Origin of the sequence: Pseudoalteromonas sp. S16_S37, assembly GCF_014694405.1 — a bacterium.
Taxonomy (GTDB): Bacteria; Pseudomonadota; Gammaproteobacteria; order Enterobacterales; family Alteromonadaceae; genus Pseudoalteromonas.
In genome coordinates this window covers 57,672-173,014 of sequence record NZ_JAAUWV010000002.1, presented here as the reverse complement: position 1 = coordinate 173,014, position 115,343 = coordinate 57,672, and the positions used below count along the sequence as shown (strand labels likewise).

Annotated in this window: 100 protein-coding genes and 1 tRNA gene (2 of these 101 cut by a window edge); 92 read left to right on the top strand and 9 right to left on the bottom strand. The window is 40.5% G+C overall.

The genetic code is table 11. The features are described from left to right. Positions 1-166 carry the 5' portion of a bifunctional diguanylate cyclase/phosphodiesterase gene (locus tag HC733_RS01770; RefSeq protein WP_342365975.1) on the bottom strand. The gene continues 2,900 nt to the left of window position 1, outside the view, so 166 of the gene's 3,066 nt are visible here — the first part of the coding sequence; it begins with the start codon at positions 164-166; its stop codon lies off the left edge, out of view. A 400-nt stretch (positions 167-566) separates the two neighbouring features. Here HC733_RS01770 and mraZ point away from each other — a divergent pair, with 400 nt between their 5' ends. The 16 genes from mraZ to lpxC all read left to right on the top strand — a co-directional run bounded on the left by mraZ (position 567) and on the right by lpxC (position 18,248). Then, positions 567-1,025 carry a division/cell wall cluster transcriptional repressor MraZ gene (gene mraZ, locus HC733_RS01765; RefSeq protein WP_190363340.1) on the top strand — a complete coding sequence of 153 codons (459 nt, stop codon included), beginning with the start codon at positions 567-569 and terminating at the stop codon, positions 1,023-1,025. A 24-nt stretch (positions 1,026-1,049) separates the two neighbouring features. Then, entirely contained in the window at positions 1,050-1,985 is a 936-nt protein-coding gene (gene rsmH, locus HC733_RS01760) for a 16S rRNA (cytosine(1402)-N(4))-methyltransferase RsmH (RefSeq protein WP_190363339.1), read from the top strand. Next, positions 1,985-2,308: a cell division protein FtsL gene (ftsL, locus tag HC733_RS01755; RefSeq protein WP_190363338.1), complete on the top strand. Its 324-nt coding sequence runs from the start codon at positions 1,985-1,987 to the stop codon at positions 2,306-2,308. Before rsmH ends, ftsL begins: the two co-directional genes overlap by 1 nt. Beyond that, positions 2,305-4,116 carry a peptidoglycan D,D-transpeptidase FtsI family protein gene (locus tag HC733_RS01750; protein ID WP_446727609.1) on the top strand — a complete coding sequence of 604 codons (1,812 nt, stop codon included), beginning with the start codon at positions 2,305-2,307 and terminating at the stop codon, positions 4,114-4,116. Before ftsL ends, HC733_RS01750 begins: the two co-directional genes overlap by 4 nt. Then, positions 4,106-5,572 (top strand): UDP-N-acetylmuramoyl-L-alanyl-D-glutamate--2,6-diaminopimelate ligase, encoded by a 1,467-nt coding sequence (locus HC733_RS01745; RefSeq protein WP_190363337.1) that lies wholly within the window; start codon positions 4,106-4,108, stop codon positions 5,570-5,572. The genes HC733_RS01750 and HC733_RS01745 overlap by 11 nt, the downstream gene beginning before the upstream one ends. Further along, a complete protein-coding gene (locus HC733_RS01740) occupies positions 5,569-6,960 on the top strand; it encodes a UDP-N-acetylmuramoyl-tripeptide--D-alanyl-D-alanine ligase (RefSeq protein ID WP_190363336.1) in 1,392 nt (463 codons plus the stop codon). Before HC733_RS01745 ends, HC733_RS01740 begins: the two co-directional genes overlap by 4 nt. After that, positions 6,954-8,036 (top strand): phospho-N-acetylmuramoyl-pentapeptide-transferase, encoded by a 1,083-nt coding sequence (gene mraY / locus HC733_RS01735; RefSeq protein WP_190363335.1) that lies wholly within the window; start codon positions 6,954-6,956, stop codon positions 8,034-8,036. The genes HC733_RS01740 and mraY overlap by 7 nt, the downstream gene beginning before the upstream one ends. Then, positions 8,036-9,364, top strand: a complete 1,329-nt coding sequence (gene murD, locus HC733_RS01730; RefSeq protein ID WP_190363334.1) for a UDP-N-acetylmuramoyl-L-alanine--D-glutamate ligase — start codon at positions 8,036-8,038, stop codon at positions 9,362-9,364. Before mraY ends, murD begins: the two co-directional genes overlap by 1 nt. Then, positions 9,358-10,545 (top strand): cell division protein FtsW, encoded by a 1,188-nt coding sequence (ftsW, locus tag HC733_RS01725; RefSeq protein WP_190363333.1) that lies wholly within the window; start codon positions 9,358-9,360, stop codon positions 10,543-10,545. Before murD ends, ftsW begins: the two co-directional genes overlap by 7 nt. After that, positions 10,542-11,612, top strand: coding sequence for an undecaprenyldiphospho-muramoylpentapeptide beta-N-acetylglucosaminyltransferase (gene murG / locus HC733_RS01720; protein WP_190363332.1), 1,071 nt, complete (start codon positions 10,542-10,544; stop codon positions 11,610-11,612). The genes ftsW and murG overlap by 4 nt, the downstream gene beginning before the upstream one ends. 51 nt (positions 11,613-11,663) lie before the next feature. Then, the gene (gene murC / locus HC733_RS01715) at positions 11,664-13,073 is read left to right on the top strand and encodes a UDP-N-acetylmuramate--L-alanine ligase (RefSeq protein ID WP_190363401.1); all 1,410 of its coding nucleotides are present in this window, start codon (positions 11,664-11,666) and stop codon (positions 13,071-13,073) included. Beyond that, a complete protein-coding gene (locus tag HC733_RS01710; RefSeq protein WP_190363331.1) occupies positions 13,070-13,978 on the top strand; it encodes a D-alanine--D-alanine ligase in 909 nt (302 codons plus the stop codon). The genes murC and HC733_RS01710 overlap by 4 nt, the downstream gene beginning before the upstream one ends. A gap of 1 nt (position 13,979) precedes the next feature. Beyond that, entirely contained in the window at positions 13,980-14,759 is a 780-nt protein-coding gene (locus HC733_RS01705) for a cell division protein FtsQ/DivIB (protein WP_190363330.1), read from the top strand. Continuing rightward, a complete protein-coding gene (ftsA, locus tag HC733_RS01700; protein WP_190363329.1) occupies positions 14,756-15,988 on the top strand; it encodes a cell division protein FtsA in 1,233 nt (410 codons plus the stop codon). The genes HC733_RS01705 and ftsA overlap by 4 nt, the downstream gene beginning before the upstream one ends. 21 nt (positions 15,989-16,009) lie before the next feature. Continuing rightward, positions 16,010-17,251, top strand: coding sequence for a cell division protein FtsZ (gene ftsZ, locus HC733_RS01695; RefSeq protein ID WP_190363328.1), 1,242 nt, complete (start codon positions 16,010-16,012; stop codon positions 17,249-17,251). 85 nt (positions 17,252-17,336) lie between these two features. Then, positions 17,337-18,248, top strand: a complete 912-nt coding sequence (gene lpxC / locus HC733_RS01690; RefSeq protein ID WP_190363327.1) for a UDP-3-O-acyl-N-acetylglucosamine deacetylase — start codon at positions 17,337-17,339, stop codon at positions 18,246-18,248. A 25-nt stretch (positions 18,249-18,273) separates the two neighbouring features. Here the strand turns inward: lpxC and HC733_RS01685 are convergent, their stop codons facing one another. Beyond that, entirely contained in the window at positions 18,274-18,780 is a 507-nt protein-coding gene (locus tag HC733_RS01685) for a DUF721 domain-containing protein (protein ID WP_190363326.1), read from the bottom strand. A gap of 394 nt (positions 18,781-19,174) precedes the next feature. On the opposite strand from HC733_RS01685, the gene secA reads away from it, so the two are divergent. The 5 genes from secA to nagP all read left to right on the top strand — a co-directional run bounded on the left by secA (position 19,175) and on the right by nagP (position 28,850). Next, the gene (secA, locus tag HC733_RS01680; protein WP_190363325.1) at positions 19,175-21,883 is read left to right on the top strand and encodes a preprotein translocase subunit SecA; all 2,709 of its coding nucleotides are present in this window, start codon (positions 19,175-19,177) and stop codon (positions 21,881-21,883) included. A gap of 63 nt (positions 21,884-21,946) precedes the next feature. Beyond that, positions 21,947-22,342, top strand: coding sequence for an 8-oxo-dGTP diphosphatase MutT (mutT, locus tag HC733_RS01675; RefSeq protein WP_190363324.1), 396 nt, complete (start codon positions 21,947-21,949; stop codon positions 22,340-22,342). A gap of 112 nt (positions 22,343-22,454) precedes the next feature. Beyond that, positions 22,455-24,521: a M13 family metallopeptidase gene (locus tag HC733_RS01670; protein WP_190363323.1), complete on the top strand. Its 2,067-nt coding sequence runs from the start codon at positions 22,455-22,457 to the stop codon at positions 24,519-24,521. Positions 24,522-24,730: 209 nt separating this feature from the next. Then, positions 24,731-27,313: a family 20 glycosylhydrolase gene (locus tag HC733_RS01665; protein ID WP_190363322.1), complete on the top strand. Its 2,583-nt coding sequence runs from the start codon at positions 24,731-24,733 to the stop codon at positions 27,311-27,313. A gap of 235 nt (positions 27,314-27,548) precedes the next feature. Beyond that, on the top strand, positions 27,549-28,850 hold the full coding sequence (gene nagP, locus HC733_RS01660) for an N-acetylglucosamine MFS transporter NagP (RefSeq protein WP_190363321.1): 1,302 nt from the start codon (positions 27,549-27,551) through the stop codon (positions 28,848-28,850). A gap of 325 nt (positions 28,851-29,175) precedes the next feature. On the opposite strand, the gene HC733_RS01655 is transcribed toward nagP, so the two are convergent. Beyond that, a tRNA-His gene (locus HC733_RS01655) sits at positions 29,176-29,251 on the bottom strand. A gap of 180 nt (positions 29,252-29,431) precedes the next feature. Here HC733_RS01655 and HC733_RS01650 point away from each other — a divergent pair. From HC733_RS01650 to HC733_RS01350, 61 genes are all read left to right on the top strand, one after another. Continuing rightward, positions 29,432-30,247, top strand: a complete 816-nt coding sequence (locus HC733_RS01650) for a mechanosensitive ion channel family protein (protein WP_190363320.1) — start codon at positions 29,432-29,434, stop codon at positions 30,245-30,247. A 21-nt stretch (positions 30,248-30,268) separates the two neighbouring features. Next, complete coding sequence (locus tag HC733_RS01645) at positions 30,269-31,054, top strand: DUF481 domain-containing protein (RefSeq protein WP_190363319.1); 786 nt, start codon at positions 30,269-30,271, stop codon at positions 31,052-31,054. A 108-nt stretch (positions 31,055-31,162) separates the two neighbouring features. Beyond that, positions 31,163-33,832 (top strand): SLBB domain-containing protein, encoded by a 2,670-nt coding sequence (locus HC733_RS01640; protein WP_446727608.1) that lies wholly within the window; start codon positions 31,163-31,165, stop codon positions 33,830-33,832. Between the two features lie 21 nt (positions 33,833-33,853). Next, on the top strand, positions 33,854-34,792 hold the full coding sequence (locus tag HC733_RS01635; RefSeq protein WP_238937400.1) for a Wzz/FepE/Etk N-terminal domain-containing protein: 939 nt from the start codon (positions 33,854-33,856) through the stop codon (positions 34,790-34,792). Between the two features lie 109 nt (positions 34,793-34,901). Then, complete coding sequence (gene wecA / locus HC733_RS01630; protein ID WP_238937399.1) at positions 34,902-35,951, top strand: UDP-N-acetylglucosamine--undecaprenyl-phosphate N-acetylglucosaminephosphotransferase; 1,050 nt, start codon at positions 34,902-34,904, stop codon at positions 35,949-35,951. A 35-nt stretch (positions 35,952-35,986) separates the two neighbouring features. Further along, positions 35,987-36,388, top strand: a complete 402-nt coding sequence (gene gspG, locus HC733_RS01625) for a type II secretion system major pseudopilin GspG (protein ID WP_190363316.1) — start codon at positions 35,987-35,989, stop codon at positions 36,386-36,388. A gap of 4 nt (positions 36,389-36,392) precedes the next feature. Continuing rightward, positions 36,393-38,042, top strand: a complete 1,650-nt coding sequence (locus HC733_RS01620; protein WP_190363315.1) for a GspE/PulE family protein — start codon at positions 36,393-36,395, stop codon at positions 38,040-38,042. 5 nt (positions 38,043-38,047) lie between these two features. Continuing rightward, entirely contained in the window at positions 38,048-39,244 is a 1,197-nt protein-coding gene (locus HC733_RS01615) for a type II secretion system F family protein (protein ID WP_194709935.1), read from the top strand. 11 nt (positions 39,245-39,255) lie between these two features. Next, a complete protein-coding gene (locus tag HC733_RS01610; RefSeq protein ID WP_446727607.1) occupies positions 39,256-39,636 on the top strand; it encodes a type IV pilin protein in 381 nt (126 codons plus the stop codon). Next, the gene (locus tag HC733_RS01605) at positions 39,623-40,051 is read left to right on the top strand and encodes a PilW family protein (protein WP_190363312.1); all 429 of its coding nucleotides are present in this window, start codon (positions 39,623-39,625) and stop codon (positions 40,049-40,051) included. Before HC733_RS01610 ends, HC733_RS01605 begins: the two co-directional genes overlap by 14 nt. After that, on the top strand, positions 40,041-40,709 hold the full coding sequence (locus tag HC733_RS01600) for a prepilin-type N-terminal cleavage/methylation domain-containing protein (protein WP_190363311.1): 669 nt from the start codon (positions 40,041-40,043) through the stop codon (positions 40,707-40,709). Before HC733_RS01605 ends, HC733_RS01600 begins: the two co-directional genes overlap by 11 nt. Further along, complete coding sequence (locus HC733_RS01595; protein ID WP_190363310.1) at positions 40,709-41,560, top strand: type II secretion system protein GspK; 852 nt, start codon at positions 40,709-40,711, stop codon at positions 41,558-41,560. Before HC733_RS01600 ends, HC733_RS01595 begins: the two co-directional genes overlap by 1 nt. 7 nt (positions 41,561-41,567) lie before the next feature. Continuing rightward, positions 41,568-42,713, top strand: coding sequence for a hypothetical protein (locus tag HC733_RS01590; RefSeq protein WP_190363309.1), 1,146 nt, complete (start codon positions 41,568-41,570; stop codon positions 42,711-42,713). Beyond that, a complete protein-coding gene (locus HC733_RS01585) occupies positions 42,706-43,272 on the top strand; it encodes a hypothetical protein (protein WP_190363308.1) in 567 nt (188 codons plus the stop codon). Before HC733_RS01590 ends, HC733_RS01585 begins: the two co-directional genes overlap by 8 nt. Continuing rightward, positions 43,265-43,774, top strand: coding sequence for a hypothetical protein (locus HC733_RS01580; protein WP_190363307.1), 510 nt, complete (start codon positions 43,265-43,267; stop codon positions 43,772-43,774). The genes HC733_RS01585 and HC733_RS01580 overlap by 8 nt, the downstream gene beginning before the upstream one ends. Positions 43,775-43,790: 16 nt before the next feature. Beyond that, the gene (locus HC733_RS01575) at positions 43,791-45,854 is read left to right on the top strand and encodes a secretin N-terminal domain-containing protein (RefSeq protein ID WP_190363306.1); all 2,064 of its coding nucleotides are present in this window, start codon (positions 43,791-43,793) and stop codon (positions 45,852-45,854) included. Between the two features lie 381 nt (positions 45,855-46,235). Further along, positions 46,236-47,597, top strand: coding sequence for a hypothetical protein (locus HC733_RS01570; protein ID WP_190363305.1), 1,362 nt, complete (start codon positions 46,236-46,238; stop codon positions 47,595-47,597). A gap of 186 nt (positions 47,598-47,783) precedes the next feature. Then, positions 47,784-48,878 (top strand): DegT/DnrJ/EryC1/StrS family aminotransferase, encoded by a 1,095-nt coding sequence (locus tag HC733_RS01565; RefSeq protein WP_190363304.1) that lies wholly within the window; start codon positions 47,784-47,786, stop codon positions 48,876-48,878. Next, positions 48,875-49,444: an acyltransferase gene (locus tag HC733_RS01560; RefSeq protein WP_190363303.1), complete on the top strand. Its 570-nt coding sequence runs from the start codon at positions 48,875-48,877 to the stop codon at positions 49,442-49,444. The genes HC733_RS01565 and HC733_RS01560 overlap by 4 nt, the downstream gene beginning before the upstream one ends. 2 nt (positions 49,445-49,446) lie before the next feature. After that, positions 49,447-50,481: a TDP-N-acetylfucosamine:lipid II N-acetylfucosaminyltransferase gene (locus tag HC733_RS01555; protein ID WP_190363302.1), complete on the top strand. Its 1,035-nt coding sequence runs from the start codon at positions 49,447-49,449 to the stop codon at positions 50,479-50,481. Further along, the gene (locus tag HC733_RS01550) at positions 50,478-51,890 is read left to right on the top strand and encodes an oligosaccharide flippase family protein (RefSeq protein WP_274602006.1); all 1,413 of its coding nucleotides are present in this window, start codon (positions 50,478-50,480) and stop codon (positions 51,888-51,890) included. The genes HC733_RS01555 and HC733_RS01550 overlap by 4 nt, the downstream gene beginning before the upstream one ends. A 261-nt stretch (positions 51,891-52,151) precedes the next feature. Beyond that, positions 52,152-53,093, top strand: coding sequence for a glycosyltransferase (locus HC733_RS01545; RefSeq protein ID WP_190363300.1), 942 nt, complete (start codon positions 52,152-52,154; stop codon positions 53,091-53,093). Positions 53,094-53,416: 323 nt separating this feature from the next. Further along, on the top strand, positions 53,417-54,358 hold the full coding sequence (locus tag HC733_RS01540) for a glycosyltransferase family 2 protein (RefSeq protein ID WP_190363299.1): 942 nt from the start codon (positions 53,417-53,419) through the stop codon (positions 54,356-54,358). Next, entirely contained in the window at positions 54,339-55,070 is a 732-nt protein-coding gene (locus HC733_RS01535) for a WecB/TagA/CpsF family glycosyltransferase (protein ID WP_190363298.1), read from the top strand. Before HC733_RS01540 ends, HC733_RS01535 begins: the two co-directional genes overlap by 20 nt. A 12-nt stretch (positions 55,071-55,082) precedes the next feature. Beyond that, positions 55,083-56,147: a dTDP-glucose 4,6-dehydratase gene (rfbB, locus tag HC733_RS01530; protein ID WP_190363297.1), complete on the top strand. Its 1,065-nt coding sequence runs from the start codon at positions 55,083-55,085 to the stop codon at positions 56,145-56,147. Beyond that, positions 56,148-57,023, top strand: a complete 876-nt coding sequence (rfbA, locus tag HC733_RS01525) for a glucose-1-phosphate thymidylyltransferase RfbA (protein WP_190363296.1) — start codon at positions 56,148-56,150, stop codon at positions 57,021-57,023. Then, a complete protein-coding gene (locus tag HC733_RS01520; protein WP_190363295.1) occupies positions 57,020-57,412 on the top strand; it encodes a WxcM-like domain-containing protein in 393 nt (130 codons plus the stop codon). The genes rfbA and HC733_RS01520 overlap by 4 nt, the downstream gene beginning before the upstream one ends. 1 nt (position 57,413) lies before the next feature. Further along, a complete protein-coding gene (locus HC733_RS01515) occupies positions 57,414-57,878 on the top strand; it encodes an acyltransferase (protein ID WP_190363294.1) in 465 nt (154 codons plus the stop codon). Between the two features lie 24 nt (positions 57,879-57,902). Beyond that, a complete protein-coding gene (locus HC733_RS01510; RefSeq protein ID WP_190363293.1) occupies positions 57,903-59,015 on the top strand; it encodes a DegT/DnrJ/EryC1/StrS family aminotransferase in 1,113 nt (370 codons plus the stop codon). Further along, positions 59,012-60,259 carry an O-antigen translocase gene (locus HC733_RS01505; RefSeq protein ID WP_190363292.1) on the top strand — a complete coding sequence of 416 codons (1,248 nt, stop codon included), beginning with the start codon at positions 59,012-59,014 and terminating at the stop codon, positions 60,257-60,259. The genes HC733_RS01510 and HC733_RS01505 overlap by 4 nt, the downstream gene beginning before the upstream one ends. Continuing rightward, positions 60,259-61,260, top strand: a complete 1,002-nt coding sequence (locus tag HC733_RS01500; protein WP_190363291.1) for a glycosyltransferase family 2 protein — start codon at positions 60,259-60,261, stop codon at positions 61,258-61,260. Before HC733_RS01505 ends, HC733_RS01500 begins: the two co-directional genes overlap by 1 nt. A gap of 13 nt (positions 61,261-61,273) precedes the next feature. After that, positions 61,274-62,068 carry a glycosyltransferase family 2 protein gene (locus tag HC733_RS01495; RefSeq protein WP_190363290.1) on the top strand — a complete coding sequence of 265 codons (795 nt, stop codon included), beginning with the start codon at positions 61,274-61,276 and terminating at the stop codon, positions 62,066-62,068. Then, complete coding sequence (locus HC733_RS01490; protein WP_190363289.1) at positions 62,065-62,994, top strand: hypothetical protein; 930 nt, start codon at positions 62,065-62,067, stop codon at positions 62,992-62,994. Before HC733_RS01495 ends, HC733_RS01490 begins: the two co-directional genes overlap by 4 nt. A 247-nt stretch (positions 62,995-63,241) precedes the next feature. Beyond that, complete coding sequence (locus tag HC733_RS01485) at positions 63,242-64,141, top strand: hypothetical protein (protein ID WP_190363288.1); 900 nt, start codon at positions 63,242-63,244, stop codon at positions 64,139-64,141. A gap of 53 nt (positions 64,142-64,194) precedes the next feature. Continuing rightward, positions 64,195-65,361 (top strand): nucleotide sugar dehydrogenase, encoded by a 1,167-nt coding sequence (locus tag HC733_RS01480; RefSeq protein ID WP_190363287.1) that lies wholly within the window; start codon positions 64,195-64,197, stop codon positions 65,359-65,361. Positions 65,362-65,520: 159 nt separating this feature from the next. Further along, a complete protein-coding gene (rfaH, locus tag HC733_RS01475; RefSeq protein ID WP_190363286.1) occupies positions 65,521-66,000 on the top strand; it encodes a transcription/translation regulatory transformer protein RfaH in 480 nt (159 codons plus the stop codon). Between the two features lie 642 nt (positions 66,001-66,642). Next, positions 66,643-67,758: a polysaccharide export protein gene (locus HC733_RS01470; RefSeq protein ID WP_190363285.1), complete on the top strand. Its 1,116-nt coding sequence runs from the start codon at positions 66,643-66,645 to the stop codon at positions 67,756-67,758. A gap of 11 nt (positions 67,759-67,769) precedes the next feature. Next, positions 67,770-68,204: a low molecular weight protein-tyrosine-phosphatase gene (locus HC733_RS01465; protein WP_190363284.1), complete on the top strand. Its 435-nt coding sequence runs from the start codon at positions 67,770-67,772 to the stop codon at positions 68,202-68,204. 14 nt (positions 68,205-68,218) lie between these two features. Continuing rightward, on the top strand, positions 68,219-70,453 hold the full coding sequence (locus tag HC733_RS01460) for a polysaccharide biosynthesis tyrosine autokinase (RefSeq protein WP_190363283.1): 2,235 nt from the start codon (positions 68,219-68,221) through the stop codon (positions 70,451-70,453). Between the two features lie 308 nt (positions 70,454-70,761). Next, a complete protein-coding gene (wecB, locus tag HC733_RS01455) occupies positions 70,762-71,877 on the top strand; it encodes a non-hydrolyzing UDP-N-acetylglucosamine 2-epimerase (RefSeq protein ID WP_190363282.1) in 1,116 nt (371 codons plus the stop codon). 60 nt (positions 71,878-71,937) lie between these two features. After that, complete coding sequence (gene wecC, locus HC733_RS01450; protein WP_190363281.1) at positions 71,938-73,203, top strand: UDP-N-acetyl-D-mannosamine dehydrogenase; 1,266 nt, start codon at positions 71,938-71,940, stop codon at positions 73,201-73,203. Continuing rightward, positions 73,200-74,477, top strand: a complete 1,278-nt coding sequence (locus HC733_RS01445) for a nucleotide sugar dehydrogenase (RefSeq protein WP_190363280.1) — start codon at positions 73,200-73,202, stop codon at positions 74,475-74,477. The genes wecC and HC733_RS01445 overlap by 4 nt, the downstream gene beginning before the upstream one ends. A 15-nt stretch (positions 74,478-74,492) precedes the next feature. Beyond that, positions 74,493-75,449: a Gfo/Idh/MocA family oxidoreductase gene (locus HC733_RS01440; RefSeq protein ID WP_190363279.1), complete on the top strand. Its 957-nt coding sequence runs from the start codon at positions 74,493-74,495 to the stop codon at positions 75,447-75,449. Positions 75,450-75,470: 21 nt separating this feature from the next. Further along, complete coding sequence (gene phbB, locus HC733_RS01435) at positions 75,471-76,220, top strand: acetoacetyl-CoA reductase (protein WP_190363278.1); 750 nt, start codon at positions 75,471-75,473, stop codon at positions 76,218-76,220. 11 nt (positions 76,221-76,231) lie between these two features. Beyond that, positions 76,232-77,092, top strand: a complete 861-nt coding sequence (locus HC733_RS01430; protein WP_190363277.1) for a UDP-3-O-(3-hydroxymyristoyl)glucosamine N-acyltransferase — start codon at positions 76,232-76,234, stop codon at positions 77,090-77,092. Positions 77,093-77,096: 4 nt separating this feature from the next. Next, positions 77,097-78,209: a DegT/DnrJ/EryC1/StrS family aminotransferase gene (locus HC733_RS01425; protein WP_190363276.1), complete on the top strand. Its 1,113-nt coding sequence runs from the start codon at positions 77,097-77,099 to the stop codon at positions 78,207-78,209. Between the two features lie 84 nt (positions 78,210-78,293). After that, positions 78,294-79,508, top strand: a complete 1,215-nt coding sequence (locus HC733_RS01420) for a lipopolysaccharide biosynthesis protein (protein WP_190363275.1) — start codon at positions 78,294-78,296, stop codon at positions 79,506-79,508. 51 nt (positions 79,509-79,559) lie between these two features. Continuing rightward, on the top strand, positions 79,560-80,444 hold the full coding sequence (locus HC733_RS01415) for a glycosyltransferase family 2 protein (protein ID WP_190363274.1): 885 nt from the start codon (positions 79,560-79,562) through the stop codon (positions 80,442-80,444). Positions 80,445-80,448: 4 nt separating this feature from the next. After that, positions 80,449-81,645: an O-antigen ligase family protein gene (locus HC733_RS01410; protein ID WP_190363273.1), complete on the top strand. Its 1,197-nt coding sequence runs from the start codon at positions 80,449-80,451 to the stop codon at positions 81,643-81,645. Between the two features lie 35 nt (positions 81,646-81,680). Further along, on the top strand, positions 81,681-83,591 hold the full coding sequence (gene asnB / locus HC733_RS01405) for an asparagine synthase (glutamine-hydrolyzing) (protein WP_190363272.1): 1,911 nt from the start codon (positions 81,681-81,683) through the stop codon (positions 83,589-83,591). A 306-nt stretch (positions 83,592-83,897) separates the two neighbouring features. Further along, a complete protein-coding gene (locus HC733_RS01400; protein WP_190363271.1) occupies positions 83,898-85,025 on the top strand; it encodes an N-acetyl sugar amidotransferase in 1,128 nt (375 codons plus the stop codon). Beyond that, a complete protein-coding gene (gene hisH / locus HC733_RS01395) occupies positions 85,022-85,645 on the top strand; it encodes an imidazole glycerol phosphate synthase subunit HisH (RefSeq protein ID WP_190363270.1) in 624 nt (207 codons plus the stop codon). Before HC733_RS01400 ends, hisH begins: the two co-directional genes overlap by 4 nt. Further along, complete coding sequence (locus HC733_RS01390) at positions 85,639-86,424, top strand: AglZ/HisF2 family acetamidino modification protein (RefSeq protein ID WP_190363269.1); 786 nt, start codon at positions 85,639-85,641, stop codon at positions 86,422-86,424. Before hisH ends, HC733_RS01390 begins: the two co-directional genes overlap by 7 nt. A gap of 1 nt (position 86,425) precedes the next feature. Beyond that, a complete protein-coding gene (locus HC733_RS01385; protein WP_190363268.1) occupies positions 86,426-88,564 on the top strand; it encodes a bi-domain-containing oxidoreductase in 2,139 nt (712 codons plus the stop codon). Positions 88,565-88,734: 170 nt separating this feature from the next. Next, positions 88,735-90,204 carry a heparinase II/III family protein gene (locus HC733_RS01380; protein ID WP_238937396.1) on the top strand — a complete coding sequence of 490 codons (1,470 nt, stop codon included), beginning with the start codon at positions 88,735-88,737 and terminating at the stop codon, positions 90,202-90,204. Beyond that, positions 90,201-91,361, top strand: coding sequence for a glycosyltransferase (locus HC733_RS01375; RefSeq protein WP_190363266.1), 1,161 nt, complete (start codon positions 90,201-90,203; stop codon positions 91,359-91,361). The genes HC733_RS01380 and HC733_RS01375 overlap by 4 nt, the downstream gene beginning before the upstream one ends. A 4-nt stretch (positions 91,362-91,365) precedes the next feature. Beyond that, positions 91,366-92,298 (top strand): UDP-glucose 4-epimerase family protein, encoded by a 933-nt coding sequence (locus tag HC733_RS01370; RefSeq protein ID WP_190363265.1) that lies wholly within the window; start codon positions 91,366-91,368, stop codon positions 92,296-92,298. Positions 92,299-92,310: 12 nt separating this feature from the next. After that, a complete protein-coding gene (locus HC733_RS01365; protein ID WP_190363264.1) occupies positions 92,311-92,865 on the top strand; it encodes a sugar transferase in 555 nt (184 codons plus the stop codon). A gap of 140 nt (positions 92,866-93,005) precedes the next feature. Beyond that, a complete protein-coding gene (locus tag HC733_RS01360) occupies positions 93,006-94,967 on the top strand; it encodes a polysaccharide biosynthesis protein (protein WP_190363263.1) in 1,962 nt (653 codons plus the stop codon). A 214-nt stretch (positions 94,968-95,181) separates the two neighbouring features. After that, positions 95,182-97,293: a YjbH domain-containing protein gene (locus HC733_RS01355; RefSeq protein WP_190363262.1), complete on the top strand. Its 2,112-nt coding sequence runs from the start codon at positions 95,182-95,184 to the stop codon at positions 97,291-97,293. A 351-nt stretch (positions 97,294-97,644) separates the two neighbouring features. After that, positions 97,645-99,264, top strand: a complete 1,620-nt coding sequence (locus tag HC733_RS01350; protein WP_190363261.1) for a hypothetical protein — start codon at positions 97,645-97,647, stop codon at positions 99,262-99,264. 76 nt (positions 99,265-99,340) lie between these two features. On the opposite strand, the gene HC733_RS01345 is transcribed toward HC733_RS01350, so the two are convergent. From HC733_RS01345 to HC733_RS01335, 3 genes are all read right to left on the bottom strand, one after another. Continuing rightward, a complete protein-coding gene (locus tag HC733_RS01345) occupies positions 99,341-100,018 on the bottom strand; it encodes a hypothetical protein (protein WP_190363260.1) in 678 nt (225 codons plus the stop codon). Positions 100,019-100,427: 409 nt separating this feature from the next. Continuing rightward, positions 100,428-101,816 (bottom strand): HipA domain-containing protein, encoded by a 1,389-nt coding sequence (locus tag HC733_RS01340; protein ID WP_446727606.1) that lies wholly within the window; start codon positions 101,814-101,816, stop codon positions 100,428-100,430. Next, positions 101,800-102,120, bottom strand: a complete 321-nt coding sequence (locus tag HC733_RS01335) for a helix-turn-helix domain-containing protein (RefSeq protein WP_238937395.1) — start codon at positions 102,118-102,120, stop codon at positions 101,800-101,802. Before HC733_RS01335 ends, HC733_RS01340 begins: the two co-directional genes overlap by 17 nt. Before the next feature lie 437 nt (positions 102,121-102,557). Here HC733_RS01335 and dusA point away from each other — a divergent pair, with 437 nt between their 5' ends. From dusA to HC733_RS01300, 7 genes are all read left to right on the top strand, one after another. After that, positions 102,558-103,532, top strand: a complete 975-nt coding sequence (gene dusA, locus HC733_RS01330; RefSeq protein WP_190363258.1) for a tRNA dihydrouridine(20/20a) synthase DusA — start codon at positions 102,558-102,560, stop codon at positions 103,530-103,532. 211 nt (positions 103,533-103,743) lie between these two features. Then, on the top strand, positions 103,744-104,421 hold the full coding sequence (locus tag HC733_RS01325; protein WP_190363257.1) for a PspA/IM30 family protein: 678 nt from the start codon (positions 103,744-103,746) through the stop codon (positions 104,419-104,421). 10 nt (positions 104,422-104,431) lie between these two features. After that, on the top strand, positions 104,432-104,635 hold the full coding sequence (locus HC733_RS01320; protein WP_190363256.1) for a PspC domain-containing protein: 204 nt from the start codon (positions 104,432-104,434) through the stop codon (positions 104,633-104,635). A gap of 14 nt (positions 104,636-104,649) precedes the next feature. Next, on the top strand, positions 104,650-104,973 hold the full coding sequence (locus HC733_RS01315; protein ID WP_190363255.1) for a hypothetical protein: 324 nt from the start codon (positions 104,650-104,652) through the stop codon (positions 104,971-104,973). A gap of 85 nt (positions 104,974-105,058) precedes the next feature. After that, complete coding sequence (locus tag HC733_RS01310; RefSeq protein WP_190363254.1) at positions 105,059-105,568, top strand: copper chaperone PCu(A)C; 510 nt, start codon at positions 105,059-105,061, stop codon at positions 105,566-105,568. A gap of 8 nt (positions 105,569-105,576) precedes the next feature. Continuing rightward, positions 105,577-106,563, top strand: coding sequence for a DUF2333 family protein (locus HC733_RS01305; RefSeq protein ID WP_190363253.1), 987 nt, complete (start codon positions 105,577-105,579; stop codon positions 106,561-106,563). A gap of 3 nt (positions 106,564-106,566) precedes the next feature. Next, positions 106,567-107,328, top strand: coding sequence for a TIGR04219 family outer membrane beta-barrel protein (locus HC733_RS01300; RefSeq protein ID WP_190363252.1), 762 nt, complete (start codon positions 106,567-106,569; stop codon positions 107,326-107,328). 51 nt (positions 107,329-107,379) lie between these two features. On the opposite strand, the gene HC733_RS01295 is transcribed toward HC733_RS01300, so the two are convergent. Both HC733_RS01295 and HC733_RS01290 read right to left on the bottom strand, forming a co-directional pair. Next, a complete protein-coding gene (locus HC733_RS01295; RefSeq protein WP_190363251.1) occupies positions 107,380-108,258 on the bottom strand; it encodes a TIGR03899 family protein in 879 nt (292 codons plus the stop codon). Then, a complete protein-coding gene (locus tag HC733_RS01290; RefSeq protein WP_190363250.1) occupies positions 108,255-108,719 on the bottom strand; it encodes a hypothetical protein in 465 nt (154 codons plus the stop codon). The genes HC733_RS01295 and HC733_RS01290 overlap by 4 nt, the downstream gene beginning before the upstream one ends. A gap of 256 nt (positions 108,720-108,975) precedes the next feature. Between HC733_RS01290 and HC733_RS01285 the strand changes: the two genes are divergently transcribed. Then, positions 108,976-111,183, top strand: a complete 2,208-nt coding sequence (locus HC733_RS01285) for a bifunctional diguanylate cyclase/phosphodiesterase (protein WP_190363249.1) — start codon at positions 108,976-108,978, stop codon at positions 111,181-111,183. 255 nt (positions 111,184-111,438) lie between these two features. Further along, positions 111,439-113,619, top strand: a complete 2,181-nt coding sequence (locus HC733_RS01280; protein WP_190363248.1) for a YgiQ family radical SAM protein — start codon at positions 111,439-111,441, stop codon at positions 113,617-113,619. A 224-nt stretch (positions 113,620-113,843) separates the two neighbouring features. On the opposite strand, the gene dctP is transcribed toward HC733_RS01280, so the two are convergent. Next, positions 113,844-114,971: a TRAP transporter substrate-binding protein DctP gene (gene dctP, locus HC733_RS01275; RefSeq protein ID WP_190363247.1), complete on the bottom strand. Its 1,128-nt coding sequence runs from the start codon at positions 114,969-114,971 to the stop codon at positions 113,844-113,846. A 117-nt stretch (positions 114,972-115,088) separates the two neighbouring features. On the opposite strand from dctP, the gene HC733_RS01270 reads away from it, so the two are divergent. Next, positions 115,089-115,343 carry the 5' portion of a HAMP domain-containing sensor histidine kinase gene (locus tag HC733_RS01270; protein WP_190363246.1) on the top strand. Its footprint extends 1,215 nt past the window's final position, so the window shows 255 of its 1,470 coding nt (coding positions 1-255); the start codon lies at positions 115,089-115,091; its stop codon lies beyond the right edge, outside the window.

Sequence of the window (115,343 nt, the reverse complement as noted above, 5' to 3'; positions counted from 1 at the left end):
CGGCAACAATATGCTTAGCAAGCAATAGTGCATGGTGCTCACTTTGTTCTAATATTTCCGAGCGCTCATCCAATAGTTGCGCAAATATGACCAGTAGACCTGGGATGCAAATAAGGAACAATAAACGATAGAAACGTTGTGGTATTGATAAATTAGAAATAATCACACCTGAAAAGCACCAATGGAACGACCCCGTATCATACTAAACAACGACTATTTACGCCAAGTAATTGGGAGTTTTTTAGTATTTATTTGCATAGATATTAAACCTTTGTTTTATGCTACTACAGTGCTTTAACTGAGAATTATTTATTTTCTTTGCTGATAAATAACTGTAATTATTCTGTAAGGAAGTCGTGTTTTTCGACCCTCTCCACTTTTTTCCACCTAATTCATGTACTTTGGCTAAACCCGCATTTTTTCTGGGCTCAAAAGCAATGTCAATCCTGATATTTGCTTGACAGAAAGGCCTGTCAAGCCCTAGACTGTACTATTGTGGTAAAAAGTGGTTTTTAGTGGATCAAATTGGATCTTGAGCGCTAAGCGGGGTTGAGGTTGGTTTTTTAATGTTCAAAGGTGCAAGCTCACTGAGCTTAGATGACAAAGGGCGTTTTGCGGTACCGACAAAGTACCGCCAGCAACTCATGTCTGAAGATCACGGTGAACTGATCTGCACTATTGCTATTAATGAACCATGCCTATGGCTTTATCCTTTGAGCGAATGGCATGAGATAGAGGCTCGCTTACAAAAACTATCCAATATGAACCCCAGAGCTAGACGTTTACAGCGTATGTTGTTGGGGCACGCTACTGAATATCAACTTGATAAAAATGGCCGTATTTTATTGGCACCTTCTCTTCGTACTCATGCTGGGTTGAATAAGAAGATCATGCTGGTTGGGCTATTAAATAAGTTTGAGATCTGGGATGAAGATCGTTGGCATCAACAGATGCAACTTGATACTGAGCTTGAGCGCAGTGGCGAGTTTGAAGCGTCTCCAGAACTTGATAATTTCTCGCTGTAACAGAAAGTAAGGCAAAGTTTGAGCATGACGGCGCAATTTCAACATGTGTCAGTGTTGATGGCAGAAACGTTAGACGCACTCGCTATCAACCCGCAAGGCATATACATAGATGGCACATTTGGTCGAGGTGGTCATTCGGGGCAAATTTTGTCGCGTTTAGATTCTCAAGGACGCCTACAAGCCATAGATCAAGATCCTCAAGCGATAGAAGCGGCCAAAAAGTTTGCCGATGATGATCGCTTTTCGATTGCGCACACACGCTTTTCAAATATTAAAGAAGTTGCTCAGCAAGCTGGCTTGCTTGGCAAAGTTGACGGTATTTTATTAGATATTGGGGTGTCATCACCACAGCTAGACGATGCTCAGCGTGGTTTTAGTTTTATGCATGATGGTCCGCTTGATATGCGCATGGACCCAACAACAGGGCGAAGTGCAGCTCAATGGTTAGCTGAGGCTGATCTTGAAGATATTACCTTTGTAATAAAAAAATACGGTGAAGAAAAGTTCGGCCGTCGTATCGCTCACAAAGTAATTGAAACGCGTGCGCACACGCCGATCACAACAACTAAACAGCTTGCAGATTTGGTAGACGAAGCTGTACCTGTAAAAGATAAACACAAACACCCTGCAACACGCACATTTCAGGCTATTCGTATTTATATCAATAGTGAGTTGGAAGAAATTCAAACTGCATTACAAGCGTCTTTAGAAGTATTAAAACCCGGTGGACGTTTAGTGGTGATCTCATTTCATTCTTTAGAAGATCGCATAGTAAAGCAGTTTATTAAGAAGCAGAGTAAGGGAGAAGCGATGCCCAGAGGTCTGCCTTTAACGGATGCACAACTTAAACAAAACTTGACGTTAAAGGCAGTGGGCAAAGCCATTAAACCAAGTGCGCAAGAAATTGCTGCAAATCCAAGAGCAAGAAGCTCGGTACTAAGGGTGGCGCAAAAACTGTAATGAGCAAAAACATCGATAGGCAGCCAAAACTATTTTTAGAGATTATACAGGGCTTGTTTGCAAACAAGCTTACTGTGTTTTTGCTGCTGTTGATTTTTGCCACGTCATTGGCTGTTGTACAAGTGACGCACTTAACGCGCCAACAGCTAATCGCTCAAGATGAGTTATTACAGCAGCGAGATGAGCTGGATTTAGAATGGCGTTACTTGTTGGTGGAAGAAGAGTTTTATTCACAGCATGCGCGCATTGAAGAGATAGCAAAAACTCAGCTCAACATGAAGCGCCCAACCAGCAAAGACGAACAGGTGGTGGTGTTACAGTGAACAAGTCTAAAGTAGTAACAAGTCTTATCACCTGGCGTTTTGCACTGGTATGTGTGTTGTTAGTGATGGTGTTTTTAACCTTAGTTGCTCGCGCCGCATACTTACAGGTGATCGAGCCTGATAAAGCGCGAGAAGAAAATGCTAAACGCACCGTTCGAGTTGAAAAACTAACGGTTCAACGCGGCATGATCTTTGACAGAAACGGCAAAGAGCTTGCGGTAAGCGTACCTGTGGTGAGTGTTTATGCTGATCCCAAAGCACTCGATAAATCCATTGCCAAAAAGGTACTCAAAGAAGCACGCAAAAAAGGCGAAGATTACAAGGCGCTTGCTGAAAACGAAACCGAAATGACCCGCCGCAAGCAAGCTTGGTATGAAAACGAACTGCGGTGGCGTGAGCTTGCTGATGTATTGCAAATAAAAAATGAGGAAGTGGATAGCCGTTTACGCCATGATCCGAGTCGACGCTTTGTTTACTTAAAGCGCCAAGTAACGCCTGCGGTTGCCAATTACATTCGCCAGCTAAGATTGTCCGGTATTCATTTGCTTGATGAGTCGAAGCGTTTTTATCCCAGTGGTGAAGTAACAGCTCATGTACTTGGGTTTACAGATATTGATGGCAAAGGGATCGAAGGCATAGAGCGATTATTTGAAACTGCACTCACTGGCGCTGAGGGTAAACGTACTGTTCGCAAAGATGCCAGAGGACGAGAAATTCAGGTGCTCTCTGAAGAGCAGCGAGTTGAGCCCGAAGATATTGAGTTAAGTATCGACTTACGTATTCAAGCGATTGCTTATAGAGCGCTGAAAAGTGCTGTTCTCAGTTATAAAGCAACATCAGGCTCAGCGATGGTGGTTGATGTTAAGACGGGTGAAGTGTTGGCGATGGTTAACAGCCCAAGCTTCAATCCAAATGATATGAGTGATGCGGCACCCTACAAACGTCGCAACCGCGCTATCACGGATCTATTTGAACCGGGTTCCACGTTGAAGCCTTTAGCTATATTGGCTGGCCTTAATTATGGCGCGATAGAAGCAGACTCTATTATTGACACACATCCAGGTTGGATGCGTTTGGGGGGCAGTCTAGTTCAAGATACCATCAATCATGGCGATATGACGTTGCGCGAAATTTTAAAGATCTCCAGTAATATGGGGGTTGCCAAAATTAGTCAAATGCTGCCAAAAGATTACATGGTTGGTTTGTACCAAAAAGTGGGCTTTGGTGAAGATACTGGCACCATGATGGTTGGCGAGAGCAGTGGCTTATTTTACCCAAACCGTCGCTGGTCAGACTTTGAAATTGCGACTTTGGCTTACGGTTATGCTGTATCAGCCAGTACTGCGCAAATAGCACGTCTTTATTCAGTATTTGGTTCGGGTGGTGTATTGCGGCCTCTCACTATTTTAAAACAAAAAACACCACCACCAGGGGAGCGCATTTTCAAACAAGAAGATGTGCGCGCCGTTGTAGAAATGATGGAATCGGTATTTGAAAAAGGTGGGACGGCTGCAAATGTAAAAGTTGATGGGTATCGTGCTGCGGGTAAAACAGGTACCTCAGAGAAAGCGGTAGCCGGTGGATATGGTGATGAATACGTGGGATATTTTGCCGGAGTAGCCCCTGTTAGTGATCCACGCTTAGCGGTCGTGGTGATGGTTAATGAGCCAGGTGGTGATGTGTACTATGGTGGTCACACCTCAGGTCCAGCTTTTGCCGAAATCATGTCAAATGCGCTACGCATTCTCAACGTAGCGCCTGATAAAGACCGTGTTGCTTATATTTCGGAGTCGGGCAATGAATCGTGATATCAGCGTTGTTCTTAAAGTATTGGGTGTTCACTGTGCCTCGCTAGCGGTGGCCAATTTGCGTGTAGATAGCCGACAGATACAAGCTGGAGATGCATTTATTGCAATTCGTGGTCATCAACAAAATGGTGAGGATTATGCGTTAGCTGCGCTCGAAAAGGGTGCTGTGTGTGTTCTTATCGATGCGCAAAGCGAGCTTTGTCCAACTAATCCACTTTTTGTTGCAGTACCTCAGTTAAGTGAAAACGCTGCAAAGATAGCCGCTCTTTTTTACCAATATCCAAGTAAGAAAATAGCGACCATTGGTGTTACGGGCACTAATGGCAAATCGACTACTACCACCATGATTGCTAATTTAGCACAGTACTGTGGCACACCCTCTGCTGTGATTGGCACGTTAGGGTATGGTCATCCCAATCAATTGACGGAACTTGCCAACACAACGCCATCAAATGTTGATTTGCAGCGTATTCTTGCTGAGTTAAATGAACATAACAAACTGGTGGCCATGGAAGTGTCTTCTCATGGGCTAGTGCAAGGGCGTTTAGATGAAACCCACTTTGATGTGGCCGTATTTACTAACTTATCGCGTGATCATTTAGATTATCACGGGGACATGGCGCAATATGCACTAGCAAAACTCACCTTGTTCCAAAAATATAAGCCTCAATACAGCGTGCTGAACATTGATGATGCGTATGCTTTGCAATGGTTAAATACATACCATTTCGACAACCTCGTTGTGTATGGTAAAAAACCTCTTCAACATACCTTTGAAAAATACCTTTGGTTTGATGAGGTGCAGTGTGATCAACATGGCATGACAGTGACGATAGAAAGCAGCTGGGGACAAGGGCAGTTAAACACACCATTGTTTGGTTTGTTCAATGTATATAACCTGGCTGCCGCGTTAGCAACTCTTTTAACTCAAGGGTATGCATTTACAATATTGCTTAATGCCGCTGAACATCTAGAACCTGTGGCGGGGCGTATGCAAGCCTTCAGTGCACCCAATAAACCAACTTGTGTTGTTGATTATGCTCACACCCCAGAAGCGCTAGAGCTGGCCCTGCAAGCACTACAGCAACATGTGCCTGGCAATGTTGTTTGTGTATTTGGTTGTGGTGGAGACAGAGATAAAGGCAAGCGCCCTTTAATGGCGCAAGCGGCTGAGCGCAATGCTGATTTGCTTGTGATCACCAGTGATAATCCGCGCAGTGAAGATCCACAAAATATTATTGATGATGTTAAGGCTGGACTCAGCAACCCCGAGTATGCTGTGTGCAAAATTGATAGAGCGCAAGCGATCCGTTACGCCATTGAGCATGCACCTAAAAACGCGGTAGTGCTCATTGCGGGTAAAGGTCATGAAGACTATCAAATTATCGGAGATAAGCGTCTGTCTTTTTGTGATAGGCGCTTTGTTGAAACAGTTTTGCAGGAGGTAAGTGCATGATCAAAGCAGATTTAGCTTGGCTTGCAGCGGTACTTGGTACTCCTTTAAATGGGGAAAACTTGGCAATAGCCAATGTCAATACAGACACTCGAACAATAACAAATAACGAGGTGTTTGTTGCTTTGCGAGGACCTAACTTTGATGGTCACCAGTTTGTTGCTCAAGCAAAAGAGAAAGGCGCCATCGCTGTGATTGTTGATACGCCTGTCGCATGTGATATTACACAACTTGTTGTGAAAGACACGCGTATCGCGCTTGGTAAAATAGGCAAAGCAGTGATTGACAAGGTGGCACCGAAGACCATTGCTATCACAGGTAGTGTGGGTAAAACCACGGTCAAAGAAATGTGTGCCGCAATTTTGGCTCGTAAAGGTAAAGTACTTGCTACTAAAGGTAATTTTAACAATGACATTGGTGTGCCATTAACTTTATTACGTTTGCAAGAAGATGATGAATTTGCCGTCATTGAGCTGGGCGCAAATCATATTGGTGAGATAGCCTACACCACAAAATTAACCAGCCCTGATGTCGCTGTAGTATGCAACGTAGCTCCTGCACATATTGAAGGATTTGGCTCGATAGAAGGGGTTGGACAAGCCAAAGGCGAGATTTTTTCTGGGCTGAAAAGTGGTGGCATGGCAGTTTTAAACTGCGATTGTGAATTTGTAGGTATGTGGCAAAGTGCTCTTCACGACGTGAGAACTAAGCGTTTTTCTACCAAGCAAAAGCTAGATGTGTGGGCAGAAGACATCAGTTTGAGTGACACCGCACATGCAAGCTTTATGTTATGTACTCAAGAGGAAAAAGTGCCTGTACGACTGGCGCTTCCGGGGGAGCATAATGTCACTAATGCCATTATTGCTACAGCGCTTACCAGCGAGTTAGGTGCAACGCTCAGCGATATTGCTTCTGGGTTGGAAAGCATGGCACCAGTTAAAGGCCGAGTAAATTTAATTAAAGCTAATGCTAACTTGAATGTCATTGATGACACCTACAATGCCAATGTACGTTCGGTAAAGGCTGGTATCGATCTGTTGATGAGCATGCCAGGTTATCGCATCTTGGCTTTAGGTGATATGGGGGAGCTTGGTGAGCAGGCGAGAGAATATCATCAAGAAGTAGGTGAATACGCGCAGCAAAAAGGGGTTGATGCTTTGTTTTCTCTTGGGGTACTTAGTCGCTATAGCAGTGATGTGTTTGCTAAACCAGAACGACACTTTTCGACCCGAGAGCACTTGCTAAAAGCTTTGCAAAATGAACTAAAGGCACAGAATGGAGTATGCACTGTGCTTGTTAAGGGCTCTCGCAGCTCACGTATGGAATTATTAGTTGAAGATTTAGTGAGCAGTAGCCATTCGTCTGGCGCTGATGAGGCCTCAAAATGTTAGTTTGGTTAGCGGAATATTTAACGCAATATTACAGTGGTTTTAATGTTTTCTCTTATCTTACTTTAAGAGCTATTTTGGGGATCCTGACGGCACTGTTTATTTCTTTATACTTTGGGCCTAAATTGATACGCGCATTGCAGAAAATGCAAATCGGACAAACGGTGCGCGATGATGGACCTCAGTCACATTTATCTAAGTCAGGAACTCCGACCATGGGTGGGTTACTGATCTTAGCCTCTATTTTTACCAGCACTTTGATGTGGGGAGACCTAGATAACAAATATGTGTGGGTAACGCTTTTTGTGGTTGGCAGCCTTGGCATAGTGGGATTTATTGACGATTATCGCAAAGTTATTCGCAAAGACAGTAAAGGGTTAATTGCACGTTGGAAGTATTTTTGGCAGTCAGTTATCGCTATATCAGTGGCCAGTTTTATGTACTTTACCTCTAATTCCGCGGCAGAAACAACGCTGGTTGTACCATTTTTGAAAGAGGTTATGCCTCAGTTAGGATTGTTCTATTTGGTGATGTGCTACTTCGTGATTGTAGGTACGTCTAACGCGGTAAACCTAACCGATGGCTTGGATGGTTTGGCCATTGTGCCCACTATTTTGGTGGCATCTGCACTGGCTATCATTGCTTATTTAACTGGTAATGTGAACTTTTCAAGCTACTTACATATTCCACATATCCCACTGGCGAGTGAACTCGTTGTTGTTTGTACTGCCATTGTTGGCGCGGGACTGGGATTTTTATGGTTTAACACTTATCCGGCACAGGTTTTTATGGGGGATGTTGGATCGCTGGCGCTCGGTGGCGCACTTGGGATCATCGCGATTTTAGTGCGTCAAGAATTAGTATTGGTGATTATGGGCGGGGTTTTTGTTATGGAAGCACTCTCTGTGATCTTGCAAGTGGGGTCATACAAACTGCGCGGTCAACGTATTTTCCGTATGGCGCCAATTCACCACCATTATGAATTAAAAGGTTGGCCTGAACCTAGAGTGATAGTGCGCTTTTGGATCATCTCTGTCGTTTTAGTCCTAGCTGGTTTGGCAACATTGAAGATTAGGTAATGCAGTATTTAAACGAGTTAAAAAACAAAAAGATAACTGTGCTTGGACTGGGTGTCACTGGTCTAGGCATTGTACGCTTTTTGTTATCTCATAATATAGTGCCGCGAATTGTCGATAGCCGTCCAGTGCCACCAGGTGCGCAATGGTTAGCAGACAATGTGCCCGAATGTGAGGCCGTGTTTGGCTCTCTTGCAGAGGCGAGCCTATCAGTCGCTGACATGATCATTATCAGCCCAGGAATCGCTTTATATGAAGTAAGCGTTGCTAAGGCAATAGCCGATGGTGTTGAAGTGATCGGTGATATTGAACTGTTTGCCAGATTAAATAACAAGCCGGTGATTGCTGTTACAGGGTCAAACGGTAAATCTACAGTAGTAACTTTGGCAGCTGAGGTGCTTAGCGCGGCGGGCATGAAGGTAGGGCTTGGTGGTAACATTGGTACTGCGGTATTGGACTTGCTTGGCAAGGACTATGATGTGTTTGTGTTAGAACTCTCTAGTTTTCAATTAGAGACCACACACAGCTTGTATTGCACCAGTGCAATGATCTTAAATATTACTGAAGATCATATGGATCGCTACCCAGACTTTGCAGCGTATTGCGCCGCGAAACAGCGTATTTACAAGCATACCGAGCATTTAGTGTACAACGCTTCAGATGCAAATACCTTTTGTAGCGCTCAGCAAGGAGTGAGTGTTGGCTTGAGCGATGCTGACTATCAGTTGATGCTGCATCAGGGCGAACAATACTTCAGTGCATATGGAAAACCTTTATTGCCAGTATCTATTATGGCTATTGAAGGTAAACATAACCAATTTAACGCGTTGGCGGTGATGGCTTTATTGGCGCCAATCTCACTGCCTGTTAAGGCTTTTGCAAGCGCATTTTCTCAGTTTAAGGGTTTACCTCATCGTTGTCAGTTGGTAGCCGATTATCACGGTATTAAGTATTTTAATGACTCAAAAGCGACCAATGTAGGTGCTACTGTCGCTGCCTTGGAGAGTTTATCTACGGCCCATGGCAAGATAATTTTAATCGTAGGGGGAGACGCAAAAGATGCCGATCTTACCCCGCTTGCAGAGCCGATGGCTAAGTATTGCAAGGCCATTTACGGTTTTGGTAAAGATGGCTCGTTATTTTTATCTTTGCATCGCAATAGCCACCTTGTATCAACTTTAGAGGATGCGGTTAAACAGGCTCAGGCCATAGCAAGTAATGGAGATTGCATTTTGTTAGCACCAGCATGTGCAAGCATTGATATGTATCCAAATTATATGGCAAGAGGTGAAGAGTTTTGCCGACTAGTAGATGAGATCACACAATGCTAGCCTTGTCACAGCTAAGGCTGAACTTTAACGTTAGGCAATCAAATGCGCTGTACGACGTGCCTTTGCTTTACGCCATGCTGTGTTTGCTCGGTGTTGGATTTGTGATGGTAACAAGTGCTTCTATGCCAGTGGCAGAAAGGTTGTTTAACAACCCATATCACATCACTATTCGCCATGCGGCGTTTCTATGCATGGGTTTTGTGCTTTTTTGGGTTAGCACAAGTGCGCCAATGTCTTGGTGGAAACGCTGTAATCCTTATCTGTTGTTGTTTGGATTGGGCCTTTTAGTGTTAGTACTGGTGATTGGACGTGAAGTGAATGGCTCTAAGCGCTGGATCCCTGTTGGGCCTGTGGGAATTCAAGCGGCGGAGCTTGCTAAATTGTTTTTCTTTAGTTACATCGCAGGTTATTTGGTGCGTAAACGAGAGGAAGTACAAGAGAACTTAAAAGGTTTTGCTAAGCCTATTGCGGTATTTGCTGTGTATGCTTTTTTAATTTTGATGCAACCTGACTTAGGTACTGTTGTGGTGATGTTTGTGACTACCGTTGGGTTACTATTTTTGGCGGGCGCAAAACTATGGCAGTTTTTTGCATTGATCCTCACCGGTATTTTGCTGGTTGTGCTGCTGATCATTTTCGAACCTTATCGTATGGCGCGTGTTGTTGGCTTTTTGGAGCCTTGGGACGACCCATTTGGCAAAGGCTATCAGCTGGTTCAGTCTCTGATGGCGTATGGTCAGGGCGGCTGGTTTGGGCAAGGTTTAGGTAATAGCGTGCAAAAACTGCAGTATTTACCTGAAGCTCACAATGACTTTATTTTTGCAGTAATCGCCGAAGAACTTGGTTTTGTTGGTGTAGTAAGCATCATTATGTTGCTAGGTACATTGGTTTTTAGAGCATTGTTAATCGGACAGCGAGCGCTGAAATGCGGCAAAGAATATGAGGGCTATTTTGCCTTTGCTATTGGTATTTGGTTTGCCTTTCAGACCATGGTTAACATTGGCGCAAGCGCAGGTATTTTGCCAACCAAAGGGTTAACGTTGCCGTTTGTCTCGTATGGTGGTTCAAGTTTACTTGTGATGATAGTTGCAGCAGGTGTGCTACAGCGTGTGGACTTTGAAACCAAAATGGCAACTAAACAAGCTACTTCTCGAAGTAATTCTCGAGGAGGTCGGCGATGACGAAGCGTTTAATGGTGGTTGCCGGAGGTACTGGCGGACACATTTTTCCTGGTATTGCGGTTGCAAATGAACTTAAGGCACAAGGTTGGCAAGTGTCTTGGGTTGGCACTGCAGATAGAATGGAAGCTCAAGTCGTACCAAAAAACGGTTTTGATATTGATTTTATCGATGTCCAAGGGGTACGTGGTAATGGTATTAAGCGACTTGTTAAAGCGCCCTTTATGGTCTTGAAAGCCATTATTACGGCCCGATCGCTCATAAAAAGCCGCCGCCCAGATGTTGTATTAGCTATGGGGGGCTATGTCACTGGTCCTGTTGGTATTGCTGCAAAGCTAACGGGAACGCCATTGGTGATCCATGAGCAAAATGCCGTAGCAGGTTTGAGTAACAAGTTACTGGCTAAAATAGCAAATAAGGTACTGGCTGCCTTTCCCAGCGCATTTATTAATGATAAAACGCAAGTGGTGGGCAATCCGATAAGACATTCGGTGGCTCGCCTAATGCCAAAACGGGCAGAGCAACAGGTAAACTGCTTGGTTGTTGGTGGTTCACTGGGTGCCAAGGTACTCAATGATACGCTTCCCAAGGCATTTGCTTTGTTAAGTAAAGATACATCTTTGCCGTTAGCTATACGTCATCAAAGCGGCAAGGGCCACAAAGCGCAATTACAAGCAGACTATGCTGCGGTTGACCTTGAGGCGTCAGTTGTTGAGTTTATCGATGATATGGATGCCGCTTATGATTGGGCTGATATTGTTATTTGTCGTGCAGGCGCATTGACTGTGAGTGAAATAGCGGCCGCAGGTAAAATGGCGGTGTTTGTGCCATATCCACATGCAGTTGATGATCATCAAACGGCTAATGCAGGATATTTGGTAAATGAAAAAGCGGCATTACTGTTGCCACAAGATAAGTTTAACGAACAAACACTGTACGAACTGCTACTCCCTTATTTACAGGAGCCAGAGCAGATCATGCAATTGGCAACACGAGCTAAGCAGTATGCAAAGTTAGAAGCTACGGCGAATGTCGCAAAAGTATGTGAGCAACTAAGCTCACCAATTTGAATATTAGATATAAAAGAGTAACGCGTGAAAGAGACCACTAATCGTCGAGCTATGAGAAGAATAAACACCATACATTTTATTGGTATTGGTGGCGCTGGTATGGGCGGCATAGCGGAAGTTTTAGCATATGAAGGATATCGGATCACAGGGTCTGATATTGCCAATAATGCGATGACAGAACGGTTATTAAAAGCGGGTGCAGAAATATTTATCGGTCACCATGAAAACAATATCAAAGATGCTAACGTGGTGGTTGTATCTAGTGCGATAGATCAACAAAATCCTGAAATAAAAGCGGCTAAAGCCGCGCGCATACCAATTGTTAGACGCGCGGAAATGTTGGCCGAATTGATGCGTTTTCGCCATGGCATCGCAATTGCCGGTACCCATGGTAAAACCACAACTACAAGTTTGATTGCCTGTATTTTTGCTCAAGCTCAGCTAGATCCAACCTTCGTTATTGGTGGCTTGTTGAACAGTGCTGGAACCAATGCCAGATTAGGCACTGGAGATGTACTGATTGCTGAAGCGGATGAGAGTGATGCTTCATTCTTACATTTACAACCAATGGTCTCGGTTATTACAAACATTGAAGCAGATCATATGGATACCTACGAGGGGGATTTTGAAAAAATGAAGGATACTTATGTAGACTTCATTCACAATCTGCCTTTTTATGGTTTGGCTGTGGTGTGCATTGACTCACAAGTGGCCTCTGATCTGATCCCGCGTTTTGCACGTCCAACCATTACTTACGGTGAATCGCAGCAAGCAGACTATCGACTGCAAGATTTTAAACAAACGGTAAACAGCAGTGAGTTTACTGTGGTTACCAAAAAAGGTGAGGCAATAGCCGTTAAGCTCAACATGCCGGGTAAACACAATGCGCTCAATGCGACAGCTGCTATTGCTGTAGCTAAGGATCACAATATTGATAATATTGCCATTTTAGCCGCCTTAGAACAGTTTGAGGGCATAGGTAGACGTTTTCAACATTATGGTGAATTTGAAAATGAGCGTGGCAAAGTCATGTTGGTTGATGATTATGGTCATCATCCTTCTGAAGTGGCGGTAACAATTCAAGCTGCCCGCGCCGGGTGGCCTGACAAACGTTTGGTCATGGTTTATCAACCTCATCGTTACACGCGTACTCGGGATCTCTATGAAGATTTCGTGAAAGTATTATCTGAAGTTGATCAACTTATTTTGTTAGATGTATACAGTGCAGGAGAGGCGCCGATTGTTGGTGCTGATAGCAAAAGTCTATGCCGCAGTTTAAGACAGCGCGGAATTGAGCCAATTCATGTCGCTGATCATAGTGAGCTGTCTTTGGTACTTGCAGAAACTATGCAAGATAACGACCTTGTTATTACTCAAGGGGCGGGCAACATAGGTCAAATCGTTAAACAATTGGCTGCCAGTAACATGTCGCTAGCAGCATTACAGCAAGGTGACGCATGAATCAGTTTGGTAAAGTAGCAGTTTTATTAGGCGGTAGTTCTGCTGAGCGTGAAGTTTCTCTTAAATCTGGTGCAGCTGTCTTAAATGCTTTGCAAAGTGCTGGTGTAGACGCGATTGCGTTCGATCCGGCTCAAAGAAATCTATGGGAATTAAAAGGTTTAGCAATTGAACGTGTTTTTATCGCGTTGCATGGTCGTGGTGGTGAAGATGGCACAATACAAGGTGCCCTTGAGTATATGGGGATACCTTATACCGGTAGCGGCGTACTAGGCAGTGCATTGGCGATGGATAAAGTGCGCTGTAAGCACCTTTTTCAATCGGCAAAACTGAGCACCGCACCTTACACCGTGGTAGATGCCAACCTAGGCTTTAATGCCCAAGCCATTATTAGCGAATTTGGTAAAGTGATGGTGAAACCTTCTCATGAAGGTTCAAGCATTGGTATGGCGCAGGCAAGCACAGCTCAAGAGCTCACTGATGCGTTAAATAATGCATTCAAATTTGATGAACATGTATTAGTTGAACAGTGGATCACGGGCCGCGAATTTACGGTGGCAATGCTCGCAGACGAAGCGTTGCCAGTAATTGAAATGAGAACGCCTCGAGGGTTTTATGACTACGAGGCAAAGTATCAAGTAAATAGCACTCAGTACTTCTGCCCTGCTGATATATCTCAAGCGTATACGTCGCAACTACAGGTAATGGCGAAACATGCTTTTGATTTAGTTGGGGCTAAAGGTTGGGGACGCGTGGATGCAATGCAAGACGAAAATGGTCAGTTTTATTTACTTGAAGTCAACACAGTTCCTGGGATGACAGAGAAATCTTTAGTCCCAATGGCTGCGAAGGCGCAAGGCATAAGTTTTGAACAATTAGTTGTTCGTATTTTGGAGCAAACCCTTTAAGATGCGTGCACTTTTCGAAAAAGCCCAAAAACTAAACCAACGCCTTAATTGGTCGTTGATTTTAGGTGCGAGCTTTTTCGTGTTTGTTATGGTCAGCGTCGTGCGTGGAACCTACTGGGTTAGTGATTGGCTGGTTGAGCATAAAGACGCGCAAATCAAGCAGTTAACTGTACTTGGTAAGCCATATTATACAAAAGAAACGGATATTATAGCGGCGATAAAAGAAGTAGACTTAAGTAGCTACTTTGAGTTGGATGTTAAGTCGGTGCATAGCAAAGTGCAGGCATTACCTTGGGTCGCGCATGTCTCTGTACGTAAGCAATGGCCTGATCAGCTGCAGGTATATGTGGTTGAACATAAACCCGTTGCAATTTGGAATAGTGATTTATTGCTAAACCAGCAGGGAGATGTTTTTCAAGCTCAAAGTGAGTTACTCAGTGCTGAGCTTCCGCAGCTATACGGCCCTGAGGGCAGTGAGCAAGAAGCGTGGCAAACATTTTTGCAGTTTAAAGACATGCTCAAAGTGAATGACTTTAAGCTTGTGAGTTTAGCGCTCTCAGAGCGTTTTGCTTGGCAACTATGGCTAGATAGTGGCATTCGCCTAAATCTAGGGCGAGAGAAAATAGCTAAGCGAGTACAAAGATTTATTGATGTTTATCCAAAAATGCAGGCACCAGATGGGGCTGCGATTGATGTGATAGACCTACGTTATGATACGGGACTGGCAATTAGCTGGAAATATCCGCAAGTACAAGAACAACAAAGTAAGAGTGAAGCATGACCAAGTCAGCAGAAAGAAACCTGGTAATCGGGTTGGATGTAGGGACTTCAAAAGTGGTTGCAACCGTAGGAGAAATCACCGCGGACAATCAACTTAGTATTGTGGGCGTGGGAAACCAAGTGTCTCATGGTATGGATAAAGGTGGCGTTAATGACCTTAACCTTGTCTCTGAATCTATTCGTCGTGCGATCGATGAAGCTGAGCTGATGGCAGATTGTCGGATCAGCTCAGTTTACTTAGGTATTTCAGGCAAACATATTCAGTGTCAGAACGAAAGTGGTGTCGTTGCAATTAACAATGCAGAAGTGAGTGACGATGATATTGCGAATGTCATCCATATTGCGCGTTCAGTACCTATTTCAGCAGAGCGTAAAATGCTTCATTCGTTGCCACAAGAATATAGCATCGATATGCAAGAGGGGATCAAAAACCCTTTAGGTATGAGCGGCGTTCGTATGGAAGCAAAAGCGCATATCATCACATGCTCAAATGATATGGCTAAAAACCTAGAGAAATGTGTTGAACGATGTGGCTTACAAGTAGACCAATTAACTTTTAGCGCGTTGGCTTCTTGTTATTCTGTGCTCACAGATGATGAGAAAGAACTAGGGGTAGCTGTTGTAGATATTGGTGGTGGGACCATGGATATCGCAATTTATCTAAATGGTGCCGTGCGTCATTCTGCGGTGATCCCAGTTGCAGGCAATCAAGTGACGGGAGATATTGCAAAAATATTCCGCACCCCTATTTCTCATGCAGAATCGTTAAAAGTGCAATATGCGTGCGCAAGTAGTCAAATGGCCAGCAGTGAAGACACCATAGAAGTACCAAGTGTAGGTGGACGACCAGCACGTTTGATGTCGAGACATACTTTGTCTGAGGTGGTTGAGCCACGTTATAGAGAATTATTAGAGTTGGCGCTTGAAGAAATTCGCCGCTCAGGCTTTGAAGATCAAATCGCAGCTGGTTTGGTGATTACCGGTGGTAGCGCTAAAATGGCTGGCGCTTTAGAGGTCGCAGAAGATATTTGTCAAATGCCAGTGAGAATAGGTAAGCCTATTGGCATAACTGGTTTAACTGATTATGTTGACGATCCTGCATATGCAACTGCTGTAGGTTTGTTACAATATGGCCGAACACTGCAATCGATGAATGCACAAAAGTCGAAAGCAGAGTCGGAAGGAAGCTGGTGGAGCCGCATTGCAAAATGGTTCCAAGGCGAGTTTTAAGCTCAAGTCGGAGAGTGAAAGATGTTTGATATTATGGAACAGCACAACGAAGAAGCTGTAATTAAAGTCATCGGTGTTGGTGGCGGTGGTGGTAATGCCGTTGAACACATGGTGAAACAAGAAATTGAAGGTGTGCGTTTTATTGCAGCTAATACAGATGCGCAGGCACTTCGTAAGTCTTCTGCAGATGTAACTGTGCAATTAGGCACGCAGATCACTTCAGGTCTTGGTGCAGGCGCAAACCCAGAAGTAGGGCGTAAGTCTGCAGAGGAAGATATCGAGGCCATTAGAACTGCCCTTGAAGGCGCTGATATGGTGTTTATTGCTGCAGGTATGGGGGGCGGTACTGGTACAGGTGCTGCGCCGGTTGTTGCACGTGTCGCTAAAGAACTTGGTATTCTAACTGTTGCAGTAGTTACCCGTCCATTTGATTTGGAGGGGAAAAAACGTATGGCTGCGGCTGATCAGGGGATTGGCGAATTGTCAGAAATTGTAGATTCACTTATTACAATTCCCAACAACAAATTACTTAAAGTATTGGGTAAAGGCACTACACTTCTAGATGCGTTTGCAAAAGCAAATGATGTGTTATTTGGCGCGGTACAAGGTATTGCAGAGCTAATTACGCGCTCAGGTTTGATCAATGTTGACTTTGCTGACGTAAGAACAGTGATGTCGGCGATGGGCACTGCCATGATGGGAACCGCCTCAGCATCGGGTCCGGATAGAGCTCAAGAAGCGGCGGAAGCAGCAATCTCTAGCCCGTTGTTAGAAGATGTGGATTTAACAGGTGCTAAGGGGATCTTGGTCAATATCACAGCTGGTATGGATATTACCATTGAAGAATTTGAGATTGTTGGTAACCATGTTAAAGCACTTGCATCCGAAAACGCGACGGTTGTCGTAGGTGCTGTTATTGACCCAGAAATGAGTGACGAGCTACGTGTAACTGTTGTAGCTACAGGTCTAGGCGGTGAGCGACGCCCTCAATTTGGCATTGTGGATAATGGTTTCAAGAAAGTGGTTGGTTCTGATGCTGGCACTGCAAGTCAAGAGAGTACGCAATCGGCAGGCATGTTTGTACCAAGTTTTACACAACCGCAAACAGAAGTAAGCCAAGAAACTGTTTCTAATACAAGCTCTGCATCTAGTAAATCGCAAGGTGCAAGTTCTGAGACAGCTAAAAAGAGCAGCAAAGAAGCGGATAAAGATAAAGATAATTACTTTGATATTCCAGCGTTTTTGCGCAAGCAATCAGATTAACATCTGGTTATAGATTAAACAATTGGCAGCAGGTCGTATCTGTGATACAATCCGCCGTCTATGTGTAATAAAAGTGGGCGAAGCTATGATTAGACAACGTACAATTGCCGAAGTTGTAAAAGCAACGGGTGTAGGGCTTCATAAGGGCGAAAAGGTCACGATCACTCTCCGACCTGCGAGCGAAAACACCGGGGTGGTGTTTCGTCGTGTGGATCTTGATCCAGTCGTCGATTTTGAAACTACGCCAGAAGCTGTTGGTGATACGCAATTGTGTACTTGTTTAACTAACAAAGATGGTATTCGTCTTTCGACCACTGAGCACTTAATTGCCGCTGTAGCTGCAATGGGGATTGATAACCTTATTGTTGAGCTTAATAGCGCAGAGGTGCCGATTATGGATGGGAGTGCATTACCATTCATTTATTTATTGCAAAAAGGCGGGATTAAAGAACAAAACGTTGCCAAGCGTTTCATCCGCATTAAAGAAAAAGTGCGCGTTGAAGACGGTGATAAGTGGGCAGAAATTACTCCGTATGATGGTTTTCATATCGATTTTGAAATTGCCTTCGATCACCCTGCGATTAATGATAGTCGCCAGCGCATTGCGTTGGATATTACAACACAGAGCTTTACAGAGCAGATCAGCCGTGCAAGAACTTTTGGCTTTATGAAAGACATTGAATACATGCATGCCAACAACTTAGCTTTAGGCGGTAGTATGGATAATGCAGTTGTATTAGATGATTATAAAGTGTTGAATCCAAATGGTCTGCGTTACGACGATGAGTTTGTTAAGCACAAGATCTTAGACTGTGTGGGTGACATGTTTATGGCGGGTCACAACATTCTAGGTAAGATCACTTGCTACAAATCTGGGCATGGCTTGAATAATGCTTTGCTTCGTAAAATTATGGCTACTGAGCCAGCGTGGGAATGGGCTACATTCGATGAGCCTGTGGCGATGCCTGCACCTGGACTTGAAGTCGTAACGGCCTGAGATAAAAGACAAAAAAAATGACGCATTAAGCGTCATTTTTTTTGGCTGATTTTTGTGCGTGTGATGCAAGTTTTAGCAGTTTTGCTTGTAAGCTGGGTGGCGCGTTGCTAGCCAGCTCTTTTAACTGAGCTGCAGTATGCTCGCTCATGATGCGACCGCTTTGTTCTTCGTTTTGAGAGGAGCGCCCATTAGGATTGTGACTAGGTGAGAGCCGCTGTTGTGCTTCAGGGTTTGTGGTTATTTTTACCAAAGAGCAGTCTATCATACCTGATTGGCGAAACTGAGAGAGTATATCCATTTTCAAGTAATTCAGCCGAGTTGCAAGCGTCGCAGAGGCGGCCTCAATGATTAAAATACCATCTCTGTAATTGGCGACACGAGACTTTTTACTCAAAATAGGCCCTATTGCCCGTTCTAAACAGGCTTGCAGTTCTGCCATCTTTTTTGATTTGTCTGAGTAATTGAGCAGCTTATCTGACCACTTACCCATCAGTTCATTGAGCTGTTTTGGATCGTAGCGGTTTCTTGCCATAAATAGTATACAACCTGATTGATGAAGCTATGTAAAGTATATCTTGCTCTGTTACACAACAGAAGTTTTATTAAAACTCTTGAATTTTGTGTATTCGTACCCATCTCTCTTTACAACCTCGATTACCGAAGTCTAATCGTTATTGACTTAGTTTTATGCTGATACTGTTGCAAGCTAAGCAATGAAATCGCACTTAAATGACACAAAAATAGGTTGATTTCACTTCAGTGGTTTGCACTGTCGCTGAGTCTGGTATGATAGGGCATAATTTTAAATTATAGGCAGTACAACAAATGTATGATCATTTGTTGCCAAAGCGAAGCAGTGCGACCTCACCTGCCAAAAATATGGATATGGAGTAGGTCAGCCATCACAAGAGTGAAACGGTTTTAACATGATAGCTAATTTATTTACCAAGATTTTTGGTAGTCGCAACGACCGCACTATTAAAAACATAAGAAAAACGGTCGCCTTAATCAATGCCCTTGAAGAGCAGTACAGCGCACTTTCAGACGAAGAATTAAAAGCCAAAACGGCCGAGTTTAGGCAACGTTTTGAACAAGGTACTAGTTTAGACGACCTTTTACCTGAAGCATTTGCTACCGTACGTGAAGCGTCCAAGCGTGTGTTTAATATGCGTCACTTTGATGTCCAGATGATTGGTGGTGTGGTGTTACACGAAGGCCGCATTTCTGAAATGCGTACGGGTGAAGGTAAAACATTAACGGCGACGCTTCCAGCCTACCTGAACGGTTTAACGGGTAAAGGCGTGCATGTTATTACGGTGAATGACTATCTAGCCAAACGTGATGCCGAGACTAACCGCCCATTGTTTGAATTTTTAGGTTTAACCGTTGGTTGTAACGTGCCAGGCATGATGCCTCAGCAGAAAAAAGCGGCGTATGCTGCGGATATCACGTACGGGACAAACAATGAGTTTGGCTTCGATTATCTGCGCGATAACATGGCATTTAGCATTGAAGAGCGTGTACAGCGTCCTCTTTACTACGCGGTAGTGGATGAAGTTGACTCTATTTTGATTGATGAGGCGCGTACGCCACTAATTATTTCAGGCCCAGCGGAAGACAGCTCAGAGCTGTACACGAAGGTAAATACCTTAGTGCCGTTGTTAGAGCTACAAGAAAAAGAAGATGAAGAAGGCGTTGAAGGAGACGGTGATTTCACGCTTGATGAAAAGTCAAAACAGGTGCATCTAACCGAACGTGGTCAGCTTAAAGTTGAAGAATTATTGATTGAGAATGGCTTAATCGACGAAGGCGATTCGCTATATTCTGCAGGTAATATCACATTGTTAAGCCACGTTTATGCAGCGTTGCGTGCTCATAAACTTTACCAAAAAGACGTTGACTACGTTGTAAAAGACAACGAAGTAATTATTGTTGATGAACATACTGGCCGTACTATGGAAGGACGTCGTTGGTCTGAGGGCTTGCACCAAGCTGTAGAGGCAAAAGAAGGTGTACGCATTCAAAACGAAAACCAAACATTGGCATCAATTACCTTCCAAAACTACTTCCGCTTATATGAGAAATTGGCGGGTATGACGGGTACAGCGGATACTGAAGCATTTGAATTCCAATCAATCTATGGTTTAGATACTGTTGTTATCCCAACTAATAAGCCTATGATCCGTGATGATCGTGCAGACCTAGTTTATCTCACCCAAGAAGAAAAATTTGAAGCGATCTTAGAAGATATTCGTGATTGCCAAAAACGCGGTCAACCGGTTCTTGTTGGTACTATTTCAATTGAAAGCTCTGAGTACCTTTCGCATTTCTTAACTAAAGAAAAAATTGAACATAACGTACTAAATGCAAAATTCCACGCTCAAGAAGCTGACATTGTTGCTGATGCGGGTCTGCCGGGTAAAGTAACGATTGCAACCAATATGGCTGGTCGTGGTACCGATATTGTGCTTGGTGGTAATTGGCAATCACAAGTCGCTAAGCTAGAGAATCCAACTGATGAGCAAATTGCTGAAATAAAAGCAAAATGGAAAAAAACGCATGATGAAGTAATTGCCGCAGGTGGTTTACATATTATCGGTACCGAGCGCCATGAATCTCGTCGTATCGATAATCAGCTACGTGGTCGTTCAGGTCGTCAGGGGGATGCGGGTTCAAGTCGCTTTTATCTATCGATGGATGATGCGTTAATGCGTATTTTCGCAGGTGAGCGCATGACGAACATGATGCGCAAGCTAGGTATGCAACGTGGTGAGGCAATTGAGCATCCATGGGTTAACCGTGCGATAGAAAATGCACAACGTAAAGTTGAAGCGCGTAACTTTGATATCCGTAAACAGCTACTTGAATACGATGATGTTGCAAACGATCAGCGTCGTGTTGTGTACGAACAACGCAACGAGCTACTTGAAGAAGGTGATATCTCAGAAACAATCACGGCTATTCGTAGTGACGTATTAAACAGTACGATTGATCAGTTTATTCCGCCGCAAAGCTTAGCAGAAATGTGGGATATTTCAGGACTTGAAGAGCGTATAAAAGCGGACTTCTTACTTGAATTACCAATAGCAAAGTGGCTTGAAGAAGACCAAAAACTCTATGAAGAAAAGCTTCGCGATCGCATTATCGAAGAAGTTGAATCTGCATATAAGCAAAAAGAGTTAATGGTTGGTCCTGATGTGTTGCGTCAGTTTGAAAAGGCTGTGATGTTGCAAAGTCTAGATCAACACTGGAAAGATCATTTAGCGGCCATGGACCACTTGCGTCAGGGCATTCACTTACGTGGCTATGCTCAGAAAAACCCGAAACAAGAATATAAGCGTGAATCTTTTGAATTATTCTCAGAAATGTTAGAGAACCTAAAAGTAGACGTTGTGGGTATTTTGAGTAAGGTGCAAGTGCGTGCAGAAGAAGACGTCGAAAAAGTTGAACAGCAACATCGTCGCAGTGAACAAGCTCCTAGAGAGTACCAGCATGCAGAAGCAGAACATGTTGGCGGCGAAGTGCCAGAAGGGGCTGCTGTTGCAATCAGAGCCGAGCAAAAAGTGGGGCGTAACGAGCCTTGCCCTTGCCAATCTGGCAAAAAGTTCAAGCAGTGTTGTGGTAAGTTAAAATAAGCGATACTCAACAGATAGAATTAGAAAGCGACCTCAAGGTCGCTTTTTTGTCGGGAGATTACGATGACAAAGAAACAAGTTCATGTTGCCGTGGGGGTAATAATGAAACAGGACAAAATTTTTGTTAGCAAGCGCGGTGATAATCAGCATCAGGGCGGGTTATGGGAATTTCCTGGAGGGAAAGTTGAGCTTGGGGAAAGTGTAACGGATGCTTTGAAAAGAGAGCTGCAAGAAGAGGTCAACATTGTAACCCATAAATCACAGCCTTTTATGCTGATAGAGCATGACTATGGAGATAAGCAAGTATGCCTTGATATTCACTTGGTGACAGAGTTTTCTGGAGACGCCAAGGGGTTAGAAGGGCAGTTGTGTCAGTGGGTACAGGTCGATAAATTACATGAACTGGATTTTCCAGCAGCCAATCAAGAGATCGTGACTAAGCTACAAACCGAATTTTAACGCTGCAAGACATGATTTGTTACTGTTCCCTTTCTTTTTACTCAATTCCGAGTTTGTTTTAGGGAAGTAGGACGTTTAATATGGCTAAGTAGCTTTGATAGGACATATCATAATGAATAGAAAAATAACTTTAACTGCAGCCAGTATTGCACTGACTTTAGGTTTGCTAGGATGTAGCGAGCCGGCAAATAATACCAGCAAAACGTCTCACGAATCAGTACAAACGGCATTGGCATCGGGTATTAATTTAAACAATATCGATCGCAGCGTAAAAGCTCAAGATGACTTTTATTACCATGTAAATGGTAAATGGCTTGAGAAAACTCAAATACCTGCTGATAAGTCAAATTATGGCTCATTTACTCAATTGTATGATGAGTCGCAAAAAGCGTTAAAAACAGTATTAGAAAATGCGAAAACTAATGCTCAGGCTAAACCCGGTAGTGACGAGCATAAACTGGGCGCATTTTATGCCAGTTATATGGATGAGACTGCTCGTGAGGAGCTAGGGTTATCACCCCTTAAAACTTATTTATCAGATATCAATCGTATCAAAGATAAAAAGGATCTCCCTGCGCTAATGGCTAACATACTAACTAAAGGTGGGGACAACCCATTTGCTTGGTATGTAAACAACGATGCTAAAAACTCAAGTGAACAAGCCCTTTATCTTTATCAGTCTGGCCTCGGCCTTCCTGACTTAGATTACTACTTAGAAGATACCGAAAAGTATGAAGCGCTAAGAAAGCAATATGTTGAGTACGTTACTGAAGTATTTAGTCGCTTAGACATCGAAGATGCGAAACAGAGTGCTATTAACATCTTTGAACTTGAAAAAGCAATGTCGAAAGTTATGTGGACTCGCGTGCAAAGTCGAGATGCGACTAAAACATATAATAAAATGACACTGGCCGAAGCAAATCAGCTTATGCCTGACTTTGACTTGTCGGCCTATTTCCAAGCGCTGGGGATGGATTTGCAAGAGCTGGTTGTTAATCAGCCATCTTATTTAGAAAAGCTATCAAGTATTTTTGCACAAACGCCACTTGAAACTTGGCAGCAATATCTGACATTCCACTTTGTAAACAACCATGCGGAGTTATTAAACAAAGACATGGTGGAATTGAAGTTTAATTTCTATGGCAAGAAATTACGCGGTGTTGAAGAGCAAGCGCCAACTTGGAAAAAGGCGGTGGATGCAAGCAATGAAGTGCTTGGTGAACTGCTAGGTAAGATCTATGTTAAGCAATACTTCCCACCTGAAGCGAAAGCCAAAATGGAAAAGCTGGTTGCAAACTTAATCAAAGGGTTTGAGCATGCAATTGATGATTTAGAATGGATGAGTGCTGAGACTAAAGTTGCAGCCAAAGATAAACTAAGTAAGTTCACTCCTAAGATAGGTTACCCTGACAAGTGGAAAGATTACTCAGCACTTGAAATCAATCGAGATGACCTATTGGGCAACTACGTACGATACAACCAGTGGGCCTATCAAGACATGATTGATAAACTTGGTAAGCCTGTTGATCGTTCTGAGTGGTTTATGACACCACAAACTGTTAATGCTTACTATAACCCTGTGAATAATGAAATTGTTTTTCCAGCAGCAATTTTACAGCCGCCATTTTTTAATTTAGCGGCCGACGATGCCGTAAATTATGGTGCGATAGGTGCAGTCATAGGACATGAGCTTGGACATGGTTTTGATGATCAAGGTGCCAAATACGATGGTGAAGGTAATTTACGTAATTGGTGGAGCGAGTCTGACTTAGGGCAGTTTGAAATGCGCGGTAAGAAGTTAGTTGAACAGTTTAATCAATTTAAACCTTTTGAAGATGCCAACGTAAATGGAGAGCTTACACTTGGTGAAAACATCGGTGACTTAGGCGGTCTAACCGTTGCGTACAAGGCTTATCAACTTTCATTGGGTGAAGGAAAAGCGCCAGTTATTGATGGTTATACTGGTGAACAGCGATTCTTTATGGGCTGGGCACAAATTTGGCGTAGAAAATATCGTGACGAAGAGCTTCGCAATCGCTTAGTGACAGATCCACACTCACCTAGCCATTATCGTGTTATTGGTGTTCTACCAAACATGCCTGAGTTCTATAAGGCATTTGACGTTAAAGAGGGTGATAAGATGTATTTGGCACCTGAGCAACGTGTCAAAATTTGGTAGCGTGAAATTTTTAATATTGAGTAGCCCGCAATTAGCGGGCTTTTTTATGCTTAGCGTAGTTTCATTGCAGCAAAATGAAAAAATAATGATAGCGCTGTCATTTTTGTTTCTATATGATGAAAGAGCATAACTAAGCTATTTATTAATCAAATCGCACTTAAAATAACGACACTAAGCGAAGATATTACCGCTTTATAAAGGAGCCTAGGATGAACTTTAAACACACTTTACTCGCCAGTGCGATACTGGCAATGCCTTTAATTGCTAATGCCGCGCTGACACAAAATGAGCTGCAGCGCTTTACCAAAGGCACTGAGTTGATGTTTGCTGTTGAAGACAACTATAGTAAAGGCAAAGGTAGTTTGCTTGCGTCTATTAACTTAAAAAATGACTCTGATATTGCATTGCCAAAAGGCAAAAGTGACTGGCAGCTCTATATACACTCAATTAGAAAAATTCAGACTGAAAAAGTTGCTGGATTGAAAATAGAGCATATTAATGGTGATTTGAACCGTTTTGTACCCACCGAAGATTTTGCGGGCTTAGCTCCTGGAGAAAGCTTAAAAATAGAATTTGAAGCCAGTGCTTGGATAGCCGCATACAGTGACTTTATGCCCAGAGCATTTATGGTTGCAAACGGTCACAAGCCAGCTATTTTTGCCAATACCGATACTGAAGACTTTACACAATTCGTAGCGCCTATTGAGCGTGAAAATCAGCTAAAACGTTATAACAAACCGATAGATCACACCAAAATTGCGAATGCAGCGCTGCGTTATGAAAGAAATGCAACATCACAGGCGGTGGATAAACAAGACGCACTAAAACGTATTATCCCCAAACCAAGCAGTGTTGATTTTAATCGCGGTACTACCCAGCTGAACGAACAGTGGCAAATTCGTTATGCAGGACGCCTTAAATCAGAAGTAGAAGTATTTGTAAAAGATTTAGCTGATTTTGGTCTTCAACTCGACGCCCAACCAGATCATATCAAAGTGGGTAAACAACCAACCATTACGTTCAAAGTGGATGACACTATCGCTGGCGGTAAAGCCCAGAGCTACCGTCTAGAGATTGATGAAGAGCACATCATCATAGTCGGTTCTGATAATGCGGGGGTATTTTATGGTATGCAAAGTCTACTTGCGCTGTTTGCTCCGGAATCGCAAAGCAAGATTGAACTTCCGAATCTAGAAATTGAGGATAGCCCCAGATTTGCTTGGCGTGGCATGCACTATGACAACGGCCGCAATTACCATGGTAAAGATGCTATGTTTAAATTAGTGGAACAAATGGGCCGCTATAAAATGAACGTATTACACTGGCATTTTTCTGAGGATGAAGGCTGGCGCTTAGAAATACCTGGCTTACCAGAGCTTAGTGAAATTGGCGGTTATCGATGCTTTGATTTAAGTGAGCAAAGTTGTTTGCTTACACAGCTTGGAACTGGGCCATTCAAATCTGGTTCTGGGAATGGCTATCTATCAAGAAAAGATTTTATTGAACTGCTTAAGTTTGCAACCGCTCGACATATTAAAATCATTCCTGAAATAGAAGGGCCGGGGCACGCACGAGCATCAATTAAAGCTATGGAAGCCAGATATAATACGCTTCTAGAGCAAGGTGATAAAAAGGCTGCAAGTGCTTACTTACTCAGTGAGCCAGGAGACACATCGAAGTACCTAACTGTTCAAAATTATACAGATAACTCAATCAACGTATGTTTAGACTCCACTTACGCATTTATCGATAAAGTGACCTATGAGTTACAAAGTATGTATCGTGAAGCTGGAACCAGACTAACCAATTTACACTTTGGCGGTGATGAAGTCGGCAGTGGCTCGTGGACAGACTCAAAAGCATGCAAAGCCTTATTTGCCGAACCTAACAATGGCGTTGCTGGTGTTGCTGATTTAAAACCTTACTTTACTCAACGTGTGGCGAGTCTTTTAAATCAGCGTGGGATCACCCCAGGGGCTTGGGAAGATGGCTTAATGTATGACAAAGTGAACCCTTTCAATCGGGCTTCATTTCCAAATAAAAATGTGACTGCAAATGTGTGGGATAACATTTGGGAATGGGGAGTGGCAGATAGAGCGTACCGCCTAGCCAACGACGGCTATCAGGTGATTCTTTCACATGGCACACACTTATATTTTGATCACCCCTACGAAGCGCATCCTGAAGAGCGAGGTTATTACTGGGCAACACGTTACATCGATACTAAAAAAGCTTTTGGCTATATGCCTGACGATGTATACGCAAATGCTGATTTTACCAGCAACCGTGAGCCTATCGTCAATTTAGAAGCATTGGTTGGCCGCGAACTGCCAAAATTAGAGAAACCTGAAAATATTCTTGGTATGCAAGGGCAAGTTTGGAGTGAGACTATTCGCACTGAAGAGCAAGTTTTGAGTATGATCTTTCCACGTATCCTGAGCGTTGCTGAACGCGCTTGGCATAAGGCTTCTTGGGAAGCGTCAGGATTAAGTAGCAAAGATTTTACTAACGACTGGCTGAAGTTTGCCACAGCGTTGTCCGTGAAGGAACTGGCAAAATTAGAGAAACGCGGAGTAAAAGCGAATCTGCCAGTACCCGGTGGTGTGATTAAAGATGGGAAATTACATGCCAATAGCGCATTTCCATTTTTAACCATAGAGTATTCGTTCGATGGAGGGCAGTCTTGGCAAGCCTATTCTGATCCTGTCAAAGTAGATGACGTTCAGAGCATATTACTGAGGACTCGCCATGGCAGCAGTAATATGAGCCGCACTACAGAGCTATCTTTGTAAAGCGCCATTAAGAATAAGTAATACGGAACTAGAATTGGAAGTTTGTCTTAATTTTAGTTACATTCGTGTTTAAAAACTGACTAGTCAAAGATGAAATTTTAACGTAAAGTTAAATGTCAGCGCTGTCATTTTTTGTTTTGTTACATTGGGTGTTGTTAGTTTCAGCATCATAATAAAACACTGTAAATGCATGGCTATTAAAATAATGATATTAACTAGCAACAAGAAGAAACTTATGGAAGCAATCGTGGATATTGAAAGTAAAGACCAGCAGAGTATCTGGTTGCCTATGGTATTAGCCGGTTCAATGTTTTTTATTTTGGGCTGTATCACTTGGTTAAATGGTGCAATAACGCCGTTTTTGCAACAAATGCTTGAGTTAACACCTTTACAGGCCTCTTTTATCATCTCATCGTTTTATATCGCGGTGACTGTTGCTGGTATTCCATCGGCCATGCTCATCAAACGTGTTGGCTATAAAAATGGTATGGCAATTGGCTGTGTGATCATGGCAGGTTCTGCTCTGTTGTACATTCCAGCTGCAAAAATGCAAATGATAGAGATCTTTCTATTTGCTCAGCTGATGATTGGTGTTGGGCAAACTGTATTGCAAACAGCTGTGAACCCGTATGTTGTTAAAATGGGGTCTGAAAAATCAGCTGCGGTTCGCGTTTGTATCATGGGTTTATTGAACAAATCAGCAGGTGTTATTGTTCCTATCATTTTCGCCGCAGTTGTGGTGAGTGGTCTAGTTGAAGGTGGCGCTAAACTGACTCAAGAGCAAAAAGATATAATGGCAAATAGCTTAATTACACCTTACATCGCAATAGCAGGGTTAATTTTTGCTTTTGCGCTATTTGCTAAGTTTTCTCCACTACCGGACTTAGTATTTAACGAAGAAAGCAAAACCAGCAAAGGGGAGCTAAAAGAAACGCTATCGCACCCTCACTTAGTACTAGGTGTTATAGGTATTGCTTTATATGTTGCTGTAGAAGTTATTGCGGCTGATACGATAGGGTCGTATGCGTTGCAATTAGGGATTGCTGATTATTCAGTAATGACATCATATACAATGGGGTGTATGCTTATTGGCTATGCAATAGGTATAGCGCTTATCCCTCGTTTCATGTCACAACAAAGTGCCTTGATGATGTCAGGTATTGCAGGTATTGTAACTGCATTGGCTGTTGTACTTGGTAGCAACGATTCATTCGTGCTCTCAAATATGTTACTTGTCCCATTTGGTGGACCTCAGTTACCAGATCCGTTATTGTGCATCGCGCTATTAGGATTTGCTAATGCGATGGTATGGCCTGCAATTTGGCCGCTGGCCTTGGATGGTCTAGGACGTTTAACTGGGACTGCATCAGGCTTACTGATAATGGGTATTGCCGGCGGCGCTTTAGGACCATTATTAATAGGTATTGGCAATGCAGCTGGTTTAGGGGCGCAAGGCGCATATAGTTTAATGATCCCCAGCTACTTATTTATTCTCTTTTACGCAGTTAAAGGGCACAAAATGAGAAGCTGGAAGTAAAGAATTTCTATCTATACGTAGAAATAATCCCGTGTGTAATGCCACCGAAAGGTGGCATTTTTTTGTCTTGAATTTGCCAAAACTTACTGTGAAGCGGTCAATACTAAAATACCTAAGTGGTCTATTTTGAGGTAAGAGAACCTTGTTGGTAGCACAGCTATCCGACATGTGTAATTAAGGTGAAAATTTGTTATTGAGTTGTCTACAATGAAAAATTTAAAGACACTAACAATGATTTAAGATAACTTTTTGATTGAGATGAAATAAATCTGTAGAAAAAGATATATATCTTTTTTAATTGAACCTAAGTCCAAAAAGGAAGAAATGGGGCGACTGATGGGACTTGAACCCACGACAACCGGAATCACAATCCAGGGCTCTACCAACTGAGCTACAGCCGCCGCAATAACAACACCTCTTTGGTGTGTGGCGCGCATAATACATAAATATCTTGTACTTGCAAAGAGAAATTTCTACTTTTAGTGAAAAAAATTAGAAATAAAAAATCCTTACATAAAGGTAATATTCATATAATCTATGTATGATCCGCTCAAAATCAAAAATCGTGCCTAGGAGGCCTTATGGATACAGCTATACAATGGCTAAATGATAACTCAGATTTGTTACTTCATTTCTCGATACAGGCTGTCATAGCCTTATTGATCCTTTTTATAGGTTTAAAAGTCGCAAAAATGTGCGACAAACTGACAATAAAAGCTTTTGATAAACGAAAAATAGACAAAGCTGTGGCAGGCTTTATCGCTAATATCGTGTATGCGGCTGTATTTGCAGCAACGGTGTTGATGGCGCTGTCTCAAGTTGGCGTAGAAACGACCTCCTTTATCGCCATTCTAGGTGCGGCAGGTTTAGCAATCGGCTTGGCATTACAAGGCTCGTTGTCAAACTTTGCATCAGGGGTGTTGATCATCATCTTACGTCCGTTTAAAGCTGGAGACTATATTGAAGCCGGTGGTAAAGCGGGAAGTGTGCAAAAAATTGAGATTTTCTCGACTGAATTAAAAACACCCGACAATAAAGTCATTATTATGCCGAACTCATCGATTATGTCGGGCGCAATCGTTAACTTTTCTAGAGAAAAGACCCGCCGCATCGATTTGGTAATTGGTGTGGGCTACGATGCTGATTTAAAGCAAGCGAAGCAAGTTTTAAAATCTGTTTTGGATAAAGAAGAACGTATTCTAAAAGAACCAGCCTATAATGTGGCGGTACTAGAGTTAGCTGATTCAAGCGTTAACTTTGTTGTTCGCCCTTGGGTTAATACCTCTGATTATTGGCCTGTGTATTTTGAACTGGTCGAAAATATAAAGATTTCCTTAGATGAAGCTGGCATTACCATTCCATTCCCGCAAATGGATGTTCATCTTCATAAAGATTAATTATTGAAAGGTTATTGAGAAATGAAATTAAAACTTTTATCTCTGTGTGTTTTTGCTGCCACTGCAAATTGCGCCTATGCAACAACTGCAGATGTAAAGAAAACTTGGGATGTGAGTAGCGAAGTAGGTGCTATCATCACAAGTGGTAACACTAAAACCACAACGCTCAAAGGTGGTATTAAAGCCAAGCATAACCTAGAGAATTGGCACAACGAGTACAAGCTTAGCGGTATTTACAAAGAAGATGAGATAGAAAACGATGCAGGTGAGCGAGTTACCGAACGTACAAACGAAAAGTACTCGCTATCAACGCAAGGAAACTACAAGTTAAGAGAAGATCATAGCCATTTGTTTATTTATGGCTCATATGTATCAGATTACTTTGGTGCATATAGAAACGAAGCTGTGGTATCTGTGGGTTACGGTTTAAGATTATTAAGCCGCGATGATATGTACTTAAATGCAGAAGTTGGTCCGGGTATTAAACGTTTTGAACACCACAACAACAGCTCCGCGTTAGATGATAATGGCAACTCTCTAGCGGGTCAGTCAGAAAATGAAGTGATAGGTGTTGGTAAGTTGGATTTTAATTGGCAGCTATCAGAAAATGCACGCTTTACTCAGTTGGTTGCTGTTGAATATGGTGATAGCAATACTAAAACGACTGCTGAATCTGCATTAATGACCAAGATAAATGGCTCATTACAAATGAAAGTCGCTTATAACGTTATTCATAACTCAGATGTTGCTACTGAAAAAGATAATACAGACACTGAAACATCACTAACCTTAGTATACAGTTTCTAATCTGTTAACACTTTTAAACATAAATGGGGCCTAAGGTCCCATTTTTTTTAGATGAGAAATACTGTATCATTCGTCGGTCAAATCGCGCATTCATTTAAGGGTATATTCGTGAAGTTAAGTAAATTAACTGTCTTTTTTGTTCTGTTTTCACTTTTTGTGTTCAATGTTGTGAGCGTGCAAGCTGCATCGCCAAGTCCTAAGCAAATGGAGCAATTTAAAAAGCTACCGAAAGCTCAGCAAGAAGCGCTAGCCAAAAAATATGGTTTTGACATGAAAAACCTAGGCAAAGAAGGTAAAAACGACAAAGAAAACGGCGCTGAAAATGACGACTTTCCGACAACGATAGAAGAGCGTGCTAAGAAACAACTCGAAGAAGAAGAGTTTGAAGATAGATATAAACCTAAGAAGCTTGAACTAAAGCCGTTTGGCTATGAGCTATTTGCAGGCGAACCGACAACATTTATTCCAACAGAAATCGCAGCGATCCCTGATACGTATTTGGTGGGTATTGGTGACAATATCAAAGTTAATTTATACGGTAAAACAAGCGAAGAGTACGAAGTTCAAATAGATAGTGAAGGCCGTTTAGCTATTCCAAACTTGGCCCCTGTGCATGTTGTAGGACTATCTTTTAAAGAGCTGAAGGTTCTGGTAAAGAAGAAGATTGAAGATGAAATGATAGGGGTTAGTGCCTTTGTCAGTATGGGTGAGCTCAATGCAATGCGCGTAATGGTTGTTGGAGAAGCCTATAAACCCGGCAGCTATACTGTGTCACCACTTGCAAGTGTTACACACGCATTATTTGCCGCAGGTGGAGTGAGCGAACTAGGTTCACTGCGTAGTATTCAAGTTAAGCGTGGTGGAAAATTGGTAACAACATTTGATCTATATGACTTACTGCTTGAAGGAAATAGTGCCAATGATGTGGTACTAAAGCCAGGTGATGTTGTATTTGTTCCTCCTGCAACTAAAAAAATTACAATAAAAGGTGAAGTTAATAGACAAGCTATTTTTGAGCTAAAAGAGCAAGATGATCTAGACATCGTGCTCGCAATGGCTGGTGGTTTAAAGGCCAATGCGAACAAATCGAGAGTTGCAGTATCTCGATATAATGGCGATGGAAAACGCATTACTCTAAATTACGACTTTACTCACAAGGGCAGTTATAAACCAAAAGATGGCGATGAAATTACTGTTAATGCTGCATCAACACGCTTACAAAATACAGTTACGGTTGTCGGTGCTGCAACCAATCCTGGGCATTATCAATGGCGTAACGGTAAAACGCTTCGTGAGCTTTTCGCCAGCCCGCGTGAAGATTTATTGCCAATAGCGGATTTCAATTATGGCTTGATTGTTCGTGAACTTAATCTAGATGGAGATATAGAAGTACTGCAATTCTCACTTCAAGAAGTATTACTTGATAAGGAAGTTAATGTAGAACTGAAGTCGAATGACACTGTTGTTATTTTTAGCCGTTATGAGCTCAAAGAAAATGAAGAACAAATGCTCTCTAACCTAGCCTACAGTCAAGAGCAACTTGCATTGCGCGAGAACGTAAAACTGTGGGAACAATACGAGAAAGAAGAATATTTAAAATACATTGGTGTGAAGAACGAAGAGTTTAACTTTGAGGAAGAAGAAGAGTTAATTAGCAGTATAGCTGCGCTTTTTGAGCAGCCCGATAAGATAGAAGATGAAGATTATGCGGTCTTTAGTCGTCAAAATTTATTAATGCCTATCATTGCCAAGCTCAAACAACAGGCTAGTGCATCAGCACCAGCTCAACTTTTTGCTGTTAATGGTGAGGTTAAATACCCAAACATTTATCCGCTACCTAAAGAGCCTAGTTTTAAAAAGGCCGTGAATGCAGGTGGGGGATTCTTAGAGTCTGCTTATCTCGATAAAGCTGAATTAACAAGAATTTATTATTCTGCGGATAAGCGTGTCGAGCATATTGAATTTAACGCCAATGAGGCGCTGAGAAGCTCGAAACTAAAGATTATGAATAATGATGCCGTGATGATTTTTCCGAAACCGCATTGGCAAGAACGCTTGGAAATTAAAGTCGTTGGCGAAGTTCAATTTCCAGGAACGTACACATTTAGTCGTGGAGAAACACTAGAAAGTGTTTTAAAGCGAGCTGGTGGCTTTAGTGAGTTTGCACACAAAGAAGCTGCTATATTTACTCGCGAGTCCATTAAGCGCAAAGAAACGTCGCAATTACAGCGTTTAACGCAGAGTTTGCGTAGAGATATTGTTACCAACACGTTCCAAAAAGATTCAACCAATAATATGCCATACGAAGATATGGATAACATCATCAAGGATCTATCTCAAGTCAAAGCGTTGGGACGTTTGGTTATCAACCTAGGTGAAAAGTCGACTCAGGATTTAAAGCTTGAAAATGGTGATGCGCTCTATATTCCAGCCAAACAAAATGCTGTTAATGTGATCGGAGAAGTGCATTTTGCTTCAACTCATTTATATGATCCAAATAAAGATGTGAGTGAATACATCAGTGCCAGTGGAGGCTTAAAACAAAAAGCTGATGCTAATCGCATCTATATCATCAAAGCCAATGGTTCGGTGATGATACCAGGTAGTTTAGGATCATGGTTTGCGGTTAATAACCAAGCCAGTCAGCTCTCACCAGGGGATACAATTGTTGTTCCGTTGGATACCGAATATGTAAATAGCTTAGAACTGTGGACATCTGCGACACAGATTATCTATCAACTTGGCTTGGCTGCAGCTTCTATTTCAAGACTAGATTAGGGTAATTAGGGGTAAATTGATTTGGAAATTAACGAAGCAATGGTTATTAAGCGTCATGAAGTTGATTTAACAGAAATTTTGTCTGCATTATGGCGCGCAAAGCTGTTAATTGTTTTTATCTCTCTAGTGTTTTCAGTCGCGGGCGTTTTTTATGCTTTGTCGCTACCGAATGTTTACAGAGCAACTGCAATATTGGCACCCGTTGAAAACGAACAAGGGGGCATGTTGTCTGGGTTAAAGTCTGAGTTCGGTGGTCTAGCTGCAATGGCCGGGGTTAATCTTGGAGGTGGAAAGAGTAATAAAGCCGGACTCGCTCTACAGATTTTGCAAAGTCGCGCATTCTTAAATGCCTTTGTTGAAAAGTACAATTTAAAAGCTAAGTTGTTAGCTGCGCAAAGCTGGGATTTGCCAAGTAACTCAATTGTTTACAAAGAAAAATTGTATGATGAAAAAACAGGTAGCTGGCGTAGAGAGGTTAAACCTCCAATGCAAGTGGAGCCTAATCCCCAAGAAGTTTTTGAGCATGTAATGAAAAAGAATATCTCGGTTGTAGAAGAGTCTGATAAAGGCATTGTGAAGCTTTCCGCTTCTCATTATTCGCCCGAATTAGCGAAATTTCTAGTCGATCACTTAGTACTCGAAATAAATCAATACATGAAGCAAAATGATATTGCTGAAGCTGAAGCAAAAATCGCTTATTTACAGAGTACGTTACAGGAAACGGTTGTTGCCGATATGCAACGTATATTTTATCAGCTTATTGAACAGCAAGAACAAACTAAAATGTTAGCAAAAACCCAAGCACAATATGTATTTAAAGTGATCGACCCAGCGATAGAGCCACAAAAGAAGGATGCTCCTAAACGAGCGTTGATTTGTATAGGATTTAGTTTCTTTGGGTTTATCTTGGTTGTGGCTGTGGTTTTGTTCAGACACTTTGTTACGAACAAGGCCAAATAAGCTGACAAAGATAAGTGTTATAAAGTGTTATCGACAATTTTGTTTATAGGTTAAACGCGCTATAATCTCGCGTTGGAATTAGTTATTCACTGAGGATATGTGGATCTGTATGGTCATTTTTTTTGCTTTTTTTGCATCCTATTGCACTATTTTTATGGTTAAACCGTTGGCTGAAAAAGTCGGGTTGGTTGATGTGCCATGTAGTAGAAAGAAGCATGTAGGGGCGATCCCATTAATTGGTGGAGTCTCAATTTTTCTCGCTGTTCTTATCTCTATCTTAGTGTTTCTCCCGTTAGAGAAAAGACTAGTGGTTTACTTGGTCTGCGCAGCTGCAATAGTATTACTTGGTGTAGTTGATGATTATAAACAGCTTGGGGTAAAAATTCGCTTGTGTGTTCAAGCAGTAGTTGCATTACTTATGATGTGGGGCTCTGATGCTTATATCCACAATCTTGGTAATCTGTTTGGTTTTGGTGATATAGAACTCGGGCTGTGGGGGATACCCTTCACCGTTATTGCTGTTATTGCCGCAATTAACGCGTTTAATATGATTGATGGTATTGATGGTCTTGCTGGGGCTATGAGTATCACTACTTTCACTGCAATTTTATTCTTAATGGCTGTTAATGGTGGTGAGTTAAGTGTGCTCCCTCTAATTATTATTGCCACCATAGTTCCTTATCTTGCCTTTAATTTAGGGATAAAAGGGCATCGCAACAAAAAAATATTTATGGGTGATGCTGGCTCGATGTTCATAGGCTTGAGTGTAGTGTGGTTGTTGATGATTTCTACCCAGTCTCACACCAATAATGCCTTTAGTCCAGTTACCGCATTATGGATAATAGCGATCCCCTTAATGGACATGATGGCCATTATCATTAGGCGAGTTAAAAAAGGGCAGTCACCATTTATGGCTGATAGAGACCACTTACATCACGTTTTTATGCGTATAGGGTTTAGTCCAAGACGCGCACTGGCTAGTATCACATTCTTTGCTATATGCTTAGCTAATGTCGGTGTGGCTGGGCAATTGTTGAATGTTCCTGAATGGGGAATGTTATTAGTGTTCTTGTTGGTGTTTATTTGCTACTCTGCATGTATTCAGCATGCGTGGCGAGTGGCCAGGTTTTTGAGAAAATACGTGTTCGTTAAGAAATAAAAACGAAAAAAACTTTAGTTAATAGAAGTATAAATATGAACAAACAGAAACAAAATGGCTTTACCATGATGGAGCTATTGATAGTCATTGTTATCTTAGGTTTATTAATGTCTCTTGTTGCTCCTGATTTTTTTAAAAGGTTAAGTTCATCAGAAAGGAAAATCGCTGCAGCTCAAATGGCGGCCTTTGAAACGGCAATCGATACATACCGTTTAGATGTTGGTAGTTACCCTAGTTCTTTACAAGATTTGAGATCTAGCGATGTAGCTAGATGGGATGGTCCTTATCTGCCCAAGGATGTGCCAATGGACCCTTGGGGCAATGCATATGTGTATAAAGTACCCGGCGATAATGGTGCTCCCTATTTATTAAAATCTTTAGGTGCCGATGGCCAAGAAGGTGGCGTAGACGTTAACGCAGATATTATTCATCAGTAATATTATGGAACTTAATCAATTACTCGTTGAACGCTTCGAAATAAGCGTATTAGATATCGAAAAGGCTCTTTCATACCAACAAAAGTTTGGTGGTAGAATTGAACAAATTCTAATTAATATGGGGAGCCTGCCTGAAGATCAGCTAGTCGAGCTTTATTCTGTGTACCTCGAGCTTCCAGTCCTTACCGCTGAACAAATAGAGGCTTTTGATAGAGTTGATTCTAGCGCTTTCCCTGAGCTGGAAATATGTTTAGAGCACGGCTGGATCCCTTTATCTGCTGAAAGTAAAGTTTGGACATTCGTTGTATCAGATCCGTTAAATCCTGTCATGAATGAATGGCTATTTAGCCGAAATATTCAGCCTAATCTTATTTTGGCATCAACATCAGATATTAATTTACTGGCTTCAAAATTCGGCGCTGCGCAAGAAATTGACAATGAATTATACAGCGCTGAAGAAGAAAAACTAAAGGAACTAGCAACAGAAGCACCAGTTGTTAACTTGTTAAACTCTTTGATTAGCAAAGCGCTAAGACAGGGAGCTTCAGATATGCATTTGGAGCCCTATGGAGGCCGCTACCGGGCAAGGTTTAGAGTAGACGGCGTACTACATGAAGCCGACACCATACCAGCAAATAAGCAGCTCCCTATTGTTACGCGTTTAAAAATTCTTTCTGGTATGGATATTGCTGAGCGTAGACGTCCGCAAGACGGCAAAATAGAGATGAAAATTGCCAATCAAGAAGTTGATATTCGTGTTTCTGCTTTGCCTCTCAATGATGGTGAATCTATCGTAATGCGTTTTCTTAGAAAGGAAAGCGTTAGGTATGAAATGTCTGTGCTAGGGCTATCTCAAGATATTGAGCAACGCATTCGTGAGGATATCAAGAAAACGGCTGGCGTTGTATTATTGACCGGTCCAACAGGCTCAGGTAAAACAACCACTCTATATACTTTTTTGAATGCGTTGAATAACGACGATGTAAAGATTATTACATTAGAAGACCCGGTTGAGTATCAACTTGAAGGCATCAATCAAGTTCAAGTTAACAGTGAAATTGGTTTTGATTTTGCAGCTGGTTTGCGTTCAATTGTTCGTCAAGACCCAGATGTTATCATGTTAGGTGAAATACGAGATAAAGAAACGGCGCAAATCGCATTGCAATCTGCACTAACAGGTCACCTAGTATTTAGTACAGTTCATACTAATGATGCAGCCAGCGCTTACACTCGTTTACTAGATTTGGGTGTTGAAGAGTTTTTACTAAATGCGGCGCTTATTTCTGTTGTAGCACAGCGATTGGCACGTAAAGTATGTGATGGTTGCTCAGTTGCACACCCAGACAATGAACGACTAATTAAACAATATGAATTGGAGAGTATTGCAGCTAAATTTGGCTTAGCGTCTATCAACCTTCGCCATGGTACTGGTTGTGAGAAATGCGGCAATACAGGTTATAAAGGTCGTTTAGCTGTCACTGAATATTTGGCTTGTGACGACACTATCAAGAGCATACCTAAAGATGCTGATTTTATTCAAAAAGCCAAATCGCATAATGCAAGTAGAATGCGCAGAACTTTGTTTGAAGATGGACTTTATAAGGCTATTTTAGGACAGACAACAATTGAAGAAGTTGTTAGGGTTGCTGGTTAGTGGCTATGTTTGATTACAAAGCGTTTGACTCTATGGGAGGGAAATGCAATGGCCAAATAGAAGCTGATAGCGTCGTACTCGCCCAACAACTGTTGGAAAAACAAGGGCTATTGCCATACGAACTTACAGAACAGCGCTCAACAAAAGCAGGTTTTCGCTTATTTGAAGAACGTGTCAGTTTAGCTGATCTTGAATTTGTTACTTCTGAGTTAAGCTTGCTACTAGCAACGGGAATTCGTATAGACCGAGGTTTGGATATCATCCGTAAAACTAAGGCTAACCCCGCGTTAGCAAAGCTGCTTGCAGATCTCAGTCAAAGTTTAAAAAAAGGAAGTAGCTTATCGCAAGCGTGTAAGGCGCATCCAAAAGTGTTTGACGGACTTTATTGTAATCTTATTGAATTGGGTGAAGCATCAGGAGATTTAGCCAGTACATTTGCCGGATTATCGAAAGATTTGAAGTTCAAAAGAGACTTAAAAAAACGAATAGTTAGTGCAATCACCTACCCAATTGTGATCTTTTTTGTTTGTGTGTTAAGCATCTTTTTTATTTTTAACGTTATTATTCCGAAAATGGCTGATATGTTTGCAAATGTTGAGCAGTTGCCTTGGTATACACAAGTAATGTTGGGAGCGAGCGCTTGGTTTAATCAAAACCAGTCTATGCTACTAATTAGCTTAATAATAGCTGCCGCTGTTGGATACTATGCAAGCCGTCAAAGCAGAGTTGTTTCGTGGTGGGACCGTGCAGTTTTAAAATTGCCGATTGCAGGTACTGCAGTAAAAACGGTGGAACGTATCAGGTTTAACACTGGCCTAAGCTTAATGTTAAAAGCGGGAGTACCAATTGATAGAGCATTGGAACTTGCAACTGGCAACATTAGAAATGAACAAATGCGCGCTGAATTAGAAATAGCTAGAAAGAAAGTTAAAAGAGGTAATCAATTAACTCCCTCTCTAAAACAATCATCACTATATCCGCCATTTTATATTTCTTTGCTAGAAGTAGGTGAAGAGTCAGGAAAGCTTGAAACTGTATTTGATGAAGTGGCGAGCCGCTCAAGGCAAGACTTTGAAACTTGGACTGATAGGGTGACTTCATTATTAGAGCCACTCATGATCCTATTTATGGGGGTATTTGTTGGTGGCGTTGTTGTAGTGATGATGCTCAGTATGATCTCATTAAATGATGTAGGCTTTTAATTTTGAAAAGCATGCGTGGCTTTACAATGATAGAGTTGCTAATTGTACTTACGATCATGGGGCTAATTATGGCATTAGTCGCGCCTTTATCGTTGCATGCGATTAATCGAACTGAAGCAAAAATGGAGTTGGTTGAAGTGAAAAATTGGCTGAGAAACCGCTCTAACAAAGCCTTTTTAGAACAACGAGATTACCAGGTTATCCTAAACAAAAACGCTGCTGTCGTTTTTCTCGGTGCGTCAACAATAGAGAGTAAACAGTTTAAGTACCTAGAGTTTCCTAAACAAGAGTTAACGTTAAACCGTTTTGGTATGCTTTCAACTGGGAGTGTGTCAGCAAAGTACCTCAAGCAAACTTTACAAATTGAGCTGCAGGATAATGATGCATCTTAAAAAAGGCTTTACGCTCGTTGAGTTGTTGGTATCTGTTGTTATTCTGTTATCGGTAATAACTACCGTATCAATGCTATATCGTGGTGCATTTATCAGCTCGGAAAAGGCCACTAAATATATTCAATTATCTACCGCAATAACAGGTATCCTCGATAATATCAGGTTTGAGATCCGCCATGCCCCATTTGAACAATCTACACTAGAAGGTGCGGGGAATAATGGTGGTGTTTCATATCAGTGGAAAGCCACCATCATTAAGGAAAAACAGTATTCGACATCGGCCACCTCGAGTGAATTTGGGCCTATGAGGACCTCAACTAATCAATACAAGTTATGGCAAGTTCAGCTACAGGCTGAGGCAAAGGGATTAACGCGTCAATATCACTTCAAAGAGGTAAATTGGCGTGATAGGTAGACACAAAGGTTTTACGCTCGTTGAATTACTGATTTCGATTGCTCTGTTAAGTTTAGTAATGGTAACAGGCACATTTGCCTATTTTCAGTTTGCTAGTCGCTGGGATAAAGAGCTTGGCGATTTTCAGCAGCAAGCACAAACTGCAAAATCAATAGTGCAACTTGAACAAGTGCTAAAAGGCATCATCCCCTATGTTATACGTGACGAACAAGGTAAACCGACATTTTTATTTATAGGTTCTGACTCTAGGCTGATGGCTGTAACAAATAATGGCTTGAATACAGCTGGGCCAGAAGTATTCAGATTGGCCGTGCAACAGCATGCGGGACAATCTCGGTTAGTTTATCAATCAGCCTCACTTGAGAATATAGTATTAACTTCAACCGAACAGTCAATTGACTTTACTAATAAAAAAATATTACTGGATGACTTTAGGTACCTTGAGTTCAATTATTTTGGCTGGGAAAACCTGACATTAAAAGCAAAGAGAGTACCGGGTACTTCGGCGCAGTGGTTTAGTGACTACAAAGCGAAAGAGCGAGAGATATCCCCTGAATATATCACATTGAAAATTGATGATATTACTATATCTGCGACGCTTGATAATGAACCAAGTGCTTGGAAAGGGCATTTCATTAAAACTGGTGGAATATTTTAATGCAACAGGGGATCGCTTTATTACAAGTGTTATTGATCTCTGCGGTACTTAGCCTGCTGGGGCTCTTTATTACTAAAACAGCGAGGCAGCAAGTGGCAATATCCACCTCTTTTGACGCGCGAGCGCAGGCTGTGGTAGAAAATTATGATGCTGAAGCAACGTTGCTTTTTGGGCTGTTAACTGAGTCCAAGTCTCCGACCAGACCATTTTCTCAAGATCTTTCAATTGTCACAGAACATTGGAACTTTTATGGTAAGCCGTTTCAATATAAAGAGAATACAATTGTTACATTGCAAGACATTCGTGGTTTGCTAAGCATAAGTTACCCATCAGAGCAGAGATGGATGCGTGTATTGACGAAACAGGGACTAAACGACTATGATGCTCAGCGATTATTGAGTCGTATAAAAGATTGGCAAGACGTTGATCTAGTATCTAGGTATATGCAGCCTGAATTAAATAATAAAAATGGTATCATACAAGCTTGGTCTGAGCTTGCGCACTTGGGCATACCAAATTCAATACGTGAGTACTTGGCCTTAAACGCTACTTTTTATAGAGGTGCTACGTTTAACCCAATGACCGCTCCAGACAGTTTGATAAGTAAATTATACGATGCCCCGCTAGTTGAGCAGATTATTAAAATGCGTAATAGCAGAGAATTAACGCCCGATTTGTTTTCGTCTTATACCGGCGTTCAAGAAAGTATGAGCCTACTTCTGTATCCATCTAACAATTATAAAATAACACTTGAGAGCGAAGTGGGTGGAGCTCGAGTGCGCAGAACACTTTACTATTTATTGGAGCCAAGCTCGTCAAAGCCCGTTAACTTAGTGGCTTCAGAAGGTTGATAATCATATGAGTGAAAATGTATTACGGGTATGGCAAAAAAGGCTTTTGTGTAACCTAGTGAGTTACTACAAAGATGGTAATCACTACCGATTTGAAAATAAAAAAAATGAGTGGCACCTAGTTGAGTCAGCAACACCGAAGTTGATTCAAGTTGTAGCTAGAGAGCACTATAGTGAGCAAGTGGATAAGTTGCCTGTCACAGAACAAAAATCAATAAGTAGCTTGTTAAAACTGCGAAAGCAAAAGCATGAGTCACAATGTTACGCAGCGCAAGTTAGAGCAAAGGAAGATAGTGTAACCTTGCTTAATAGTTGGCTATTTGACACTAAGCTAGATGGATCGCTAATTGTATTACCGGAATCGCTATTAATCGCTCATAACTTATCAGATACTGAAGTTTTGCTCGTAAACGATAAATATTTTTTAGCAAAACGTAATAACGTCATTTACTCAGCTGCTAAGTTCGGCTTGGTGAATTCAGTGGAGCGCTTTGCTAATACCGTAGGTATTCGTTATGAATCAGAGAACGAGCTGCACTCAGAAGCGTCGCTGATTAAGCGATTAGTTGACTCTATTTATCCTGTTCTGATGAATTATATAGCCGTATTTTTTCAGACTAAGGGAGTGAATTTCTATCGCAGCGCCTTTAAAAAGTCAGGGCTATTAGTCGCTGGAGGGTGTGCAGCTTATATTGGGTTAAGCAGTCTGTATTTGTTTGCGCAGAAAAGCTACTCGCAATCAAAGCTAATAGATAATCAAGCTACTATCAACCAAGCGCTTGCTACCTTTGCTGATTACGAAACCCGCAAGAATAGTGTTGAGCAATGGCAAAGCATTTTTCAAAAAATGCCCAAAATTTCTCCAAACTTGTTGATATTAGAAAGCTTACGAGCAAAAGCAAATATTGAGAGTATTCAATATAAAGGCGAGCGTTTTGTTGTTAAGGGAAAAAGTACAAATTCTATTTCCGTGCTTGAGTCTTTGAGCCAATTTAACTGGGTCGTTGAACCTAAGTTCGATTTTCCGGTAAGAAGCTATCAAGGAACAGAGGAATTTGTGATCAGTTATACCGTCGCCGCGGATGCGCATAAAGCGATGTATAACGCTAATAAACATTTAGAAAATGATCAGGTGGCAGAAAGTAATGGTTGAACAGCTAAAAGAGTACAAGCTACTGTTAGGTATTTTATTACTTCTAGCATTACTTAAATTCGCCATTGTGCCGATTGTCAGTTGGCAACAAGAGCACGTTGATGCAATCGCTCAAATACAAAAACGTTTATCAAAAGCGCAGCAAGTGACAGCACAGATGGAGCAGATCGATGTCGCAAGCCAGCGAGTATCGGCGTTTCAAAGTGAATATGAAAATCTTTTTTTCGATTGGGAAGATTCTTCAAAATTTAGAATAAATACGCAAAAAATGGTCAATCAGTGGCTAGCTGACAATGAGCTAGCCACCATAAACATAGGTTGGCAACCTGCTTTAAAATTTGAATCGGCGGCCTTACACAGAGAACAGATGCGCCTCAATATCTCAGGTAACGTTAATAAACTTGGAGAATTTTTAACGCAACTTGAATCTCATAAACCCATTGTGGCAATTGAATATTTTGATATGGGTATAAGCGAACTAACAGTCGAGCAGTCAGGTACTGCGCAGGTAAGTTTGTTGCTGTCATTTTATATGCAAGAGGAGGCAACAAGTGAGTAAAGGGTACTTTTATTTAGCTTTGTTGATGCTATCACTTTTTGCGCTTGATGCTTTAAGCCGATTAAATATAAATGTCGATATAGATAGCAAACCATTTTTATTAGGCGACTCGACAACTGGGGTTTTTCCGTTATTGTCTAATGAAAGTCGCGATCTGATTCAAAAGACGCTAACTAATCTAGCAGCCCCTGAGAATAACTCGGAGCCAAATGCACAGCCAGGGATGAGCTTAGCGGAACAAGCTAAGCAAACAGGAGAGCTAACAACTGTTTTTGCCCAAGATAAAAAACTAAAATTAAAGGCGGTGGTTCAATCATCCTCCTCGGCTTATGCTTTGCTAGAGATTGCTCAAATCAAAGGAGGCGCTAGTAAGCTCAAGCGCTTTAATCAAGGTGCAAATATAGAGGGATACACCTTGAATATCATCTCAAGTACCAAAGTGGAATTAAGAAAAAACGCACAGCTGATCACGCTGATTATGTATCAAAGTACGAAGCAATAACGACGACGGAAAAACTATGAAACAAGCTCAAAAAATCTTACTCGGTTTTATTGTCACAGCAGGACTGTCGGCATGTAATTCAGTGCCAAACTCTGTTGCAGTAAATGGTTCGTACTTACAAAAAAGTAATCAACTAAAGGTGGCTAACGACTCTCAGACGCAGACCAAAGAAGAAGCCCAAGCTGAGTCTAAGTCTAATGAGTTAGTATATCTGCCAGCATTACCCGATGGTAAAGTTACCCAAACGACTCAGCCAAATTTATCACATCAGTTCAGTGATACTGAGCAAGTAAAACTGACTGCAGATAGCTTGAAAGTAAAAGACTATCTCCATTATGTATTTGGTGACCTGTTGGGTGTTAATTACATTATTGGTGATGCGATTACGAGCAGCGATGATGCGATTACCATTAATTTAAAAGAACAGCTGAGCAAACGCCGACTATTTTCGATAAGCCAAGACTTACTTACCGAGCGCGGTATTGTAATTCGCCAGCAAGATGATGTTTTTTATATTCATCCATCTGAGAACGCAACAGGCGGAAATGTTGTTTATGGCTATGGCAACAAGGTAGCAGATGTACCAAATACGGCAAATACCATCATACATCTCGCGCCGTTTAAAAGTGGCATGCAAACGCCATTGGCTAATACGATTAGGCAAATGACGAATGTAGATGCACAACCTTTATTTGATCAACATGCCATTATGTTCAAAGGGAAACGTGCTGAGGTGGTTAGAGCGCTAGAGTTTATGCAAATGATGGATAAACCAGCTTTTCGTGACCGTCATATTGGTATGTATAAATCGGTATTTATGCCCGCCAAAGAGCTTAGTCAAAAACTTGGCGAGCTTTTAAAGCAAGAAGGTATCACAAGTAATAGTTCTGGCTCTACAGAACAGGCTGTGAGTATGGTCACAATAGAAAGAACTAATAGCTTGGTTTTTTTCACTAATAACGATGCATTTTTACAACGTGTGGCATTTTGGTCTCAGCAACTAGATCAGCCAGCTGACAGTAATGAAAAACAATATTTTATTTTTGAACCTGAGTTTGCACGTGCAGTAGACTTGGGGCTAAGCTTACAAAACTTGTTGGGTGGAGGAAGCAATTCAGGATTAAACCGCTCAACATCGGTCAGTAATGAAACGCAAGAGCAAAGAAGTACAACGACAAACAACGTGAACGCAAATATTTCGGTGAACAACCAAAATTTACGTATGGTGGTAGATGAGCGCTCAAATGCGATTATTTTTCATACCTCAGGGGCAGATTATCGCAATATTCTCCCGCTTGTAAAAAGGCTAGATGTAATGCCTAAGCAAGTTGTATTAGAGGTGTTAATAGCTGAAGTATCGTTAACTGATGAATTTAGTCAAGGCGTAAAGTTTGCTTTAGCGAATAACCGAACGGGGCAAACGGGCTACTACAATATCGGTGGTAATACAGCCAGTGGTCTAAATTATGTATTAGAAGGTTTGACTGGCAAGCTGGATATTCAATTATTTGAAAAAAACCAAAATGTGAATGTGTTGTCTCGCCCCACTATTTCAGTGCGTGATGGCGTGGAAGCCAGTATTGCTGTTGGAGATGAAATTCCGACTACGGGTGAAATTGTTACCGACCCTGTAAATGGGTCTAGAACCTCGGTGGTGTATCGTGAAACAGGTATTGACCTTAATGTGACACCGACAGTGAATGCGCAAGGTGTTATCTTAATGGAGATTGAGCAGGAGATCAGCAATGATGCTTCAGGCGATGACTCAACCCAAGGGCAGCCAACCATTTTTAAACGTAAAATAAAAACGGAAGTGATAGCGGCGGATGGCCAAACTATTATGCTCGGTGGCTTGATTAGCCAAAATAACAGCATTACCGATACCGGCGTTCCATTTTTCTCTGACTTGCCGATTATTGGCCGTTTATTTGATGGTAAAAAAGATACCAAGTCAAAAACGGAGCTTGTGGTTATGGTTACGCCTCGTATTGTTGAAGCTTCAGAGCAGTGGCAGGGTGTGATGGACGCATTTCAACAAAACTTAACCAGCCTAGATTTTGATGAAAAAACTCAGAATTAAGTGTGGAAATAATGTCTTAGATAGTCACAATATTGACATATGACTAGTCTAACTTATTATTATTAAGTTATGTAACCATCTAAAATTACGTTTTTTAACAATTGAAAACGATTAAAAAATCAACGCCTTAACTCATCATAATGAATTTACGGTATTGATTTTTTTGATGTTTTTTTTTGCAAGGCTCTTAGAGCCTCTTATAATAGAGTTAACGCTTAGTTTTTGCATAGTTAACTGCTTGACAATGCACTAACAATGTTTAGACTAAGCATGGATTTGATCGGAATGTCACTTAGGTGACGGCCTAACTGAATGATCAAATAAAAGAAAAATAGGAACGTTTATTGTTCCCGTTTCATGAAACTTTGGAGAATGGAAAACATGTTCAAAAAATCTCTACTAGCGCTAGCTATGGTTGGTGCTTCTACATCTGCTTTAGCAGTTACTACTTCGATTTCGACAACTGCTGGTACGGCTGCTGCACCTGGTGCTGTAACTACTACTACTGCAAATATATCTGTTGAAGGTATGGTTGCTAACACCGGATCTGTTTATGCTGACACTAACGTTACTCTTTCGTTAAATGCTCAATACACAGTTGGTGACACTGTTACATTTAACATCAGCGGTTCAGAGTTTGCAGATACTAACTATACATTAGTTGAAGTAAACGCAGTTAACGGTACAAATGTAGTTATTGCTGCTCCATCTGCAACATTCGGTTTCTTGAATGCAACAGCAAACGAGCTTAGCTTCCGTGTTACAGCAACTGGCACAACAACTGTAGGTAAATTCTACCAACTTCGTGCAGCGGGTGCAGCTAATGGTTCAAGCACTATTGGTGTAAGCATTAAGCTAGCTGATTTAGCTGACAAAGCAAAAGCAGATATCACAGCGACAGCTAAGACATCAACAGGTATCGTTATCGACTCAGCGGCAACTACAGCTGCGAATACAGCTACTGCATTTGTTGGTGCTCAACAGTTCAAACTTACACCTACAGCAGCTAACGGTACTGTTGACGTTGCTCAGCTTCGTACAGGTTTCGTTAAGAATGCTGGTGGAGTTGAACAGGTTCCAGCTCCTACCTTCACATTCACTGATAACTCAGTAGCTGGTTGGATTCAAGCGATTGCTGATGACAACTTTGAACTAACTCTAAACGGTGATTTCACTGGTGTTGATTCAATCAATGTTGGTGCAGCTGCAACTGACAAGTTCACAGTTTCTGGTAACACAGCTACGCTTAAAGGCGCAACTGCTCTTACTGGTAAAACAATCAACTTTGTAATGCCTGCTGCGGCTAAGCGTGTAGCTTTAACTGCACCTCAGTCAATCACCTTTACAGCTGTTGTTAAAGAAGGCACTTCTAAAGCGACTACAGTTGCTGACAAAGCATTAGTTTCAACTTGGTCACTAAACGGTGATTCTGAGTACTCAGAATTTGTACCTTTCCAAGAAGATTTCGCTCGCGCAATCACAGTAACTAACAATGGTACTGTTGAAGGCGACATCATGGCTGAAATCTTCGCTGGTGGCAAAATGGTTGCTGCTAAGAAAGTAGGTACTGCTAGTAAATACACAGTAACTGACGTATCTGCTGCTGTTGATGCACTAGCTAAAGAAAACTCAGTAACTGGTTATGCTGGCGTTCGTATCACTACAAACGCACCAGCTTCTAACATCGACGTTAGCACTATTTACTACAGCAAAGCTGACAAAGACCGCGTTAAAGTTAACTAATATTGCTTTAATAAAGTTTGAAAAGCGAGCCTATGGCTCGCTTTTTTACTTTTACGCAGCTAATAGTTTTCATGCCGTAAGGACACAAGTTTCTAGGTACTAACTTTTATTTAAATACTAATATACTTTCTAAAGTGGCTGCGCTTATGTAAACTATTACGGTTGTAATAAAACGCTGAGCGGAATGTGAAATACCCAATAGTAAAACCTTTTCTCCCTGATCTTTTGCATTATCAATCACACATATCTGATATATTCCAGCGCAATTGGCTTACCAACAATGGCCCCTGCGTCGAAATGCTCACTGAGAAATTAAAAGGATATTTAGGTGTAGAGCATTTGTTGTTGGTTGCTAATGGTACCCTAGCATTACATGTTGCATACCAAACTATGAGTATTACTAAAACCATTACTACCCCTTTTACATTTGCAGCAACATCTGGTGCGCTGCGGTTGCAAAATATACAAATGCGCTTTAGCGATGTATGTGACAAAACATTTAATTTAGATCCCAAAAAAGTAAAAGAGCAAGACTTAGAATGGGCTGACTCACTTGTTCCTGTTCATGTGTTTGGTAATCCGTGTGATGTAAATGCAATACAAAGTTTGGCCGAAAAATATAACTTAAAAGTGATTTATGATGCCGCCCACTGTTTTGGCAGTGAGTACCAAGGTCAATCACTGCTTAACTTTGGTGACTGTGCAACATTAAGCCTACATGCAACAAAAATGTTTCACTCGGTTGAAGGTGGCGCGATTATATTTAAGCATCAAGCTGATTTTGAAAAAGCAAAAAAAATCATTAACTTTGGGCAAAACCAGTCTCAGCTTCCCGTGTTAGTTGGCACGAATGCTAAAATGAGTGAAATGCACGCAGCAATGGGCTTGAGTGTGTTTGAAAGCGTTGACCTTATCATGTCACATCGTAGGGCGTTACAACAAGAATATATAAAGCAGTTAACTGAGTATGTCGATTTGCAAGAGCATGCAATCGGCGCAGAGTTTAATGGTGCTTACATGCCAACATTACTCAAAAATCAGGATGAGCTTTTGTATTTAAAACAAAAATTGGAAGATAATGGTATCCAGACAAGGCGTTATTTTTACCCTTGTCTAAGCGACCTAGATACTTATGCAAAATCTGTGGCAATGCCAAATGCTCGCTCTATTTCCTCACGTATTTTATGCTTACCTATGTATTATGATTTGAGTTTTGAAGACGTAGGCATTATCTGTAATATTGTTAAATCTATACTTACAAACTTCCGACAAAAAGTATGAAAAATAGTCCTCACTATAGTGATTCTGAATTAAGCTCTTTAGGGTTTAAGCAAGTTGGTCAGCGTTGTTTAATATCACGCAAAGCGTCATTTTATGGCATTGAGAGAATAGTGTTAGGTGATCACGTTAGAATTGATGACTTTTGTGTTCTATCTGCTGGAGCGAAAGGAATTGAAATAGGAAACTTTGTTCACATTGCTGTTTTTTCAAGCCTAATAGGCGCGCAGAAGATAACGTTATGTAACTATGCAAATATATCATCTCGGGTCAGTATTTATTCGAGTTCCGATGATTATAGCGGCGAGTATATGACGAATCCTATGGTTCCTGCGGAGTATACTAATGTCAAACATGGGCCTGTTTATATATCAGAGCATTGCATTATTGGTTCTGGGGCTGTTGTACTGCCCGACGTTACCATTTATCAGGGCGGGGCAGTTGGAGCGTTGAGTTTAGTGACTAAGGATGTAAATGCATTTACGGTAGTTGCGGGGACGCCAGCAAAAAAAATCAAAGATCGTAAAAAAAACTTACTTAGTTTGCAAAAGCAACTTGAACAACAATAGCTATGCTTATTCATATTTTTTCAGCGTCACCACATCACTATTTACCAATGAGAAAGTTTTGCATTGATGCAGCCAAGGGAATAGAACAGCAATTTTGGGTGCCAGGTGAAGGGCTTGGCTCTAAGGCTGGTTTTCGTGAATACGGAACTAATAGAGAGCTCTTAGACATGCTGCGCAATTGTAATGATTCAGCAAGGTTTGTGTTTCATGGTCTATTTGATCCAAATTTGATTCGAAACTTGATGGGTTTTCGCCGACTAGCTGATTCTGTTTGCATTATTTGGGGGGCTGAGTTGTATCGTTATAACACAAAGCTCTCTCTAAAAGGTAGAATAAATCGTTTTATTCATAGCCTAGTATTAAAAAAGTTTCACCATGTCTACTCCTTAAACCATGGTGATGCGAAGCTATTAGAGCGCTTTTTAGGTGTAAAAAAAAGCAAAGTTTTACCCTATCCATTGATCGACTTTTCTTACTGTAATCAGAAAGCTTTAACCTCTTCTAGGCTAAAAATAGTGGTTGGTAACTCTGGAGCGCCAAGTAACAATCATATTGCGATATTCGAAAAGCTTGCTTTAGTAAAGGGGCTTAAATGTGAATTGATAGTCCCACTTAACTATGGGGGCGATGCTGACTACATTGAAAAAGTAATTCAAATTGGAAAGCTGTTATTTGCGGAACGTTTTAAACCGATTATCAATATGCTTCACAAACAACACTATGATGAGCTATTGAGTAGTGCCGATATGCTTATATTTGCACATGATAGACAGCAAGGGTTATATGCTGTATATGCAATGTTGATGATGGGAAAACCAATATTTTTAAACTCACATACAACTTCCTATAAAGCCTTAAAAGAAATAGGCTTTAATCTTTTTGATTTTACAGATTTGGATAGCTTCTCCTTTAATATGCTGAATGAACTAGCTCAGAGAACGGATGAAGAAAACCAAAGGTTGATGAGTGAAAACTTTACGGAACAAGCATTACTTCCTAAGTGGAATAAAATGTTTATGGAGTTAGCTGGGAAATGAGTACTCCCTTACCCATATTCAGAAGTATTTCATGGAGTGCTATCAACACGGTAATCAAGACTGCATTACAGTTGCTTCAGTTTATTATTTTGGCAAGAGCTTTACCTGCTGAATCTCTAGGTTTGTTGGCTTTTATTAGTATTTTTGTCAGCTTTTCTCAAGTTATTGGTGATGGTGGTTTATCTAATGCAGTGATTTTTTTTGACTCCTTAAGTAAACAAATAAAATATCAGTTATATACCTTCGGGTTGATTGTGGGAACGGTTATTTCGGTTGTTAGTCTGAGTCTTTCTTCCTGGCTGGGATTGTTTTTTGGTTTACCTGACTTAGAGCAGTTTTCTTTATTAATAGTTGCTATCATCTTTATTAGAATATGTACAGCTCAACCAATTGCACTATTACAAAAAGAGTTAGAGTTTAATAAGATTGCGTTAATAGAAATATCATCACAGCTACTTTGCTTTATTACAATTTGTATCTTGCTTTGGAGTGGTAAGGGGGTAAGTAGTGCTATTTATGGTCAATTAGTACAAGCTGGCGTTGTTTTTTTTCTGTGCTTAATTATTCAATCGTCATCCATTGGCATATCACTACCTAGAGAAAAGGAACTAAAAGAGCCAATTAAATACGGCTGCTACCAGATGTTAGAGAGTATGATTGGTCTTTTTAGCCGTCAGTTTGACCAGCTGATTGTACTAAAATTACTTGGTAAAGAGGTTCTGGGGATATACAGCTATCTAAAAGATCTCATTGGTAAGCCAATGTTGCAATTAATTAATCCAGTGGCGAGTCGTGTATTATTTCCTATTTTAGTTAAAGCACCAGAGAATGAGATAAGCACTTATTATAAGAATGCGTTGTTATTGCTATGTATGATAAATATCCCTTTGTATCTTGGGGTTGCTTACTTCTCGGAACTACTGCTATCTGTGGTTCTTGGGGATAATTGGGCACAGTATCATTTAATTGCCAGTTTGTTCGCATTTACTTATTTAATCATGTCGATCATCAATCCCTGTGGCAGCCTATTACAAGCTGTTGGGGCTGTGAGACGATCATTTTATTGGAACTTAGCTGTCACGACGTTGCGTATTATCGTAATTACTGTTACAGCGCCAATTGGATTGACCTTCATGTTAACCTCGTTGCTTTTATTGCAGGGTTTTATTCTCATAGTCCATTGGTACTTTTTGATAAAGCCAAGTATCGGTTTAGGTATGATTGATTTTTTTAAACCCCCAATTTTTATTTTGCTATTGTCATCTTGCTCGCTAATGGGAGTTTGCTTTTTTGGGGTGTTTATTGATGTACCGATTTTGATAGAGATTAGCGTATTTTTGGGTGTTAACAGTGCACTCATAGTATTCATTTCGTTACGATTTTACGGCTATTTACAAAACAGACTATAGGTCTTTGCTCTTGCTTGAATTTTGAATAGTTCGATGCGGGGGGAAAAAATTTGATTGGTTTTTACGTAAGCCTCGTCATGGTAATAAGAGTCGAATTCTATCGTGTTAGAAGAGTTGTCAGTTCACTGACGAGAAATGGTCAACATATAGTAAGTTGCAGTTTTAGTGCGGAGGCGAGTTATTCTATGGTCTTAAATAGAGCTGTTTTAATGGGAAATACAATGTTAATGGCTTGTTTGGTTGTTTTAAAAAGGGATCTAAGTGAACGAATTTCCTAAGATAGTAATTGGTATTCCAACTTATAAACGGCCAGAGGGCTTAACAAAAATCCTTAATTCTATTTTACATTTGGATGTATCTGGTCTGGCGGTTTCCATTGTCGTTGCTGAAAATGACTGCAACGAGTTGGCTGGGTTTAATGTTGTTACGTCAATTAAACCTCATTACGCTCTTCCTCTATATACAATTAAAGTTGAGCAACGAGGTATTTCATTCGTTAGGAATGCACTACTTGATAGTGCTTTTAATGTACATAAAGCTGACTATCTTGTTATGGTTGATGACGATGAGTGGGTAGAGACGAATTGGCTACAAGCATTGGTCGAAGCACAAAAGAAGTTAGGGTGTGAGGTCATAGGCGGTATTGTGCTTGCGGAGTTTGAAGGAGAGCCACCAAGTTGGACGACTGAGCTTCCTATCTACTTTCCGAAGCAGCACAGGGAAACAATAGAAATAGACTTACTAGAAAGTACAGGTAGTGTACTGCTACATAAGAGTGTGTATTTCGACTTTAACCAGCAGCGATTTGATCCGTTTTATTCTATCTATGGTGGTGGTGACAAAGAATATTTCACAAGATTAAAAACTCAGGGGATAAAATTCGGGATTGCACATCAAGCAATCTCTCACGAGTTATTTAGTGAGTCTCGAGTAACTAAAGGATGGGCTCTTGAACGAGCGTTTAGGATTGGAGCCGCTGAGATGCGCATTATCGTGTTGCATCATGCTACTTTTAAACGTATGACAGTTGAGCTGAGCAAAATAGTACTGGCACTAATCTTTGGTTCTATTATTTCCTTATTACCTAGTAATTATGCAGGTAAAAAAATGAAAGGAAGGCTCTTGGTTGTACGTCAAATCGGTAAAATTAATGGCTTGTTTAATCGACAAAAGCCAGTTTATGAGAAAGTGCATGGTAAATAGCGTTGTCATATCAGTTTCTGATATTACAGAAAACTCTAATTAAACATGTCTCATGTTAAGGGATGTGGACAGTAACTCATTGCTCAATATGATGATTTAAACCTAAAGTGCTACAGTCATAAATTAAGCACATCAAATTTTCGCTTCCCTAAGTTTGTTTACAAATAAGTACACTTCTAGCAGTACCAAACTAAAGTGAAATGCCCTATAATTGCGTGTTCGCAAAATCAACCAGTAACACGGGTCGATAACTGCTTAGCTTGGAGAGTATTTTGATAGTAGCAAAGGGTGAGTATCTACATTATTTGTAGAGCGTAAAATCAATGAAAATATCAGTAGTCATACCTTTGTACAATAAAGCTAGGTTTGTATCTAGAGCGCTGGAGTCTATTTTTGCGCAGACAAAACAACCGCTTGAGGTTATTGTCATCGACGATGGCTCTTCCGATGATGGAGTTGAGGTGGTAGAACGCTTATTTGGTGATAAAGTTCGCTTAATTAAGCATCCCAAAAATCTAGGAGTATCTCAAGCTAGGAACTCTGGAATTCTCGAGGCTTCAGGTGAGTTTATTGCGTTTTTAGACGCCGATGATTACTGGTTACCGCAATTTCTTGAGACGATAGAATCACTGTACCGAAGCAACCCTGAAGGCTCTGTATTTTTTACTGCTTATCAGTTTTACAATGGTGACGAACTACAACCAGCGAAGAATGCACATTTGCCAAGTCAGCCAGCAGAAGTTAAAGACTATTTTTTAGCTTGTTGTAACGCAGACTTGCCAATAACGTCATCTTCTGTCTGCATTAAAACTGAAGCACTTAAGCTTGTTGGTATGTTTCCTGTTGGTGTTAAACTGGGTGAAGATCAAGTCGTTTGGGGCCGCCTTGCTTGTCAAATGCATTTATTCTACTCGCCAGAATATTTGGTTGTTTATGACCTAAATGCATCAAAGTCTGATTCAACGCAATCAACAGCGCCAGAAAGTATAGAGTTATCTCCTCATATTTATTTTTTTGACGCCTTAGCCAAAGAAAAAAATACGCCACAGCGCTTTGTGAGTAGTATTCGTTATTTGTTACACCTCTCTGTTATGAGCTGCGTAAGAAAAAATTTGATGAAAGGTCATAAACAGGTCGCTTTCTCTATTTTAAAAGGTAACGAGTACTTAATTTGGGACAAATACAGACTGATCGCATTTACATTGTTGTTACTGCCTACTTCTCTTATTTCACGGTTTTTCCGATATGCACGTACTTTTAGATAAAATTAAACAAAGCCCTGATATTGCAAGTCAACTTGAGCATGCAATTCATCGTGAGAATATGAGTAAAGAAACGGAAGTAATTACTTTCGTTAACCCCTATTCTTATCTTTTGCTTAGAGATAAACATGAATTAACCAAGCACATTGATGCAATTCATACTGACGCTATATCGTCAGCCAAGTTGTTCTCATTATTTCTAGGGCGAACGGTGCCGCGTAATAGTTTTGATATGAGCTCTTTTGCTAAAACTTTCTTAGAAAAAGCTGATGAACATAAACTAAAAGTTTACTTTATAGGCGCAAAAGCAGAAGAGATAGAAAAAACCATTGCTATATTCAGAAATAACTATCCAAATATGAATATAGTTGGTTATGAACATGGTTATTTTGATTCAGAAGAGGATGTGTTCTCGCGTATAGCGACCTCTGGAGCTGAGTATGTTATTTGTGGGCTAGGTACGCCAAAGCAAGATGAATTTGCCGTAAAACTTAAAGCTAAACAAGGATGCGTAAAGCAAGTGTACACGTGTGGTGGCTTTTTACACCAGACATCTAGTAAGTTGCATTATTATCCGGCTTGGATAGATAAATTCCATTTAAGATGGTTGTACCGAGTTTTTGATAGCTCATATGTACTAAAACGACTATTAAAGCAGTATCCACAATTTTTTGGCGTCTTTTTTGTCGATTTGTTTAAAAAGACCAGCGAGTAATAAAGGTTTTATATGAAAATTATGGTAACAGGCGGTGCTGGATTTATAGGCTCAGCTGTTGTAAGGACTATCGTAAATGCTACTGAGCATGAAGTAATTAATGTTGATAAGTTAACTTATGCGGGTAATTTAGAATCACTTGAAAGCGTGTCTGCAAGTGAGCGATATACTTTTGAGCAGGCTGATATTTGCTCTTTGGCATCGATGCAGCGTATTTTTTCTGAGTATCAACCCGATATAGTTATGCACCTTGCTGCTGAAAGCCATGTCGACCGCTCAATTGATGGTCCAAGTGATTTTATCCAAACCAATATCATTGGAACTTATACGTTATTAGAAGCTGCACGAATGCACTTTAATCAGCTGAGTGATGAGAAGAAGCAAGCATTTAGATTTCATCATATCTCAACTGATGAGGTATATGGTGATTTGGCTGATAGCGGTGAGTTGTTTACAGAAAATACAGCCTATGATCCTAGCTCACCGTATTCTGCATCTAAGGCCTCAAGCGACCACCTAGTTCGTGCTTGGCATAGAACTTATGGCCTGCCTACAGTAATAACAAACTGTTCTAATAACTATGGTCCGTATCATTTTCCTGAAAAGCTTATTCCTTTAATGATACTCAATGCACTTGAGGGTAAGCCTTTACCTGTATATGGCGATGGACAGCAGATCCGAGATTGGTTGTATGTTGAAGATCATGCAAAAGCGCTTGTTCTTGTTGCAACACAAGGTCAGCTGGGGGAAACCTATAACATAGGTGGGCTCAATGAAAAGACTAATCTTGAGGTGGTAACAACGATTTGTGAGTTACTACAAGAGTTGCAACCGAATTTACCTAAAGGTATTGGTCACTACAAAGAGCTAATTACATTTGTTGCAGACAGACCTGGCCATGACTTACGTTACGCTATTGATGCGAGTAAGTTAGAGAGAGAGCTTGGGTGGAAGCCTGAGGAAACTTTCGAATCCGGCTTAAAGAAAACAGTTGAGTGGTTTTTAACAAATCAATCTTGGTGGAGCAGAGTGTTGGATGGTTCTTACCAAAGAGAACGGTTAGGGCAGGGACAATAAATGAAAGGCATTATCTTAGCTGGTGGTTCGGGAACGAGGCTATATCCTATTACCCAAGGTGTTTCAAAGCAGCTGTTACCGATTTACGATAAGCCAATGGTTTACTATCCGCTATCAGTGCTTATGCTAGCAGGCATTAAGGATGTGTTAGTTATAACAACGCCAGAGGATGCAGCGGGTTTTGAACGAATTTTAGAAGATGGCAGCCAGTTTGGTATAAATATTAGCTACGCGCAGCAACCTAACCCTGACGGTTTGGCCCAAGCTTTTATCATTGGTGAAGAGTTTATTGGCGATGATTCGGTGTGTTTGGTACTCGGAGATAATATTTTCTATGGACAAGGGTTTACACCAAAGTTATTAAACGCCGCGAGTAAAACAAATGGCGCGACGGTCTTTGGTTATCAAGTCGGCGATCCTGAGCGCTTTGGTGTCGTTGAATTCGATAATAATTTTAAAGCGCTTTCTATCGAAGAAAAACCACAAAGTCCTAAATCAAACTATGCTGTGACAGGTTTATATTTTTACGATAATTCTGTTGTTGAAATAGCTAAAACAATAGCACCGTCAAGTCGAGGTGAGCTTGAGATCACGTGCGTCAACAACGAATATCTAAAGCGAGGTTTGCTGGATGTTGAAGTGCTTGGAAGAGGCTTTGCTTGGCTCGATACTGGCACTCACGATAGTTTATTAGAAGCAAGTCACTTTGTACAAACCTTAGAAAGACGTCAAGGCTTAAAAGTAGCTTGTCTTGAAGAAATAGCATGGAAGCAAGGTTGGTTGACTAAAGATGCTTTGCAAGCTCGTGCTGATTTAATGCACAAAAATGACTACGGCAAATATTTGGGTTCACTCGTAAAGGCTGCAGTAAAGTGATAAAGCAAATTGAGTTTAAACCTCGGGGTGATGAACGAGGCTCGCTGATTGCATTGGAAGTCAATCAAGAGATTCCGTTCAGTATTCAGCGTATTTACTATATCTATGGCACAAAACCGGATGTTTCTAGAGGCTTTCATGCCCACAAGAACTTACAGCAAGTGATTTTTGCCGCGTCGGGTGCCTGTGACCTACTACTAGATGATGGTGTAACTAAGCAAACGATTCGCCTAGACTCGCCTGAAAAAGGGATCCTGATCAATGGCGTTGTTTGGCGGGAAATGCATAACTTCACGCCAGATTGCGTATTAATGGTGTTAGCTAGCGATGTGTATGATGAGTCTGACTACCTTCGTGATTATGACGAGTTTTTGAATTGGATAAAATGAAATGATCCACCCTCTTGCAGATGTTAAAACCGATATCATTGGTGACGGCACGACCATATGGCAGTTTGCCGTTGTGCTCAGTGGTGCTAAAATAGGTAAAAATGTTAATGTATGTGCTCATACGTTAATCGAAAATGATGTGATTATCGGCGACAGAGTTACTATCAAATCTGGTGTATATTTGTGGAATGGTTTACGCATAGAAGATGATGTGTTTATTGGACCAAATGCGACATTTACCAACGATATAATGCCTCGTTCAAAGCAGTATCCAGAGCAGTTTCCCAAAACGACGGTAAAAAAAGGCGCTTCTATCGGTGCGAATGCCACGATTCTTCCCGGTATCGAGATCGGTTGCAATGCTATGATTGGCGCAGGCTCTGTTGTAACAAAATCAGTACCTGATAATGCCGTTGTTATTGGCAACCCCGCACGCGTAGTGCGCTATTTAGAACACAACAACTAAACTTTATTTTTAATGAGTACCATCATGTCAATTCAAGTCCCATTTCTAAACTTACAGGCTATTAATGCTCAGTATCAAGGTGAACTAGAACAAGCTGCAAAGCGTGTTATTCAATCTGGATGGTATCTATGTGGAAGTGAGCTAGAGTCCTTTGAGGCTGAATTTGCGCAATACTGCCAAACAAAGCACTGTATTGGCGTGGCAAATGGTTTAGATGCTCTAACGCTTACATTGCAAGCTTGGCTTGAAATGGGTAAGTTGAATAAGGGTGATGAAGTGTTGGTTCCTGCTAATACCTACATCGCTTCAATTCTTGCTATTTCAAAAAATGGTTTAGTGCCCGTTTTAGTTGAGCCAAACCCCAACACATTTAACATTGATGTTAATAATATGACTGCAAGTCTGAGTGGAAAAACCAAAGCAGTTATGGCAGTGCACTTATATGGCCAATTGAGTGAGATGGAAGCTATTTGCGCGTTTGCTAGGGAGCATGCGCTGTTGGTTATCGAAGATTCAGCCCAATCACATGGGGCGACAATTAACGGTAAAAAAGCAGGTAGTTTTGGTGATGCTGCAGGATTTAGCTTCTACCCAGGCAAAAACTTAGGCGCGTTAGGTGATGCAGGGGCAATTACAACCAATGATGATGAGCTTGCAAATGTGCTTTTTGCTCTCAGGAACTACGGCTCACATAAGAAATATGAAAACCTATATCAGGGAGTTAATTCTCGTCTTGATGAAATTCAAGCTGCATTTTTGAAAGTCAAACTAACTCATCTTGATAATGAAATTGCACGCCGTCGTGACATTGCGGCACGTTACCTCAGTGAAATAGACAACGCACATATCAGATTGCCACATGTGGCGTCAGATGAAGCTCACGTGTGGCACTTATTTGTTATTCAGACAGATGTAAGAGATGCGCTACAAGCTTATTTATTGGAACAAGGCGTCCAGTGTTTAATTCACTACCCAATTCCTCCACATAAACAGCAAGCATACCCAGAATTAAGTCACTTAGAGCTACCAATTTCGGAGAACTTACATCGTAAGGTACTATCTTTACCTGTAGACCCTACTATGACGGATGCTCAAGTAGAGCTAGTTATCCAAGCGGTAAACAGTTTCTCATTATGAAGTTATTCAGCGTTACCATATTAAGCGGGTTACTCACCTTGCTTAATATGGTAAAGGGCTTTGTTGTATCAAAGTTTGTGGCTGTGTATGCCGGAACGGAAGGTGTGGCGTTAGTTGGCCAATTGCAAAGCTTTGTTAATGGCCTAAATGGTGTAATGTGTAACCAGCTATCGCAGGGCGTATCCCGTTATACGGCTGAATTTAGAGATAATCCTACACGGTATTGGCGAGCAACAACACGACTAATTAGCTTTATACTTGTTGTGATGGCGCCTGTTATTGTTTTAGCTTCAAGCTCCCTAGCAGATCTTTTATTCAAGAGCTCGGCTTTATATTGGGTCATACTTCTTGTCTTATTCATGCTCCCTTTAAACATCGCGAATGCTCTATTGTTGGCCGTGGTTAACGGCCGAGAGGAACATGCCAAATACATAACAACCCTGATGATTTCAACGGTGGTTTCCTGTTTAGCGGCAGTCTTAATGATATATACGTTTGGGCTGATTGGCGGCTTGGCTGCCGTGGCTATTAATAATGCAATTGCTGGAATTGTTGTAGTATCAAGGGTGTTTAAAGAGCCTTGGTTTAAATTGAAAAACTGGTTTGGGGCAAGTGAAAAAACGGACCTCAAGGTTATGGCTAAATATCTTGGACTTGGACTTGTTGGTGCGCTGACTGGCCCCATTTCATTAATTCTGGTTCGGGATTCGTTAACCTCGGGTATTTCAATTGATGCTGCTGGGCAATGGCAATTAGTATGGAATATATCCACAGCTTATTTATCAATCCTGATTACAGCACTAGGTGTCTATTATTATCCAAAGCTATCTAAATCAACCAGCAGAGTAGAATTAAAAAATACAACTTTACAAGTTGTTTTGCTTGTAATGTGTTTGGCTGTGCTCGGTGGCGGGATTATTTATAGTTTAAGAGAATTTTTGATCCTGTTGCTTGCAACAGATGATTTTTTACCTGCAGAACAGCTATTTAAAACGCAAATTATTGGTGATGTGATCCGCATTTTAAGTCATGTAGGCGCATTACTTATGTTGGCGAAAGGTTACTTTAAAATGAATGCTTTTTGTGAAATTTTTGCCAGCTTTGGTTTTGCGTTTTTAACCATGTACCTGATCGATATTCACGGCCTAGTTGGCGTATCTGAAGCCTATGCAATGACTTACTTTACTTATGGGATTATTGTGTGGACAGTCTTTTATAACCATTGGAAGAAAATGGAGCCCTAATGAGTGATGCTTCACCCCCTCTAGTTTCGGTATTAATGCCTTGCTATAACGCAAAAGAGTTTCTTCAGGAAAGCATAAAGTCTGTTATCAATCAGACTTATCGTAATTTAGAAATTCTATGTGTTGATGATGGCTCAACAGATAATACGTTGACATTGCTGCAAGATTTGTCAACAAGCTATCCGCAGGTAAAAGTATTTTCAAAAAAGAACGGTGGCGCTTCAAGTGCTCGCAATCATGCTCTAGAATTTGCTACTGGTCACTACATTTGCATGGTCGATTCCGACGACACTTTGGCGGAAGATGCGATAGAAAAACTACTTACAGCGATTCAGGACTCTAACGCCGATGCTGGTTTATTTGATCTCTATTACTGGGATGGCGGCTCAAAACGGAGTAAATTCAAAAATGTGCCCGTGCAAGGAACTGTAAGCGGACTTGAAGCAACTGAATTATCTCTAGATTGGAGCTTACATGGTGTGGGTATGTACAAAGCGTCTATATTCTCAAATATCCGTTACGATGAATCTAATTTACACGGCGATGAATTGACGACAAGGGAATTGTTTTTAACCTGCCAGAGTATTGCATTCAGTAGCGGTAGGTATTTTTATCGCCAGCATCAAAACTCGTCAACTAAGTCATTTTCTATGGCACGATTTGGGTTATTGCAAAATCAAATGAAGCTAAAATCTTTGCTTGATAGTAAAGGTGTGTTTGAACAAATGCAATCGAGGTTTTGTGCTCAGCTAATGGTTTGTGTATGGGCAGGATATGTCGTTATGACGGAAAATAAGCCAAGAATGACACCTGAACAAATCACACAAGTGGAAGCATTAATTTCGCAGTGCAGAAACATAATTAAACAAACTTTTTCTATAAAAGTGATACAATACGGCCCTTTGTACTTGCGTTTACTTACTTGTTCTGTGTTGAGTCGATTTTTGCTCAAGTCCGTAGCAAGTGGGTTTGTTTTATTAAAACGTATTTTAAAACGTTAATTTGGAAGTCATTTTGAAGTTTACAGTTATTATTCCTTTTTATAATCAACAGCATTTCGTCAATGATACTCTTTCTAGTGTATTGGCCGCGATCCGCGCTGAAGATGAGGTCATAGCAATAGACGACTGTTCACCAGATAACACTTTTGACGTATTAAAAGCTTTTGCCCAAACTGATGAACGAATCCATGTATATCAGAATGATGAAAATAAACGTCAAGTCAAAACAATGAATCGTGCAGCCTCGTTAGCTAAAGGCGATGTGTTAGTTGTTTTAGGTGGTGATGATTTATTAGGTAAGGGCTTTGTTCATCAGTTAATAAAACCTTTTAATGAAGGGGCTGACGTGGTGTTTTCACCAGTAAAATTCTTTCATCGTACCTCTGAGGTTGATTTTTCGCTCAGCGATAATCGAGATAGTATGGATCTTACTTTCAAAGATGTGTTATTTGGCTGGGGTAGTCGTGCTGGGGAAAAGTACAGCATTATTGGATGTGCTATAAAGCGCTCGACGTTTGTTGAACTTGGTGGCTTTTCAGAAGATGTTGTAATTGAAGACCATGACTTTTTCTTAAAGGCGGCAAAACAAAATAAAACAATGCGAATTATTGGCGGGCAGTACGCTTTTTACAGACAAGTTGCCGGTAGTATTTCCAGTAATATGAAGCGTATGATGAAAGAAGACTATAAGGTGATTGGCAAGCATACCTCGGGAATAATTAAATGGGCTGCGGTGTTTAGACGATTACTAAGTTTTACTGCTGTTGCACTTAAGCGAGCACTTAAAAAAAGTGAGCGGGTATCGTGAATAAAGGCGTTCTAGTCATTTCTTTTGCTACTGGCTCGCAAAATGGGGTAGGTTTACTCGCTGAGCAGCTAAAAGAAAGCGAAAATATCAAGTTTGAATTTTTCTCAAAGTCACTTAAAACTGTGGCTGGTGATATTTTTCGTATAATCAAACAAGGAATTGCAAGCCACACTGTTGTTATTAATTATGTATTTTTGTGCTTATTGTTTGCACCTATATTTAGGGTGCTAGGTAAGCGAGTCGTATTCATTCCTCATGAAGGTGAGCCTCTTTTTCCCAAAGCTTTAAAAGGACAAATACAGACTGCTCGGCGTGTAGTTGCGTCGAAACAACTTACTAAGTTATGTATCTTTATAGCTAACAAGACTTTCTGTTTATCTAAATTACAGGCAAGAGCTTTAAAGTCTAACGACAATGATATTATTCATTTCGGTGCGGACTTTCCTTACACTAACAGCGAAAAAGAGGTTACTCATTTCTTTTTTCCTAATCGCAAGTATGAGGAAATTAAAGGGTTTGTACAAATTAGCTCGTGCCACCATTTAATTACTAATCGTGAAAATGGTGAGTTGAGTTACCAAGAAATGCTCAGTCATTATGCTAAAGCTCAAGTGGTTCTGATACCTTCTATCATCGAGACTTACTCCTACTGCATGGTAGAAGCTATGTTGGCAAATAGTATTGTTGTGACAACTAGAAGTGTCGGCTTAGCGTTTGATTTAGAAATTGAACTTGGTGCGGAAAAACTCCGAGAATATGGAATTTACATGGTTGAGCAACCAAATGACGTAGCGATGTTTGTACTCGAAAATTATAGCATGTTGATAAAAAAGCAATCTAAAACAAGAGAGCTAGCAAAAACATATGGTTTAGATGGCAAAGCCGCAGTGAAAACAATGGAATCATTATATGATGGTAAAAAATAACTATCTATTTTTTATCGTTGTAATGTCGCTAGCTAGCTTTGTCTCTTACACATATTACAACCCACTACCAACCAATGCCCTTTTCGAGGTGATGGTGCTAACTAGCCTATTATTGCTAGCAAAGAGAATGGAAGCTGGAGCGTGGTTTATCGTATGCGGTTGTTTGTGTTACATCGCTTATACTTTCACGCTGTCATACCTTGGTGCTACGCATCCCAAAGACTACTTTTTAGCTTACAAATCTTATGTGTATCTTATAATACTCGCCTTTTTTTCGGGGAAATGCCTTTTTAGCCAGGCGCAAATACGCATACTTTTTAATACTTTACTAGTTATATTTTTTTGTAAATACATACTGTGGTTTATTTTTGCAACGTTCAAAAGACCAGGTGTATTTGCAGAAAATAACTTTGAGATCATGACTATATTGTTCATTGCGCTTGCCGCGTGGTCAATTGAGAAAAAGCTTACTGGCATGCAGTGGATTACATTGACATTGGTTGTATTTATGTCGGGTTCTCGATCAGGTGTGGTTTCCTATTTCGCCATGCTCACTTTATTACTTATTAGAACTTTTGATTTTAAAACCGTATTGAAGTTAATGGTTTTAGGAGTGATAGGTATTGGCGTTGTTGCTGTTTTAGCAAGCCGTTTATCTGGTGATGATGTAAGTTCCATCGACAGGGTGGTGTTTGCCCAAGGTTTTTTAATTGCTATAAAAGATTGGACTTGGTTCAATTTTTTATTTGGCTCAGCCCCCTTAACAGCATTACCAGATGTGGTGTGCGACAGGCTAGTATTCTACAAAACTCTTTTCAGCGCCAAAGATCCAACAGTTTGTTACTCTGTTATTCTTCACTCATATGTGATTAGACAAGTATTTGATCATGGTATTGTGGGTTTATTTATTGTTTTTGTTATTTTGAACTATCTGATGAAAATTAGTCTTGTAACTGGCAGAGTGCGGTTAAGTGTATTGGCAATTTTGTTTTTAAATGGCTTGTCAGTTAGTTCTATTAACAGTGTTTACGCGTTGGTTGGTATTGTGGTGATATTAACCACAATGTATCCTCATAGGTTTGCATTAGAGAGGAAAAAGTTAGCTGCAGAACTTGATTCAAATAAGTGTATTAAAAGTGACTTTTAACCGTAACGCTAAGTTCTTACTTTGGTAAATACTTAGGAATGGGGGAAGCTTGTGTGAAGATTTTAGTTATTGGTTGTGGCTACGTTGGTTTATCTAATGCTATTTTGTTAGCGCAACATAATGAAGTTACTGTTTTCGATATTGATAACCTGCGGCTAGATATGTTGAACGCGAAAGTTTCTCCTATTTGTGATGATGATATTGATGACTATTTAAAAAATAAAAAGCTAAATCTTCAAGTGACCAAAGCTTTAGAAGAGTCTATAAGCACTGCTGATTTTGTTATAATCGCAACTCCTACCGATTATGATCCAGATACCAATTATTTTAATACCGAGTCTGTCGAGTCATCTCTAAGCGCTATTGAGCAATACAACCCTAATGTGACAGTTATTATTAAATCGACCGTTCCAGTTGGCTTTACTAATAAAATAAGACAGCGAGTTAAGCTGAAAAAAGTCATTTTCTCCCCTGAATTCTTACGAGAAGGTAGGGCATTGCACGATAATTTATACCCCTCAAGAATTGTTATCGGAGATCATTCGGTCCAAGCAAACATATTTGCTGAACTGCTGCAGCAAGGCGCCGTCAAAAAAAATATTGAAGTTCTATATACCGATGCAACCGAAGCTGAAGCAATAAAGCTATTCTCAAATACCTATTTGGCAATGCGAGTGGCTTATTTCAATGAATTAGATAGTTACGCTGAATCGCATGGTTTGAATTCGAAACAAATCATTAAGGGGGTTTGTTTAGATCCGCGTATTGGCGATCATTATAACAACCCTTCTTTTGGTTACGGTGGTTATTGTTTACCGAAAGATACTAAGCAGCTTCTCGCAAATTATCAAAATGTACCTAACAACATAATTCAAGCTATTGTTGATGCAAATACAACTAGGAAGGACTTTATTGCAGAGTCTATTGTAAAAAAACAGCCAAAAGTTGTTGGTATTTATCGTCTTATTATGAAAGCTGGGTCTGATAATTTTAGAGCATCTTCTATTCAAGGTGTGATGAAGCGTATCAAAGCAAAAGGCATAGAGGTGGTTGTGTATGAGCCTGTGCTAACAGAAGCACGCTTTTTTAACTCACGAGTGGTTGCTGATCTTGAAGAATTTAAACAAATCAGTGATGTGATCGTTTCAAATCGAATGGTTGCAGAATTGAGTGATGTTCAAGAAAAGGTTTATACACGAGACTTATTTGGTTGCGATTAAAATAATAACACCTTAGGTTTGGTAAAAGTGCGGTGTTCATTAAAAAGTTTGTTCACATATCGGGCACTTAAATGCAATAAAGCCTTTTGTGCTAGACTCTAAGCGGCATATGCGTATAATTTCGGCTGTTGTAGCTTAGTAGAGAAAATGGACAGTTGCATGAAGCAATGGTATTTAGTGTATTGTAAGCCTAAACAAGAAGCCAGAGCGTGCGAAAACATAATGCAACAAGGGATTGAGGCTTTTTACCCAACTTTTACACGACGTAAAACGTCAGCTGCAAAACAAATCATACAGCCTTTGTTCCCCAGATACCTATTTGTGTATATTGATCCATACTCTGTTCATTTTTCTGCAATAAAATACACGCGTGGTGTTAGTGATTTTGTTCGCTTTGGAGAGCGGATTCAAATCGTCCCACAAGAGATCATTGCCCAACTTCGTATAGGACAGCCTGTTGAGGAACAATTCGATTTTAAAAGCGGCGACCAAGTCACACTATCAAGTGGTTGTTACAAGAATATAGAAGCGATATATCAGCAGGCCGATGGCGACACTCGAAGTATTTTGTTAATAAAGTTATTAAATCAATACGTTGAGATTATTGCGCAAAATAATGACATTCAAAAACTAAGTTAGTACTTTTATCTTAGTTGGATGTAATAAAAATTATATAGCTTATAGTTTGGCGGCAGGTTAAATTTAACCTATATAAGGCAAAAAATAGGGCAAAAACAGATAAATTATCAGCATTTAGGGGCTGAAACCTAAGGGCGGAAGCGTGCCTGAATTGGGCTTGAGCTAGTGTTTACGTGCACTAATAAAACGAACGCGTGTTAATATTGCTCTGTTACCCAAAGAAGATTGAAGCGATGTGCTATGAGGGCTCAATGCAGCCTGAAACCTTCTCTAAGCTTTACAGACAGTGCACCCTGAGCTTGTTTAAGGGCTTCTATGGTTATGCGAAGCTAAGTGCTCATTCTGAACTAAGCTGTCATCCAGAACTAAGCTGTCATTCTGAACTTATTTCAGGATCTTTGTACCTTCTACAACTGAGGTCGAGTTATATATAAATTTAACATGCAAAACAGTAGTAAAGAGTAACTTTAAAGTAAGCGCTTAAAAGGTTTAAAGCTGAGCTAGCTTACCTAAGAGCTGCTTTGCACCTAGTGCGCTACTTGCGATCAGTAGGCGTGCATGCTTTAATTGACGCACTAAATTCGGTTGCTATTAAATAAAAAGCAATAAAAAGAAAAGATTATCATTTTTTGGGAAGACACAATGGCGTTAAGCTGTAAAACTATCATTGCTAGTAGCCTTTTGTTGGCAATGAGTGGCTGCACACTCGTACCTGGTGGTCACTTTGAAGGAATTAACTCTGGTCAACAAACTGCAAACCTTGAGCGCGATTTAGAAAAAGTAAACATTCACATCATTGACTCTCAGCTAGTTCAAGAGCATAAAATAAAAAGCGCCAAAGAGTTAGACCGCTCGGCGCTTGAAGGTATTGATGTATCTGATTACGAATACCGTTTAGGGGTGGGTGATGTGATCACCATAGGTGTGTGGGATCACCCTGAGTTAACTATTCCGGCGGCTGTACAAAGAACGGCTGAGTTTGATGGTTTTCGTGTACAAGCTGATGGCACTATTACCTACGCGTATGCTCCCAAAGTGCCAGCTGCAGGTAAAACCGTCACTGAGCTGCGTGATGAGCTGGCAAAAAGACTAAGCCGTGTTATTGAAGACCCACAAGTTGATGTAAAAGTAGTGGGCTTTAAAAGCCAAAAGGCGTATGTAACAGGTGAAGTAACCAAACCGGGTGTTTATCCAATCACTGAAACGCCAGTCACGCTTATTGATGCAATTAATCAAGCGGGCGGCTTGAGTGAAAGCGCTGATTGGGAAACCGTAACATTTACGCGTGGTGATAATACTGAAGTTATCCAGCTAGATGACTTTTATGCTCGCGGCGATATATCGCAAAACCGCTTGCTTCAGCATGGTGATATCATACATGTGAGCCGCAATGACAAACGCAACGTGTATGTGCTTGGCGATGTTATCAAAGCGGGTAAGGTAAATGTGAATCGCTATGGGTTAAGCCTTGCTGAGGCATTGACTGATGTGGGTGGTTTTAATGAGCGAACAGCCGACGCAAACGGCGTTTTTGTATTGCGTAAACGCGACCTACAAAAAGACGGTGTACTGGCAGATGTGTATCAGCTTCATGCTAACAATGTTGCATCACTAGTTCTTGCAGAGCAATTTGAGCTGCAAGCACAAGATATTGTGTATGTAACCAGTGCGCCATTGGCTCGTTGGAACAAAGTTATCAGCTTGTTATTGCCTTCACTGTCAACAGTGGACGCAATTCAAGATATCCAAAACCAATAGTGTGAATACTCATGTTTGATAGTGTGTTAATGGTTTGTGCGGGTAATATTTGCCGCAGTCCAACCGCAGAATATGTATTAAAAAGCAAATTAGCGGGTAAGAATGTTCAAGTGTCATCAGCGGGCTTGACCGCGCTAGAAGGTAAATCGGCCGAGGCAATGGCGCAAGCGCTCACTAAGGCGCAAGGGATCGACATGAGCCCTCACCAAGGGCGCCAGCTCAATGGTGCTCTGGTTGCTCAAAATAGCTTAATCCTAGTCATGGAGCATAGACATTTAGATGATTTATGCAGCCGTTATCCCCAAGCGCGTGGTAAAACCTTTCTACTTGGTAAATGGATTGGAGATAAAGAAATCCCTGATCCATATCGACAATCTAAAGAAGCGTTTGCACACGTATATGAGCTTATTGATAGCGCCTGTGGCGCTTGGCAACAGTATTTATAAGGAATTGTGAGTATATGAATGCTCAGCCAAATCTAATTACTCAACAAAAGTCCCAAAAAGAAGACGCTCAAGAAATCGATTTAATGGCGCTATTTGGCGCCTTGCTTGATGCAAAATGGTTTATTGTTGGCGTTACTGCGTTATTTATGTTGTTGGGCGTAGCTTACGCGATATTTAGCACGCCAATCTACCAAGCCACAGCGATGGTACAAGTTGAAGAGAAAGGCGGTTCAGTCCCCGGTTTTGACGACATGTCTGGTATGTTTGAGAGTACCTCGGCGGCGGTAACGGAGATTGAATTACTTAAATCTAGAAGTATTATAGGTGAGACCGTAGACACACTGAACCTAGATACAGTCGTTGAACCCAAGCTATTTCCATTATTTGGTGGCCGCAGTTTCCGTAAGTTTGTAGCACAAACTGAAGATGAAGTTGCAGAACCAAGCTTTGGCGCAAGCTCTTATGCATGGGGCGGTGAACAAGTTGAAATTCACCGCTTTAGAGTACCGAAAAGCGCAGAAGGGATTGAGTTCACTCTACAAGCACAAACTGATGATAATTTTGCTTTATTAAATGAAAACGGTGAAGAGGTGCTTGCGGGAAAAGTAGGGGAAGAGGTACAAGCTGGTCAGTTTGAATTAACCATTAAAACGCTTATTGCGCGCCCTGGTACTGAGTTTTCAATTGTAAAGCGTAATAGATTACAAACCACACTAGACTTGCAAAGTACTATTTCTGCATCTGAAAAAGGTAAGGATTCAGGTATTATCAACCTAGCGCTTCAAGATAAAAGCCCTGCTTACGCAGAAAAAGTACTCGACAAAGTGGCTGGTATTTATGTACGCCGTAATGTTGAGCGTAATAGTGCTGAGGCGCAACAATCTTTAGAGTTTTTAGAAGTACAGCTGCCAGATGTTAAGCGCAACTTAGAGCGTGCTGAAAAGGCCTTTAATGAATATCAAATCCGACAAGAATCTATCGATATAAGCTTAGAGACGCAAGCAGTACTCGAGCAAATTGTAATATTGGAAACAAAACTGCAAGAGCTAGACTTAAAACGATTAGAGCTCGGCCGTAAATTTAAACGCGAGCACCCTTCGTATCGTGGTGTAGTTGAGCAGATAGAAACAGTAAAACGTCAACGCAACGAACTCGCTGGTGAAGTGCAAGGCCTGCCAGAAACCCAGCGTGAACTGTTGCGCTTAAAGCGTGATGTAGAAGTAAACAACGAGATCTACACCCTCTTACTTGGGAAAACTCAAGAGCTAGATATTGTGCGTGCGGGTACGGTGGGTAATGTGCGTATTGTTGACTACGCAGAGGTAAATACAACCCAGCCGGTCAAACCTAAAAAAGCACTAATCGTTGTGATGGCAACCATGCTTGGCGGAATGATAGCAGTAGCTATGGTGCTTATTCAAAAAGCGCTGCACAAAGGTATTGAAGACCCAGCTGAAATAGAAGCGTTAGGCATGCCTGTGTATGCAAGCGTGCCATTCTCAGATTATCAAGTAAAACTGACTGGCTTTGCCAAAGCGCGCAAAGGCAAAACGGCAAAAGCCAAATCAATATTAGCCATTGATAACCCAGCAGACCTCTCTGTTGAAGCACTCCGTAGCCTGCGTACAAGCCTACACTTTGCGATGCTAGAGGCTAAAAATAACGTTATAGCAATTTCAGGTCCAAGCCCAGGTGTAGGTAAATCATTTATTACGGTGAACCTTGCAACGGTACTTGCACAAAGTGGGAAAAAGGTACTTGTAATAGATGGAGATATGCGCAAAGGCTATTTACAGACCCAGTTTGGCATGAAGTGGGATAACGGTTTAAGTGATTATTTGTCAGGTCGCCTAAACTTAGCTCAAACCGTTAAGCACACGCAAGTAGAAGGGCTAGATGTAATGACTCGTGGTCAAATACCGCCGAACCCTTCAGAGCTACTAATGCATGAAAACTTTAGCAAGTTGATTGGTGAAGTGAGCAAAATGTACGACTTAGTGATTGTTGATACACCGCCAATCTTAGCGGTAACAGACCCAGCTATTGTGAGTGCGCATGCAGGCACAACATTACTAGTAACCCGTTTTGGTCAAAACCATGCAAAAGAGCTAGAAATTACACGAAATCGTTTTGAGCAAAATGGTATTGATGTAAAAGGTGTTGTGTTCAACGGTGTCATTCGTAAATCCAGCAATGCATATGGGTATTATGGATATTACAACTACGAGTACAAATCAGACAAAGCATAGCAGGTTATGTCGCAACTCGTAGTAACGGCTTTACGTTACGACCGATAAGATGAGTCGTTACTGTGAGACATAGAGCAAGCCGGAGTTGATGCAACATAACAACTCAATATGTATAAAGTGGCATTTATGTTGAGATTGAAAGATAACCAATCAAGGTTAGTCAACTGCGAATTTACTTCGAAGAATAATAGCTCTGCATGAAGATATAGGGCGTTATAAATAGGGAGGCTGAATAAGACAAGTAAAGCCTCCTAAAATCCAATTGGCATTTCTAAATAAATCAGTTAGAGACAATAAAAGGGAACTCTGTGAAAGTACTTACAGTATTTGGAACAAGACCTGAAGCAATCAAAATGGCTCCTTTAGTACACGCTCTTAAGCAAGATGTACGCTTCGATGCCAAAGTATGTGTTACAGCACAGCACAGAGAGATGCTAGATCAGGTATTAGAGTTATTCAAAATTACACCTGATTATGATTTAAACTTAATGAAAGCTGGGCAGACGCTACCAGAAGTGACAAGCCGAATTTTATTAGAGCTTACTCCAGTATTTAAAGAGTTTAAGCCAGATGTGGTCTTAGTACATGGCGATACTGCAACCACATTTGCAGCAAGCTTAGCAGCTTATTATGAACAAATTTCAGTTGGTCATGTCGAAGCAGGGTTGCGTACAGGCAATATATACTCTCCATGGCCAGAAGAAGCAAACCGCAAGCTTACAGGGGCGCTTACCAGATACCACTTTGCTCCCACTGAGACCTCTAAACAAAACTTGCTAATTGAAAATTACCATGAGGAAAATATATTTGTTACGGGTAACACCGTGATCGATGCTTTGCTAATGGTTAAGCATCAAATAGAAACAGACTCAGATCTAAGCAATGCTCTAGCTGCACAATTCCCCATGTTAGATGAGAGCAAAAAGCTTATCTTAGTTACAGGTCACCGAAGAGAAAGTTTTGGTGGTGGATTTGAACGTATTTGCGAAGCGTTAGCTAAAACAGCGAAAGTACATCCAGAAACGCAAATTCTATACCCTGTGCACTTGAACCCGAATGTACAAGAGCCAGTTAATCGTATTTTAAAAGACGTAAACAACATACACCTGATCGAGCCGCAGCAGTATTTGCCATTCGTGTATTTAATGAATCGTGCACATACCATTCTAACCGACTCAGGCGGCATTCAAGAAGAAGCCCCAAGCCTTGGTAAGCCAGTACTAGTTATGCGTGATACAACTGAGCGTCCAGAAGCGGTTGAGGCTGGTACAGTAAAACTAGTGGGTACTGACGTCGAGCTAATAACATCATCACTCACCGAGTTACTTACGAATGAAGCAAGTTATGCCGAAATGAGCAGGGCGCACAATCCATACGGTGATGGTGAAGCATGTAAACGCATTTGCGATATTTTAGCTAGTTAATAAAAAAGTTAGTTTTTAATTTTTTGCTTACAGCTTACAGAATTTATAAAAAGGGATATCATGTCTTTTGAAACAATTTCAGTAATAGGTCTTGGTTATATTGGGCTTCCAACTGCAGCAATGTTTGCCTCCCGCAAGAAGAAAGTAATTGGCGTCGATGTAAACCAAAATGCAGTAGATACTATTAACCGTGGTGAAATTCATATTGTAGAACCTGAGCTTGATATGATTGTTCACGCTGCGGTTAAAGAAGGTTATTTAAAGGCTACAATTACTCCCAAACCAGCAGATGCTTTTTTAATTGCAGTACCAACACCATTTAAAAATAATGACTCTGATATTCCTGAGCCAGATCTTTCTTATATTCAAGCGGCCGTAAAAGCAATTGCACCAGTTTTAAAAAAGGGTGACTTAGTAATACTCGAGTCAACATCACCTGTGGGCGCTACAGAGCAAATGGCTGAATGGTTAGCTGAAGCTCGAGGTGATTTAACTTTCCCGCAAACACATGATGAAAGCTCTGATATTCGTATTGCACATTGTCCTGAACGAGTATTGCCTGGTCACGTGGTACGTGAATTAGTTGAAAATGACCGCGTAATCGGTGGTATGACAGCTAAATGCTCAGAAACGGCGATTGAACTTTACAAAACTTTTGTTGAAGGTGAATGTGTTACGACAAATGCACGAACTGCAGAAATGGCTAAATTAACTGAAAATTCATGTAGGGATGTTCAAATAGCCTTCGCAAATGAGCTATCCATTATTTGCGATAAGCTAGATATAGATGTATGGGAGCTTATTTCGCTAGCCAACCGTCACCCTCGCATTAATATTTTACAACCAGGTCCTGGTGTAGGTGGGCACTGTATTGCAGTTGACCCTTGGTTTATCGTAAGTAAAACACCAGATGAAGCACGGGTCATACACACTGCACGCCTAGTAAATGATTCAAAACCTGACTGGGTAATAAACAAAGTCAAATTAGCAATTTCCGATTTCTTACAGAATAATCCAAGTAAAACTGTTATAGATGTTACTGTAGCTTGTTATGGCTTGGCGTTTAAGCCTGATATTGATGATTTACGAGAAAGCCCCGCGATGTTAATTATGCACAGTATTTCACAAATGCATCAAGGTCAAACCTTAGTCGTCGAGCCCAACATTGATTACGATCATAAAGAACTCGGCAATTCTAAATTGGTTAATCTTGAGCTTGCAGTTGAAGAGGCGGATATTCATGTAATGTTAGTTGATCATAAGCAGTTTAAAAAAATTACAGCACCTAAGGGCTTGATTGTTGATACGAAGGGGATTTGGTCATGAATCTAACAAAAGAAACTAAAATTGCCATCATAGGTTTAGGTTATGTCGGTTTGCCATTGGCTGTTGAGTTATCAAAGAAATTTAATGTGCTAGGGTTTGATATTAACTCAGCGCGTGTAGAAGAGTTGCAATCTGGTCATGACTCAACATTGGAAGTGACCGATGAGGCGCTTCAAGCTGCAGCATCACTGCGCTTTGCAAGTAACAAGAGTGAGCTTGCAGATAGTACGGTTTACATTGTTACCGTGCCAACGCCAATCGACGACAATAATGCACCTGATTTAAGACCGTTACAAAAAGCCTCAGAAATGCTGGGTGAGTTTGTTGCTAAAGGTGATGTGGTAATTTACGAGTCTACAGTGTACCCCGGTGCGACAGAAGAAGTCTGTTTGCCAATCATTGAGAAAGTATCTGGGTTGAAGTTCAACGAAGATTTCTTTGCAGGTTATTCGCCAGAACGTATTAACCCAGGTGATAAAGTTAATACACTTACAAAAATCATGAAAATCACATCAGGCTCAACACCAGAGGTTGCTGATTTTGTAGATGCTTTATATGGCTCAATTGTTGAAGCTGGCACGCATAAAGCAAGCTCGATTAGAGTAGCAGAAGCTGCAAAAGTGATTGAGAACACTCAGCGTGATTTAAATATCGCGATTATTAATGAGTTTGCGAAAATCTTTAACCGCTTAGGTATTGATACGGAAGAAGTATTGAATGCCGCTGGTACAAAGTGGAACTTCTTAAAATTCAAGCCAGGTTTAGTTGGTGGACATTGCATAAGTGTTGATCCTTATTATCTTACATACAAAGCGCAAGAAGTCGGCTACCGACCAGAAGTAATTTTAGCTGGTCGTCGTATCAATGATGGCATGGGCGAGTATGTTGCTACTCAGCTGGTTAAGAAGTTGGCGAGCAAAAAAATTCATATTGATGAAGCTAAAGTGCTTATTCTCGGTTTCACCTTTAAAGGTGATTGTCCAGATGTTCGTAATACTAAAATTATAGATATCGTTAAAGAGTTAAAAGACTTTAACATGACGGTAGATGTCTACGATGATTGGGCAAACCCAGGTGAAGTTAAGCATGAATATGGTATCGACCTGATCACAGAGTTAGAAGAAGGTAAGTATGATGGTATTGTACTTGCTGTAGATCACTCAGGGTTGAAAAAAATGGGCGAAAAAAAACTGCGTTCATTCGGAAAAGAAAATCATGTGCTGTATGACGTTAAGCATGTGTTAAAGCCATCAGAAGCAGATATTAGACTTTAAGGAGCTAGTTGTAGCATGAAAAATTTTGCATTAATTGGTGCTGCGGGCTACATCGCACCACGTCACCTTCGCGCGATTAAAGATACGGGTAATAATTTAGTTGCAGCAATGGATATCAATGATTCTGTGGGTATTATGGATAGCCATTTCCCTGAGGCTGAATTTTTCACAGAATTTGAAGACTTCACGGCGTTTGTTGAAGACCAAGCTTTACATGGTAATAAACTAGATTATATTTCAATTTGTAGCCCAAACTATCTGCATGCACCACACATGAAGTATGCACTTAAAAATGGCATCGATGTAATTTGTGAAAAGCCGTTGGTATTGCACTCAGAAGATATGGATATTCTGAAAGAGTATGAGCAAAAATATGGTGCTCGTGTTAACTCAATTCTACAGCTACGTTTACACCCATCAATTATCGCCTTAAGAGAAAAAGTTGCAGCAGCGCCTGCTGATAAAGTATTCGATGTTGATTTAACGTACATGACATCACGCGGTAAATGGTACATGAAGTCTTGGAAAGGCTTTGACCACAAATCAGGCGGCGTGGCGACGAACATTGGTGTGCACTTTTACGACATGCTTCACTTTATTTTTGGTGAACTAAAAAGCAACGAAGTGCATTTTAGAGATGAAAAAACAGCGAGTGGCTATCTTGAATATGAGCGTGCGCGAGTTAAATGGTTCTTATCAATCGACTCAAGTAACCTACCAGACAACGCAGTCAAAGGTGAAAAGCTAACTTACCGTAGTATCACCATTAATGATGGTGATAACACCGAAGAGCTAGAATTCTCAGGTGGCTTTACCGACCTACATACTCAAAGCTATCAAAATGTGTTAGCAGGTAATGGGTTTGGTATTGATGCAAACCGAATTGCCATTGAAACAGTTGAGAACATTCGCGTTCAAGATGTTGTTGAAGCTGGTGAGAAAGCGCATCCATTATTAATTAAGGTTTTATAAAAAAAATCAAGGTTTTAGGTTATGAAGTCGGATAAGAAAATAGCAGTTGTAACAGGGGCTCTTGGAGGAATTGGTACTGCCATTGTAGGTAGTTTTCTTAGTGATGGAGTGGTTGTAATTGCTACTATTAGACTAGGAACTTTAGAGCGTGCAACAGACTGGAAAAAAACACGATTTGACAACAATGAGGACCTATACCTATTGGAAGTAGATGTTGCTGACTATACAAGTTGCGAACAGTTAATCGCCCAAGTTAAAGAGCAGTTTGGTCGTTTAGATATTTTAGTGAATAACGCGGGTATTACTCGAGACTCTTCTATTAAAAAGATGTCGTTTGAGCAGTGGAATGAAGTTCTCAATACAAATTTAACAGGCTGTTTTAATATGAGCAAATCGGCTTTCATCCTAATGCTTGAAAATAACTATGGGCGGATAATAAATATTTCTTCGGTTAATGGGCAGAAAGGTCAGTTTGGACAAGTCAATTACTCTGCTTCTAAATCTGGAATCTATGGGTTAACAAAATCTTTAGCATTAGAGGGAGCTCGTAAAGGTATTACTGTTAACTCGATCTCACCAGGATATATAAGAACTGAGATGACAAGCAAAATACCTCCTAATATATTAGATGCAATCATCAGTGAAATACCCGTTGGACGAATGGGAGAGCCTGAGGAAGTCGCAGACACAGTGCGTTTCCTTGCATCTGAAAAATCAGCATTTATCACTGGAAGTAATTTGGCCATGAATGGTGGCCAGCATTTGTATTAGGAGTACCGATCATGGCTGCAAAGTTAAGTAAACCGATCACGTTAAATGAAGTTTGTCAATTGCTGGGTCTTAGCTTGGACGAAGATGGTGAGCAACAAATTGAGTTTATCTCAGACTCGAATGTAGGTGGTTACAACAGTATATGCGATTACGTTAAGGGTCAGTTGCCAGCTAAAGGTACTGTCTTAATTACGCCTCAAGCTGTTGAAGGCTATACGTGCTTGCTAGCAGAAAACCCAACTGTGAGGTTGATTAAGTTAATTAACTATGTTGAGTTAGAGCACGGTTTTGAAGTGCTTTGTGAGTCACCTAAGTATGGTGAAAACGTAAGGATAGGTAAGAACACTGTAATTGAAAATGGTGTTGTCATAGGTAGTAATACAGTAATTGAGCATAATGTTGTTATCCATACAGGAACGGTGATTGGGGCGCATTGTGTTATTCGTTCTGGTGCTACAATCGGTGGTGAAGGTTATGGCTTTGTTCAAGATGATGAATTCATATTGCGTCAGCCATTTATTGGAGGCGTTCGTTTAGGTGATAGAGTTGAAGTTGGTTATAATTGCGCCATCGTAAGAGGGGCAGTTGAAGATACAGTGCTTGAAGATGATGTAAAGCTAGATAATCTCGTACATATTGCTCATGATGTGAATATTGGTAAAGGATCTACTATAACCGCCGGAGTCTCATTTTGTGGTTATGTTTGTGTTGGTGAAAATACAAGAATTGCACCAAATGCAACTATTAAGCAGCGTATTAATATTGGCAGTAATGCGCTAGTAGGTTTAGGGGCTGTTGTAACAAAAAACGTTGGCAATAACGAGATTGTTGCAGGTAATCCTGCAAAAGTATTGAGAACACAGAAGAATTAATCTAATGCAATTTATAGATTTAGCTGCGCAATATCAGCACTTAAAAGAAAAAATAGACACTCGAATTCAAACTGTTTTAGACCATGGTCATTATATCATGGGTCCTGAAGTGCAAGAGCTAGAGCAGCGGTTATCAGAATATGTCGGTGTTAAACACACTATAAGTTGTGCAAATGGAACAGACGCACTGACTTTGGCCTTAATGGTGTTAGGTGTCAAAGAAGGTGATGCGGTTTTTTGCCCGACATTTACTTTCTTCGCAACGGCAGAAACGATTGCTTATGAGGGGGCAACTCCAGTATTTGTTGATTCTAACAAAGATACATTCAACATCTGCCCAAACGATTTAGATAAGCGTATTGGAGCTGTAATCGCAGAAGGTAAATTAAAACCGAAAGCGATTATCGCAGTCGATTTATTTGGTTTACCAGCAGACTACCCAGCACTTAGAAAAATTGCAGATAAATATGATTTAAAAATCATTGAAGATGCAGCGCAGGGTTTTGGTGGCGAAATTAATGGTAAGCGAGCAGGGTCATTTGGTGATATTGCAACAACCAGTTTCTTCCCAGCTAAGCCATTAGGGTGTTATGGTGATGGTGGTGCGATTTTTACCGATAATGATGATTATGCAAATCTCCTTGAGTCACTTCGCGTACACGGTAAAGGTAAAGATAAATACGACAACGTGCGTATTGGTATGAATTCGCGCCTAGACACCATTCAGGCTGCAGTTTTACTTGAAAAGCTAGCCGCCTTCCCGCAAGAGTTGGTTAATCGCAACAAAGCAGCAGTAAAGTACACAGCAGAATTAAAAGACACGTACAAAACACCCGTTGTCCCAGAGGGCTATGTTAGCTCTTGGGCACAATATACATTGACGGTGTCAGACCGAGATGCAGAAATGGCGAAATATAAAGCCCAAGGTATTCCGACCATGGTCTACTACGGTACGTGTATGCATCAACAAACCGCATTTAAAGCGCTAGGTTATCAAGAAGGTGACTACCCGATAGCAGAGCGTTTAGCAATTTCAGTTTTTAGTTTACCGATGCACCCTTATATGGTAAGTGAGGATTTTGGCAAAGTTGTGCGTGCTGTTATTAGTGGTAATTAATATAATTATATGTACTCTCTTTTCAGGATGAATAACTAGATGTTGTCCAAGTTGTTAGTCAGAGAAAATACAACAAGAAATATATTGACTTTAATTTCTGGTACTACAATTGCTCAGGTTCTTCCTATCATTGCAGCTCCATTATTGACACGTCTTTATACACCAGCAGAGTTTGGTTTATTTGCTTCCTTGTTTGCTTTTGCAATGATTTTGTCAGGTTTAGTTACTTGGAGGTACGAACTAACAATTCTTCTTCCGAAAAGTAATAAAAGTGCTTTTTTGATTTTACGCTTGTGTTTTTTTTTAGTGATATGCACAAGTATTTTATGTGCAGCCTTAATTTTTTTATTTAGCTTTGGGATTAAGAGTACTCTAGGTGAGGATTATTCATTGGGTGTACTTATAATCGTCCCAATGTGTGTTTGCTTAGTGGGGTTGTACCAATCGCTATATTATTGGTTTAATAGAGTTTGTTGCTACTCTTTGTTAGCGAAAAGTAGAGTTTTAATTGGCCTTTCCATGGTGGCGACTCAGTGTTTATTTGGGTATTTTGAAATAAATAAGCTTGGCTTAATTCTTGGTTTCGCAATTGGACAGGCAGTAGGGGTGCTGTATTTGCTTAACTCCGTGCAGCTTTCTGATAATTTTAGTTTTAATAGTAGTAAAGCAAGAATTTATGTTTTGGCTAAACGATACATAAATTTCCCCCGTTTCTTGATGCTTGCACATGTAGTAAATACTACAGCTATTCAGTTGCCAAATATCTTATTGAGTTCTTTCTTTGGAACAAGGTACTCAGGGTTCTACATCTTGCTCCAAAGAGTTGTAGGTTCTCCTATTTCCATATTGGGAGGTGCTATAGGTGATGTTTTTCGACAAAAGGCTGGTGAGCAATACAGCACAAATAAATGTTGCGACATAATCTTTATAAGCACACTAAAAAAACTCATTTTAGTCTCTATCCTCCCATTTGGTCTGCTGTATGCGTTTTCACCATACATGTTCGGAGTTATTTTTGGAGAAGAGTGGTCTAAAGCGGGAGATTATGTAAGGTTATTGACACCTTTCTTCTTTTCACAGTTTGTATTTAGCCCTTTAAGTTTTATGTTTTTTGTTGCCGAAAAAGAAAAGCAAAACTTGCTTTGGCAGGTAACATTTTTGTGCGTAACGTTAACTTCGTTTTTCATTGGTAACGAATATGGTAATGATGAGCTGGCTTTGAGCCTGTTCAGCTTAGCTGGGATGTGTATGTATACTATTTCTGGTTATATGTCATGGCGTTATTCAAAAGGGAATTAGTTATGAGTTACGCAATGTGGGTTTTAATTTTATAATTATTGGTGAGTTAATATGTTATTGTCTGTCGTTGTCGCTGTTAAAAATGAACAAATACATGTTGAAGAGGCCTTACTAAGTATACTTGGTCAAAAAGGGGTTAATTTTGAACTTATTGTAGTAGACGACGGTTCAAATGATAATACTTTTGAAATCTTGCAGAGCTTACAAAAACAATATGATTTTTATCTAACGAAAAACCCAAAAGCAGGAAAACCTTCTGCTTTTAACTTGGGCATTTCCTTAGCCAAAGGTGACTATGTGTGCATGTTTGCAGGGGATGATGTAATGCCAGAAGGAAGTTTAGAAAAACGTATTGATTCAATATCTCATTGTAATGATGAGCCAACTGTAGGTTTATCTAAATTGCAGATACTTTCAGAAAATAAGAAATTAAATGGAGCTGTAATACCGAATAAACCAGGTGTGGGTGGTTTTACAGGCTCTTCGTATATGATGAATCGAAAAGCTGTTGAGTTGATATTTCCTATTCCGGAGTCTTTACCAAATGAAGATACTTGGATGGAGGTTGCAATTCGCTACTTATCTGATCAGAAATGGAATTTAGTACATACAGATATTATAAGTAATAATTGGAGAGTGCATAGCGGAAATAGTATTAGTCATCAAATGGATTTTGATACTTACAATGAAAAATTTTCTTCTCGTTATAAAGCGCATGAGTTATTTTATGATAGTCGTTTTGATGAAATGTCAGTTTCTGCGCGAACAGAATTAAAAAAACGTGTTGAATGTGAGAGCTTTCGATTGAACAAACAGTTTTTCAGAATTTTGTTTTCGCAAGTTACTTTAGTCGAGAAACTTAGGGCTGTTTCTAACTATAACAACTTTTTTTATACTCTAAGAAGTCGTTTCTTCTTACTATTTTCAGGTTGGTAGTTCGATGACTTCAAAAATGGCTAAATTACAAGGTTATTCATTGGGTTTGTTGGTGACAGCTCCCGTTTGGCCTGTATTTTTAGTCAATGTTAGTATTTATATATATGCAGTGATAGCTCTAACTTATTTATTTACATGTTTATGGAGACTACCTAGCGTCAGAATAAGTCGCACACACTTAATTGCCTATGTATGTGCATTTTCTAGCTTGTTCTTTTTGTGCTTCGAACCTATGTTTGGATTAGTTGAGCATGATGTTATGACAAGCTTTATATTTATCTTTATAGCTGTAATTTTTTATCTAACCTCTTCTTTTTTTCCTTATGAAGTGTTACTTGTCAAGTTCAAAGATGCTGTGCTAACAGTGTCTTTTATTTTGTCAATACTCATTATTATTGGGCAACTAATTGATGGTGATTATAGAATATTTTGGACGGCAGATAATTATCTTGCAGTTGGCCTTGTTCTTGGTTTTTCTTTTTCCCTTTTAGCAAATGATTTATTTTGTCGAAATGTTGGTTTAATAAAAAAGTTAATGATATGTGTTGTATTTTTAGGTGTTGTATTTAGCTTGTCGAGAGGGACTTTAATGTTTGCCTCTTTGATATTAATAGTTAATTTTATTTCTTATTCTTCTAACCTACGCGCTTACTCTTATTATAAAGCTTTAGCTGGAAAGTTCTTTATTCCATTTATTTTATTACCCCTTATATTTGCCTTGAGTATAATGCTATTACCTGAAAGGACAGTTGACAGGTTGGTAGGTATTACTGATATGAATCAAGAGGGAACGGGGGTGGGTATAAGAATGGTTATTTGGAAAAATTGGTGGCAAGAATTTCTTCGGGCACCAATATTTGGGCATGGTCTTGGTTATAGTTTGATAGACCCAGCTTTACACCCTCATAATTTATTCCTGCAGGTTGCTGTTGATGGCGGATGTGTATCATTAATTTTTTTCTCAGGTTTTTTACTTCTACCTATTTATGTATATTACAAAGGTTTAAGCAATGAGCATACTTCAAGGGATAAGGATTTAAAAGGTTTGTTTTTTGGTTACATATATCTACTGCTTGAATACACAAGAAGTTATGATGTCTATACGGGCAGGGCTGTGTTTGTATTAGCTGGTTTACTTTTGGCTTTTTCTATTTTTTATAAAAAAAGTTCTCCGAACTCCCACAGAGAAAAAATAAATTAAAATTACTCGAATTCAACTTATAGATTGGTATTAATATGTGTGGAATTTTTTCTGCCAGTGTAAACAAAAAATCTTCTCAAAACATTCAGGTAGCTGTAGAGGCAATAAGTCATCGTGGTCCGGACGGTTTCGGTGTATTTGAAACAATTAAAGGGGACTGCATACAAGCTCATACAAGACTTTCAATACTCGATACATCTAGTAACGGTCACCAGCCGATGTTTAGTAAAGATAATTTATTTTCTGTGGTTTTTAATGGGGAAATATATAACTTTCAAGAGCTGAAGAAATATTTAGAAATTAATTACCCACAGTTACAGTGGAGTTCTAACTCCGATACAGAGGTTTTAATTGAAGGCTTCGCAAGAGAAGGTGAGAAATTTCTAAATAAATTAAATGGTATTTTTTCCATATGTATTTATGACTTCGTTAACAGTGAGCTAACTGTTCTAAGAGACCCGTTGGCTGTTAAACCATTATTTTATATAGAAACTAATACCGGTTTTTATTTTAGCTCAGAGCTTTCTAGTCTTGTTACTTTGCATCAAGATTCGCTTTCGTTACGTAAGCAATCTTTTTACGAACAGTTAGCTTTTATGTTCATTCCAGAGCCACACACGTACTTTAATGAAATCAAAAAGCTTACACCCGGTGTAATGCATAAGTTTTCACATGGAAAATTAATAGAAACAAAACCGTTGTTTTCAGATTTACTTTACAGTAAACCCTCTAAGTCTAATTATGACGAACTGTGTCAAGAATTTGATTTGCTTCTAAATAAAGCAATTAAACGTCAATTGGTTTCGGATGTACCTGTATCTGTTATGTTGAGCGGTGGTCTTGATTCATCTTGTATTGCTCAGCTTGCAATTAATAATGGTGCTATTTTACAGTCAGCATATACAATTGCTACTGAAGAGAAAGATAATCAATTAGACATGCAAGAAAGTGATATCAAGTACGCTAAATTGATGGCCGATAGACTTGGCATTGAACTTGTAGAAATGACAGCCAAAGATGACTTTGTAAACTTATTACCAGAAATGATTAGGTATTTTGAAGATGGCATTTCGGACCCTGCTGCTATAAATATGTATTTAATATCTGAAAGGGCTCGAGCAGATGGGGTGAAAGTATTATTGACTGGTCAAGGTGCAGATGAATATTTGGCTGGTTACAGGCGTCATCAAATGGGAATCGCGATTAGTAAAATACCGCAATTTTCTGCTGGTTTTTTTAAGGCGCTTGACTCAATTCTACCAGCCACAATTAAAGGTAAATTCAATAGCAAATATCGTCGTGTAAAAAGAGCATTGTCGGTTTTATCTAAATCAAAAAGTGAAAAAGTATTTTCACTTTACTCTTGGGCTGATGCACAGTATTTATACAATATATTTAACAATTCAGAACAACTAAAGAGTTACTCAGATTTCTTAAATGACTTTATGTCTAAGTCTACTTGCAATACTATTGGCGGTACTTTGTTAGAGTTAGACAAAGCTTATGATCTGACTTCATTAAATTTGGTTTATTCAGATAGGATGAGTATGGCAAATGGTGTTGAAGCTAGGGTTCCTTTACTAGATTTTGAATTAGTTAGCTTTATGAATAGATTACCATATGAAACCAAACTTAACAAAAATGTTACAAAGTCTATTTTTAAGAAAGTAATGGAAAAGCATCTGCCAAATGAAGTTATTTATCGAGAAAAGTCTGGTTTCGGCTTACCTTTAAGAGCATGGCTCTTAAAGCGTATTGAACTAGTTGAGGCTTATTTATCGTCTGATTCTATAGAAAAATTTGGCTTATTTGATAGTAAGAAAATATCTGAAATATTACTTGAGCAACAGACAGGTAAGAAAGACCGTTCTAATTTAATTTTTTCTTTGTTATGTATTCATTTATTGTTTTCGAGTGATTTGTATCAGAGGTATAACTTTAAATAGATAGGTTACGTTTCCTTAAACTGTAGTTAGAAAATAGCTGATCTTGCTTTTATTTAAGAAGCGCTACATAAAAAGTAGTTATTATTTATATTATTAAGCACTTGATTTATAAGGCTGTAGCGTGTAGAGGCAATTAACTAGAACATAGCTAATAGATAAGGCGAAATTGTATTGGGGTGTACTTAACTAAAGGCTACATTTTGTATTTACTGAAGTACATACAATTAGCGAATATAGCTTGACTTGAGTTTTATTACTTAAAGCTATTTTTATTAAGACTAAATTTTTAATCTTGGGTATTAACGGATGCATCAAATTTGTACTAACTGCGTAATGGACACAACGGATTCGAAAATTACTTTTGATGAGAATGGAGTATGCGATCATTGTACGACATTTTATAATGATATTAAGCCTAATTGGCACACGGATGAAAAGGGTTGGGCAGAGATAACAAAAATCGCAGCCGATATTAAAAAGGAAGGTGAAGGTAAAGAGTTTGATTGCATTATAGGTATGAGTGGTGGTATTGACAGCTCATACCTTGTTTATTTAGCAAAAGAGAAACTAGGTTTAAGACCATTGGTTTTTCATGTTGATGCTGGCTGGAATTCTCAGCAGGCTGTTCACAATATTGAGCAAATAGTAGATCGCCTTGGTTTAGATCTTTATACAGAAGTTATTGATTGGGAAGAAATGAAAGACTTGCAGCTTTCTTTCTTTAAAGCAGGTGTTTCTCATACAGACACGCCGCAAGACCATGCATTTTTTGCGACGATGTACAAGTTTGCTTCGAAGCATAAAATTAAACATATTTTAACAGGCGGTAACTACTCAACTGAGTGTATCCGCAATCCACTAGAGTGGATGTATTTCCAGTCAGACTCTCGTCAGATTAAAGATATTCAAAAGAAGTTTGGTACAAAGAAACTGAAGAACTTCCCATTAACAAATATCTTATGGCACAAAATTTACTTGCCATATATCAAAGGGATTAAGTTATATAGACCACTTGACTTTATGCCTTATGACAAAGAGGAAGCAACGCAGTTTTTAGTTGATAATTACGGTTATCAGCGTTACGCACAAAAACACTTTGAGTCTCGCTTTACACGTTTCTATGAGGCTTATTGGCTATATAAGAAGTTTGGTTATGATACTCGCAAAGTACAGTACTCCAGCTTGATCGTTACAGGTCAAATGACGCGTGAAGATGCGTTGGAAAGGCTCAAAAAGCCACCTTATGATCCAGAGACTATCGATGATGATTTCAACTACATTGCCAACAAGCTTGGCATCACCACTGAAGAACTAAGAGGTTATTTGGAAGCGCCTAACAAAACCTACAAAGATTATAAGAACCAGCAATCTATTTATGATTTAGGTGCAAAGGTAATGAGAAAGCTTGGCCTTGAAAAGGGCGGGAAAAGATGATCGCAATAGTTGATTATGGCTCGGGTAATATACAAGCTATTCAAAATATATTTACCAAGTTAAAAATTGACACTTTTTTTGCAAGTACGCCAGAAGAGTTGCAAAGAGCCGATAAAATTATATTGCCTGGTGTTGGCGCTTTTGATGAGGCAATGACACAACTAGAAAAGTCAGGGATGAGAGCAGCGCTGGATCATTTTGCAATGGTCGAAAAAAAACCTGTTTTAGGTATTTGTGTTGGTTTACAAGTTATGGCTAAAAACAGTGATGAAGGTAAGTTACCTGGGCTTGGTTGGTTTGATGCTTCGGTTAAGAAGTTCGATGAATCAAAAATACCTTTTAAGCCTAAACTTCCACATATGGGCTGGAATGAAATAGTACCACAGCAATCACACTCATTGTTGAATAACATAGATTGTGAGAAAGGGTTTTATTTTATTCATTCATATTACTTTGAGGCTCATGATCCAAATGATGTGTTTATTAAAGCTCATTATGGTGACGATTTTTGTTGTGCAGTGAGAAAAGACAACATTTTCGGTTTCCAATTTCACCCTGAGAAAAGCCACTCAAACGGAATCAACCTATTTAAGAATTTTGCCGAGTTTTCAGTATGCTAAGATCAAGAGTATCCCCATGTTTGCTCGTTCACAATAAAGGACTTGTTAAAACAGTAAAATTTAAAGATGCTAAATATGTTGGCGATCCTATTAATGCAGTAAAAATCTTCAATGAAAAAGAGGTTGATGAGCTGATTGTGTTAGACATTGATGCAACAGTCGAAAACAAGTCTCCCGACTATCAAATGATTAAGCACCTCGCCAATGAGAGTCGTATGCCATTGTGTTACGGAGGAGGAATAAAAACACCTCAACAAGCGCAAGAAATTATTAAACTAGGTGTCGAGAAAGTTGCCATTTCAAGTCAAGCCTTAAGTAACCCATCAGTTCTTAAAGAAATGGCTGATATTATAGGCAAGCAAAGTGTTGTTGTGGTTTTAGATGTAAAAAAAACACTTTTTGGCAGTTATGAAATATATACACATAACGGTAAGAACAAAGTCAAAAAGAAATTAGAGCAAGTTATATCTGAATTAGAAGAGATTGGAGTTGGTGAGTTAGTCATTAATTCAATTGATCAAGATGGAATGATGAAAGGCTACGATATGAAGTTGGCCGAAAAAGTGCGAGATCTAGCAAGTGTTCCTCTCACTATATTGGGCGGAGCTGGCTCTTCAGAAGATATATTAAATCTGATTGAAAAGTTTAAAGTGATCGGAGCTTCTGCAGGGAGTCTTTTTGTCTTTAAAGGTGTATACAAAGCGGTACTTATTAATTATTTGACTCAAGATGCTCTCACTAAGATAAGAAAGATCGCGCGTTCACAATTAGGAAAGTAAGATGAAACAAATTCTACAGGATATGGCGAAAGGCGGCTCATCAATTGTTCAGGCGCCTGCTCCTAAAGCAATTAAGAACCATGTTGTCATTGATACCACTACAACACTCATCTCTGCAGGTACAGAGAGAATGCTTGTGGATTTTGGTAAGGCAAATTTAATAGATAAAGCCCGTTCTCAGCCTGATAAAGTTAAAATGGTGCTCGAGAAAGTTCAAACAGATGGACTTATGACCACGGTTGATGCTGTGAAATCTAAGTTGGCCCAACCATTACCGTTGGGATATTGTAATGTAGGTGTTGTAGAGCAAGTTGGCAGTGGCGTAGATACATTTAAAGTTGGGGATCGTGTTGTTTCGAATGGTCCTCATGCTGATGTGGTGCGAGTCTCTAAAAATCTTGTTGCAAAAATCCCTGAGAATGTTTCTGACGAAGAGGCTGCGTTTACGGTTGTAGCCAGTATAGGTTTACAAGGTATACGTCTTGCCAACCCTACTATGGGTGAATCATTTGTTGTTACTGGTGTTGGACTTATAGGCTTGCTAACTGTACAAATGCTTCGTGCTCAAGGTTGCAGAGTACTTGCTATTGACTTTGATCAGACTAAGCTTGATATGGCAAAAGAGTTTGGGGCGGAAATTTGTAACCCTGGCCGAGGTGAAGATCCTGTCGCAGCTGGTATGGCATTTAGCCGTGGTAATGGTATTGATGGTGTCATTATTACTGCATCAACAAAATCGAATGATCCAGTCACTCAAGCTGCTAGAATGAGTCGCAAACGTGGTCGTATTATTTTGGTGGGCGTAACTGGTTTAGAGCTTAGTCGCGCCGACTTTTATGAAAAAGAGCTTACTTTCCAAGTATCGTGTTCTTATGGACCTGGTCGTTATGATCCTAATTATGAAGATAAAGGTAATGATTATCCATTGCCTTTTGTTAGGTGGACGGAGCAAAGAAACTTTGAAGCTATTCTAGACATGATGGCTGGTGGGCAGCTTAACGTAAAGCAGCTTATCACGCATCGGATTCTGTTTGAAAACGCGACAGAAGCTTACGATTTACTTACGAGTGACAAGTCTGCACTGGGTATCCTTTTACAGTATAGTTCGCCTTTAGAGTCTCGACACACTTCAAAAGTAACACTTAATCCTGAAGTCGAATATAAACCTGGAGAACCAGTTATAGGCTTTGTAGGAGCTGGCAACTATGCGTCACGGGTTTTAATCCCTGCGTTTAAAAATGCGGGTGCACAGCTCCATAGTATTTCTACTTCAGGCGGTATAAATGGTGTTATTCATGGCAATCAAGCAGGCTTCAAAGAGGCAACTACAGATACAGACGCTTTAATTGAGAGTGACGAAGTAAATACAATTGCTATTGTCACACGTCATAATAGCCATGCGCATTTTGTGAAGCAGTCATTAAATGCTGGGAAGAATGTTTTCGTAGAAAAGCCTCTTGCGATCACTCATGATGAACTTGAAGAAGTAAAATCAGCTTACGAAGAAGCATCTCAATCAGCCAATCCTCCAAAGTTAATGGTTGGTTTTAATCGCCGTTTCGCGCCTCAAATACAAAAAATGAAGTCATTAATTGATCCTATAAAGGGGCCTAAGTCATTCATTATGACTATGAATGCAGGTGGCATTCCAGCTGATCATTGGACTCAAGATATTGCTGTTGGCGGCGGGCGAATTATTGGTGAAGCATGTCACTTCGTCGACTTAATGCGTTTTCTTGTTGGTAGTGAAATTGTGTCTGTACAAGCGCGTAGAATGGGTGATAGTGATGCGGTAGACATCACGGAAGACAAAGCCGCGATCATACTCGGATTCGCTGATGGCTCATTTGGTACAATTCACTATTATGCAAACGGTGCAGCAAGTTTCCCGAAAGAGAGGGTTGAAGTTTTTGCTGACGGTAAAGTTTTGCAATTAGATAACTTTGTAAAGTTAAAAGGCTTTGGCTTTAAAGGGTTTAAGAAAATGAACCTTTGGAAGCAAGATAAAGGTCAAAACCTTTGTTCGAAATTGTTTTTAGACTCTATCCGTGATGGCAAAAGTTCACCAATTGATATAAATGAGATTTTTGAAGTAGCAAAGATATCTATCGATATAGCCGAGCAACTTAGACAACAATGAGCGGCCAATTAGAAAGATTACTTAAGATATTTCACACAGTGAAATATCTTAAGTTTAAGCAGATATATTACAGAGTTTACTATCGATTTAGTGAACCAAAGTTTATCAAATGCTCCCAGCCAAGCAGTTCTGAATGGCAGTGGTCTGGTCCATTACTCAATAAGCAGAGCTTGTTTAGTATTACCGATGTTAAGTTTCTTAACAAAGCGGGGACGATTAAAACGCCTGCCGATTGGAATTGTGCAAGTAAGCCTAAGTTATGGTTATACAACTTACATTATTTCGATGACTTGAGCTCACAAGATGCGGCGAAGAGATACACTCTTCATAAAGACTTTATTGAAAAGTGGATTTCAGAAAACCCACCGTGTAGTGGAAATGGTTGGGAGCCTTACCCAATTTCTTTACGGTTGGTTAATTGGGTCAAATGGTGCAGTGTGCAGCCCGAAGCGACTCCTAAGTACCTTCAAAGTATGCTTGAACAAGCAAATGTGCTGATGCAGCAGTTAGAGTATCATATCCTTGGAAACCATTTATTTGCTAATGCGAAGGCATTGACCTTTGTTGGCGCTTATTTACAAGGAGAAAACTCTGGGAAGCTTTTAGCTAAAGGGATCAAGCTACTGAATGAGGAGCTTGATGAGCAGTTTTTATCTGATGGTGCACATTTTGAACTCTCCCCAATGTATCATGAAATCTTGCTGTGGGATTTACTTGAACTAATTGATTTAGCTATGACGAGTAAAAGAGTTGAGTTACTTGATTGTTTACCAAAGTGGACAGGTATAGCAAGAAAAGCCTTAAAATGGCTTTCTTCTATCATACATACAGATGGTGAAGTTAGTTTTTTTAATGACTCCTCTATTGGTATTGCGATGAAACCGCATCAAATTTTTGCTTACGCAAATAAACTTGAGCTAGCGCACACAGAAGTAAAAGGTCAATTAGTAACTAATAAAGCCAGTGGTTACAGCAGAGTTTCTCTTGCAAATTATTCCGTGATTTTTGATCATGCAAATGTTGGGCCTGATTATTTACCAGGTCATGCTCATGCGGATACATTGAGCTTTGAGCTATCGATAGGTGACCTGCGGGTTTTTGTAAACTCGGGTACATCTCTGTATGGTACAAGTCAAGAGCGGGTCAGGCAGCGTAAAACGGCTGCTCATAATACGGTATCTGTTTGTGGATTAGACTCTTCGCAAGTTTGGACGGGCTTTAGGGTAGCGAAGCGGGCGTATGCAAAATTAGAAAAATCCATAATTAACGAAAATAGTGTAAAGTTGGTCGCCAGTCACAATGGTTATTTGCAGCAAAGCCCGAAGGTTAAACATACACGTGAATTACAATGTTCTCTTGATAGTGTCATTATCAGAGATATGTTATCAAAACAGCTCCCGGCTTGTTTTCACTTGCATCTTCACCCCGATGTTGATGTCATTAAACTTTCAGAGAAAGAGCTTAAAATCACAAAAGATGATGAAGTGCTTTGCTTAATCAGTAGCTCAGAGCCGATTAATCTTAAAGAAAGTACTTGGCATCCTGAATTTGGTAAGTCCATTGCAAATAAAAAGATTGAGATAGAGTTTACAAACGGCACCTTAAGAACAGTAATTAAACAAATTAAGAGGGACTCGTGAGAATACTGGTTTTATCATTTTACTTTAAACCAGACTTATGCGCTGGCTCGTTTAGAACGACAGCTTTAGTGGAGCAGCTAAAGCAGCAAACTGGGGTAGAGGTCGATGTAGTCACAACAATGCCAAATCGATATGCTAGTTTTGAGGCTGGTGCAAAAGCTGAAGAGATTGACGGTAACATAAGAGTAAGGCGAATAGTTTTACCAACTCATGCAAGTGGTATGCTTGATCAAATAAAGTCTTTTAAAACCTTCTATCAGCAAGCTCTGAAATTAGTTAAAAATGAGGACTATGATTTAGTCTTTGCAACAAGCTCTAGATTGTTCACCGCGTTTTTAGGTGCGCAAGTGTCGAAAAAGAAGAAGGTACCTTTGTATCTCGATATAAGAGACATTTTTGTAGATTCTATTAAAGACGTTTTACCTTCTAAGGTTGTATTTTTTTTAAAGCCATTACTTTCGGCAATAGAAAAATATACTTTTTCTTCTGCAAAACATATTAACCTCGTGTCAAAAGGTTTTGATGAATACTTTAGAGTTCGATACTCGAAAGCTAATTATTCTTGGTTTACAAACGGAATAGATGATGAGTTTTTGGGGCTGCCAAGTCGGGAAAACGAAAACTTATCTCGAGAAAAAGCAAAGCGGATTGTCTATGCCGGTAATATTGGTGAAGGTCAGGGGCTGCATTCAATTTTGCCTAAATTTGCTAGTCAAGTAGGTAACAGTTATCACTTTAGCGTTATTGGTGATGGAGGAAGAAAACCACAGCTAACTGATAGTGTCACTGAGCTTGCTAATATTGAATTATTACCTCCAGTTAATAGGCATCAGCTAATAGAAGAGTACTTGAATGCTGATGTTCTTTTTCTACATTTAAATGACTATCCTGCGTTTGAAAAGGTACTACCGTCAAAAATATTTGAATATGCAGCGACAGGGAAGCCTATTTTGGCGGGTGTTTCTGGGTATGCTGCTGATTTTATTAAGTCGGAAGTGTCTAATGCAGAGGTTTTTTATCCGGGAGATGACCAAGGGGCACTGCAAGCATTAAATAAATTAAAGTTAGAGCACACCGATAGGGATGCTTTTATCAATAAATACACAAGAACCAACATAATGAAGGATATGAGTGACTCTATTGTCACTTTAAGGTAGTTTTATGGGGAACATTTTAATTACTGGATACTCAGGGTTTGTTGGTTGCCATCTTTTAAATGCTCTTGATTCGTTGGAGAGTGTTAATTTACTAGGGCGCTCTGTTCCCTCTGTGTGTAATAACTATTTGAAAGCAAATATAGATGCAACTACAAACTACACTCAAGTGTTAGATGAAGTAGAAGTTGTAATACATATCGCGGCTCGTGTTCATGTTATGAATGATGCTGCAGCTGATCCCTTAGAAGCTTTCAGAGAAGTTAATACACTAGGTACTTTGAACCTGGCAAAGCAGGCTGTAAAAGCTGGGGTAAAGCGGTTTATTTTTGTGAGTTCGGTGAAAGTAAATGGTGAAAGTACTTCAGCCCTAAAACCTTTTTGTGTTTCAGATAAACCAAAACCGGAAGATCCTTATGGCGTTTCTAAAGCTGAAGCTGAAATGCAACTTATGGCATTAGGTAAAGAAACGGGTATGGAAATTGTTATTATTCGACCTCCACTGGTATACGGTGAAGGGGTTAAAGCAAACTTCGCATCACTCATGAAGTTGGTAGGTAAAGGTTTACCGCTACCTTTTAGAGGTATTAGTAATAATAAACGAAGCTTAGTATCTGTTTATAATCTTGTTGACCTTATCAAGGTTTGTATTGATCATCCATCGGCTGCAAATCAGACGTTTTTAGTAAGCGACGACAATGATTTGTCAACTGCTGAAATGGTTGCGTTGATGGCAAAAGTACAAGGTAAAGCTAACTTGTCACTCCCTGTTCCTGTTTGTTGCTTTAATTTAGCTGGAAAGGTTTTTGGTAAGCAAAGTGTTGTTGATAGGCTCGTTGGGTCTTTGCAAGTAGATATTGAACACACAAAGAAAACGTTAAATTGGCAGCCGCCTTATTCTGTTGAAGATGGGTTTAAATTGTCGGCTAATCGAGCGTAATGGAACTTTTAAATGATTAGATTATTAGATTTTTTATTAGCCTTATTAGGCTTGATTGTGACATTTCCTTTTTTAGTCCTAATTTTTATCATTGGGCTTTTTGATACTGGATCGCCCATATTTACTCAAGAAAGAGTGGGTCGTAACAAAAAACCTTTTACTTTAGTAAAGTTTAGAACAATGAAGGTTGAAACTGCGTCAGTTGCAAGTCATTTAGCAAGTTCAGCTTCAATAACGCCTCTGGGTGGCTTTTTACGTAAAACTAAATTAGATGAGTTACCTCAGCTTTGGAATGTTTTAAAAGGTGAAATGAGTTTGGTCGGGCCTAGGCCGGGCTTGTTTAATCAAGAAGAGCTTACTACAGCGCGAGAAGCAAAGAATGTGTTTGATGTGCGTCCGGGAATAACAGGCCTTGCGCAGGTGAATGAAATCGATATGTCTACCCCTGAATTACTTGCGACAACAGACAGGAAAATGATTGATAGTTTGACTGTGGCTAATTATTTTAAATATATAGTAATGACGGTAACTGGTAGTGGTTCAGGAGATAGAGTTGGTAAACGCTAGTTTAAGATATTTTCTGTTTTAAGCTCAAGCTTCTTCATATTTTTCTCATACATTTTTGCTACTTTTGTGTATACTGCATTGTGTACTATGCTTTAGTTCGTCTGCGGTTTTAATTCTGATAGGAATAAAAAAGGAACACGATGGATAGTTGGTTTCGCGCCTTACTTGGCGCTTCTCGTAGCCAAAAACGACTCATTACTTTAGCACTAGACTCTGTTTTTATTATAACAGCTTTTTGGTTGGCGCTAATTGTTAGGCTCGATAGCATTGCGCCTTTAACTGTCACCAAAAATTGGCTGTTATTGGCTATTCTTTTACCAGTAAGTTTGTTTGTTTTTGTCCGCTTAGGGCTTTATCGTGCTGTTCTGCGCTATGTTGGTGCTAATGCCGTTGGGGCGGTAGTTCTTGGTACCCTTGTTAGTACAGTGGTGTTGGTCATGGCGGCGTTTTTTACTCAAACAACAATTCCCCGCACTATGCCTATTATTTACGGCTGGTTGATGGTGTTATCGCTAGGTGGTTCGCGTATTTTAGTCAGAGCACTTATTTGGCGCTTATCTGCGGTGACTAAAACGCCAGTGGTGATTTACGGTGCTGGTGATGCAGGCCGCCAACTAGCTACGGCGCTTGCAACCGGGCCTGACTATTATGTTACGGCGTATCTAGATGATGATAGTGGTAAGCATGGAGCTATTATTCAAGGGATCCCCGTTATTCCTTTTAACGAAATTTATAATTTAATCGATAAAAAAAGAGTTAAAAAGGTGTTGCTGGCATTGCCTAGTGTGCCGCGCTCTCGCCGTAAAGAAATACTCGCTAAGTTAGAAAAACTGCCGCTCGAGGTGATGACAGTACCAGGTATGGCAGATGTCATCGACGGTAAAGCACAATTGGATGAAATCAAAGAAGTTGAAATTGAAGACCTATTGGGCAGAGACCCCGTAACACCCAAACCAGAGCTGATGGCTGCAAATATCAAAGACAAAGTCGTTATGGTGACTGGCGCTGGTGGTTCTATTGGCTCTGAGCTATGTAGGCAAATTATAGTAAATGGACCTAGCAAGTTAGTGCTTTTTGAAGTGTCGGAGTTTGGCTTATATAGCATTGAAAAGGAGCTGAATCAGCTTGCATTGAACAAAGGCGTATCGTTGGAAATAGTACCAGTGATGGGCTCGGTGCAACGAGTCAACCGTATTGAAACTTGTATGAAAGCCTTTGGGGTGCATACCGTATATCATGCTGCGGCCTATAAGCATGTACCGCTTGTAGAGCAAAATGTCGTTGAGGGTGTTCGTAATAATGTATTTGGTACTTATTACACGGCTAAAGCCGCTATTAACGCAGGAGTAGAGACCTTTGTATTAATCTCTACAGATAAAGCGGTGCGCCCTACCAATGTAATGGGTGCAACCAAGCGTATGGCAGAGTTAGTGTTACAAGCCTTAGCTGAAAGTAAAGTAACGTCTAAAAATACCCGTTTTTGCATGGTACGTTTTGGTAATGTACTCGGCTCTAGTGGTTCTGTTGTTCCGCTATTTCGTAAGCAAATTAAAGAGGGCGGACCAATCACTCTAACTCATAAAGACATCACCCGATTTTTTATGACCATACCGGAAGCTGCCCAGTTAGTGATCCAAGCGGGAGCAATGGGCAAGGGTGGTGACGTATTTGTGTTAGATATGGGTGAGTCTGTTAAGATCAAAGACTTAGCGACCAAAATGGTGCATCTCTCTGGCTTAGAGGTAAAGTCAGAGTCAAATCCTCACGGTGATATTGAAATTAAATGTACAGGTCTGCGTCCTGGTGAAAAGTTATATGAAGAGTTATTGATTGGTGACAATGTTGAAGAAACCTCTCATCCACGGATCATGACGGCCAATGAAGTAAAATTGCCAATGGTAGAGCTTGAAGGTTTTATGAGCGCAATGGATGCAGCGTGTCACAACTTTGATCATGAGCTTATCCGTAAATTGTTGTTAGAGGCGCCTACAGGGTTTAATCCTACAGACGGTATTTGTGATTTGGTGTGGAATGAAAAGCATCAAGTGCTGAATGCTCTGCAAGAAGACGAGAAAAAAGTTGTTAACTTTAGAAAACTTTAACATCTAGTGAGCTCTTAACATAACAGTGAAAAGGTTTCAACTGATGCATTTATTGAAGCTTAAGCTAAATTGCCTTTGTACATATTAGAGGTCAATAGCTTGGGTTTTTCTATACTTAGTTGTACGATAGCTTAATAACTCTAGTGGTAGAGGTAGTTGCCTGTCTCTATCTCAATTGAACCAAGAATTTAAAACTATAAATTGGTCTGTGTACATGTCAAAAATAAATAAGATCTTTGCAGTTAGCGTTGTTCTTGCTAGTGCGCCTGTTTTAGCAGATAGTCAAATCACAAGCTATTCTTCATTTGCTGGCTATACTGGACTTATTAATACCCCAAATGCTGAAATATTAGAAAAAGGTGTTGTTGATTTTAGCTATAACAATCAACTCGATTTACGTGGCACTAAATATATTGATGGTCATAATTTTATCTTTTCTGCTGGGATTTACGACGGGCTTGAAGTCAGCGGTCAGATTGCATCGAGTACAATGCATGATAGTTTGTTTGACAATAAGGGCCAAACGCGAGACCTGTCTTTTAACCTTAAATACCAAATCCCTTATATTCCCAAAAACTGGTTCAACCTCGCCATCGGTGGTAAAGACTTAGGTGGTGCTGCAAACAACTACGAAACATACTATTTAGCGGGCTCAAAAGAGTGGAATGACTTTAGGTTTTCTGCCGGTTTTGCGGTAAGCGATCGCGCAACAGGGCAAATGGATGGTGCGTTTGCGGGTATTGAATGGCAGCCATTAGACTGGTTTGCATTGCAAATTGAGCATGATGCCGATGCAGTGAATGCGGGCTTGCGTTTAACTGTACCTAAAGAGTGGATTTATGATGTGGGTACGTTAACATTCAGCGGCAAATTGTATAGCAATACTGATTACTCTGATAAAGACACTTATTGGGGGTTGAACTTCTCAATGCCTTTGTTTGAACAGGCAGTACTCAATGACCCAGCAGAAGCTGCACCTGCGCCTATTTTAGATAACCACAATCAACGAGAAGCTGCGTTTAAAGCGCATTATCAAAAGCAGCGAGAACTTGCCCAAAAGCCATTAGAAGAAGCAAAGCAAGAAGTCTCTGAGCGTGATAAGTTTAGTAAGTCGCTTACTTTGCAAACGCGCGAACTTAAAAATGCGTTAATTGACGATGGTTTTGAGGCGGTAAGTGTCGGTTTTAACCGTGAGCCGCATATTGTTGTAAGTTTTGAGAACTTTGTATTTAATCGTAATGACATTGACGCGATTGGATTGGTATTAGGACGTATTGCAGAGCACATAGATGAGCCAGATGCAAAATACAGCATTCAGTTACTGAATCGGGGTATGCCAATGTTGTTTGTGCGCGGTAACGTAGATAACTACCGTGAGTTTATCAACACTAGCACCACACCAGATATGGATATACGCCGCGGCGAAATGGAGCCACTTGGCAGTGTATCTTGGGTTGGTATGCCAAATGCCAACAGCCCTTATTTTAAGCCTCGTTTAACCATAGGTCCTGCGTTGAATAACAGAACTGCAACAGAGTTAGGCGTATATGATTATTCACTTGCTGTCAGAGCCGATTTGGAATTACCCATGTGGTACGGCGGCGGATTGAGTATCAGCGCTCAGTCTGAACTGGCTAAAACTGATGACTATGAAACAGGTAAAGCATTTGGTCGATTAGCTGAAAAAGATGGCATTACTCAAGCAACGTTATATCAAAGTTTAGCGTTGCCTTACGGCATTTATAACCAAACACATATCGGCTTTTTTAGAGAGTTTAATCAAGACTTCACTGGTATTAAAAATGAAACAGTTTGGCTAAGTGGTAATGGTCGCCACCAATTTAAAGCAGATATTGGCTACTTAGAATATCAAGATTATGATACAGACCGAGACTATCAAGCCTTGTCGTATCGCTATAACTGGATAGAAAAGGATGTGAGCTTCCATGCAACGGCAGGTCGCTTTTTTTATGATGACAGCGGCGTGAAAGTTGAAACGCGCTTTTGGTTTGGAGACAGTTACATATCCGTGTTTGCACAAGATACAGATGTACAGTTAGCAGGGGTGTCATTTAGTATTCCGCTAACACCGCGAAAAGATATGTCAGCAACTAGCTACGGTCAAATTAAAGGGAACGAAGCTTGGCGCCATAGCGTAAGTACCCGTATAGGTGAGTCTCATAATAATGTAACAATAGGCCGAGCAAAACAGATTGATACACCACTGAGTGTAACTAAAACGTTATTAAATCAAGGTCGGCTTTCAAGTAGCTATGTTTATGCAAACTTGGCTCGGTTACGAGAGGCATATTTGACTCATCGTTAAGTGAATTTGTTTTTAATGTGGGGTAACGTAACTTTAATATTGGATAAGTTTATGAAAAGTTAAAAGTTGCGGTAGTTTTTATAAAGTAGTGCTTGTATAATTTATCAACTACTTTTACCCTGCTTTCGGTTTGAAAGTTTTTTCTTGCTTAGGCCTTTTGTAGTATTGTTGGTGATAGTTGTATCGCCTCAGTTTCTACAGAGGTAACACATCGGTTTGAAAGAAGTGCCGTTGAAAATAAAATTAGGAAGAATTGGAAATAAATACAAAGTTTCCTATAGTATAAATTTGAATTATAAACTGTGCGGGAGTTGTTTGGGCTCTTGCGAAAAAATGGAACAAGGACTAATCATGCTTGCTAATAAAAAATCTCTCTTGGCAGTCTCAATCGCTGCTTCGCTAACGTTAACAGGTTGTTTTAGCGACAACGACAATAATGTTAAGGTTACACCACCAACACCTACGGAGCCAGTTACAGAAGTAGTGCCTCCTTCAGGCCTTGTAACTGAACAGCCTGCGAAAGTGTTTGCTGTGAGTGTTATCGACTCAGTCAACGCAGATGTGTTGGAAGGGGCTACGGTATCATTTTTAGTAGATGGTGCTGCTGCAACAAGCTTAACTGATGTTAACGGTGCTGACTTAACTTCGGTGGTTGTTGATGCATCAGGCAGCTTTAATTTTTTAAGTAAAGAAGGCGCGTCTGGTGAAGTAACAGCAGTGGTAACGCAAACAGGTTACGCTGCAAAAAGCTTTATTGTGGACCTAAACGCTGAAGCAGAAGAAGGTGCTAAGGATGTACCTTTACAGTTTACCCTAGTGAAGATTGCTGGTAATAGCTTAAAAGAAACGACAAAAGCTGTAGCGGTTGATGGCGCTGTGACTACTGCTGAGGTAACCGTTGAAGCAAAAACTGAAAGTGGTAAAGGCGGTACTGGGGTAGCTATTGATGCAAGCACTGAGCTAAGAGATGCAACAGGAGCCCCTGTAAGTGGTGGAGATGTATCACTAAGCGTATTAGCTGCTGACTCAAATGATAATAGCGTTGGTGCAATTATTCCTGAAGGTTTAAATGCCGCTGGCGCTACGCAAGTTGCAACACCTGTTGGTGTAACTAATGTTAACATGCAAGCTGGTACAACAAAAATTAAGCAATTTAGTAAGCCTATTACACTAACCACAACGCTACCAGCAAGTAGCGGTGTAACTGTGGGAGACGTGCTGGATGTTGCATCTCACAATGAAGATACAGGTGAGTGGCAGAGCGAAACAAACAAAGCAACAGTAACTGCGCAAAATGCAGATGGTACGTTTGCTGCACAGTTTAAAACAGACCATTTAACTTTCTTCTCAGTGAATAGAAATGCACCAGTGTGTCAAGACGGTGTTTCGATTAACGTTACAAGTGGCACTGTGCCTCCTCGTGGTTTAGCTGTTTCAATAACGTCTTCTGATGGTTCAATTGGTAGTTACTTACGCGGTAATTCAAAGCAGATTATATCTGGCAGCGCAACTGCAAGATATGGTATTAGTGCAACTGCAACAGCTAATGTTAGAGTGTATGATTACTCAGGTAATGATTGGTACAACTCAAATGGCGAAGTGAGCGTGTGTGGTGCTATTCCAGTTACTTTAGGCAACCCAGTTCAAACGTTTGATGCTGACTTTACATTAGCTGGAACGTGTGCAGATACTTCAAATGGTACTGTTGCTGTTGATTTGTCTGGTTCAGTGGTAACTTATGCTAAAAATGGTAAGGCTGCTTCAGTTGCTGCTTCTTTAGGTAACTCAACATTCAGATTATCTGGTTTAGAAGCTAATGCTGAATATACGATACGCACAACAGTGCGTGGTGCACAAGTTGCTAGCGGTGGTCAATCTGTTGTGACTAATACAACTACAGGTGCAGCTACGAGTCCTATCTCTCAAGCAGTTACCTTAACGTGTGAAACGCGAGTTGTAACAGGTGGTTAATACCACGTACTTGTAAAAATAAAAACGCCAACCTTAATTAGGTGGCGTTTTTTTATGCTTGATAAAATACAATCAGTTAGCTATGTCGCTCTATAAACCTTTGCCAGTGCACATTGCTGTTTATCACTCTGATTGGAGCAACAATTTGTTTAAGTGAATTTGCTATTGGTGGTTCCGTGAGCTGTTCATCCTTCAACCCCATTAAGTAATGAAAAGCAGGCTTATTAGCACGTTGAATGGCGGCAATACGAACTTGCTGCTCAAAGTTTAATCTCAAACTGCTTATGGCTGTTTTATGCCCTTGCTGATCTATATTGGGTAGACCACACTTTTGTAAATAACCTAAGCGCTCTCCCTCTCCTGAAAACCAGATCCTCACTTTTTCACTGTAGCGACCTGATTTTGAAGGTAAATCAAATAGTAGCCTGTCTTGGTTTTCACTTTTAACAAACTGAATATATTGCTCAAGTCCCGCTTGCCAAAGGGCTGTGTGTATTGGAACAAAGCGGTGCTGAATTTTTCCGTGAGTGATAAAGCTAAATCCATGAACGCCGTCAGTTTTCACTATATCATCTAATTGTAAGTTACCTATTTCATCACTATACGCACCGGTGTAGTACGCGATGAGTGGTAGCCAAAAATGCCAGTGTTTGGGCTGCTCTCTGAGCTGTTTTTCATCACTGTAGATATAACCATTAAAAAGCGTATGTAGCTCCATAGCAGAAAAAGCCCGCCGGCCTAAATGCGATTTCATGCTTGTTGTTATACCTATTTAGCTTTCAAGCGCTTAGTGTATCTTTTTACCATGGTCTAAATAAAGTCTCTGATGCGTTTTATTACGAACATAGCCGCTTATATGATATTGAGGTATACTACGCGGCCAAACTCGCTTTGTACTTTATTTTGGTCTCTTTAAAGGCATCATTTCATGACTTTAGCAAATACACATTTTCGTCGCTTTTCCGTTGCGCCTATGTTGGATTGGAATTGCGCTCGCTTATCTTCCTTTAAATACAAGGCTTACAGAGAGAAGTAATAAAAAGTTCCCCTATATGACCCCCCAATACAGGGGATGTTTCATTCCTAATTTTGCTGAAAAATGCGCTTTTTTCAAGAGCACTATTTGAGGAAAGTAGCTCAATAGTTTCATCGCTCTTTTACATTTAAAGTAAATTCACCATTTCTGGTATGTGTTTCACTTCTTGGCCTAGTTCTTCAGCGGCTTCATTAATGATCTGAATACAGACATCAATGTGTTTGATTTCCGATTCGCTTAACTGGTGCATCATCGCTTCGCTTTTTGCTTGCTGAATTGACTCTCTTACTGACATGATCATTTGCCTCATCAACAATTGCAGACGAGGGAGTGATATACCAAATTCATGGGCGAAGTCTGCCAACATGTAAGCAGTAAACGGGAGATTAAAATTACCAGCACTGCCAGTACCATATTCACCTATCGACATCGCGAAATGGTTTGCCATTGGCGTATTAGCGTTTTCATCAGCTTGCCTTGCCTGGATCTCTCTAATGATGGCCTCAATATTTACTAAATCGTAAAAAGGCGTAAGATTTAAACCCTGTTTACCCACAAAGAAACTGATGTTCTTACCGTGAGCATCATAGTTACGCACTAAAATGTTAAAAGTCATCCAGCGTATAAGTTGCGTTTGATACGCTTCGGTATTGGTTGTTTTTACATTGAACAGTTTCGGAAAAGACACACCATCACGAATATAAATACCGTCGCCTTCATCACCGTGTTGACGCTCGTATTTGTAAGAAGGGGGAAGGTTAGTAGCTTGGCAGCCATCGATAACGTGACGGCGCATAACACGCTGTTGCTCAGCTATTAATTTACGGTCAAAACGGTCAATGACAAACGCACTGACTTCTCCATATTTTCGTACCGACACCTCTGGTACATCGATACCCGAATGTTTTGCTAGTAACATGGTAAATAATTCATTCACAGCAATAAAAGGTGCTTTACCCGTTTCAAACTTAAAGATCTTATTGGAGCAAAGCTGACCTTCACCAAAGCCTAATTTGCCATCTATCTCTAATAAATTAAGTTTATCTTGTACACCCGCGACTGATAGCCTTGTACGACCATCCCAATAGGTAATTGATTCTCCAGCATTCTTAAAACGAGCTAACTTTTCGATGAGTTCTTCATTAGTGACTTCTCGAAATGAAGTTTCGGTTTCTTCATTGCTCTGACTTGTAAATGATAACGCGCCAGATGTGTCAGCACCGATGATCTTGATAAGCCCAAAGGTATTATTTTTGGAGATAGTGGTATTACTCGTGATCTCTTCTAACCCTTTACCTTCAGGTAATAAGTTTTGTAGGAAGTTCCGAACCGCCCTGTGATCAAACTCACCGTTCAAAGGCAGGTGGGGTGAGATAGCAAAACCCTCTTTAATCCAATCAGGCTCGTAAGTTAAGGTTAATTCGGTTTCAGAACCTACAGGAATGGTTATTGCCGCAATTCTACGACCATGACCGATATAAACGTTTAGGGTATTTAGATCAGTACCAGTCATCACTTACCCCTGTTTCTTCTTTGGAAGTTGCATCATCACAAAGAAGGCTAAATGAAAGACCAAGGTATTCCATTACCTTGAGAAGGTTCGCTAACTTTACATTGGTATCGCCTTTTTCTATTTTCACCAGCGTTGGCTTTGAAATAGACAATGCTTCAGCTACATCTACAAGAGACAGCTTCATACCTGTTCGCTTTGCAGTGATCGCCTCAGCGAGCTGAGTCGGGGTAAAGCGTTCTGATAAGTTAGGCATCACTGTTGCCTTAACCGCTTTACCTGTTCTATTTGTCTTGGCAAGGTTACTCATATAAGTTAACTATTATTTACTTTTAAATATAAAGTAATGCCGAAAAGGTTATAAGTCAATTATAATTAACTTATAATCTCTGAGAGCCTTTTCACTATTAAAAGTCACTTATAGTTTACTTTTAATGCTCTAAATAAGAGTCTAGGGAAGCTAGTTCATTTTTAATAGAGCGCCTTACTTCAGCACGCTGATGACCTGTTTAGATTTTGAGAAAACTTCAACACCAGACTCCTTCACTCGCACTTTTGCCAAATAAACCGTTGTATTCTTCCTCTGCCGTTTCGAAATGCTATAATACGCCATTATTTTATATCCTATTTTTGTGCCCCTCAGGGGGTGAAATAGGGGGGTTATGCCGAAAAACGCCATTTTTGGACTTTTAATAATTCTCCATTTGGTTGATGTAAGGTTTTGAATTTAAAGAGGTATATTTCTAAATGGTTAAAAAAGAATTAGATAGGCGTTTTAGCGTTGCACCGATGTTGGATTGGACTGATAAACACTGTCGTACTTTCCACCGAAAGTTAACTAAGCATGCAGTGCTTTATACAGAGATGATCACCACTGGAGCGATTTTGTTTGGTAAAGGTGATTATTTAAGCTTTGGTGAGCATGAAATGCCTGTTGCATTGCAGCTTGGGGGCTCGGATCCAAAGGCTTTAGCGGAGTGCGCAAAACGTGCTGCTGAGCATGGCTACAGTGAAATCAACCTTAATGTGGGTTGTCCTTCCGATCGCGTACAAAACGGTCGTTTTGGTGCGTGTTTAATGGCTGAACCACAATTAGTTGCTGATTGCGTTGGCGCAATGAAAGCGCAGGTCGATATTCCGGTGACGGTTAAAACGCGCATCGGTATTGATGAGCAAGACTCCTATGAGTTTTTGACAGCTTTAATAGAAGCATCAGCTAAAGTAGGTTGCGACGATTTTATTATTCATGCCCGTAAAGCATGGTTACAAGGCTTAAGCCCGAAAGAAAACCGAGAAGTACCGCCACTTGATTATCCGCGCGTCTATCAGTTAAAAAAAGATTACCCAGAGCTACACATCAGTATTAATGGTGGCGTTAAAACGCTGGATGAAAGCCTTCACCATTTGGCGCATATCGATGGCGTAATGGTTGGACGTGAAGCGTATAGCAACCCATTTATGCTCTCTCAAGTGGATGAGCTTATCTATGGTGACGAAGCTTTTGTACAAACACGTCATCAAGTTGTGCGCAGCATGTATGATTACTTTGAGCAGCAGATGTCGTCTGGCGCTAATTTTTGGCACATTGCTCGTCATATGTTGGGTATTTTTCAAGGTCAGCCGGGGGCGAGGGGTTTTAGGCGTCATTTATCTGAAAATGGCCATAAAAAAGACGCAGATCTTCGAGTAATGGAAAAAGCGCTTAGTTTTGTTCCTGAGTAGCCCTTATCAAACACAATAAATCAGCCGCATTTTATGCGGCTTTTTTTTGGTCAAAATCCTCATTTTTTAGTCTATTAAGCTACAGTTCAACATTTATACATTGCAATTAAGTCTACAAAATTAGATAAATCATTGATTATTAAGTGTTTTTAATTTTGGCATAAAGATTGGAATAACAAGTTAAACCAACGCCTATGCAAAGGAGCAGAACATGGCCTTAATTACTCGAATTGAAGACTTAATTAAATCAGAAGTGAATGCGTTTTTAGATAAAGCGGAAGATCCGCAAAAACTTGCAGCGCAGTTACTTATTGACCTAAACGATGCGTTAAGTGATTGCCGTAGCACGGCAGCAGCAATCATTTGTGAGCAAAAAACACTTGAGCGCCGTCAAGCAAATCAAAGCAAGCAAATAGATATGTGGCAGCAAAAAGCTGAGCACGCGTTAAGTAAAGATCGCGAAGACTTAGCCAAAGCCGCACTTAAAGAGAAGCAACAGCTGGTTGAGGCCATGCAGGCGTTAGAGCAGCAAAAGTCTACTTTAGATGAAACGCTAACAAAATTGAAAAGCGATGCTGATACGTTAGCAAACAAGATTCAGGCACTCAAAGCCAAACAGCAACACCTATTGCGTGCACATCGAACAGTGAATGCACAGCTAAAGTCGCGCAGTACTTTGCACAGCCAAGACGTAGAGGGTGTATTGTCTCGCTTCGAAAAATTGGAGCATAAAGTTGAGCGTATTGAAGCGCAAGTAGAAAGTTATGAGTTAGGGCAAAGCTCTACAGCACAGCAGTTTGAACAGTTTGAACGAGACGAAAAGATAGCAGCTGAACTGGCGAGCTTAAAACAGCAAATGCAGCAAAAAAGTACTCAAGTGAGTGCTTAGGAGTTTAGTTATGAGTATTTATAGTGAGAAAAAAGCGTGTTTTCGTGATTTGCGAAATAAAAAGCTAGCGGGTGTATGTGCTGGTATCGCACAACGTTTCGACATACCTATTTGGTTAACTAGGGTGCTTACTGTACTGATATTTTTAAAATTCCCGTTTATGGTTGCTATGGCGTACGGTATTTCATACGCCGTGTTACCGAGCAAGTCTTAACAGGAGTAGACGCAATGAAAACCGCATTTTTAGTTCTTATAGCACTGTTGATCTGTTCTACATTGTCGTGGCTTAACTCTCCGTTGGCATGGCTAAGCATCCCTGACTTTGTAATGGAGTTAAGCTGGGTCGGAATGGAGTTATTCACGGTACTTGTTGGCACAATTGCTTTTATTGCGATTGTCGCGTTACTAGGAATGGGGTTGATTGGTGCGATATTGGTAGTGCTCATTGGGCTAGTATTAGCGCTACTATTTAACTCCATTGTCATCGTCTTGCCATTGTTGCTATTAGTGGGAGTCGGTTGGTTGGTGATGGAGCCAAAGTCGGCTTGTTAGTTTCTTCAAACTGCAATTGGTTGACGCGAAACTGCTTAATTCATGTTATGATTTAAGCAGTTATTGCTATCGTCAAGGAAAGTTCATGTTTTCAAAATATCTGGGAGCATTCGTTACAGCAACGCTTATTTTTCTCCCAAGTCTAACTTTTTCAGTACAAGCCCAGTCACAAGAACATGGCTCTAATCTACAGTTAAATAACGCCAAAATTCGCCAGTTTTTACCCTCGGCAAAGTCGACTGCAGCATATTTTTCTTTAGCCAATCACAGTGACAAGCAAAGAGTATTGAAAAGTGCATTGATTTCAAAAATGGGTCGAGTGGAAATGCACGAACATGTTCATCAAAATGGCATGATGCGTATGCAACAAGTCAATGAAATAGCCATCGCGGCTCATAGCAGCATTGAATTTAAGCCGGGTGGGTATCACCTGATGGCCTTTGAGCCCGCTGAAGAGCTGAAAAAAGATGAGCAACTTAGTTTAACATTACTTTTTGCTAACGGTGAACAGGTAACGGCCTCTCTGCAGGTTGTCTCTTTACAAGATGAGATGCAGCAAAAAGGGCATGATCACTCACAACATAATCATCATTAGGAGCCATTATGCAGCAACACATTGGAAAGTTTTTTGGTGCACTGGGTGCTTTTATCTTCCTAGGTTATTTACTCGCAGTTTATTGGAGTGTTGAGCCTGATAAGTTTGATGTTGTTGCGCGAGCGACAGAGCAAGCTGCGCAACACAACGAGAAGTTGGTAACAGGGTATGTGACGACAAATACATTGATAAGTGTCAGTGAAACACTGCTTAATAAACCAGGCGGTTATTTGTCAAATGACATGTTACCACCAAGTGTGTTTATGGATAATATGCCGGCGTGGGAATACGGGGCGCTTGAGATGGTACGGGATTTGGCTTTATCGATGCGTAAAGACTTCAGTCGCTCACAGTCTCAATCTACAGAGCACACGGCGCTTAAGATGGCACAACCGCAATTTAATATCAGCTCAACTGCATGGGCTTGGCCAAGCGCAGAGGGTGAATATCAAACGGGCATTGATTATCTAAAAGAGTACCGTTCAAAAATTGCAAATCCTGCAGAGAGAGACAGTCAGTTTTATGCTAGAGCCGATAATTTAAGAGGGTGGCTCAAGGAAGCTGAGAAACGCTTAGGCAGTTTAAGCCAGCGCTTAAGCGCCAGTGTTGGTCAAGATCGGATGAATACAGATCTAGCTGGAGATAGCGCTGCCAACCAGGCAACTTATGCACCAAGTCATAGTGAAATAAAAACGTCATGGTGGAAAATCGACGACGTATTTTATGAAGCCAGAGGTGCTAGTTGGGCACTTTTGCACTTTTTAAAAGCAATAGAGCACGATTTCTCAGATGTTTTGGCAAAAAAGAACGCTACAGTGAGTTTGCAGCAGATCATTCGTGAGCTAGAAGCAACCCAAGAAACAGTGTGGAGCCCTATGATATTAAATGGCAGTGGCTTTGGATTGGTTGCTAATCACTCGTTAGTGATGGCAAACTATATCTCAAGAGCTAATGCCGCTCTTATTGAACTCAGTGAACTTTTAGCGCAAGGATAAACAATGAAAAAATACTGTATCGCAGCCGCGTTGTCGATGGCTTGTCTTGCACCTTTTGCTCAAGCAGACACGTTGCTTGGTTTGTATTTAGGAGCACAAGGGTGGCAAGCAGATAACTCAGGTAGCTTTGCTGAAAAGGGCAATGCTCAAACCTTCAACTTTGATGATAAAACGTTCTCTAGCTATTATGCCGCTCTAGAGCATCCGATCCCGTTGGTGCCAAATATCAAACTTCGTTATACTGAACTTGAATTAGATGGTTCAACAACGCTATCAGAGACTTTTGAGTTTGGTGGTAAGAACTTTACCGTAGGTACTGCTGCAAGTACGGTCACTGATCTGAATCATGTTGACTACACCTTGTATTATGAAATTTTTGATAATGATTTAGTGTCGTTCGATTTTGGTGTAAACGTTAAGCAGTTTGATGGCTCAATTAAGTTAACGGGTACGGCTCAAGGGGCAACTACCACTGAAGTACGTGATTTCTCAGGGTTAGTACCGCTTGGTTATTTAAAAGCGCAAGTAGGTTTACCAATGACTGGCTTTAGTGTATTTGCTGAAGGCAGCATGCTGGCAATTGATGACAGTAAAATTCAAGATTATCAAGTGGGTGTAGCGTGGGAGATCATCGGTAGCATGGCAATGGATGTGTCGGTGAAAGCAGGTTTCCGCTCTATGGTATTGGAACTTGATGATGTTGATGATATTTCAACAGATATCGATGCATCTGGCCCATTTGCTGGGGTTGAAATTCACTTCTAAATGTTGACGCATTTATAAAAAAGCGGCAGTAGCCGCTTTTTTAAGGCGCGTTTAACTCCATTGGCACTCAAACTCTTCAGCTAAGGCTTGTTCCAGTTGCTGTTTATATTTCTTATTAATTGGTGAACTAACTAGTTTTTTCAACTCATCACCTGTTTGGGTCAGTTTGTAGTAACTAAGCACCAGTTCATTACTTTTAGGCACAAGTGTGAGTTTTTTACTATGAAAAGAAAACTGTAAAGGCTGGCCCTGTTTTAAGCTTGCCGATTCAATTTCTTTTCTATAAATCAAGTTAATGTCCATTAAAGTAAGAATATTAGGAAAGCTTAAGCCGGCTATACTTAGGTTTATCGACTCTTTATTGCCTTTTCTGAGTAGGTCAAAGAACGAAGGCTTCTTATAATAACCAAGCAAGATCAAATAACTGTCTTCTTTTTCAAGATAACCACACAAAGCCGCGCATTTTTGCAGCGCTGATGCTTCTCTTTGCGTCATTTGTTTAAGGGTTTGCAAGCTCTTAATAGAAAATGTTCCCGGAGAAACAGTCTCGCCAACTAAAATTTTAGCCCACAGTTTTTGCATGTTTTGATTGGCAATATCTTCTGCTAAATCAATAAAGTGCTCTAACCAATCTGGATCGGGACGTCCTTGACTTGTCACATCAGGACATACACTTAATGCCATCGCTGTGATCTGCTCAATATTTTGTTGGCGCTGTATTTTATTTAGCTGCTGGCGTTTTAGTGCGCGCTTTAAAATGCTGTCTTCACTGCGAACCGAGTAGCTAATCGGCATGGTGCCTTTTGCACTGTAACTATTATCCGAACCACTACGAGCGCCAAAATCACGGCTTTTAACCATAGTGAAACCAAGTTTTTCTTCTATCAAGGCGGCAAGGCTTGCTTTAGCTTGGGCGTTTTTTACACTCATATAGCTGCTCGCAATTTAAGTTCAGTTTGTAAATTATTAAATGCTGATATCATCATTTGTTGCAAATAATACTCAACATAGAGAGCCGCATAACCTCCTAGAAGAGGAGAGTTTATTGCCCCATTCATTTGCCAAACCACCATAATTGAATTGTTGTGGCGAATGAATAATAACTGGCCTTTAGCGCTGTGTTCATTGTCAAAAAGCACTGAAAACTGCATTTCTAGCTCTGTTTGTTTGGTGATAGTCAGCTCAATTTTTCCAAAATGATGATCTATCAAGGCATGAGCACCAATTCCGTAGCTTGGACTAGAAAAGTACATATTTTGAGGTTTACTGATACGTTGCCACACCATCAGTTCAGACCAGCGTTTTAAGTCAAGTAAGGGAGAAAGTTGCTCCAGATCAGTCGTTGCAAAGGATGTTTGTTGCTTTAATTGATACTTGTGAGGTAGCAGCAAGCCCGTCACCACACAAAATAGAATGGTTAACAGTAAGGCCTTTATTACAATAACGAGGGTTTTAATACATATCTCCTAATGCAATATTGCTGACATCTTACACGCAAGTGTTTGAACATCGTCTATAATATTTCATGTGTGTGAATGAAATTTATATCTTGTAGTAAAAATGTACCACAATTCGTATGATGGTAAACGACTTAGTAAACCTAAGCTTAAAACAAGCACAATAGAGTATTGCATTGAAGGGTAAAAAATGGCGTCTGAACAAGATGATTTTTTGTTTTTAGATCATGATGAAGATACGCAAGAAGTTGAAGTTGCAAGCGCCGCTTGGGACATCCTTATTGTGGATGATGATCCTGAAATCCATTCTGTAACTACGCTCGCATTATCTGGTGTTGAATTTTGGGGACGTTCGCTTTTCTTTCATCATGCATATAGTGGTGCAGAAGCTATCGAAAAACTCATTCACAACCCAGAAATCAGCGTGATGTTACTTGATGTTGTAATGGAAACCGATGACGCTGGATTAATTGTGGTGAAGCGTGTGCGCGAAGAGCTGAAAAATAATAACGTACGTATTATTTTGCGCACCGGCCAGCCTGGTCATGCACCTGAAGAGCAAGTGATCAGAGATTACGATATCAATGATTACAAAATGAAAACGGAATTAACACGCAGTAAGCTGGTTACTTCTATGATGACTGCAGTACGCTCATATCGCCAAATTTGTGAGTTAGAAGCGCAAAGCTTAGCGCTGAATTCTATTTTAGAGGCGTGTAAAGGGATATTAGGCCATAGCGATATTCGCTCTTTTAGCTTGGCAGTCGTCACTCATCTGGCAAAAATCTTAGGCAGTGAGCCAAATGGTATTGTCAGTGGTCAGCTTGGTAATGATAAGCGCGTTACAGTGCTTGGTGGTACCACTCAATTTCAAGAGTCATTTGGAGAAGGGTTAGAACAGCTCGATAACGGACGCGTTATTATGCAGGTGCAAAATTGCTTTGATAGTGGTGAGCACCAGCAAACAGAGCATGACATGACGGTTTTACTCAAAGGTAAAAATCGCAGTGCGGCAATTTATTTAGAATTAGACATACAGCCTACAGAGTCACAGTTGCAATTAATGGAATTGTTTCTTGCCAACGTAAGCGTGGGTTTAGACAACATTAAACTGTTTAATGAGTTACGTGACGTAGCTTACAAAGACCCGCTAACTAAACTACCAAATCGCGCTTGTTTTACAGAGCAAATAACTAAGTACTATAAATCAAAAAACACTGACCTTCTGTTGGTTTTGATAGATATTGCGCAGTTCTCGGATATTAATAATGGTTTAGGACAAGAAGTCGGCAATCAGCTATTAATTGCAGTCATGACTCGTCTACAACAAGAATTTCCTCAAGCAGAGTTTTTAGCCCGTATTGGGGCTGATGTGTTTGCCATGTTGCTACCAAAAGTTACTTTTGAGGAGCGCATGTTTGTTGATAGCTTAATAACGCCTTATCAGGTGAATGAACATGTGTTGTCAATTCATTTTAGAGTGGGAGTGTGTGAGCAAGATGACTTTGCCTGCAATGGCCTAGATACACTTAAGTTAGCTTACATCGCGTTAAACCAAGCGAAACAAGAAAACCGAGTTGTTGGACGCTATACCCCCGATCTTGAAGAAAAAATGGCTTGGAAGTTGGGGTTAATCCGCCAGCTTAGACAAGACTTCGAACACCGAAAGCTAGAGGTTTGGTACCAACCTCAATTGTGTTTCAAAACTTTTGAAGTGGTCGGTTGCGAAGCTTTATTGCGTTGGCCATCTGGTAACGGCCGTTATATTTCCCCAGGGATCTTTGTTCCTCTGGCGGAAAATGCCGGTCTGATAGTTGAAATAGGACAATGGGTACTTGAGCAAGCATGTGAACAGCAAAAGAAACTTGCTGCTTTGGGCAAAGAAATTAGTATTGCAGTGAATGTATCAGTGCCACAGTTTAAAGCGCCCAATTATGCGCAAAGTGTTAAAGACACACTGCTTGAATACCAAGTTGAACCTCGTTTTATTGAGCTAGAGGTTACCGAAAGCGTGGTGATGGATGAGGTTGGCGCTGTAGTAGAAACATTACGTGAGTTGCAAGAGTTTGGTGTAGAAGTGGCGATTGATGACTTTGGTACTGGCTTTTCATCACTGAGTTATTTACAGACACTCCCATTTTCAAGTTTAAAAATTGATAGAGCTTTTATTAAAGATATTCCCCATAGTGACTCAGGAGCGATTGCTGAGTTGGTGATTTCATTAGCACGTCATCTAGGTAGAAAAACCATTGCAGAAGGTGTTGAAACACAAGAGCAAAGTGATTTGCTTAGAAACATGGGGTGTGACGAAGTTCAAGGTTTTATGTACGCCAAGCCTATGCCCAGTGATGAACTAATGGCTTTTTTGAAGAGTTACAAACCAAAAATTAGCAAGTGAGGGAAGATTCACTCTCCTTTGCTCACTCATGGTGTTGCTTCGAATTGTAATAATCTGCTATTACAATTCGAAGAACCTTGATTTTGAAACAAAATATCATCACTGCATTGCAAGTAATGTAAGTTGATACCACATGTTCTATTTCAAACCCCTTATCCAAACCTGAGGTTATTAACGACTCTCTACAATCTATGGTTTGTGGTCAGGTGCATTTGAGCTATAATTCGGCTCTTTTTTATCCTCTAGGCAGTCACTATGAGCACACTCAAAGCTGAACGTCCATTATTCTCGTATCCAAAGTATTGGGCTGAGTGTTATGGCACGGCACCTTTTTTACCAACCACCCGTGAAGAAATGGATGCATTAGGCTGGGACAGCTGTGACATAGTTTTAGTGACAGGGGATGCCTATGTAGATCACCCCAGCTTTGGTATGGCGGTGATTGGCCGTGTCCTTGAAGCCCAAGGTTTTAGAGTGGGTATTATTGCTCAACCTGATTGGTCAAACAAAGATGCCTTTATGAGTCTTGGTAAACCAAATTTATTCTTTGGTGTTACCGCTGGTAACATGGACTCGATGATTAATCGCTATACTGCCGAAAAACGCATGCGTCATGATGATGCGTATACGCCCGGCAATATAGGTGGTAAACGCCCAGATAGAGCCGTTGTGGTATACAGCCAGCGTTGTCGTGAGGCATATAAAGATGTGCCGTTAGTTATTGGCGGTATTGAAGCAAGCTTAAGACGTATCGCGCATTATGACTATTGGCAGGAAAAAGTGCGTCGCAGTATTATCTTTGATGCCAAAGCTGATATCTTAATTTATGGTAATGCTGAAAGACCGCTGGTGGAGGTTGCACACCGAATCGCCAAAGGTGATAGCATAGAAGACATTCAAGATGTGCGCGGTACTGCAGTTATTCGCAAAACTCCTCTTCCACAGTGGCGTGGCAGTGACTCAACTGCTATTGATAAAGTTGGTAAAATTGATCCCATTCCTAACCCCTATGGCGCGGATGATGTGGGCTGTAGTAAGTCTGAATTTGCTCAGGCCGGAATAGATCTATCAAAAGATACAGCAAAGCCGATAACCGTTCAGCCTCCGAGGCTAAAACCTTGGGAAAAGGTATATGTAAAATTACCCGCTTTTGAACAAGTGAGTGTTAACAAACCACTTTATGCTCATGCTTCTCGGATCTTGCACCAAGAAACCAACCCAGGTTGCGCCAGAGCGCTGTTTCAGCGCCATGGTGACCGCTATGTGTGGGTAAACCCTCCAGCATTTCCACTAGAAACGGAAGAAATGGACGCCGTATTTGGTTTGCCATATCAACGTGTGCCTCATCCAAGCTATGGTGATGCCAAGATCCCAGCATATGAGATGATTAAAACGTCGGTCAATATCATGCGTGGTTGCTTCGGTGGATGTAGTTTTTGTTCTATCACTGAGCATGAAGGGCGTATTATTCAAAGCCGCTCTGAACAGTCAATTATCGAAGAAATAGAGCAAATTAGAGATAAAGTACCTGGTTTCACTGGAGTTATTTCCGATTTAGGTGGCCCTACCGCTAACATGTATAAACTGCGATGTAAGAGCAAAAAAGCAGAGAGTACCTGTCGGCGTTTATCGTGTGTTTATCCAGATATCTGTAAACACATGGATACTGATCATACCCCTACGATTGAGCTATACCGCAAAGCACGCGAAGTTGACGGGGTAAAAAAAATACTCATTGCATCGGGTGTACGCTATGACTTAGCTATTGAAGACCCTCGATATGTAAAAGAGTTGGTTACTCATCATGTTGGAGGCTATTTAAAAATTGCGCCTGAGCACACTGAGCAGGGGCCTTTGTCTAAAATGATGAAACCGGGCATGGGTACTTACGATAAGTTTAAAGCCTTATTTGATAAGTATTCCAAAGAGGCTGGTAAAAAGCAGTATTTGATTCCCTATTTTATCTCAGCTCACCCTGGCACCACGGATGAAGATATGGTCAACATGGCTCTGTGGCTAAAAGCCAATGATTTTAAATTGGATCAGGTGCAAAACTTTTATCCATCGCCAATGGCCAATGCGACGACCATTTATCACACTGAGATGAACTCGTTACGGAATATTAAAAACAATAAAGAACATGTGAGCGTACCTAAAGGTGCTCGCCAAAGAAGGTTACACAAAGCCATTTTACGTTATCACGACCCATCAGGTTGGCCAATGATCAGAGAAGCTTTACGGAACATGGGTAAAGCAAATCTGATAGGCAAAGGACCAAATTGTTTAGTGCCGGATGAAGGTCGAGACGAAAAAGGTAAAGGGCAACATACAGGAAAAGGTGGGCGAGCTGCGTTGACTCGTCATACAGGGTTTAGTCAGTTTAAAAAGGCTAACACCAAACCAAAAGTTGCTGGTAACAAGCAAAGGTCTAGATAAGCTGACACTTTGACTCAATAACCATAATTAAATAAAAGGGCCGCAGAGCCCTTTTATATTTTTATACTAATCCGCTTAACTAAGTGGTCTATTTTGAAGCAAGAAAACCTTGTCGATAGCAAGGCAAAAATTTCGTTATTTAGTTGTTCTAAATGAGAAATTTTTAACGCAGCTGTCGTCAGGTTTAATCCTTCAAAATGATTAAGTGTTATTGCGGATTGGTATTAATCATGTGCAGCATCGAAGAACTTTCCAAATAAGGCTTCATCACCTAGCAGGGCTTTTTTGAAAGGCTGCCACTGAGGACGTTGATGGCCTGCGATGGCATGCCACTGCGCCATTTCGTCAACTGATGGCGTGTAGACTTTTGTACCGAGTTGTTTTAAACCAAGTTCACAATAACGCTCTATACGAGGGATCTGCGCTAGATGTTGCTCAAAAGTTTGTTGCGCAGCATCATGTAAGGCATTTCGCAATTTAGTTGATAAACTATTGAACCAGGTTTGGTTTACAACAAATAGCCAACCGTCTTGTACACTTTTGATTTGCGAAACAACACCTAGATGCTCTTTGAGATTATTTGGGCCATTAAATAGGCCAACAATTGAAGGGTCAAGTGCATCGATACGACCACCTTGTGCTAAGGTCGCGGCTTTTTTCCACGGGACCTGAACGGGAGAGGTACCGCAGAGATCGTAGAATTGTTGCAAAACTTTACTAGCAGGGATCCGAAATACTATCTCACGCATATCTTGGGGCGTTTTTATGGTTTTACCGTAATGCTTCGTTGAAGTTACCGTGCGTGTACCGGGTAAATAATGCATCAGAATTTGTAATTTACCTTGTTGATGGATCTTTGCGATGATCTGCTGTTGCCAAATTTTCGACGTAATTAGTTTCAGGTAGTTATGCCTTTCTGAACACCAAAATGGAACGTTTAAAATATCTAATGCGCCTAAGATAGGCGTTAAGTTTGATACGGAAATGAGCGCCCCATGGATAGAACCTCTGGCGACCAAAGCAGTAAGCTCTGTTCCTACACCTAATACACCGTTATGCTGAATATCAAAGTAGATTTTACCTTCACTAAATTGTTCAATATTTTTTTTGAGTTGCTGATGCATGTGCGGAGATGAGCGCCATTGGTTTGTGTCATAAGGAGAAGCAAACACCATATGTACTTGCGCCTTATTACATTTATCAAGCTCAGAGCCGTGTAGATTATTACATTGTTCATTTGCCCACATGGGCATAGGTAAAGCTAGCCCCGCACCAAGTAAGGCTAATTTTTTCGCAAATGTCCGACGAGTTTTATTAATCCTGTTGCAATACTTGTCTTTTTTTGGGGTCATACAACTTACGGCACCAACTGGATAGTTATCTAAGCTTAGCAGAGAAGTTGCTCTGATTGGTGTTAAGCGGTTTATTTACTAAGCTTAGTTACATAACTTATTGTTCAGAGTCTATTTATGCAAATTTCGCAATCAAAGCTAATGTTTAAGTGGGTACTGTTTGGCGGAGGTGTGGTATGTATTTTCATTACATGGTTGCTATTATCTTCTTCTTATCAGCACTTAAATACTGAAAAGCGGCTAAATCACCTACATAATTTATTCCATAATGTGCAATACAGCAAAGCTGCAATGACCAATTCACAAGATGGCTTATCAGCGTATACGAAAGCACTAAGACAGTTTCGAGCTGCTTTGATAGAAAACCCCAGC

Excerpts from the sequence above, each read along its gene's own strand:
- mraZ (WP_190363340.1), top strand. The coding sequence starts at position 567 with ATGTTCAAAGGTGCAAGCTCACTGAGCTTAGATGACAAAGGGCGTTTT.
- rsmH (WP_190363339.1), top strand. The coding sequence starts at position 1,050 with ATGACGGCGCAATTTCAACATGTGTCAGTGTTGATGGCAGAAACGTTA.
- ftsL (WP_190363338.1), top strand. The coding sequence starts at position 1,985 with ATGAGCAAAAACATCGATAGGCAGCCAAAACTATTTTTAGAGATTATA.
- HC733_RS01745 (WP_190363337.1), top strand. The coding sequence starts at position 4,106 with ATGAATCGTGATATCAGCGTTGTTCTTAAAGTATTGGGTGTTCACTGT.
- HC733_RS01740 (WP_190363336.1), top strand. The coding sequence starts at position 5,569 with ATGATCAAAGCAGATTTAGCTTGGCTTGCAGCGGTACTTGGTACTCCT.
- mraY (WP_190363335.1), top strand. The coding sequence starts at position 6,954 with ATGTTAGTTTGGTTAGCGGAATATTTAACGCAATATTACAGTGGTTTT.
- murD (WP_190363334.1), top strand. The coding sequence starts at position 8,036 with ATGCAGTATTTAAACGAGTTAAAAAACAAAAAGATAACTGTGCTTGGA.
- ftsW (WP_190363333.1), top strand. The coding sequence starts at position 9,358 with ATGCTAGCCTTGTCACAGCTAAGGCTGAACTTTAACGTTAGGCAATCA.
- murG (WP_190363332.1), top strand. The coding sequence starts at position 10,542 with ATGACGAAGCGTTTAATGGTGGTTGCCGGAGGTACTGGCGGACACATT.
- murC (WP_190363401.1), top strand. The coding sequence starts at position 11,664 with ATGAGAAGAATAAACACCATACATTTTATTGGTATTGGTGGCGCTGGT.
- HC733_RS01710 (WP_190363331.1), top strand. The coding sequence starts at position 13,070 with ATGAATCAGTTTGGTAAAGTAGCAGTTTTATTAGGCGGTAGTTCTGCT.
- HC733_RS01705 (WP_190363330.1), top strand. The coding sequence starts at position 13,980 with ATGCGTGCACTTTTCGAAAAAGCCCAAAAACTAAACCAACGCCTTAAT.
- ftsA (WP_190363329.1), top strand. The coding sequence starts at position 14,756 with ATGACCAAGTCAGCAGAAAGAAACCTGGTAATCGGGTTGGATGTAGGG.
- ftsZ (WP_190363328.1), top strand. The coding sequence starts at position 16,010 with ATGTTTGATATTATGGAACAGCACAACGAAGAAGCTGTAATTAAAGTC.
- lpxC (WP_190363327.1), top strand. The coding sequence starts at position 17,337 with ATGATTAGACAACGTACAATTGCCGAAGTTGTAAAAGCAACGGGTGTA.
- HC733_RS01685 (WP_190363326.1), bottom strand. The coding sequence starts at position 18,780 with ATGGCAAGAAACCGCTACGATCCAAAACAGCTCAATGAACTGATGGGT.
- secA (WP_190363325.1), top strand. The coding sequence starts at position 19,175 with ATGATAGCTAATTTATTTACCAAGATTTTTGGTAGTCGCAACGACCGC.
- mutT (WP_190363324.1), top strand. The coding sequence starts at position 21,947 with ATGACAAAGAAACAAGTTCATGTTGCCGTGGGGGTAATAATGAAACAG.
- HC733_RS01670 (WP_190363323.1), top strand. The coding sequence starts at position 22,455 with ATGAATAGAAAAATAACTTTAACTGCAGCCAGTATTGCACTGACTTTA.
- HC733_RS01665 (WP_190363322.1), top strand. The coding sequence starts at position 24,731 with ATGAACTTTAAACACACTTTACTCGCCAGTGCGATACTGGCAATGCCT.
- nagP (WP_190363321.1), top strand. The coding sequence starts at position 27,549 with ATGGAAGCAATCGTGGATATTGAAAGTAAAGACCAGCAGAGTATCTGG.
- HC733_RS01650 (WP_190363320.1), top strand. The coding sequence starts at position 29,432 with ATGGATACAGCTATACAATGGCTAAATGATAACTCAGATTTGTTACTT.
- HC733_RS01645 (WP_190363319.1), top strand. The coding sequence starts at position 30,269 with ATGAAATTAAAACTTTTATCTCTGTGTGTTTTTGCTGCCACTGCAAAT.
- wecA (WP_238937399.1), top strand. The coding sequence starts at position 34,902 with ATGGTCATTTTTTTTGCTTTTTTTGCATCCTATTGCACTATTTTTATG.
- gspG (WP_190363316.1), top strand. The coding sequence starts at position 35,987 with ATGAACAAACAGAAACAAAATGGCTTTACCATGATGGAGCTATTGATA.
- HC733_RS01620 (WP_190363315.1), top strand. The coding sequence starts at position 36,393 with ATGGAACTTAATCAATTACTCGTTGAACGCTTCGAAATAAGCGTATTA.
- HC733_RS01615 (WP_194709935.1), top strand. The coding sequence starts at position 38,048 with ATGTTTGATTACAAAGCGTTTGACTCTATGGGAGGGAAATGCAATGGC.
- HC733_RS01610 (WP_446727607.1), top strand. The coding sequence starts at position 39,256 with ATGCGTGGCTTTACAATGATAGAGTTGCTAATTGTACTTACGATCATG.
- HC733_RS01605 (WP_190363312.1), top strand. The coding sequence starts at position 39,623 with ATGATGCATCTTAAAAAAGGCTTTACGCTCGTTGAGTTGTTGGTATCT.
- HC733_RS01595 (WP_190363310.1), top strand. The coding sequence starts at position 40,709 with ATGCAACAGGGGATCGCTTTATTACAAGTGTTATTGATCTCTGCGGTA.
- HC733_RS01590 (WP_190363309.1), top strand. The coding sequence starts at position 41,568 with ATGAGTGAAAATGTATTACGGGTATGGCAAAAAAGGCTTTTGTGTAAC.
- HC733_RS01585 (WP_190363308.1), top strand. The coding sequence starts at position 42,706 with ATGGTTGAACAGCTAAAAGAGTACAAGCTACTGTTAGGTATTTTATTA.
- HC733_RS01575 (WP_190363306.1), top strand. The coding sequence starts at position 43,791 with ATGAAACAAGCTCAAAAAATCTTACTCGGTTTTATTGTCACAGCAGGA.
- HC733_RS01570 (WP_190363305.1), top strand. The coding sequence starts at position 46,236 with ATGTTCAAAAAATCTCTACTAGCGCTAGCTATGGTTGGTGCTTCTACA.
- HC733_RS01560 (WP_190363303.1), top strand. The coding sequence starts at position 48,875 with ATGAAAAATAGTCCTCACTATAGTGATTCTGAATTAAGCTCTTTAGGG.
- HC733_RS01555 (WP_190363302.1), top strand. The coding sequence starts at position 49,447 with ATGCTTATTCATATTTTTTCAGCGTCACCACATCACTATTTACCAATG.
- HC733_RS01550 (WP_274602006.1), top strand. The coding sequence starts at position 50,478 with ATGAGTACTCCCTTACCCATATTCAGAAGTATTTCATGGAGTGCTATC.
- HC733_RS01540 (WP_190363299.1), top strand. The coding sequence starts at position 53,417 with ATGAAAATATCAGTAGTCATACCTTTGTACAATAAAGCTAGGTTTGTA.
- HC733_RS01535 (WP_190363298.1), top strand. The coding sequence starts at position 54,339 with ATGCACGTACTTTTAGATAAAATTAAACAAAGCCCTGATATTGCAAGT.
- rfbB (WP_190363297.1), top strand. The coding sequence starts at position 55,083 with ATGAAAATTATGGTAACAGGCGGTGCTGGATTTATAGGCTCAGCTGTT.
- rfbA (WP_190363296.1), top strand. The coding sequence starts at position 56,148 with ATGAAAGGCATTATCTTAGCTGGTGGTTCGGGAACGAGGCTATATCCT.
- HC733_RS01515 (WP_190363294.1), top strand. The coding sequence starts at position 57,414 with ATGATCCACCCTCTTGCAGATGTTAAAACCGATATCATTGGTGACGGC.
- HC733_RS01510 (WP_190363293.1), top strand. The coding sequence starts at position 57,903 with ATGTCAATTCAAGTCCCATTTCTAAACTTACAGGCTATTAATGCTCAG.
- HC733_RS01505 (WP_190363292.1), top strand. The coding sequence starts at position 59,012 with ATGAAGTTATTCAGCGTTACCATATTAAGCGGGTTACTCACCTTGCTT.
- HC733_RS01500 (WP_190363291.1), top strand. The coding sequence starts at position 60,259 with ATGAGTGATGCTTCACCCCCTCTAGTTTCGGTATTAATGCCTTGCTAT.
- rfaH (WP_190363286.1), top strand. The coding sequence starts at position 65,521 with ATGAAGCAATGGTATTTAGTGTATTGTAAGCCTAAACAAGAAGCCAGA.
- HC733_RS01470 (WP_190363285.1), top strand. The coding sequence starts at position 66,643 with ATGGCGTTAAGCTGTAAAACTATCATTGCTAGTAGCCTTTTGTTGGCA.
- HC733_RS01465 (WP_190363284.1), top strand. The coding sequence starts at position 67,770 with ATGTTTGATAGTGTGTTAATGGTTTGTGCGGGTAATATTTGCCGCAGT.
- HC733_RS01460 (WP_190363283.1), top strand. The coding sequence starts at position 68,219 with ATGAATGCTCAGCCAAATCTAATTACTCAACAAAAGTCCCAAAAAGAA.
- wecC (WP_190363281.1), top strand. The coding sequence starts at position 71,938 with ATGTCTTTTGAAACAATTTCAGTAATAGGTCTTGGTTATATTGGGCTT.
- HC733_RS01445 (WP_190363280.1), top strand. The coding sequence starts at position 73,200 with ATGAATCTAACAAAAGAAACTAAAATTGCCATCATAGGTTTAGGTTAT.
- HC733_RS01440 (WP_190363279.1), top strand. The coding sequence starts at position 74,493 with ATGAAAAATTTTGCATTAATTGGTGCTGCGGGCTACATCGCACCACGT.
- phbB (WP_190363278.1), top strand. The coding sequence starts at position 75,471 with ATGAAGTCGGATAAGAAAATAGCAGTTGTAACAGGGGCTCTTGGAGGA.
- HC733_RS01430 (WP_190363277.1), top strand. The coding sequence starts at position 76,232 with ATGGCTGCAAAGTTAAGTAAACCGATCACGTTAAATGAAGTTTGTCAA.
- HC733_RS01425 (WP_190363276.1), top strand. The coding sequence starts at position 77,097 with ATGCAATTTATAGATTTAGCTGCGCAATATCAGCACTTAAAAGAAAAA.
- HC733_RS01415 (WP_190363274.1), top strand. The coding sequence starts at position 79,560 with ATGTTATTGTCTGTCGTTGTCGCTGTTAAAAATGAACAAATACATGTT.
- HC733_RS01410 (WP_190363273.1), top strand. The coding sequence starts at position 80,449 with ATGACTTCAAAAATGGCTAAATTACAAGGTTATTCATTGGGTTTGTTG.
- asnB (WP_190363272.1), top strand. The coding sequence starts at position 81,681 with ATGTGTGGAATTTTTTCTGCCAGTGTAAACAAAAAATCTTCTCAAAAC.
- HC733_RS01400 (WP_190363271.1), top strand. The coding sequence starts at position 83,898 with ATGCATCAAATTTGTACTAACTGCGTAATGGACACAACGGATTCGAAA.
- hisH (WP_190363270.1), top strand. The coding sequence starts at position 85,022 with ATGATCGCAATAGTTGATTATGGCTCGGGTAATATACAAGCTATTCAA.
- HC733_RS01390 (WP_190363269.1), top strand. The coding sequence starts at position 85,639 with ATGCTAAGATCAAGAGTATCCCCATGTTTGCTCGTTCACAATAAAGGA.
- HC733_RS01385 (WP_190363268.1), top strand. The coding sequence starts at position 86,426 with ATGAAACAAATTCTACAGGATATGGCGAAAGGCGGCTCATCAATTGTT.
- HC733_RS01370 (WP_190363265.1), top strand. The coding sequence starts at position 91,366 with ATGGGGAACATTTTAATTACTGGATACTCAGGGTTTGTTGGTTGCCAT.
- HC733_RS01365 (WP_190363264.1), top strand. The coding sequence starts at position 92,311 with ATGATTAGATTATTAGATTTTTTATTAGCCTTATTAGGCTTGATTGTG.
- HC733_RS01360 (WP_190363263.1), top strand. The coding sequence starts at position 93,006 with ATGGATAGTTGGTTTCGCGCCTTACTTGGCGCTTCTCGTAGCCAAAAA.
- HC733_RS01355 (WP_190363262.1), top strand. The coding sequence starts at position 95,182 with ATGTCAAAAATAAATAAGATCTTTGCAGTTAGCGTTGTTCTTGCTAGT.
- HC733_RS01350 (WP_190363261.1), top strand. The coding sequence starts at position 97,645 with ATGCTTGCTAATAAAAAATCTCTCTTGGCAGTCTCAATCGCTGCTTCG.
- HC733_RS01345 (WP_190363260.1), bottom strand. The coding sequence starts at position 100,018 with ATGAAATCGCATTTAGGCCGGCGGGCTTTTTCTGCTATGGAGCTACAT.
- HC733_RS01335 (WP_238937395.1), bottom strand. The coding sequence starts at position 102,120 with ATGAGTAACCTTGCCAAGACAAATAGAACAGGTAAAGCGGTTAAGGCA.
- dusA (WP_190363258.1), top strand. The coding sequence starts at position 102,558 with ATGGTTAAAAAAGAATTAGATAGGCGTTTTAGCGTTGCACCGATGTTG.
- HC733_RS01325 (WP_190363257.1), top strand. The coding sequence starts at position 103,744 with ATGGCCTTAATTACTCGAATTGAAGACTTAATTAAATCAGAAGTGAAT.
- HC733_RS01320 (WP_190363256.1), top strand. The coding sequence starts at position 104,432 with ATGAGTATTTATAGTGAGAAAAAAGCGTGTTTTCGTGATTTGCGAAAT.
- HC733_RS01315 (WP_190363255.1), top strand. The coding sequence starts at position 104,650 with ATGAAAACCGCATTTTTAGTTCTTATAGCACTGTTGATCTGTTCTACA.
- HC733_RS01310 (WP_190363254.1), top strand. The coding sequence starts at position 105,059 with ATGTTTTCAAAATATCTGGGAGCATTCGTTACAGCAACGCTTATTTTT.
- HC733_RS01305 (WP_190363253.1), top strand. The coding sequence starts at position 105,577 with ATGCAGCAACACATTGGAAAGTTTTTTGGTGCACTGGGTGCTTTTATC.
- HC733_RS01300 (WP_190363252.1), top strand. The coding sequence starts at position 106,567 with ATGAAAAAATACTGTATCGCAGCCGCGTTGTCGATGGCTTGTCTTGCA.
- HC733_RS01295 (WP_190363251.1), bottom strand. The coding sequence starts at position 108,258 with ATGAGTGTAAAAAACGCCCAAGCTAAAGCAAGCCTTGCCGCCTTGATA.
- HC733_RS01285 (WP_190363249.1), top strand. The coding sequence starts at position 108,976 with ATGGCGTCTGAACAAGATGATTTTTTGTTTTTAGATCATGATGAAGAT.
- HC733_RS01280 (WP_190363248.1), top strand. The coding sequence starts at position 111,439 with ATGAGCACACTCAAAGCTGAACGTCCATTATTCTCGTATCCAAAGTAT.
- dctP (WP_190363247.1), bottom strand. The coding sequence starts at position 114,971 with ATGACCCCAAAAAAAGACAAGTATTGCAACAGGATTAATAAAACTCGT.